The organism is Algoriphagus chordae, from assembly GCF_003254055.1.
In the GTDB taxonomy this organism is placed as follows: domain Bacteria; phylum Bacteroidota; class Bacteroidia; order Cytophagales; family Cyclobacteriaceae; genus Algoriphagus; species Algoriphagus chordae.
This window is the reverse complement of sequence record NZ_QKZT01000006.1, coordinates 1-86461: the sequence shown is the minus strand read 5'-3', so window position 1 is coordinate 86461 and position 86461 is coordinate 1. Positions and strand designations below refer to the sequence as shown.

Annotated in this window: 72 protein-coding genes and 1 tRNA gene; 45 read left to right on the top strand and 28 right to left on the bottom strand. The window is 41.3% G+C overall.

The genetic code is table 11. The features are described 5' to 3' along the window. Positions 1-131: 131 nt before the first annotated feature. From LV85_RS08030 to LV85_RS08015, 4 genes are all read left to right on the top strand, one after another. Positions 132-620 carry a DUF4252 domain-containing protein gene (locus LV85_RS08030; RefSeq protein ID WP_111318106.1) on the top strand — a complete coding sequence of 163 codons (489 nt, stop codon included), beginning with the start codon at positions 132-134 and terminating at the stop codon, positions 618-620. 588 nt (positions 621-1208) lie between these two features. Further along, positions 1209-1775, top strand: coding sequence for a hypothetical protein (locus LV85_RS08025; RefSeq protein ID WP_111318103.1), 567 nt, complete (start codon positions 1209-1211; stop codon positions 1773-1775). A 343-nt stretch (positions 1776-2118) separates the two neighbouring features. Then, a complete protein-coding gene (locus tag LV85_RS08020; RefSeq protein WP_146260448.1) occupies positions 2119-2694 on the top strand; it encodes a hypothetical protein in 576 nt (191 codons plus the stop codon). Further along, complete coding sequence (locus LV85_RS08015; protein ID WP_146260447.1) at positions 2694-3332, top strand: hypothetical protein; 639 nt, start codon at positions 2694-2696, stop codon at positions 3330-3332. Before LV85_RS08020 ends, LV85_RS08015 begins: the two co-directional genes overlap by 1 nt. Positions 3333-3507: 175 nt before the next feature. On the opposite strand, the gene LV85_RS08010 is transcribed toward LV85_RS08015, so the two are convergent. Then, positions 3508-5241: a M14 family metallopeptidase gene (locus tag LV85_RS08010; protein WP_111318431.1), complete on the bottom strand. Its 1734-nt coding sequence runs from the start codon at positions 5239-5241 to the stop codon at positions 3508-3510. Between the two features lie 12 nt (positions 5242-5253). Next, the gene (locus tag LV85_RS08005) at positions 5254-6861 is read right to left on the bottom strand and encodes a M14 family metallopeptidase (RefSeq protein WP_111318094.1); all 1608 of its coding nucleotides are present in this window, start codon (positions 6859-6861) and stop codon (positions 5254-5256) included. A 270-nt stretch (positions 6862-7131) separates the two neighbouring features. Here LV85_RS08005 and LV85_RS08000 point away from each other — a divergent pair, with 270 nt between their 5' ends. The 5 genes from LV85_RS08000 (at position 7132) to LV85_RS07980 (ending at position 13156) form a co-directional block, all read left to right on the top strand. Then, the gene (locus LV85_RS08000) at positions 7132-7962 is read left to right on the top strand and encodes a universal stress protein (protein WP_111318091.1); all 831 of its coding nucleotides are present in this window, start codon (positions 7132-7134) and stop codon (positions 7960-7962) included. 6 nt (positions 7963-7968) lie between these two features. Next, positions 7969-9204 carry a cation:proton antiporter gene (locus LV85_RS07995; protein ID WP_111318088.1) on the top strand — a complete coding sequence of 412 codons (1236 nt, stop codon included), beginning with the start codon at positions 7969-7971 and terminating at the stop codon, positions 9202-9204. A gap of 98 nt (positions 9205-9302) precedes the next feature. Further along, the gene (hemH, locus tag LV85_RS07990) at positions 9303-10331 is read left to right on the top strand and encodes a ferrochelatase (protein ID WP_111318085.1); all 1029 of its coding nucleotides are present in this window, start codon (positions 9303-9305) and stop codon (positions 10329-10331) included. Positions 10332-10636: 305 nt separating this feature from the next. Next, positions 10637-11800, top strand: a complete 1164-nt coding sequence (locus LV85_RS07985; protein WP_111318082.1) for an AIR synthase related protein — start codon at positions 10637-10639, stop codon at positions 11798-11800. 6 nt (positions 11801-11806) lie between these two features. Next, a complete protein-coding gene (locus LV85_RS07980; RefSeq protein ID WP_111318080.1) occupies positions 11807-13156 on the top strand; it encodes a neutral/alkaline non-lysosomal ceramidase N-terminal domain-containing protein in 1350 nt (449 codons plus the stop codon). On the opposite strand, the gene LV85_RS07975 is transcribed toward LV85_RS07980, so the two are convergent. Beyond that, positions 13153-13752 (bottom strand): class I SAM-dependent methyltransferase, encoded by a 600-nt coding sequence (locus LV85_RS07975; protein ID WP_111318077.1) that lies wholly within the window; start codon positions 13750-13752, stop codon positions 13153-13155. The two genes, LV85_RS07980 and LV85_RS07975, sit on opposite strands and share 4 nt — an antisense overlap. Before the next feature lie 39 nt (positions 13753-13791). Here LV85_RS07975 and LV85_RS07970 point away from each other — a divergent pair, with 39 nt between their 5' ends. After that, on the top strand, positions 13792-15150 hold the full coding sequence (locus LV85_RS07970; protein ID WP_111318075.1) for an acyl-CoA dehydrogenase family protein: 1359 nt from the start codon (positions 13792-13794) through the stop codon (positions 15148-15150). On the opposite strand, the gene LV85_RS07965 is transcribed toward LV85_RS07970, so the two are convergent. Continuing rightward, complete coding sequence (locus tag LV85_RS07965) at positions 15147-15986, bottom strand: hypothetical protein (protein ID WP_111318072.1); 840 nt, start codon at positions 15984-15986, stop codon at positions 15147-15149. The genes LV85_RS07970 and LV85_RS07965 overlap by 4 nt on opposite strands. A gap of 300 nt (positions 15987-16286) precedes the next feature. Between LV85_RS07965 and LV85_RS07960 the strand changes: the two genes are divergently transcribed. From LV85_RS07960 to LV85_RS07940, 5 genes are all read left to right on the top strand, one after another. Then, entirely contained in the window at positions 16287-16985 is a 699-nt protein-coding gene (locus LV85_RS07960) for an orotidine 5'-phosphate decarboxylase / HUMPS family protein (protein ID WP_111318069.1), read from the top strand. Between the two features lie 12 nt (positions 16986-16997). Further along, positions 16998-18035, top strand: coding sequence for a zinc-binding dehydrogenase (locus LV85_RS07955; RefSeq protein WP_111318066.1), 1038 nt, complete (start codon positions 16998-17000; stop codon positions 18033-18035). Position 18036: 1 nt separating this feature from the next. Beyond that, a complete protein-coding gene (locus LV85_RS07950) occupies positions 18037-18834 on the top strand; it encodes an SDR family NAD(P)-dependent oxidoreductase (protein ID WP_111318063.1) in 798 nt (265 codons plus the stop codon). 165 nt (positions 18835-18999) lie between these two features. Then, complete coding sequence (locus LV85_RS07945) at positions 19000-19887, top strand: sugar phosphate isomerase/epimerase family protein (RefSeq protein WP_111318059.1); 888 nt, start codon at positions 19000-19002, stop codon at positions 19885-19887. A 159-nt stretch (positions 19888-20046) separates the two neighbouring features. After that, positions 20047-20925: an SMP-30/gluconolactonase/LRE family protein gene (locus LV85_RS07940; protein ID WP_111318056.1), complete on the top strand. Its 879-nt coding sequence runs from the start codon at positions 20047-20049 to the stop codon at positions 20923-20925. Positions 20926-20996: 71 nt separating this feature from the next. Here the strand turns inward: LV85_RS07940 and LV85_RS07935 are convergent, their stop codons facing one another. From LV85_RS07935 to LV85_RS07925, 3 genes are all read right to left on the bottom strand, one after another. Continuing rightward, a complete protein-coding gene (locus tag LV85_RS07935) occupies positions 20997-23954 on the bottom strand; it encodes a DEAD/DEAH box helicase (protein WP_111318053.1) in 2958 nt (985 codons plus the stop codon). 134 nt (positions 23955-24088) lie between these two features. After that, positions 24089-24700, bottom strand: a complete 612-nt coding sequence (locus tag LV85_RS07930) for a hypothetical protein (protein WP_111318050.1) — start codon at positions 24698-24700, stop codon at positions 24089-24091. A gap of 404 nt (positions 24701-25104) precedes the next feature. Next, positions 25105-25176 (bottom strand) — tRNA-Arg (locus LV85_RS07925). A gap of 221 nt (positions 25177-25397) precedes the next feature. Between LV85_RS07925 and LV85_RS07920 the strand changes: the two genes are divergently transcribed. The 5 genes from LV85_RS07920 to LV85_RS07900 all read left to right on the top strand — a co-directional run bounded on the left by LV85_RS07920 (position 25398) and on the right by LV85_RS07900 (position 28359). Beyond that, positions 25398-26078 (top strand): 30S ribosomal protein S16, encoded by a 681-nt coding sequence (locus tag LV85_RS07920; protein ID WP_111318048.1) that lies wholly within the window; start codon positions 25398-25400, stop codon positions 26076-26078. Between the two features lie 11 nt (positions 26079-26089). After that, the gene (gene rimM, locus LV85_RS07915) at positions 26090-26620 is read left to right on the top strand and encodes a ribosome maturation factor RimM (protein WP_111318045.1); all 531 of its coding nucleotides are present in this window, start codon (positions 26090-26092) and stop codon (positions 26618-26620) included. A 3-nt stretch (positions 26621-26623) separates the two neighbouring features. Further along, on the top strand, positions 26624-27340 hold the full coding sequence (gene trmD / locus LV85_RS07910) for a tRNA (guanosine(37)-N1)-methyltransferase TrmD (protein WP_111318042.1): 717 nt from the start codon (positions 26624-26626) through the stop codon (positions 27338-27340). 49 nt (positions 27341-27389) lie between these two features. After that, positions 27390-27755 (top strand): 50S ribosomal protein L19, encoded by a 366-nt coding sequence (gene rplS / locus LV85_RS07905; RefSeq protein WP_111318039.1) that lies wholly within the window; start codon positions 27390-27392, stop codon positions 27753-27755. Positions 27756-28044: 289 nt separating this feature from the next. Beyond that, positions 28045-28359, top strand: a complete 315-nt coding sequence (locus LV85_RS07900) for a hypothetical protein (RefSeq protein WP_111318036.1) — start codon at positions 28045-28047, stop codon at positions 28357-28359. A gap of 139 nt (positions 28360-28498) precedes the next feature. Here the strand turns inward: LV85_RS07900 and LV85_RS07895 are convergent, their stop codons facing one another. The 4 genes from LV85_RS07895 to LV85_RS07880 are packed head-to-tail and all read right to left on the bottom strand — an operon-like array spanning position 28499 to position 31678. Then, positions 28499-29065 (bottom strand): FKBP-type peptidyl-prolyl cis-trans isomerase, encoded by a 567-nt coding sequence (locus LV85_RS07895; protein ID WP_111318033.1) that lies wholly within the window; start codon positions 29063-29065, stop codon positions 28499-28501. Position 29066: 1 nt separating this feature from the next. After that, a complete protein-coding gene (locus LV85_RS07890; protein ID WP_111318030.1) occupies positions 29067-29621 on the bottom strand; it encodes an FKBP-type peptidyl-prolyl cis-trans isomerase in 555 nt (184 codons plus the stop codon). A gap of 48 nt (positions 29622-29669) precedes the next feature. Beyond that, complete coding sequence (locus LV85_RS07885; RefSeq protein ID WP_111318429.1) at positions 29670-30596, bottom strand: FKBP-type peptidyl-prolyl cis-trans isomerase; 927 nt, start codon at positions 30594-30596, stop codon at positions 29670-29672. A gap of 47 nt (positions 30597-30643) precedes the next feature. Then, positions 30644-31678, bottom strand: coding sequence for a DHH family phosphoesterase (locus LV85_RS07880; protein WP_111318427.1), 1035 nt, complete (start codon positions 31676-31678; stop codon positions 30644-30646). Between the two features lie 184 nt (positions 31679-31862). Between LV85_RS07880 and LV85_RS07875 the strand changes: the two genes are divergently transcribed. The 10 genes from LV85_RS07875 (at position 31863) to LV85_RS07830 (ending at position 47526) form a co-directional block, all read left to right on the top strand. Further along, positions 31863-32285 carry a nucleoside-diphosphate kinase gene (locus tag LV85_RS07875; protein WP_111318027.1) on the top strand — a complete coding sequence of 141 codons (423 nt, stop codon included), beginning with the start codon at positions 31863-31865 and terminating at the stop codon, positions 32283-32285. 858 nt (positions 32286-33143) lie between these two features. Further along, a complete protein-coding gene (gene nirB / locus LV85_RS07870; protein WP_111318024.1) occupies positions 33144-35654 on the top strand; it encodes a nitrite reductase large subunit NirB in 2511 nt (836 codons plus the stop codon). Positions 35655-35672: 18 nt separating this feature from the next. Further along, on the top strand, positions 35673-36050 hold the full coding sequence (gene nirD, locus LV85_RS07865) for a nitrite reductase small subunit NirD (RefSeq protein WP_111318021.1): 378 nt from the start codon (positions 35673-35675) through the stop codon (positions 36048-36050). 12 nt (positions 36051-36062) lie between these two features. Further along, positions 36063-36641, top strand: coding sequence for a DUF4202 domain-containing protein (locus LV85_RS07860; protein ID WP_111318018.1), 579 nt, complete (start codon positions 36063-36065; stop codon positions 36639-36641). 4 nt (positions 36642-36645) lie between these two features. Beyond that, entirely contained in the window at positions 36646-38457 is a 1812-nt protein-coding gene (locus LV85_RS07855; protein WP_111318015.1) for a sensor histidine kinase, read from the top strand. A gap of 59 nt (positions 38458-38516) precedes the next feature. Beyond that, positions 38517-39179: a response regulator gene (locus LV85_RS07850; RefSeq protein ID WP_111318012.1), complete on the top strand. Its 663-nt coding sequence runs from the start codon at positions 38517-38519 to the stop codon at positions 39177-39179. Between the two features lie 144 nt (positions 39180-39323). Further along, on the top strand, positions 39324-40748 hold the full coding sequence (locus LV85_RS07845) for an MFS transporter (RefSeq protein ID WP_111318009.1): 1425 nt from the start codon (positions 39324-39326) through the stop codon (positions 40746-40748). Between the two features lie 433 nt (positions 40749-41181). Next, positions 41182-44703: a molybdopterin-dependent oxidoreductase gene (locus tag LV85_RS07840; RefSeq protein ID WP_111318425.1), complete on the top strand. Its 3522-nt coding sequence runs from the start codon at positions 41182-41184 to the stop codon at positions 44701-44703. Continuing rightward, positions 44700-46142: a rubredoxin gene (locus tag LV85_RS07835; RefSeq protein WP_111318006.1), complete on the top strand. Its 1443-nt coding sequence runs from the start codon at positions 44700-44702 to the stop codon at positions 46140-46142. Before LV85_RS07840 ends, LV85_RS07835 begins: the two co-directional genes overlap by 4 nt. A 106-nt stretch (positions 46143-46248) precedes the next feature. Continuing rightward, a complete protein-coding gene (locus tag LV85_RS07830; protein WP_111318423.1) occupies positions 46249-47526 on the top strand; it encodes an alginate export family protein in 1278 nt (425 codons plus the stop codon). Here LV85_RS07830 and LV85_RS07825 read toward each other — a convergent pair. Together LV85_RS07825 and LV85_RS07820 are read right to left on the bottom strand one after the other, a co-directional pair. Next, the gene (locus tag LV85_RS07825) at positions 47523-49652 is read right to left on the bottom strand and encodes a protein-disulfide reductase DsbD family protein (RefSeq protein ID WP_111318003.1); all 2130 of its coding nucleotides are present in this window, start codon (positions 49650-49652) and stop codon (positions 47523-47525) included. The genes LV85_RS07830 and LV85_RS07825 overlap by 4 nt on opposite strands. A gap of 49 nt (positions 49653-49701) precedes the next feature. Beyond that, entirely contained in the window at positions 49702-51087 is a 1386-nt protein-coding gene (locus LV85_RS07820; protein ID WP_111318000.1) for a dipeptidase, read from the bottom strand. A 920-nt stretch (positions 51088-52007) separates the two neighbouring features. Between LV85_RS07820 and LV85_RS07815 the strand changes: the two genes are divergently transcribed. Both LV85_RS07815 and LV85_RS07810 read left to right on the top strand, forming a co-directional pair. Then, entirely contained in the window at positions 52008-52985 is a 978-nt protein-coding gene (locus LV85_RS07815) for an NADPH:quinone oxidoreductase family protein (protein ID WP_111317997.1), read from the top strand. A 76-nt stretch (positions 52986-53061) separates the two neighbouring features. Then, positions 53062-53700 carry an energy transducer TonB gene (locus tag LV85_RS07810; RefSeq protein WP_111317994.1) on the top strand — a complete coding sequence of 213 codons (639 nt, stop codon included), beginning with the start codon at positions 53062-53064 and terminating at the stop codon, positions 53698-53700. Positions 53701-53741: 41 nt separating this feature from the next. On the opposite strand, the gene LV85_RS07805 is transcribed toward LV85_RS07810, so the two are convergent. From LV85_RS07805 to LV85_RS07790, 4 genes are all read right to left on the bottom strand, one after another. After that, the gene (locus LV85_RS07805) at positions 53742-54164 is read right to left on the bottom strand and encodes an organic hydroperoxide resistance protein (protein WP_111317991.1); all 423 of its coding nucleotides are present in this window, start codon (positions 54162-54164) and stop codon (positions 53742-53744) included. Between the two features lies 1 nt (position 54165). Next, on the bottom strand, positions 54166-54600 hold the full coding sequence (locus tag LV85_RS07800; RefSeq protein WP_111317988.1) for a MarR family winged helix-turn-helix transcriptional regulator: 435 nt from the start codon (positions 54598-54600) through the stop codon (positions 54166-54168). Between the two features lie 62 nt (positions 54601-54662). After that, the gene (locus LV85_RS07795) at positions 54663-55880 is read right to left on the bottom strand and encodes a redoxin domain-containing protein (protein ID WP_111317985.1); all 1218 of its coding nucleotides are present in this window, start codon (positions 55878-55880) and stop codon (positions 54663-54665) included. A gap of 32 nt (positions 55881-55912) precedes the next feature. Further along, positions 55913-57220 (bottom strand): Gfo/Idh/MocA family protein, encoded by a 1308-nt coding sequence (locus LV85_RS07790; RefSeq protein ID WP_111317982.1) that lies wholly within the window; start codon positions 57218-57220, stop codon positions 55913-55915. Between the two features lie 177 nt (positions 57221-57397). Between LV85_RS07790 and LV85_RS07785 the strand changes: the two genes are divergently transcribed. Next, entirely contained in the window at positions 57398-58330 is a 933-nt protein-coding gene (locus LV85_RS07785; protein ID WP_111318421.1) for a hydrogen peroxide-inducible genes activator, read from the top strand. A gap of 1 nt (position 58331) precedes the next feature. Here LV85_RS07785 and LV85_RS07780 read toward each other — a convergent pair whose 3' ends face one another. From LV85_RS07780 to LV85_RS07765, 4 genes are all read right to left on the bottom strand, one after another. After that, entirely contained in the window at positions 58332-58790 is a 459-nt protein-coding gene (locus LV85_RS07780) for a copper resistance protein NlpE (RefSeq protein WP_111317979.1), read from the bottom strand. Positions 58791-58944: 154 nt separating this feature from the next. Then, a complete protein-coding gene (locus LV85_RS07775) occupies positions 58945-59562 on the bottom strand; it encodes an energy transducer TonB (RefSeq protein ID WP_158531157.1) in 618 nt (205 codons plus the stop codon). 109 nt (positions 59563-59671) lie between these two features. After that, positions 59672-60040: a VOC family protein gene (locus tag LV85_RS07770; protein WP_111317974.1), complete on the bottom strand. Its 369-nt coding sequence runs from the start codon at positions 60038-60040 to the stop codon at positions 59672-59674. Beyond that, positions 60037-60489 carry a DUF1569 domain-containing protein gene (locus tag LV85_RS07765; protein WP_111317971.1) on the bottom strand — a complete coding sequence of 151 codons (453 nt, stop codon included), beginning with the start codon at positions 60487-60489 and terminating at the stop codon, positions 60037-60039. Before LV85_RS07765 ends, LV85_RS07770 begins: the two co-directional genes overlap by 4 nt. Before the next feature lie 203 nt (positions 60490-60692). Here LV85_RS07765 and LV85_RS07760 point away from each other — a divergent pair, with 203 nt between their 5' ends. The 3 genes from LV85_RS07760 to LV85_RS07750 are packed head-to-tail and all read left to right on the top strand — an operon-like array spanning position 60693 to position 62117. Further along, a complete protein-coding gene (locus tag LV85_RS07760; protein WP_111317968.1) occupies positions 60693-61268 on the top strand; it encodes a hypothetical protein in 576 nt (191 codons plus the stop codon). Further along, positions 61255-61542 carry a winged helix-turn-helix domain-containing protein gene (locus LV85_RS07755; RefSeq protein WP_211318394.1) on the top strand — a complete coding sequence of 96 codons (288 nt, stop codon included), beginning with the start codon at positions 61255-61257 and terminating at the stop codon, positions 61540-61542. Before LV85_RS07760 ends, LV85_RS07755 begins: the two co-directional genes overlap by 14 nt. A 47-nt stretch (positions 61543-61589) precedes the next feature. Beyond that, positions 61590-62117: a hypothetical protein gene (locus tag LV85_RS07750; RefSeq protein ID WP_111317963.1), complete on the top strand. Its 528-nt coding sequence runs from the start codon at positions 61590-61592 to the stop codon at positions 62115-62117. A gap of 54 nt (positions 62118-62171) precedes the next feature. Here LV85_RS07750 and LV85_RS07745 read toward each other — a convergent pair whose 3' ends face one another. Further along, the gene (locus LV85_RS07745; RefSeq protein ID WP_111317960.1) at positions 62172-62774 is read right to left on the bottom strand and encodes a TetR family transcriptional regulator; all 603 of its coding nucleotides are present in this window, start codon (positions 62772-62774) and stop codon (positions 62172-62174) included. A 221-nt stretch (positions 62775-62995) separates the two neighbouring features. On the opposite strand from LV85_RS07745, the gene LV85_RS07740 reads away from it, so the two are divergent. The 4 genes from LV85_RS07740 (at position 62996) to LV85_RS07725 (ending at position 70680) form a co-directional block, all read left to right on the top strand. Further along, entirely contained in the window at positions 62996-63892 is an 897-nt protein-coding gene (locus tag LV85_RS07740; protein WP_111317957.1) for a metallophosphoesterase family protein, read from the top strand. A 430-nt stretch (positions 63893-64322) separates the two neighbouring features. Beyond that, on the top strand, positions 64323-67556 hold the full coding sequence (locus LV85_RS07735) for a SusC/RagA family TonB-linked outer membrane protein (RefSeq protein ID WP_111317954.1): 3234 nt from the start codon (positions 64323-64325) through the stop codon (positions 67554-67556). A 19-nt stretch (positions 67557-67575) separates the two neighbouring features. Further along, on the top strand, positions 67576-69369 hold the full coding sequence (locus LV85_RS07730; RefSeq protein WP_111318419.1) for a RagB/SusD family nutrient uptake outer membrane protein: 1794 nt from the start codon (positions 67576-67578) through the stop codon (positions 69367-69369). Between the two features lie 87 nt (positions 69370-69456). Continuing rightward, the gene (locus LV85_RS07725) at positions 69457-70680 is read left to right on the top strand and encodes an alkaline phosphatase family protein (RefSeq protein WP_111317952.1); all 1224 of its coding nucleotides are present in this window, start codon (positions 69457-69459) and stop codon (positions 70678-70680) included. Positions 70681-70785: 105 nt separating this feature from the next. Here the strand turns inward: LV85_RS07725 and LV85_RS07720 are convergent, their stop codons facing one another. After that, complete coding sequence (locus tag LV85_RS07720) at positions 70786-72669, bottom strand: DUF4139 domain-containing protein (protein WP_111317950.1); 1884 nt, start codon at positions 72667-72669, stop codon at positions 70786-70788. Between the two features lie 170 nt (positions 72670-72839). Between LV85_RS07720 and LV85_RS07715 the strand changes: the two genes are divergently transcribed. Next, positions 72840-73049 carry an undecaprenyl-diphosphate phosphatase gene (locus tag LV85_RS07715; RefSeq protein ID WP_111317947.1) on the top strand — a complete coding sequence of 70 codons (210 nt, stop codon included), beginning with the start codon at positions 72840-72842 and terminating at the stop codon, positions 73047-73049. Positions 73050-73300: 251 nt separating this feature from the next. On the opposite strand, the gene LV85_RS07710 is transcribed toward LV85_RS07715, so the two are convergent. Then, on the bottom strand, positions 73301-73861 hold the full coding sequence (locus tag LV85_RS07710; RefSeq protein WP_111317944.1) for a type 1 glutamine amidotransferase domain-containing protein: 561 nt from the start codon (positions 73859-73861) through the stop codon (positions 73301-73303). Between the two features lie 438 nt (positions 73862-74299). On the opposite strand from LV85_RS07710, the gene LV85_RS07705 reads away from it, so the two are divergent. Beyond that, positions 74300-75226 (top strand): transporter, encoded by a 927-nt coding sequence (locus tag LV85_RS07705; RefSeq protein ID WP_111317941.1) that lies wholly within the window; start codon positions 74300-74302, stop codon positions 75224-75226. A 109-nt stretch (positions 75227-75335) separates the two neighbouring features. Here the strand turns inward: LV85_RS07705 and LV85_RS07700 are convergent, their stop codons facing one another. The 4 genes from LV85_RS07700 to LV85_RS07685 all read right to left on the bottom strand — a co-directional run bounded on the left by LV85_RS07700 (position 75336) and on the right by LV85_RS07685 (position 82113). Beyond that, a complete protein-coding gene (locus LV85_RS07700) occupies positions 75336-76328 on the bottom strand; it encodes an N-acetylmuramoyl-L-alanine amidase (RefSeq protein WP_111317938.1) in 993 nt (330 codons plus the stop codon). A gap of 329 nt (positions 76329-76657) precedes the next feature. After that, entirely contained in the window at positions 76658-77884 is a 1227-nt protein-coding gene (gldJ, locus tag LV85_RS07695; protein ID WP_111317935.1) for a gliding motility lipoprotein GldJ, read from the bottom strand. Between the two features lie 177 nt (positions 77885-78061). After that, the gene (gene mfd / locus LV85_RS07690) at positions 78062-81415 is read right to left on the bottom strand and encodes a transcription-repair coupling factor (protein ID WP_111317932.1); all 3354 of its coding nucleotides are present in this window, start codon (positions 81413-81415) and stop codon (positions 78062-78064) included. A 149-nt stretch (positions 81416-81564) separates the two neighbouring features. Continuing rightward, positions 81565-82113: a hypothetical protein gene (locus tag LV85_RS07685; protein ID WP_146260446.1), complete on the bottom strand. Its 549-nt coding sequence runs from the start codon at positions 82111-82113 to the stop codon at positions 81565-81567. A 285-nt stretch (positions 82114-82398) separates the two neighbouring features. Between LV85_RS07685 and gltX the strand changes: the two genes are divergently transcribed. The 3 genes from gltX to LV85_RS07670 all read left to right on the top strand — a co-directional run. Further along, on the top strand, positions 82399-83937 hold the full coding sequence (gltX, locus tag LV85_RS07680) for a glutamate--tRNA ligase (RefSeq protein WP_111317927.1): 1539 nt from the start codon (positions 82399-82401) through the stop codon (positions 83935-83937). A gap of 11 nt (positions 83938-83948) precedes the next feature. After that, positions 83949-84152 carry a hypothetical protein gene (locus LV85_RS07675; RefSeq protein WP_092899224.1) on the top strand — a complete coding sequence of 68 codons (204 nt, stop codon included), beginning with the start codon at positions 83949-83951 and terminating at the stop codon, positions 84150-84152. A gap of 612 nt (positions 84153-84764) precedes the next feature. Continuing rightward, positions 84765-86461 (top strand): glycine-rich domain-containing protein (locus LV85_RS07670; protein WP_146260445.1); only part of this gene is annotated, 1697 nt, incomplete at its 3' end.

The following is an 86461-nucleotide window of genomic DNA, read 5'->3' as shown; positions in this document are numbered from 1 at the left end:
AGGTAGCAGGTAGCAGGTAGCAGGTAGCAGGTAGCAGGTAGCAGGTAGCAGGTAAGGCAAAACTGGAGGACAGAAAATAGGTTACGGAAATTGAAGAATATTTTAAAACAAACCACACTATATATAATACTATGAAAAAGCTAATTCTAAGCCTAGCACTAATTGGAGCGGTGATGTCCGTTCAGGCACAAAGCAAAAGTGTCAAAGCCCTGTATGAAAAATACAAGAGCGAAGATGACTTCTTCCACATGGAGCTGGGAGGCAATTTTATGAACTTTGCCGAAGGCTTCAAGATCGATATCGACGAAAACGATATGGCCACAGTGGCTAAGTCTATCGAGAAATTGAACTTCTTTACACTTCCTGATCATGCAGATGACACCCGAATGGAATACAAAGCTTTGCAGAAGGGCTTGGAACGCGAACGTTATGATTTGCTTATGGAGGCTTCTGAAGGCAAGAAAGGCGGAGTAATTGTATATTCTAAGGGAGGAAAAACTATTTCGGATTTGGTGGTACTCGTCGGAGGTGATGATGGTGACTTGATGGTCGTAGAATTGAAGGGTAAATTTGACCAGGAATTAGTAGCAAAAGCTGCAAATTATAAGGGAAAAAACTGATTTAGCGCAAAAAGCTAAAAACAGCACATTTCATTTTTGTGCAGAAATCTCATAAACAGGTTTAGAAAATCAAATCTAAACCTGTTTTTTTTGTTCATTTTAAAAAACTAGGGTAAAATATGAGATAAAAATCAGCCACCTAAATGTATAAAAATCCAAAATCGGCTTAATTCCCACCCTACTCAAGAGGCATATTTAAAATTTTTTAATTTTTTTTCAACAAAATTTCCATTGGAAATCTATAGAAATATACAGAACACTTAGTATTTATATTCTGCAAATATCAATTATACAAACAAATATTTTTAAAAAATGGCAAAACTCGGAATTCTGTGACTTCCGCTATCGATTGCGAGCGTATTTTATTATATTCATAAATATTATGGACAAATGTTAATAAATCATTAACGATCATCATTTTTAATTATGGAATTTGCAATTAATAATTTCCGTTGTACCTTTGAATCATAATAACAAACCAATCGGTTACCCCGATGGAAAATGTAGCCCAAATTACCCCACCAAGAGACGGATCAGCCGTCCGGCGGTTACACAAAAATTAGAACCTATTCAAACCAATTATTAAAAATGAAAAAATTATTCACATTGCTTTTTGTAGCGGGGATCGCTGCAGGAGCCTTTGCCACAACAGAAAAAACATCTGTTCACATCAGACAAACTGAAACTACGAAAGTTGCTGTAGCTTTCAACGAAGCACCTCAAGGTATGGTGACTGTAAAAATCGCAGATTCAGAAGGTCATGTAATCCTAAGAGATAAAATCAACAAGTCTGAAGCTTTTGCTAAGAAGTATGATCTCAAGGATCTTCCTAATGGAAACTATTCTGTAGAAGTGTTAGGTGAATCAGGCGTATTGAGAACTGCTTCCTTCAACAACTATATAGTAGAAACTCCTGCTGTATTCTCTAGAGTATCTCCAATGGGAAACGATCAGTACAGACTGCTTGTAAGCAACTTGGAAGCTAAAGATATCGAAGTAATGATCTACGATGGCAACAAATTGATCCACACTGAGAAAATCGACAATCCTCAAGGACTACACAAGATCTACACGCTAGACAATATCTCTGAAGCAGGTATTAGCTTCAAAGTGAAGACTGCATCAGGATTTGAAGGATACGTAACTAGCCTTTAAGCTAAACCAACTTTCTATAAAGAAACCCCGCTTGAGCAATCGAGCGGGGTTTTGTTGTTTATAGTTTTCGTTGACCATTATATAATTTGAGATATCAGTAGAATTTATTGGACATAAAAGCTTTTTCATAGAATTAACCAAAATTACATTATGGCTAAAAATCAGTGATTCATATATAAAAGTCACACTTTTTATATATTCATTTCAGCAATTGCCTTGCAAGATGGTTGTAATCAAACTGATCCTTACTTAACTCTGGAACAAGCCGATGTTGACTCCATAGGCTACAATTTGCTAATAATTTCTATGTAAATTCAATGATCACGATTTAGATTTGGTTTCAATGACAATTAACACTTTCGTCTCAACCCGAAATGGACTGTTTTGCAGAATAGTAAAAAGTGCATTGGGATACCTTTGGTTAATTGCGCTAGTTTTAGCATCCTGCTCAGCAGAAAAAATTGAATCTAACACCTTATTTCAGGTGAAAATTAGTGATGTGAATCACCTTGAGTTAGGATTCAATGGTCTATCATCAGACCCCCTATTCCCACCATATATGCTAGATGATGATAGAAAAACCATGCTTCTGTTAAACTCAGCAGCAAAAACGATTGACACACTTTATTTTAATGGTGAAGAAGCAATACTCAAAAGTGGTAGTAAAATGGAAATAGAAGGACCCTATTCTTTTCCACGCGCGGGGTCATTTTTTCAAACTGAGAGTGGCACTCATTTTATTCAACCTAGAGGGTTATTGTCTTGGTTTAGTGCTGACACTACTTACGAAAGAACAATTCACTTTGACAAATTCAAAGAATTTCAAACTTATCCTTTAATTAATTTTAGCGGGCTATATGATGTGTATTGGGGGCTGGATTTCCATGGTATGACCCAAAAACTGATGAGATGTATTTAATGGCTAAAGATTTACAGTCCAGAGAAGTGTTTTTCTTTAAGTTTAATTTATCAACTCAAGAGGTTACAGAATTACCTGCTATTTATGATGAAGAATTATTGAAAAAACATCAGTTTCAAGTTTCCGGAAACGGAATAATTCAAGTAAAAAATAATCTTCCATATGTGAATGTAATTGGTGATTCTATACTCATGTCTTATGTATTTTCGAATGATTTGATCGTTTACAACACAAAAACCAACAGTAGCACTAACCTAGATTATCCCACCTATAATTTCCCATCAGAGAAAATAAATCATCCTAAGCCTATCCGCGCTGAAGCTAGCAAGGAGGCAGGCAAAACAAGTTACCTCTGGGATTATGATGTTTCGTATAGTATTATCGACACTTTACCCTCGGGGGATGGGTATTTCCGAATGATAAAGGGGCCTCAGGAAAAAGGACAAAAGCAAGATTATGAGATGTATATAGAAGTGTTTGACTTAGCTTTGAAAAAGCTAGGTGAAATCAACTTATCTGAAATCCAGCCTGATGTTGGAAAACTATTTTTTATTTATAAAGGGGGCATTTTTATAAAAGGGAAAACTCAAGAAAAGGAAAACACCCTAAACTACTATGTCCTCAAAATTGATTTATGATAACCTAGTTTACACATCTAAACAATAGTCTCATAATGGCCTAATACTTTTATCATGAAATCCTATATTTAAAAGGCAAAAAAAATGCGAAGCATCTCTGCTCCGCATTTTTATTTATATAGTTGACAATCAGGCGATCTAGCACTGTAAACTGCGACTGATCACTGCGACTACCTTACTTTTTCCAACTCGCTTTTCCACCTTTGGCGGAGTCCACAGTAATGGAATAGTTGGATCCTGAAGACACAATCCACTTCACTTTGACTCCGGTCATCCCAGGCACATTCGCGACAGAGATTTTCTCAGGAGTCAATTTTTGCTCGGTGACTTTATTGAAGTCCTCATCTTCTACCACAAAACCTGCAACAACTTTAGCTCCAGAGATCGTAACATAATCAGGTCTTTCGATCTTGTATTTAAGATCCTGACTCGCGTGAGTTGGCATTAAGCGCTCATTGAAGATAGTAGCCGTGATGGCTTTCAAGCCTCCACCCAGATCTTCTTCTTTCACATCCATTACAGATAGTTTAGGAGTGTGATAGCCATGATAGATCGTAAATGCAATATTTCTATGCGCATCTTGCTCTAGCAAGAATCCTGGATGAGCTCTGCCAAAGGTTTTCTTAAATCCACCGATTTCTACTGTTCCAAACTGAGGATGCTCAAACTCATGATAGTTCACAAAGGCATCGCCCATAGTCAATAACTCATCCACCTTGTACATCTCGTCCTGTCCACGTCCTTGATTTTGGGTATGAAAATAAAGGTAAGGTGTCATCAGCTCATTGGAGTAGGTAAAAATGCCTCTTACCCCATAAAACCAATCTAATTCCCCACCAAACACAGAATACATATCTTTGTAAACTGTCAAATATCGATAGCCAGGAATAATCTCTTCTCCTTTATTTGCTATAGCATCATAGATCCTTATATCATCTCTATTGTAGGTTCCTGCATCTTCTTCGGCACCTGGACCTCTTAGAATCATTCCGCCTGAATTGTGGAAACTCTGAGCGCCAGCAATATTTGGATGCTTCATCACAAACTCCATTACTGAACGATTTTCAGGTAGTGTAAAAGGATATCTCATCGCACCACGCTGAATGTAATCTGGCTGCCAGTTCCATCCCCAGTCACGGTTGGGGTCATAATAACCCACTCCATCGTCGTTTACACGACCATCTCCATCGCCATCTGTACCTTCCTGACCTAGGATTTCGTACTCTCCCACCTTATCAGCTCCAACCATAATTAGCTTACGCCCATCTTGTGGATCCTTGATATATCGTCCGGTAGGAGATTTTCTGATCATCATGGTAATATGCCCATCCCCATCGAGATCATCCATACCATCTTCACCAGCTACACCATCACCATCGTTATCTAAAACAATCATTCCAGATCTAGGTGAATTGGCAGTATTAGGCTCTAGGAAAAAGTCATTTCTCGCATCAGGATTGATCGTAGGCGTGATATAAAACACCTTATCCTTCAGAAGTTGCTGGATAAATTCATTATCAGCAAACATCTCAGTCAGGTACCAAGCTCCATAGAGTGAGAATTCAGCACCCTGAATTTCGTTGGAGTGAATATTCCCATCAATCCACATTCCTGGCTTATCTGTATCTTTTCCAGTAGAAAAATCCGTAATCGTCAGCGTCATTATGTCTCTGCCTTCGTAGGACTGTCCTATTGTTTCAATTTTGGCAATATCAGGATGTGCTGCCGCGATCTTCTTCATATTATCCACCAGACCTTCGTAAGTATAATATCGGTTGAATGCGATTTCTACTTTAGGTTTGTGTGGTGTGCCAATTGCACGGAAGAACTTCTCCTGCGCATCAGCTGTAAAACTTCCTAGGCTAAGTGCTGCTACCGCCAAAGCAAGGATCAATTTTGTTGTTTTCATCTTTTTCATGGCTTAGAGTTTAACAGTTGTGGTAGCGAACCCAGCATGTGAAGCGCCGGCTTTTACAGTCACATTTCCAGAACCACGAATGATCCAGCTGAAGCTTGTTTTCTCGTAAGCTCCTAAGGAGTCCTTCAGTTCAATCTTATTTCCAGAGACAATATCCTCTGCATCTGCATCCATGTCAATTCTGATTTTGCGTAGCCATCTAGACCTTTCACCCATTTCTGAATGCGTAGGAATGGCTGAGTTATTGAACAGATCCATGGTCACTCGAGTCAAACCATTACCAAGTGACTCAGACTTCACATTGAGAATCTCGAGTTTTGGCTGCATAGCGGCTAGTTTCAAAATGAAATCTGTATGCTGATCTGCGATTTCTTCCACTTGCTCATATGGAGGATTTGTCATTACAAAAGGCTTGATTCCACCCACTTCCACTTTCTTACCTGGGAAATCAGGGTGCTGAATTTCTGTCCAAGGCACAAACACATCATTGGTACCCAGAGAATCGGCCCAAGCCAAGTAATTAGCTTCTGCATTCGACTTGCCCTTCCCCGTAGAATCTTTGAATTCTGGAGTCCAATAGCCTGGCGTACCGAAGCTCAATCTTCCAAAGTGGAAATATGCCCACTGAAAGAAATCACCATCTGTACCCTGATTGTCTTGCTGGAAAGCCTTCTGCTTCACCGTCTCCTTGTATAGATCTGAAACCAATGCATTGAGTGCTTGATCATCTTCCAAAATAGAAGTCACGATACGCTTCTTGGCGTTGCCAGCATTGTACTTCAGTGGAGAAGACAGATTGTTTGCTGGGGAAAAAGTGACAAAGGCAAAAATATTCCACTGCTCAAATAAATAATCAAGTAGTGCTCTAGATTCCTTTTGTGTCACTGGCATATCACCAGCCAATGGCTCAAACACGGGGAATTTGTAGGTCAATGACTTGTTGAAAGCTATTCCTTCTTTCAAATCTTCGGCAAACTCACCGTCTTGATCATCATCCTTAGATTCCTTGTAAAGTGAGTATTTGCCAGATTCACCTTTGGATTTATCTGCTTTCACCAATACACGATCATCTTCTTTAGAGATCAAATAATCCCCTGTAGGGTCCTCCACGCGCATCATGGTGATCATTCCATCACCATTGAGATCCGTGTATCCAGATCCGCCTGGCGTACCATCTCGGTCATGATCTACAGCTAGCGCATTTCCTCTACGCTCGTATTTTAGCGAAGCGAAATACTGCTCATAAGCATCCGGAGACATGTTTGGGAAAATGTAAAAGCTGGTAGACTCAAGTGCATCAGCATGATCAGTTACTAGCTTCTCGGCAAATTGAACAGCAAGTTCTACGCTCAATACCTCGTAGCCTTCCACTCCGCCGACTACGGCAATAGCAGGCTTTTGATCCGCTGCACCGGTGCCAATTTTCAGCACCCAGATATCTTTTCCTCCTTCAGTCTTAGTGAGGGAAGTTAGTTCAGCAGAGGCATTGGAAGCCACGCGCTGCAAACGCTGGTTTAGTTGTGAGAGAGTAGGGTAATCCGACTGCGCAAATGCAGCTCCAGAAAGGCCCATCCCTCCGATCAACAACCAACTGAGTAGTGTTTTTTTCATATGATTAGTATTTGTTTTTAAACGGCCCTCCCAATTCAGGCAGTTATCTGGATGGAGAGGAATCTCTTGGGTTATATTTTTCTATTTCGCCAAATCTAAAAAAAAGATTGACACCTAAATTTTACTAAATTTTTATGACAATATGCCCTTTCCTTTTTCTTAATGCAGAAATCACCCTTGAATGGATAGTCATTGGGATAAATGGAGTTACACCTAACTATTGTACAGGTGCGGAAAATTCGCTTATTTAAGGGCATTAGCTTTTTCAAAATGTATCAAAAAGTCGCCCTTGCCATAGCTTTCTCCCCTCGGATGGAAGCTCTTATTTCAGAAACAAAACGTCTAGTTCAGCTCTTCGGCTCTGAACTGATCCTGATTCATATCGGTAAAAAAACCGATGAACTGGAAGAAAAACTGGATGAGATTATTCACAAAACAGGTTTGGACAAACTCAAAACCAAGTTGATCTGGAAAGAAGGGAAGCCTGTGAAAATGATCATCCAAGCTTGTGAGGAGGAGAATGCGGACCTATTGGTAGCTGGTGCTTTGAAGCGTGAGGGATTCCTGACGTATTATATGGGATCCGTAGGTAGAAAAATCATTAGAAAAGCTCCCTGTTCTGTGTTGACGCTAATAGAACCAAAGGTGGGTTCCACCCTCTTCGACAAAATAGTTGTCAATGGCACCCAACTTGAGATCACCCCTCACGTAATCGAAGTGGGAATCAATTTTTCCAAAAAAGTAGATGCTGAGCAGGTTCATATACTCAACGAAATCAAAATGTATGGGCTTCAGATGGGAACTGCCAGTGAAGATTCAGAAGAAGAAGCCTCACAAACTCGCCGACAACTAGTTCAAAATGAAATGCAGTATGTGGAGGAGATTTTAAAAAACATAGATCAAGGAGATTTGAAGTTAAATATTAAAGTAACTGGAGGAAGATGGGCTGTGGAACTAGCACGTTTCTGCGAAAAAATTGAAGCTGATCTGCTCGTAGTAGGTGATGATCATAAGTTGAATTTCTTTGACAGAATTTTCCCACATGACTTGGAAGATCTATTGAGCACTTTGCCTTGTAATTTACTAATCGTAAAAAATTAATCCTCCATGGAAACTTTAGACCATAAGGAGGTCATTAATCTGCTCCTCCAGCTCGCATCTATACTTATTTTGGCCAGAATCTTCGCGGAAGTAGCCAGGAAATTCAAACAACCTGCTGTAGTAGGTGAGATTTTTGCCGGGATCATCCTCGGGCCTACCATCCTAGGAAACTTCTTCCCTGGGGCTCATGAATACTTATTTAATGCCCATGAGATGACTAATATAGCCTTCGATGGCTTTGTCCAGATCTCCGTGGTGCTCTTACTATTCATCGCGGGTCTGGAAGTAGAATTGCATATCGTGTGGAGTCAGGGTAAGAAGGCCCTTTACATAGCCGTAGCATCTATGGTTTTACCGATCATCGCCGGATTTGTAGTCGCCTATGCTTTCCCTGAGTTCTTAGGCGTGAATATCAATGACAGAATAGTCGCTTCTACCTTCTTCGGGCTTGCCATCTCTATCACAGGATTGGCGATTGTAGCCAGGATTCTCATGGATTTGAACCTGTTCAAAACCTCTTCAGGACTACTTATTATAGCAGGAGCGATGATCGTGGATGTGCTCGGCTGGCTGATTTTCTCAGTGATTTTATCACTCTCCGAATCCGGAAGTGATGGCTTGGGAGTTTGGCCTACCATCGGACTGACGCTTTTATTTACCTTAGTCATGCTGACCATAGGAAAAGGATTGATCAATAAAGTACTGCCTTGGATCAACAAGAAATTAGCCTGGCCGGGAGGTTTATTGTCACTTTCCTTAGCGCTTTGTTTTTTGGCTGCATCCTTCACTGAGTTCATCGGGATTCACGCCATTTTTGGAGCCTTCATCATAGGAGTAGCTTTGGGAGATTCGGAGTATTTGACCGAAAAAGCCAAAGAGATTCTACACCAGTTTATCAATAATATTTTCGCCCCTATCTTCTTCGTGTCTATCGGCCTGAAGGTCAACTTTATCTCAGGCTTTGATCCAGGAATCGTCGGTGTGGTGATTATTGTGGGCTTAGTGACCAAGTATTATGGAGCTTACTTCGGAGGAAGACTTGCAGGGGTTCCGCGCAAAGAATCCATTGTCGCTGGCTTTGGTATGAGCACTAGAGGAAGCATGGATATTGTACTGGGGCTGATCGCTTTAGAAAACGGTTTGGTGACCGAACCGCTCTTTATAGGACTGGTAATTCTAGCAATAATCGCCAGTATGAGTGCTGGACCTTTGATAGGCTGGGCAAGGAATCTGAAAATCTAAGAGCTTTTTTCACTCAGTGATTCGCAAGATCAATTGGCTAAATCTAACAATAGGACGTATTTTTGGGTTCTCAATCGGAAATACTCAATAGAGCACACATGAATAAATCGGGAAAAACCGGCGTTTTGCTGGTGAACCTGGGAACTCCAGATAGTACTGCTACCGGCGATGTAAGAAAATACCTTCGTGAATTCCTAATGGATGAGCGTGTGATCGACATCCCATATCTCAATAGATGGATGCTGATCAACCTAATCATCGCTCCTTTTCGCGCACCAAAATCTGCGCATGAATACCGCAAACTTTGGACAGATCGAGGTTCTCCACTACTTTTCCATACCGAAGATCTCAGAGATCGCTTGATCGAAAAACTAGATACTAAGCAATACAAAGTAGCTATTGCTATGCGCTACCAGAGTCCATCAATAGAATCTGGGCTCGAAGAACTGCGCAAAGCTCATGTCACAAAAATCATTGTTCTCCCACTTTTTCCTCAGTATGCTTCTGCCTCCACTGGCTCAGTTCAGGAGAAAGTGATGGAAATAGCGAGCGACTGGCAGATTATCCCAGATATTTCTTTTATCAGTAATTTCATAGAGCATCCTTTGTTCTTGGAAGCTTGGGCAGAACGCGGTCGTGCGATGATGGAAGGCAAGAATTACGATAAAATTCTCTTCTCCTACCACGGACTTCCCGAGCGTCAGATCCTCAAAGGTTCCGTAGATGGCTACTGCCAGCTAGGAGCTTGCTGTAATAAATACGGCGCAAAAAATCATTACTGCTACCGTGCGCAGTGCTTTCAGACTACCCGCTTAATCTGCGAGAAACTTGGAATACCTGAAGAAAAAGCGGTAAACTGCTTCCAGTCCAGACTCGGAAAAGACCCTTGGGTGAAGCCTTATACGGATGAAGTGATTGACGATTTAGCTAAACAAGGAGTGAAGAAAGTATTGGCATTCTCACCTGCTTTTGTGGCGGACTGCCTGGAAACCACTGTAGAAGTAGCGGGGGAATACCGTGACAAATTCCTGGAAGCAGGAGGAGAAGAATGGGATTTAGTTCCAAGCCTGAATTCTGAAAACACCTGGGTGGAATGCGTTAAGGAGATGGTGCTGGAGCATTCTTGAGATAATAGACTTTAACCTCGGAGTATGCGGAATATATCGCAGAGAGCAAAGTCGTCCTGCTTCTGGAGAAGCAGGACGTTTTATATTTAAAAGAGAAAGCAGTCTGAAGACTGCAGTGATTTTGGGTCCAAGTCATGAGACTTGAACCAAATAAGGAAACTTTGAACCAAGACAGAAGTCCAACTCTTTAACTGTGCCCTCTGCGCAGCCTTTGCGTACTTCGCGGTTAAAACCATCATTCCAATAAGATCAACTTTACCCCTCATATTCATCCATTTTGAATAGAACCTATTAACTTTGCCTCCATGAACGAGCGATACATGCAGCGCGGAGTTTCCGCCTCCAAAGAAGATGTGCATCAGGCCATTGCAAAACTTGATAAAGGTCTTTACCCAAAAGCATTTTGTAAGATCGTGGAGGACACCCTTGGCAACGATCCCGAATACTGCAATATCATGCATGCTGACGGTGCTGGCACCAAATCTTCCTTGGCATATTCCTACTGGAAAGAAACTGGCGATCTGAGTGTTTGGAAAGGTATCGCGCAGGATGCCATCATCATGAACACCGATGATTTGCTTTGTGTGGGTGCGATCAATAACATCCTCGTTTCCTCTACGATTGGCCGAAATAAAAATCTAATCCCTGGCGAAGTGATTTCCGCGATCATCGAAGGTACCGAAGAGGTTCTTCAGATGCTTCGTGACAATGGCGTAAACGCTGTTCTCACGGGCGGCGAAACTGCCGATGTGGGAGACTTGGTACGAACGATCATCGTGGATAGCACGGTCACCTGTAGAATGCGACGTGACGAAGTGATCTCCAATGATCAGATTCAAGGCGGTGATGTGATCGTAGGTTTGGCTTCTTTTGGTCAGGCAAAATATGAAACGGCATACAACGGCGGCATGGGAAGCAACGGACTTACCTCTGCCCGTCATGATGTGTTCAACAAAGTATTGAAGACAAAATTCCCTGAAAGCTTTGATCCTTCTGTTCCGGAAGATCTGGTGTACTCAGGAAAATACAACCTAACAGATCCAGCTCCAGGGGCTCCTGTAAATATCGGTAAGTTGGTACTTTCACCGACTAGAACTTACGCACCTATTATGGTGGATGTGCTCAACTACATGAGATCTAGAATTCATGGTTTGGTGCATTGCAGTGGAGGTGCACAGACAAAAGTTCTTCACTTTGTGGATGATGTGCATGTGATCAAAGACAATTTGTTTGAAACTCCTCCCCTTTTCCAGATCATACAGGAAGAAAGTGGTACAGACTGGAAGGAGATGTACAAGGTCTTCAACATGGGCCACAGAATGGAAGTTTATCTTGACGAGCGCTATGCCGAGGAGATCATCGACATCGCCGAATCGTATGGCGTAGAAGCTCAGATCATCGGTAGAGTAGAACCGCACCAAGGCAAGAAAGTAACGATTACTAGTCCTCACGGCAAATTTGAATATTAATTTTCAATGAGCACTAAGAGCATCTTACTGAAAACAACAAAAGTCCTATGCTGGACTTTTGTTGTTTTACTAGTTCTCGGATTTTTGCTGCTTGCAAAAGTAGATCGCTCTCCCATTCAAGATCAGGACTTTTATAAAGAGACTTTCGAGCGATTAGATCAGAGTAGTTTTTCTGAATCGCAGGGAGACACATGGCTGGCAGGTTGGTCAAGCACCAATATGACACCGCCCGAAGCTGCTGAGCTGGTTGGCTATGCACCAAGGGGAAAATATGAATTCGTTCAAGACAGCAGCTATGTCAAAGCATTGGCTCTTTCAAATGGCAAAACCCGTGTTGCCTGGCTCAATTATGAACTGCTGATCGTACATCCGTCTCTTGCTTCCCGAATACAGATAGCTATCAAAGAAGCAAACCTACCGATTGATCAGGTTATTTTCACCGCCACACATACACATTCAGGAATGGGAGGCTATATGCCTGGCCCGATGGGAGAAATGGCTTTCGGAGGCTACAATCAAGACATTGTGGATCTCATGGTTTCCAGAAGTCTTACTGCTTTGCAAAATGCAATTGCTACTCAAGACACTGTCTCCATCAACTACAGAAAGTCAGATGCAGGAGATCTGGTTGCCAATAGATTTGTAAAAGATGGGCCGACAGATCCCTATGTCCGTCAGCTTATTTTCACCAAAAACTCAGGCAAGAAAGCCACTTTCCTCACCTACTCAGCTCATGCGACTACCATGAGCACCAAGTTCATGGGCTTATCGGGTGATTATCCTTTTTACCTAACCAAGGAGCTAGAGGCTGGTAACTTTGACTTTGCGATGTATGCAGCTGGAACAGTGGGAAGTCATAGACCACTAAGACCTGGAAACACTCCTGAAATGGTCGAACTATATGCGCATCAACTGGATTCTACGCTGAATCTTCGGATGACTTACTTTGCTACTGTCAAAAAGAACCAGATCAATACAGGTTACTTACCTATTTCACTACGTGCACCTCAACTGCGGGTTACGGACAATTTACGACTGCGCCCATGGCTTTTCGACTACCTTCTCGGCGAGACTAATGCACATCTGGACATTACGCAGGTCGGCAATACGTTGATGATCGCATCCAGTGGTGAGCTATCAGGAGTATTCTATGCGAAATGGGAGAAGCTGGCGCAAAGCAAAGGTCTGAATCTCATTGTCACCACCTTCAACGGTGGCTACATAGGCTATATCACTCCTGATGAACTCTATGACGAGAACTTCCATGAAGTCAGAGAAATGAACTGGTATGGACCTGGAAATGGAAAATACTTTGATGAGATGATACTAGCGATCATCAATAGGTCCAACCCTTAATTTTTTTCCCAAACCTGAGCCTTGACCCAAGCTTTCACATATTCCTTTTCAGAGCTTTTCTTCCAGTTATCAGCGACTAATATTTCCTCATAATCAGGAATGCTTGCCCGCTTGTGCTGAGTGATTATTCTAAAAAATGTAATCATAGACCTGTGCATAATCCGCTGAAAGGTATTTTGTGGAGCAAAAAAATCGGCCAGATAAATCCTTCCGCCAGGTGTAATACTTTTGCTAATTTCTCCTAAAAGATTGGCGATCTCCTCATCTCTCATCGTGTCCAGCACAAAATGAAGCCAGACTTCATCAAAAAAACCCTCCTTTTCGACTTGATAATAGCCCAAATGAAAGCTCAAGCCACTTTCTCCAAGATTGGACTTTGCCTTGCTGAGCATCGCCTTGGAGATTTCCCAATACTCACCTGATAGCTGAGCTTGGAAACTTTGGTAATCCAAACCATCTCCTCCACCGATAATTAAGATCTTTTTATTCGATAGATCTTCTACAAAATAGGTTTTTGCCTGCATCAACTGATCATCAAAAATCAGTTTGGACAGCTGATTGTAAAAAGGAGCAAGGAAACTGTAATGATCTTTCACTAGATTAAAGGAATGAACTAATTCCCAAAATACCCTTATATGAAAAATCTTTTTAAGAATATCAGTGGCTTACGCCAACTTTTGTCCAGTGTCGATCTGGATCAAATCTCTAAGCTTTCACAAAAAGTAGATATTTCCAAGTTGGTCGGTCTGGTGTCGCAGATGAGCGAAGAGGACCTTTCCAAAATGATGGGAATGATGAAAGGCGGTAGCAAGAAAAAAATCATTCCTCCTATCAATGGAGATTTCTATGAACTGGGCAAGAGCCTGCCCGCTCATGAACGGGAAATTCAACTTCGTGTGCGTGAATTCATGGAACGGGAGATCAAACCTATCGCCAATGACTACTGGAATCGTGGTGAATTCCCGATGCAAATCATCCCGAAAATGGCGGAGTTGGACATCGCTGGACTGACCTACCAAGGCTATGGTTGCCCAGGTCACTCGGCGCTACTGGAAGGTTTTGTAGCTATGGAAATGGCAAGAATAGACACCTCTATTTCTACATTTTTCGGAGTGCAAAGTGGCTTGGCTATGGGATCGATTTACCTCTGCGGCTCGGAGGAGCAGAAAAAAGAATGGCTTCCACCTATGCAAAAGCTAGAGAAAATTGGTGCATTTGGCTTGACAGAGCCTGAAGTGGGATCTGGAGTAGCGGGAGGTCTAACTACAACCTGTAAAAGAGAAGGTGATGCCTGGGTACTCAATGGCCAGAAAAAATGGATAGGAAACGCCACTTTCTCAGATATGACCATCATCTGGGCAAGAGATTTAGAAGATCAGCAGGTAAAAGGATTTATCGTAAGAAAAGGAAACCCTGGATTTCTTGCTGAAAAGTTAGAAGATAAAATGGCCCTTAGAACAGTGCAAAATGCATTGATCACACTGACGAATTGTGAAGTGCCTGAGTCGGATAGACTTCAAGAGGCAAACTCCTTCCGGGATACTGCGAAAGTACTCCGCATGACTAGAGCTGGCGTAGCATGGCAAGCTGTGGGTTGTGCGCGAGGAGCTTATGAATTGGCACTAGCCTATACGAATGAGCGCAAGCAGTTTGGTCGTCCAATAGCCTCTTTCCAACTCGTTCAGGATCTTTTGGTGACGATGTTGGGTGATTTGACAGCCATGCAGACGATGGTTTTCCGACTTTCCGAAATGCAGGACACAGACATATTGAAAGATGAGCACGCCTCCCTTGCCAAGGTATTCTGCACCCTTCGAATGCGCTCTATTGTGGACAATTCACGCGCATTATTTGGAGGAAATGGCATTTTGCTACGCCATGACATCGCGAGATTTGTGGCAGATGCGGAGGCAGTCTATAGCTATGAAGGCACCAAGGAAATCAACTCGTTGATCGTAGGTCGCGCGATTACGGGGCACAGCGCGTTTGTTTAAAACAAGAGCAAAAGGGCAGGAATCAGGAATGCGATTTCCATTCGCATTCTGACTTGCTCGGGTCTCAGGTCAGATTTAAAAAAGCTCAGGTAGTGGATCAGTAGCATGATCAAGAATAATGCTGGGAGGATTTTGTATAGTGAATTCACAAACAATAGTCCCAGAAACGCAGCTGCAATCAATCCAGTTGCCAGTTGTCGAATTCTTGGATTGAGTCTTTCCTGAGGTATTATCGTGGCGATAGATGAGAAGCCAGCCGCATTGTCTGATTCGATGTCCAAACTGGAAAGCATGATCAGATTCAGGTAAGCCAATCCCATGTATAAAATTGTCAAAGCAAAAGCAATCCAAGTATAATCTATCTGCGCTGTTTCATACCAAGGCAGCCAGGAAATTCCGATCACATAGAAAATTGCCGAGCTAAGTTCTTTTAATCGCACCTGCTTTGACGCCAATTTGCGCACAGCAAGCATGATTCCCAAAATCAGCAAGCCTAGCCCTGCTCCGAAATACAGTTCATGTGAAAAGCCGAAAAACTGAATCGCCCAAAACAGTCCAGCTGCTCCGACTAAGCCAAGTAAAATGACTAAGGGTTTCTGGTAAATCAGATGAAAATGATGCCTATCCTCCACATGATCCGAAGCTAATTTGCGCGCATCCATCAAATGATCCGCGGTATAAATACACCAAACCGCCATCCCTAGTAGGACATATTCCTGCCAAGCCAGGTCAACCCGCAGAGCTTTTGCAAAAAAAAGCATCCCTGCCATAGCTCCGAGAACTACATCAATGGAAAGCCAGGTAATGCGCTGATAGATTTTGAAAAGAAACTGCACAGCTTAAAGATAGGCTGATTAGGCAAAAGTGCCTAGTTGGCCCTTGGATCCTTATAAATTATTCACCTTCTGTCAAACAGAAAAATAAAACTAAAATAACCAGAACAATCTCTGCACTAGACACCTGTCAACATTAGGGAGGTTTATTGGTCGAGTTATGCATAGTATTATTTATTAGTCCTCCTTTTAGCCCAAAACAGGAAAGTATCTTTTTCAATTTTCCTTATCTTAAAAATCTGAGTAAATCCTGATAGCCTTCAGGACTCCTTTTTCATTGCTTTACTTTTAACCCAAACCAAAATGAAACCTATAGTACAAATCTCCTTAGATCTGACTGACATAGATGAAGCGCTGGAAACGGCTGCCTTGGCAATGCGAGCAGGTGTTGACTGGCTGGAAGCCGGCACCCCGCTCATTCTAGCCGAGGGACTTCATGGAGTAAGAAAATTGCGCGAAGCTTTCCCCGGAATACCAATTGTCGCAGACTTGAAAACCATGGATGGAGGCTACCTAGAAGCAGAAATGATGGCAAAAGCTGGTGCAACTCATGTGGTTGTGATGGCTAGAGCTCATGCCGAAACCATCAAATGTGTGGTGCAGGCAGGGAAAGATTATGGAGTCAAAGTGATGGGTGACAATTTAGGCTGTCCAGATATGGTTGAGGGAGCGAGATTTTTAGAAGATTTGGGATGCGACTATGTGATCCATCACATCGGTTACGATGAGCGCCGGGGAATTGCTGCAGCAGGTAAGCGAATGCCAAGTCCGCTTGATCAACTGCGGGAAGTGGTGAAGGCTGTCAAAGTGCCTATTCAAGCAGTGGGTGGACTCTCGCTAGAGCAAGCCATCCAATGTCCACAATTCGGAGCTCCACTTGCGGTACTCGGAGCACCACTGACCATAGACGCAGATGCTTTCAAAACTGCTGACGGGGACCTCGAAGCTTCTTTGAGGAAAATTTGCGCAGCCATACATTCTCAAACAATCAACAAATCTTAAACCCCTTATTTCATGTCAATATCAGGTAAATCAGCCGCCGTAGTGAATTTTTCAGAGAAAAAGGGCTCAGTAGAAATCAGAGAAATTTCCGTTCCAGAAATCGGCGATGAAGACATTTTATTGGAAGTAGAAAATGTGGGAGTCTGTGGAAGTGACCTGCATCAGTGGACTTCAGATCATTCTTGGCCAGTAAATTATCCAGTGGTTTTGGGGCACGAGTTCGGAGGAAAGATCGCTTCTGTCGGAGATCGTGTAACTGGCTGGAAAGTTGGCGATCGAGTAGTCAGCGAAACGGCTGCCGTCATCGATCCACAAAACCCTATGAGCAAAACTGGCCTGTATAACCTAGATCCCACCAGAAAGGGTTTTGGCTATGGAGTGAATGGTGCTATGACGAGATTTGTGAGAGTTCCTGCCAGATGTTTGCACCGAGTGCCTGATGGGTTGTCTTTTGAAGAAGCTTGTCTCACCGAGCCATGCTCTGTCGCTTATAACGCCGTCGCGGTCAACTCACACATCAAACCTGGAGATCGAGTAATCGTGATCGGCCCAGGGACAATTGGGATTCTTTGCGCAGCAGTAGCCAAAATCTGTGGTGGAAATGTTGCCATTTTAGGTTTGGAAAAAGACCGAGGAAGACTGGAAATAGCAAAAAGCTATGGAGTTACTCCTATTATCAATGATGCTTCGGAATGGGCAAGGAAAACAGATGGTCTTGGAGCTGATCTGATAATTGATGCGGCAGGAATCAGTGCTACTTTGAAAATCGCCATGGATCTCGTTCGCCCCAATGGACAAATCACAAAAGTCGGCTGGGGTCCAACCCCCTGCAATTTCTCTATCGATCCTTTGGTACAGAAGAATGTACGCCTGCAAGGAAGTTTTAGCCACAACTGGCCGATATGGGAAAAAGTCATAGGGCTACTTTCCAGTGGAACACTAAATGTAAAACCAATCATCGGGGGCATCTGGCCGATCACAGAATGGCATGAGGCTTTTGAAAAAATGCATAGCGGAGAAGTTGTAAAAAGTGTATTAAAACCTATTTAGGATGCGACTAAAAGATAAAGTAATTATCGTCACAGGAAGTACGATGGGCATAGGCAAAGCCATTGCCAAAAGGGTTGTAGCGGAAGGTGCAAAGGTGATTGTCCACGGACTGGAAGAGGATTTGGCAATTCAGGTTGTAGCTGAACTTGGCGCTGAAAATGCCCGGCTTCACATAGAAGACCTATCCAATGAAGGCGCTGTACAGAGACTAGTGGACCTCGCCATATCAAGCTGGGGACGACTTGACGCTATTGTCAATAATGCGGCTGTCGTAGCGGCCTCGACTATTGATACTACAGACAAGGCATTTTTGAACCGAATGCTGGATGTAAATACCATTGCACCCTTATTTCTAATCAAAGCAGCACTTCCGCCTTTGATTGAAAGTCATGGTGCTGTTTTGAACATAGGCTCAATCAATGCCTGGAGTGGTGAGCATAATTTATTGGCATACAGCATTTCCAAAGGGGCTTTGATGACCATGACCAGGAATTTGGGAGATTCCCTTTTCCGTGAACATGGAGTGCGTGTCAACCAGATCAATCCTGGCTGGGTGCTTACCGAAAAGGAAATCGAGCGCAAAAGAGAACACGGATTGGCTGACAACTGGTACAAGGACTTATCTAAGCTTTTTGCTCCTGCTGGGAGAATTATTTGGCCGGAAGAAATTGCTGCAGCATGCATTTATTGGCTTTCAGATGAATCTGGGCCTATCAGCGGACAGGTAGTTGACTTGGAGCAATTCCCTATGATCGGCCGAAATATCCCAAAAGACGCGAGCACTATTCCTCATAAGTAAATGAATCTTTTTATTACGCTAGTTTGGTATTAATCCTAAAAATCTTGTTTATGGTAAGTTGTGAGATGTAAAAGGTGAAAAGTAATAAATAGCAGGATTTATAGAGTTAGCCATGTTCTGATAAGACCAGATGTTAGTTAAATCATAAATTAAAAATAAGAATCAATGCCTAAAATAGCCGCCTTCCCCAAAGCCTTTATGCAAGCTCTTTGCAAAGATGGAAGCATGAAAATATCGGAATGGGTAGAACTTGCCTCAGCCCTAGAAATCGATGGATTGGAATGGTATGCAGGTTTTCTGGAAATGGAAAAAGAAGAAAACTGGCGTCTATTCCGAAGAATGGTGGAAGACAAGGGAATGGTCATTCCCATGATGTGCTGTTCACCAGATTTCACTCATCCAGACAAGGCTTTTCGAGATAAGGAAATCCAGAAACAAAGACGTTGGATAGAAATGACAGACGAACTTGGAGGAAAGTATTGCCGAGTACTTTCGGGACAGTATCGCCCCGAACTCTCCGTGGATGAGGGGATAAAATTTGCCTCAGAGTCTATCCAATCCTGTCTGCCTTACGCAAAATCACTTGGGATTACCCTGATTTTGGAGAATCACTACAAGGATGACTTTTGGGACTATCCTGAGTTTGCTCAGAAAAGAGAGCTATTTGTAAAGCTGGTCAACAGCATCAAGCATCCGAATTTCGGAGTGAATTACGATCCCAGCAATGCCTTTTTGGCTGCTGAAGATCCACTGGATTTATTGTATGAAGTTTCGGAACGGATCGTGACGATGCATGCCAGTGATCGGTTTTTGAAGTATGGGACTATTGAAGATTTGAAAAATGAGGAAAGTGGCGTGACTGGCTATGCAGCAAGATTGAGCCATGGAGAAGTTGGGAAAGGCTTAAATGATTACGATGCCATTTTCACTGAATTGAAACGAGTGGGTTTTGACAATTGGATCAGCATAGAAGATGGGGTCGATGGCATGGATCAGCTCCAGCGATCTGTATCATTTCTGAAAAAGAAAATTGCTCAGTATTGGCACAATTGATTTAAGATTTATGATATCGGATTTACGAGATTTTGTAAAACCTCTGACACTTCGACTTCAGTCTGTTTGACATTCGGAATGTATCCAGTTGGCTCATTGCCACTTTACAACCTTACAACTCATAAATTATAACTGTAAAACCTTAACTCCAGTCATTCCTTGAAAACCTACAACTATACCTCCATCCCCTCCCAATGCTTCCTCGGCGAAGGTCCCTATTGGCATGCCGGAAGACAAAGCTTTTTCTGGGTGGATATTGAAAACGGGAAATTATTTGAACATAATCTCAAGATTTCAGAGACTAAAACGCGAAGTTTCCCCCATCGTTTGGCAGTGGTTTTAGAATCAGAAGACGGAAATTTAATCTTAGGTTTGGACCGAAAAATTGCAAAGTTTGATTTAGAAATTGAAAAACTAACTTGGCTTTGCGAAGTAGAATCAGATTTCCCTCTTCATCGCTTCAATGATGGAAAAGTTGATACCAAAGGAAGAATATGGATTGGCACGCTAAGCACCAAATTCACTAAAGGATCTGGCGCTCTATATAGAGTCGACAAGGATCTAAATCCAAAAAAGCAACTGGATCAACTGACCATTTCCAATGGAATGGCCTGGACGGCAGACAATCAGACCTTTTACTTTATCGATACTCCAACCCGGAAAATCAAAGCTTTTCACTTTGATATAGCATCAGGTGAAATTGAATTTGAAAGGGTTGCTGTCGATATTCCAGAGGAATTAGGATTTCCTGATGGCATGTGCATAGACCAAGAAGGCATGCTTTGGGTGGCACATTATGGGGGGTTAGGAGTTTATCGCTGGAATCCAATTTCAGGCGAGTTATTAGATAAAATAGAACTTCCAGTACCGCACGTTACTTCCTGTTGTTTTGGTGGAGAGAATCTTGATATCCTTTTGATCACAACTGCCCAGGAAAATATGAGCTCAGAGCAATTGAAGGAATATCCATTGAGTGGGGATGCATTTATGGTAAAAACCAATACAAAAGGATTTAAAGCGAGTCGATTTTTGCACTAAAATTGTAGCCCCCGTAGGGCAAATGTCGAACTTTTTAGAGGAAGATTTGAGGTTGTGAGCAGGTAGCCAACTTAAGTGAAGAGTTCTTCTAGTTTCCCTTTCCAAATACTAAACCCATTATTATCATCAGAATAATCGTGAAGGACTTTTGAAAAGTTCTGCGGATTAGTATCCAAGTAGGCTTGCCTCCCTTTTTCCCGAATGATGGTTAGTTCTAGGTCAATTTGCTTTATAGCCTCCATAAGTACAGATTTACTCTTTGCTGAATGCCAAACGTAGGTAGCCACTTCCGTATCTAAAGTCTCTAAAACGATATGAAAATGGTGTTTGCCAGCAATCATAAACACAAATGAAAACGGTTGCAAAACAAACCTGAGTTTCATTACATTTCTTTCGTGCCTGTCTGCCAAATATCGGACGTGTTTAGAATGCTTATATTGCTTTCCTTTCAACAAATCCTCCAGAATACTTTCAGAATTAGTGTAAATATTCTGGCTTTTCGGTAGGTCGTTTGTTGTAAGAATATTCTTCTTAGATGCTGGTACCTGACCTATAAAACCATTATTCAGAAATTGAAACTTTACGCTTTCAATAATTTCCTTATTGATGTTTTCGATCTCGAGAGAGGTAGCTAATTGTGACACAATTACTCCGTTTTCTACCTCTAAAAAAATTTCAACCTTAATAGTTTTAGATTTTAAAACTTTAATAAAATATGGCTTTAGAACTTCAAATTCTGGTCTAAATTCTTCGTTCTCTATTTCAAAATTGAACCGCTGAGAATTTTCATACCCTGTGTAATCAAAGCCAACATTTCCATACCTGAAATCCAAGTCTTCTATTCCTACTTTAATTTGTTGTTCAATAATCAAACTTTCCCTTTCAGGTATAAACTCAGTTGGTTCGTCAAACAGACTTGCTTGTTTGACAATCTGACGGTAATAAGTGTTTCGTTTTAAAAACAATTTGTTCAGGTAATCAATTTTGAAGTCCCGATAGTCATAGATTGTTGGATTGGTTTCGGTACGTTGAACACGACCAATGTATTGAATCAGTTTACCTTTGAAAGAAAATGGATAAACTATAAACAAAGAATTGATACTTGACAAATCCGACCCTTCACCAAAATATTGCCCTGTGGTAATCAATACCTGAAAATTTCCTTGCTGTAAAGTCTGCCACTTCGATTTCCTGCTAGTTTCAGCATCATCTCCACTTAGGGTAACGACTTCGTAAGATTGTTTTAAAAAAAGGTATAGCGCATCAATATGTTCTTTTCTTTCTGTTATAATGGCAACCCGTTTTCCTTTGGATAATTCATTTTTGATGTCAATCAGGATGGTCTTATTGCGTTCTGAATCATGGATTAAAATCTTCGAAAGGGTTTCAAAACTATCAGTTTTAGAATTGAAGGGAACATCCATATTTGTATTTCTAACAAAAATTTGAGCAGGTTTGAAATCTTCAATTTCGGTGGTCAAAACTTCCGAAATCACATCTCCCAAATAAGCAAAAATCAGTTTATCATCATTATATTTTCTAAAAGGCGTTGCTGTTAGACCATATAGATAATAAGTCTCCAATTTTTCAATGGTATTACGAAATGATATTGCTGGAATATGATGACATTCATCTACCAAAATAACCCCAAACTGACAATGGATTTGTTCTATTTGCTTCGGTAAACTTTGAATGGTTGCAATAGTAATTTGCCTCCCAATTTTTACCTTTCCCTGACCAATAATACCTATTTCTTGTTTGGGGATTCCAAGAAATACCTGAACGCGCTCTTGCCACTGTTCCAATAATAATTTGCGGTGCACAACGATTAAAGCCGGTTGTTTTTTCTCTGCAATAATCTTCAATCCTATAATCGTTTTACCCGAACTTGGCGGAGCCACAATAACTCCAAAATCCTTTTTCGAAACTGCCTCAATAACTTTGCTTTGATGACCCCTTAATGTAGCATTAAATCTATAGGAGATTAATTCATTGCGTTTTCGTTGGTCTTGAAAATCGAAATCCAAACTCTGTTCTTTGCAAAACCGAAGTAATTTCCCGATAAAACCTCTTGGGATACTGACTTCATTCTCGTTTTCTTCTACGAGTTTAAAATACCGGTCTATTCCAAAAGTATTTTTTCCTGATTTTTTCTTAATGAAAAATTCCGAATTAGCGAAATTCAGCTCTTCCTTTAAAAAATTGATTAACGGAATAGTCAATCCATTTCTTTGAATACGGATACTTTGCTTGAGTGAAATTGTCAGTTTTCCCTGAGTAGGGACAACTGGTGAAATTTGGCTGGATGAAAATTCCTGATAAAACTGCTCTAATGTTTCTGTTGAAACTCGTCTAATTCCATTTAGAAATTGCCATTGGTCGAGATATGGTTCAAAAGTTTCGGGGTTGATAAAACAGTTATTTCCTAGTTTAAGAGCTGACTTAAATAGAGGTAAGGCAATGAGGTTCCCAAAGCCTTTACCTAAAAGGAAATCCTGATTTGGGAACAATCTGTCGAAGCTAGAGCTTTTATCAAACATTGAGAATGCTCCAGAATTTTCTAAAATTGCCAGGAAAATTTTTCGGCTTTTTATGGCAGGATAAGGTTTATCAAAAAATACCCAGACATGCCCACCATTTCCCGAGCGTGAACGCTCAAGGTATGCAGGAATTTCTTTTTCCTTACAAGCATTAAGAAAAGTAACGGCATCTTCTTGCCAATTGGCTTTATCAAAATCTGCCGCTAAAAACCAAGTAGTATTTTCTTGTAATAATGGATAAACCCCAATATGATGAAAACCGTCTAGATGCTTTTGAATTTGTTCATCGGTAAGTGGTAGATAAGACTTTTCTGTAAAATTCTGGAATGAACCTCCATTCATTTTATGTGCCCGTAGACGATATGGGTCATAAATACAGGCTGGCATATAGCCCGATTTATTTCCTTTTTCCCAACGAATAGCAAACACATCTCCACGTCCTTTGAAAAGAGAGCGAAAAAGTTGATTGTTTTCATGAGTTGAAGTCATTTCACAATCAATATCTATCCTGAATCTTTTTATCCCTTATCCTAAATTGCATTTTCTAACTTTATTTATAAATAGGTAGCCTGCGATTTTTCCATTACTTAAATGAAGCTGTACATCAACCAGAACACTACCAATCACTTGTAATTAATCGCCAGTTTATAAAGTTTAGGGGTTAAATTCTTTAAAAAATGGGGCAGATCAGCTTTTTTGACCAGATCGCCATGTTGGAATGTCAAACAATAATAGGGAGCCATTCCATAAGTAGAGCTATTGAATAAATGGACGGTATCAAAAAAACCAAAATACTCATCCAAATTACTATAACCTGCATTAAACCGATTAACTATTTCATAGTCAGGCACAAAATGCCCCCCATTCTCAACTCTGATAGCCACTCTTTTTTTGGCTTCTTCTACTGAATTCAAACAGAAATAAATCATGCTAATCGCATACCCCTTAGCTCTAAATATTAATGGCCAGTGCAAAGGATCAGAATTGAAGTTGGTTTCGTAGGCAAAAGACATTTGGGTTTGAATAGCCTGATCGATTTGCGTCTCAAGCTTTTGGAATGTCATTCCGTGTGCCATCTGATCCTGAAAGTCTGTAGGAATTATCGAGGAATAGATTTTGAGGAAATTCTTATCATAATCAAAAACATCTATTCCTTTAGGAGATAGGATGCCTGAATAAGAAGATTTACCAGCTCCATTGCATCCTGCGATAACCAAAAGCTGGTTTTTTTCCATTTTTAGTTAAACTGGGGGGACAGCTTGGGATTCTTTGTTAGCTTACCCATGGCTGCTTTCTGCTCATATATGCGGATCTCCCTTTTAATGCGCGGCATCTGACTTTTCATTTTTTTAGTCAAATCTTCAATCTGCTCAGTAAGCTTATCTTTTTTTGTACTCATATTTCAAAGATACTAATTTTTAAAATGTGATTATCCGTAATGATGCCAGTCCACTTAGATTCTTTGCTTATCCAGTAGGAAGACCGATGTGGCCTCAATTATAAATTTTAACATATCCTGGATAGCTTTTCCCTCTTGTAGTACGAAACTAAGCGGAAAATCAGACCACCTTATATCAGGAGAAACTGTTGCTTGAAACCAAAGCAATAAAAGTGGCCTTGTTCTCCTTATCCTCCGAAGTAGCCCCGCTAAGAATCGAACTTAGATCTAGCGTTTAGGAAACGCTTGTTCTATCCATTGAACTACGGGGCCATTTAATCATACGAAATAGTAAGCTTTACGCTTGCCAATGAACGCTTTAAGTCTGAAGCAAGTTAACTGCAACAGAACCAGAGCTGCAAGATATAAGAAAAGCTCGCTTTCAGGCAAATATTCTTTAGTCAACTTATGGCTTTACAAGGATTTACACTATCTTTGCACTCCAAAATTAGGATGGACGGGTTCCATCCACTCACTAAATACATACAAAATTTATGTCAGTAAAAATCAGATTAGCACGAAGAGGTAGAAGAAAATTAGCTATCTACGACGTGGTTGTAGCTGATGCAAGAGCTCCACGTGATGGACGCTTCATCGAAAAAATTGGGTCTTATAACCCAAACACAAATCCTGCTTCTATCAACATCAACAATGAGCGCGCTCTTAAATGGTTGTTGAACGGGGCTCAGCCAACAGACACTGTGAAAGCTATGCTTTCTTACAGAGGTGTAATGCTGAAAAAACACCTTCAGATTGGTGTATTGAAAGGTGCAATCACGCAAGAACAAGCAGACGCGAAATTCGAAGCATGGTCAACTGAAAAAGATACTAAGATTGCTGGTAAGGCTGAAGGTATCTCTGCTGCTAAAGCGGATATCCGTAAGAAAGCAATGGATGCTGAGACTGCTAAGAACCAAGCGAGACTTGACGCTATCAAAGCAAGAGAAGATGAGCAAAAAGCTCTTCTAGCTGCTGCTGAAGCTGCAAACAACCCTGCTCCTGTAGTAGAAGAGGAAGTTGTTGCTGAAGAAGCTCCTGTAGCTGAGGCTCCTGTAGTAGAAGAAACTCCTGCTGCTGAACCTGAGGCTCCTGTAGCTAAAGAAGAAGCTGCTGAGGCTAAAGCTCCTGCTGAAGAGAAAGCTCCAAAAGCTGGCGAAGACGAAGCAAAAGCTTAATATAAATCCCCATGAATAAAGACCAAAGCTTTCAATTAGGCTACGTGTCTAAAGTTCATGGACTTCGTGGAGAAGTAATGATAGTGCTGGATGTCGATTATCCTGAGGATTATGAGACACTAGAGCACTTATTCTTAGAGCAAAAATCCCGGCTGGTGCCGTTTTTCCTGGAGCACTTTGTACTCCAACCTGGAAATAAAGCATTAGCAAAGTTTGAGGATTTGAACTCGCTGGATCAGGTAGAAGATTTGGTTGGATTGGGAGTTTATCTTCCCTTGACAGCGCTACCCGAACTGAAAGATGATCAGTATTTCTTCCATGAGTTGATCGGATTCGAAGTCTTTGATGAGACTGAGGGCCTGATCGGACCTATTCAGATCGTCTATGATCTGGAGACACAGAATCTCCTCGGAGTAACACACAAGGAAAAAGAAGTTCTCATACCTATGCAGGACGGAATTATCCAAAAGGTGGACAAGGCAGCTAAAAAAGTTTACTGCCGATTACCCGAAGGTTTACTTGAAATTTATCTGGAAGACTAACCCATGCACATTGATATTATCACTGTAGTACCGGGATTATTGGAAGGGCCATTTGCACACTCCATTCTGAAAAGAGCGGAGGACAAAGGACTAGCCAGTATTCGCGTGATTAATCTACGGGATTACTCAACAAGCAAACAGAAGCAAGTCGATGACTACGCTTTTGGAGGGGGAGCTGGGATGGTAATGTCCATTGAGCCTATCGCTCGATGTATAGAAGCACTTCAAAAGGAACGTACATACGATGAAATCATCTACATGACACCCGATGGAGAAAGATTCGACCAACCCATGGCAAATGCACTTTCGCTTAACCAAAACCTGCTGATCCTTTGTGGTCATTACAAGGGAGTAGACGAGCGAGTAAGAGAGCGATTCATCACCAAAGAAATCAGTATTGGTGACTATGTGCTTTCTGGAGGAGAACTGGCAGCAGCGGTAGTAGCTGACGCTTTGATTCGCCTGATTCCAGGAGTATTGAATGATGAAACCTCAGCTTTGACAGACTCTTTCCAGGATGGACTACTAGCACCGCCAGTGTACACACGCCCCGCCGATTATGATGGGATGAAAGTGCCGGAAGTATTGCTATCAGGACATGAAGCCAAGATAAACGAATGGAGATTTGAAGCATCGGTTCGCCGAACCCAAGAGAGAAGACCTGACTTGCTCAGTGACAAGCAAACTGGGGAAAGCGATGCAGAATCTTATAAGAAATAATTAATAAGCCACGCGTTGGCAAACAGCGAAAGCATAAAAACATAAAGCTATGAGCGATTTAATGAAAATAGTAGAGGCGGAATACAGCGAGGTAAGAGCTAAATTCCCTTCTTTCAAAGCTGGCGATACCATCAACGTACACGTACGTATTACTGAAGGTAGCAAAGAGCGTATCCAGCAGTTCCAAGGAACTGTGATCCAGCGTAGAAACCCTAACTCTAACGGTGAGACTTTCACTGTAAGAAAAATATCTAATGGTATCGGTGTAGAAAGAATCTTCCCTATCATCTCCCCAGCAATCGAGAAAATCGAGCTATTGAGACAAGGTAAAGTAAGAAGAGCTCGTCTATTCTACCTAAGAGGACGTCAGGGTAAAGCTGCACGTATCAAGGAAAAAATCAGAGTGAGAAAGTAAGATTTCACACGATTGAAATCAAAAAGGAATCCAGCAATGGGTTCCTTTTTTTATGCCCTTCAGAAAGTACAACACATCCAGGTTGTCCTGCTTCTCCAGAAGCTGAGTTCTCCCGTTGTCCTGCTTCTACAGAAGCTGGACTTTCGATTGAAAAGACAATAGATTTCAATTCAAACTGTTGTTAACTGAAAGAAAAAAAAGGATCCTCGAGATACTTTTAAAAGTATTTAACGTTAAATAATTGGTTAACAGTAATTTGAAAACCATTTTTATAAAAAACTTTTCACTTATGAGCAATTCATTTTCTCTCGATCCAAGCTATCAGATTGCTAAAGTATTTATCCGTATAGGAATGTTCTTCTCAGCAGCGATGGTAGCTGTATTAATTTATATAGCCTACCTAGCATCACTCGGGATTTTTGAGGATTGGGAAAGGGAAATTCAATCTGCTTTCGGCGAATTTCAGCTAGACACGACGCCATTCTTTTGGCAACTGCTCATGTTATCCATAGCTGCTATTGCCTTTTTAGTAAGTTTTTTTGTATTAGGCTGGTTGGGTAAAAGAATTCAAACAGAAAGTAAATCTCAGCAATTGGTTGGGTAATTAACTGGTTAAGATTGAATGCTGGCTGTGTTGGGAAGGATGCATTATCCTCCACTGAAAAAATCATCCACACTAGGATCAAACAAGAAAAATCTTGTACTGGGCATAAAAAAAGAGGGCCGAAGCCCTCTTATCTATTTTAGTCCATTCCTTTGAACTCTACTTCGAATATTAATACGGAATTAGGTGGAATTCTGCTATTGTTTGAAGCATCTCGATAGCCCCATGTCGACGGAATGATCAGTTGAGCTTTAGAGCCAGACCTAAGTCGACTAAAACCAATATTCCAACCATCAATTACTCGATCTGAACCGGTACTAAAAAGTCCAAATCTCAAAATATCATAATCTGATCCTTCTACGTAGAGATCATTATCTCTAGCCACCTGCTCAATATTCGTGTCAAATACAGATCCATCACTCATCAAGGAACCGATGTAATTGGTATAGATTGCGTTTCCACTTTTCGGGCGTGAGCCTACACCTTCTTCTTGTACGATGATGACTACTCCACTAGGATCGTAAATGCGATAAAGGCTATCAATCTCAGCCGTCGCAAGGTAATCCACGATCAATAGGCTATCTGTTGCCAGATGTCCCTCCACATCGTATGCAGGCCCTGTATCATAAGGGTTTTTTGCATCGCAGCTTACAAATGCAATCGATAGTACCAAAAAGAAGAAAATGCTTGCTCGTTGTAAAATCATATTATGGTTCTCTTTTTATTGGAATGACTTCCAAAAGCTCTAGTTCAAAAATAAGCGGTGTATTTGGGCCTCCGGGTCCATCTGAACTTCTACCGTAAGCGTATTCAGAAGGCACAAATACGGTGACCTTCTCACCTATCTCCATTTGCGAAATAGCATATTGAAAACCATAAATAACACCTCCCAGCATAAACTTAACTGGTTGATATTTAAAATTGCTATTATAGATATCATTCGCCTTTGCAACAGATTCAATTGTTGTTTCGAATACCTGATCAGACAGAAATTTACCTGTATAATTTACAACGACAGAATCACCTACATAAAATGTTTCAATGGTATCACTTGGCGCTGTTTCTTGCCAAATTATACTCAATCCTGAAGCAGCATCATGAAGTTCCTTTACATTAATAATAGAGGTAGTATCTAGATAAGTTTTAATAGCAGCCTTATCATTGGCAAGTATCACTTCATTTGTTGCCTCGTCATCAATACAAGATGCTAAAGCGAAACTCCCTGCAAGCAGGCTCAAAATGGCAATTATTCTAATTTTCATTGTAGTTGGTTTTGTAATTGTTTACTAGTTATACCTTCAGTACGAGAATTACTGTACATCCGCTACATCTACATCAAAAACAAGGATGGAATTAGCAGGAATCATCGCTCCCATCGCATTCTCACCATAGCCTAAAGGAGAAGGAATAATAAACTTACCCTTAGATCCTTTTTTCAATAAAAGTAAACCTTCATCCCATCCAGGAATAACTTGTCCCATTCCTACTGACACTGGAAGTGGCTCATAAGCTGGTCTGTTTTCGTTGAAAATATCATTTTCTCTAGCTATGTTTTCCATAGATGTGTCAAACAAGGTACCGTCGATTAGGTATCCTGCATAGTCCACTAGCATAGTAGTACCAGGAGTTACTGGATCGCCTGTGCCTTCTTCTTCGATCACATAATAGAGTCCACTTTCGGTCTTTTCAGCCTTTAGGCCTTTTTCATTGATATAATCCTGGATGATCTTGTCTTCCTCTAAAATTCTTTCAGCGGCTCTTTCTGATTGTTTCACTTCTTCAGCAGCCATTACTTTGTCGAAATAGGCTTGAATAGCTTCTTCGTTCATGATTTCAAACGCGCCCAATCTGATTTTGATGACGTCATCTTCCTTCAAGAATGGAGGTGCATTTTCACCAAATATTGTTTTCACAGTTGATTCAAAAGCAATACTATCTCCTTTGCGCAAGCCTAGGAAAATCTCATCCATACCAGTTCTAATTTGCATAGAATCATTTACTTGCATATAACCTGGGTAAGGATTGTCTGAGGTAGAGATCAGCACTGAATCAGATCCAGTCAATACTTCAAAGTTGTAAAGTAAAAACTCACCATTCGGAGCTTTTTCATTACCTTCTTTTACATAGGTATATTCGATACCGTCTTTTTCAGTGACTTTAGTTTTTTTACATGAAGTCAAGATGCTTGCGCCCAGCACGAGAGCAAGGATTGCCAATAGGCTTTTTGAATTTTTCATAAAGAATAAGTGATTTTTCAAGGTAATAAAGAGGGCTTTCAGGCCAATCAATCTGCTGTAACAGGAACAACGCGGAATAAATCATCTTGGTGCTCTTCTACCAAAGACTCGAATCGCTCCACTGTATCTTTTAGACTCATCGAGGACTTGCCTCCAGAGGCATTTTTGTGTCCTCCTCCGTCGAAATATTCTGTCGCAAATTTATTGACAGCTACCTCACTGGATGATCTGAAAGATATTTTGACACCATCTTCGCGTTCCGAAAACAAGGCTGCCAGCTTTATCCCGTCCAAAGATAATGCATAATTGACTAAACCTTCTGTATCGCCAGTACGGCTTTGATATTTTTTAAGATCTTTTTTGCTGATCGCAAAGTATGCCATATGGAGGTCCTCATGAACCACCAGGCGGCGACTAATAGCAAAACCGATAAATTTCAATCTATTGACTGAATTGGAATCATAGATCCAATTGGCAATCTGCGAAGTATCAGCTCCTAAATCCAATAATTCCGCCACCACGAGATGGACATTCTTGGTAGTATTGGGATGTCTGAATCCACCAGTATCAGTCATAATACCAGCATAAAGACATTCTGCGATATCTTTGTCTAGAAGCTCTTCATCACCTAGCTGCACGATCAATTCATAGACCAATTCACAGGTAGCTGCGGCTTCAGTACTCCAAACACGAAAATCAGCAAAATCCTCAGGATCCTGGTGATGATCTATATTGACTACGAATGCATCCGAATTGCGGATCATTTCGCCTAGTTCATTTACCCTATTTAAGACAGAGAAGTCCAAACAGAAAATAATATCTGCTTCATTTAACTTTTGGGTGGCCAATTTAGTCTGCGTAGGATTACTGAAATCCAGCACAGTATCATTGCCTTTCATCCAATTGAGAAATGAAGGATAATCCGATGGAGTCACCACAGTGACCTCATGTCCTTTCTTGATCAGGTAGTTAGCCATTCCCAAGGAAGAACCCAATGCATCGGCATCGGGTTTGACGTGAGTGGTGATGAGTATTTTTTTGGGTGAAGAAATCTCTCTCTTAAACGAGGCTAAAGCTTCCATTTTATACATTTAGCTGCTTTTTGGCTCTTGTAGTTCGCAAAGGTCAGTAAAATTTTGACAATTCCCAATTATACTAGTTGGCTGACAATGAATAGCCTAGGAGAAAAATGCAAAAGTTTTTATGGAGAATGCTGCGAAAAAGTCTATTTTTGCGCCCGATTTAAACCAATGAAAAACGAATAACATGGCAACTAACAGAACATTCACCATGATCAAGCCTGATGCTTTTGCAGAAGGAAACTCAGGAGCGATTTTGAAAATGATCGAAGAAGCAGGCTTCAAAATCGTAGCCATGAAAGCTACCCAATTGACTCCAGCTATCGCAGGTAAATTCTACGAAGTTCACTCAGAAAGACCTTTCTACGCTGATCTATGCGCGTATATGTCTTCTGGACCTATCATCGCTGCTATCTTGGAAAAAGATAATGCTGTAGAAGATTTCAGAAAATTGATCGGTGCTACCAACCCTGCTGATGCAGCTGAAGGTACTATCCGTAAGATCTTCGCTAAGTCTATCGAAGCAAATGCTGTACACGGTTCTGACTCAGACGAAAACGCAGCCATCGAAGGATCATTCTACTTCTCTCAGACTGAAAGAGTAGGTTAATTCTTAGCATAAATACTATTGAAAGCACCTCATCTTGAGGTGTTTTTTTTGATTAAAGTCAATTGGCAGATAGCCGCGGGGAACGCAGAGCTTGACGCGGAGTTCACAGAGCAGCCTAACCTGCATTCCTAGAAGCTGGGTATTTTTCACAATTCTAATTCTAAGTTTCTCACCAATCCTTTTCCCTTCCTAATTTGTTATCAAGTCACCATACTTTTTTCGGTGTGAATTAAGGTAAATAGCCAAAAGCTGGATACTTAAACCAAATATCAGGTCGCCCGAAGACAAATAATCAGATTGAGCACGATAGTCTTGTCAGGTTGAGCGAAGTCGAAACCTTATCTTTCACATATCTGTCTGGCAAAATAATTAGAATTTACAAAAGAGTGATGTACGACAGAGTACCCAATTGCGCAAAGTCTCCTGACTGCCCACCTATCCTAAAAACCACTTCCTCCCAGATTTATGAAGCTTAAGTCAAGGTAGCCTTATCTAATAGCAGCTATCGTCAAGAGACAGGACTGTCTGAATTCACGCTGTTCTCCTCCTACTTAAAAACTTTACTTAGGTATAGCTGAAGCTTAGCAGGTCAAAAAAATACGTACTAGACACCTACAATCATTAAAAAGGCATCCATATGGCCATAAATTGGCTATTTACAACTTATTAAGCCAGTTTTAAATACTTATTCTAAGTAAGTATTTATTTACATTTTTCTTTGTAATTACGTATTTATACTTATATTTGAGCTCTAAATTACGTAGCCATGAAATCGAGCATGACCCTAAGTGTCACAAAATGGTATGATCATCTACCATGCGAGATTCCATCTGACCATTAACAATTAATTACAAACAGATGAAAAAAGTTATTGTCATAGGAAATGGAATGGTCGGGTATAAGTTTTGCGAAAAACTAGCTGCCCACCCACTTCGTGATCAATTTGAGCTGGTAGTATTCGGGGAAGAATTCAGACCAGCTTATGATCGAGTTCATCTAAGTGAATACTTCACACTAGACTCTGCGGATAAGCTGCTACTGGCTTCCTCTGACTGGTATGCTGAGAATAACATAGTGCTTCGCACGGGAGAAATGATCACTTCCATCGAAACTGAGACTAAGCGGGTTTTCACCCATAAGCATGACTATTTCGAATATGACTACCTGATTTTGGCTACAGGCTCTGCTCCTTTCGTCCCAAATATCAAAGGAGTGGACAAGCAAGGCGTGTTTGTCTATAGAACTATCGAAGATCTTGATGCGATCAAGGACTACACAGACAAACTCAAGCAAGAAGGTAAATTCAAGGCATCTGTATTAGGTGGCGGATTGCTTGGTTTGGAAGCTGCAAATGCCGCCAAAGAGCTCGGACTGCAGACTGATGTAATCGAATTTGCACCACGACTTATGCCACGTCAACTGGACAAAGCTGCCAGTGACATGCTTCAAAGCAAGATCGAAAGCCTTGGAATGAAGATTCACCTGGGTAAAAACTCCAAGGAAATCGTAGGAGAAGAAGGTATAGAAAAAATCGACTTCGCTGATGAAACCTCCCTCCAAACCGACATGCTAATCATTTCCGCAGGTATTCGCCCTAGAGACGAATTGGCTGTGAAATGTGGTTTACGAACTGGCGAGCGGGGTGGAGTCTATGTAAATAATAAAATGGAAACTTCCGATCCGGCGATTTACGCGATCGGAGAAGTTGCACTATATAATAATGGCATATATGGCTTAGTTGCTCCAGGCTATGAGATGGCAGGAGTAGCTGTAGATCAAATTGCCGGTGGAGAAAAGCTAATGAGTCCTTCCATCGACATGTCCACCCAACTGAAATTGGTGGGAACGGAAGTGGCTTCATTTGGAGATCCATTTATAGAAAATGATGAGATCACCGCGATAGTATATGAGAACAAGCAGCGTGGTGTTTACAAGAGAATCAACATCGCCAAAGATGGCTCGAAGCTACTTGGTGGAATCATGGTGGGTGATTCCTCTGATTACAATACGCTTTTCCAATTGTATATCAATGCGATGAAGCTTCCTGAGAATCCAGAAGATTTGATCTTGGGTTCTAGAGGTGGAGAAAGCAAAAGTGCTTTGGGTTCTGTGCTGGATTTACCAGATACAGCTCAGATTTGCTCTTGCGAAGCAGTATCCAAAGGAACGATCTGTGACTCTATCACGAGTGGCGCTTGTTGCACTTTCTCAGATGTAGTAAAAAGCACCAAAGCTTCTAGCTCCTGTGGTGGATGCAAGCCTATGGTGACGGATTTGGTTTCGGCCACTTTGAAATCCATGGGACAGGAAGTGAAAGAAACTATCTGCGAGCACTTCGAATACAGCCGTCAGGAAATGTACGATTTGGTGAAGTTGCACAGCATTATGAATTTTGATGAAGCACTGGATCGTCACGGCAAAGGTCATGGCTGCGAATCTTGCAAGCCTGTTCTGGCTTCGATTTTCGCCAGTATATACATGGAAACTGCCAATCGTCAGGCTCCTATTCAAGATTCGAACGATAGATTCCTTGCAAATATTCAGAGAAACGGTACTTATTCAGTCGTACCTAGAGTACCAGGAGGAGAGATTACTCCAGACAAATTGATGGTGCTGGGACAAGTTGCTAAGAAATATGATCTCTATACCAAAATTACCGGCGGACAACGAATTGATCTTTTTGGAGCTCAGCTGCATGAATTACCAATGATCTGGAAAGAACTCATCGATGCTGGTTTCGAAAGTGGACATGCCTACGGCAAATCACTGAGAACAGTAAAAAGCTGTGTAGGATCTACTTGGTGCCGCTTTGGATTGCATGATAGTGTAAGCTTTGCCATCAGAATCGAAGATCGATACAAAGGACTTCGGTCTCCGCATAAACTAAAAGGCGGCGTTTCTGGCTGTATTCGCGAATGTGCCGAAGCTAGAGGCAAGGACTTTGGAGTCATCGCAGTTGAAGGCGGTTGGAACCTATTTGTATGTGGAAACGGCGGAGCTACTCCGAAACACGCGATACTTTTGGCAGAAAAGCTAGACGACGATACTTGCATCAAATACCTAGATAGATTCTTGGTTTATTATATCAGAACAGCCGCACCACTTCAGCGAACTGCGCCTTGGTTGGACAAGTTGGAGGGTGGAATAGAATATTTGAAAAAAGTAGTGGTGGAAGATAGCCTCGGAATTGGCGAAGAACTGGAAGCTGAGATGCAGGAGTTGGTAAACCAGTATGCATGTGAGTGGAAAGAAGCCATCGAGGATCCTCAGATGATGAAGCGATTTAAGCCATTTGTCAATTCAGAAGAGAAAGATGAAAGCTTGGTTTTTGTACCGATGCGAGATCAAAAAATGCCTAGACCTTGGTAATCCTATAAGAATAAGATCATGGAAGAATTATTAAAAAACTATCAATCCGTAGCAGATCAGCACGCTATCCATTGGATCAAAGTCGGTCAGACAGGTGACTTTCCAGAAAATGCGGGAGCCTGTGTGAAATACAATGCCAAGCAAATTGCAGTTTACCATTTTACCAGAACAAACTCCTGGTATGCCTGCCAGAATCTTTGTCCACACAAGATGGAAATGGTTCTTTCGCGGGGCATGACTGGCGATTCGCAAGGAATTCCAAAAGTGGCTTGTCCGCTTCATAAGAAGACCTTTTCGCTGGAAGATGGCAGCAATTTGAACGGAGAAGATTATAGTATTGCAACCTATCCGGTCAGAATTCAGGAGGGAAATGTATATATTGGATTCGTAGATTAATCCAATTGACACATGAACAAATTCCAGAAAGCAATCTCATTGATCGATCAGGTCAATGCGGAAGACCCCATCAAAGAAGTAGTATTGGGAAAAGAGATTGCAAAAGAACTGTTGTACTCCATCCGTATGACCGAAAAGCTCGATCAATTTGATCCTGAATCTTCCGAAGCTATGCAACTCGCTGTCAGAGCACAACACATCGGAAGATGGAAGATTCCGAGATCAGATTACCCAATGGATAGAGTGGGCTATCTCAAGTGGAGAGAGGAATTGAAGAAGATGCATGCTGATATGGCTGCGGGGATTCTACAGGAAGTTGGCTACGATGAGGAGACTATTGAAAGGGTGAAATTCCTGATTAGAAAGAAGCAGCTGAAAACAGATCCTGATACCCAAACCATGGAAGATGTCATTTGTCTGGTTTTCTTGGAATATTATTTCGAAGAATTCGCTGCCAAACATGAGTCTGCCAAGATTATAGACATCCTTCAAAAAACCTGGGCAAAAATGTCTGAAAAAGGACATAGAGCCGCATTGCAATTACCATTTTCACCGTCAAGCCTCGAATTAGTCAAAGAAGCTATTACCTAATCAAATGACCGGTACACCGCGATCGCTGGATCAAGATACTTTTAATCGTCTCCGCCGCCTTTACATTATTGCTTTGGGAGCAATTGCCATCTCCTTGATCGCAAGCCAGATTCTCATCAGAAAATACCTGAATGATCAGGAAAATGATAGTCGCCTGGTCAATGTCGCCGGTCGGCAGCGTATGCTGAGTCAAAAATTGAACAAGGAAGTACTATTACTTTCCCAAAGTCAATCTGATGAAGGTTCAGAAGCCCTTGGAGACACAATTAAAACCACTCTGAATCGCTGGGAAAATGCCCATCAGCTTTTACAGCTGGGAGATGAATCTCAGGATTTTATTGTGGACAATAGTCCCGAGGTCACGAGCATGTTTGAGGCAATAGATCCAGAATTCAAGCAAGTCACTGATGCTACACAAAACTTCCTTTTTCTCAAATCCACCAATTCTGAGGATTCTGTAGCTATCGCTACCCAATTGAAGATTATTGAAGCCAATGCAAATAGCTTTTTGATCAAAATGGACGAGATCGTGAATCAATACGATCAGGAGGCCAAGGATAAGGTGTCTGCTTTGCAGCGGGTAGAATTGATCATCACCCTTTTCACCCTATTAGTCTTAGTAGCTGAGTTTTTGATCATTTTTTGGCCTTCGGCAAAAGCCATGAAAGCCAGTATTCACGAATTAATGGATGCAGAAGAAAAAGCAATCCGAATGGCCAAGAATGCTGATATTCTCAGCCAATCAAAGGAAAAGTCGGTTAGAGAATTGCAGGCACTTAGCAAAGCAATGGATCAAATTCTCCTTTTCGCGAGGATCACACCAGAAGGATACATCACCCATATAGGTGAGCGCTTCAGTAGATTATATAAAGCACAGAAATTCAATATCAATGCGAAGATCTCTGATTTGCTCTCTCCCTTGGAAAATGAGCAGCTCACGATAGATCGCATCATTGCCGAAAATAAAAAATCCGGTTGGGAAGGTGAGTTCAAAACAACCTCTCAGACTGGTGAAGAAATCTGGTTGGATGTGTCCATGATTCCTTTCAATTCTACTGAGGACAAACCCGAATTGATTTTGATTTGCATGGATATCACCAAGCGCAAGGAGTATATGCATCAGGTGGAGCAGCTGACTAAGGAGAGTTTTGAGGAGAAAATGCATCAGCAAAAGGTGATCTCAAGACAAATCATCGAGAATCAAGAGAATGAACAAAACCGAATTGCCAAGGATATTCACGATGGAATCGGGCAAATGCTCACTGGATTGAAATACTTACTGGAAAGTGTAGATTCTTCTGATCCTGAGAAAGCCGAAGTGAAGATCATCAAGCTCAAAGAACTCACTTCGAATATCATCAAGGGTGTGCGAACTGCCACTTTTAATCTTACTCCTCCGGAATTAAAGGATTACGGAATTGTCCCAGCGCTGACAGAACTGACGCAGGAGCTTTCCAAACTTACCGGCAAAGACATAGTACTTTTCAATAAATCAGAATTCTCACAGCGACTAGATTCCTTGGTGGAAATCAATCTATACCGGATCACGCAGGAAGCAATCAATAACGCGATCAAATATGCAGAATCCTCACATATCATCGTCACGGTTTCTCATAGTCAGAATATTCTGAGCATTATCGTGGATGACAATGGAAAAGGTTTTGACAAATCCAAACTGAAAGCAAAACCGGATGAGGAAGGCGGCATGGGACTCACGTTTATGAGAGAGCGGGTGAAATACATCAATGGGAGATTGTTCATCAATTCCTCTCCAAATGAAGGTACCAAAGTCACACTCAACATTCCTTTGACTTAGATTTTCTAGATTTTTATACGTAAATTCTGTTACTTTACTACGTATTTACTTAAGCGCATATGAACCCAATCAAGATAGTTTTAGCAGATGACCACGAATTGGTACGTGATGGAATCAAGTCGCTTTTAGAAAGTGAAGCAGATTTTCGGGTAATCGACGAAGCATCTGATGGTTTAGAAGCTTTGGAAGTAGTCGCGATGCAAAATCCAGATTTACTGATTGTAGACATTCGTATGCCGAAAATGAATGGGCTGGAAGTAGTGAAGGAGATGAGCAAATCATTTCCTCATATCAAAAAGCTAGTCCTTTCCATGCATGACTCGGAAGAGTACGTGGTAGAGGCTGTTCAAGCTGGAGCCGATGGGTATCTGCTTAAAGGGTCCTCAAAAAGCGAGTTTTTGAAGGCTTTGCACACGATTTCTGGTGGTGGAAAATTTTTCGCAGGAGATGTCTCTGCTTATATCATAAATAATTTCGTCAATGGAAAAGCTAAGTCTGCACCAAAGTCAGATGTACTTCCAGAGGAATTGGCAAATCTAACCAATAGAGAGAAGCAAATTCTAGAACTCATTCTCGAAGGGAAAGGAAATAATGAAATCGCAGATGCGCTGGAAATCAGTAAGAGAACAGCGGAAGTTCATCGCTTCAATTTGATGAAAAAAATGAACGTCAAGAACCTTGTGGAGCTCACGACAAAATCCAGAGATTTAAACTTGATCTAAGAAAACACGCAATTTTATACGTAGTCATAAGTCCATTTAGAGCAATTCTGAATGGATTTTTTGTTTTTTACGTAAATAAATTACGTACTAAGTATTATAATTACGTATTAATACTTAGCTTTAGGGTAGATAAAAATAAGTATTATGGAGCCACTACTTACACACAAAGCGAAACGGTTAAATCTACTAGACATTAAAACCGTCCCGATCCGAACCTTCTGGATCACTTCAATTGCATTCTTCATTTGTTTTTTCGCATGGTTCGGCATCGTGCCATTCATGCCTGACGTAGTCAAAGACCTCGGTCTTACACCTGCGCAAAAGTGGAATGCAACAGTTCTTGCTGTAGCGGGAACAGTTTTCGCCAGATTACTTATCGGGAAACTATGCGATAAATATGGTCCAAGACTTTGTTACACTTGGTTGCTTATTCTAGGATCTATCCCAGTTGTACTTAGCGGTCTTGTTCAGACACCTATGCAGTTTTATATCTGTCGTCTATTGACTGGATTCATAGGAGCCTCCTTCGTCATCACGCAGGTTCACACCTCGCTGATGTTTGCTTCCAATGTAGTCGGAACTGCCAATGCAACTTCTGCTGGCTGGGGAAATCTCGGTGGCGGAGCCAATAGATTGGGAATGCCGATCATTGCGGCGATAGTCATAGGCGTTGGAGTAGCAGAGGCAGATGCCTGGAGATATTCTATGGTTATAGCGGGTATCGCTTGCTTCAGCATGGGTTTGGTTTACTACTTTTTCACAAAGGATACTCCAGATGGCAACTTCAAGGAATTGGAAGCAAGAGGAATGCAAGTTCCTAGCACGAAGAAGGACAAAGTTGGTTTTATGGAAGCTGTGAAAGACTATCGTGTTTGGTTGCTTTTCGTAGTCTATGCAGCATGCTTTGGAATTGAACTGACAGTCTATGGAACCATGGATGATTACTTGCAGAATACGTTCCAACTCGAACGAATCACTGCTGGTAATATCGTGCTCTCTTTCGCACTGATGAATATTTTTGCTCGTACACTTGGTGGATATTTTGGTGACAAATTTGGAAAATCGAGAGGCTTGAAAGGAAGAGTTTGGTTCCTCGCAGCAATATTAATTGTAGAAGGACTTATGCTTAGCTTATTCTCTTTGGCCACAGGTCTTTTCATCGGCTTCATACTCCTGATTGCTTTCAGTTTGTCAGTGCAGATGGCTGAAGGTGCTACATTCTCCGTCGTACCTTTTGTGAATAGAAAAGCAATTGGCTCTATCTCAGGTATAGTTGGAGCTGGAGGGAATTTCGGTGCTTTCATGGCTGCGCTATTCTTAAGTTCAAAATCAGCAGTAGCAGAGAAGACTGCCTTAATTGCAAGTGAAGCGTTGGGGGCCGAGGCTGCGGCTGCCGCTCAATCTGCAGCAGCTGCATCTGCAGTTTCAGCTGGATATTTAGTGATTGGCTGCATGATCATTATATCAGGCATGGTTGCGCTAGCGATAAAATTCAGTACCGAAGATGAAAAAGTAGCAGAAGTAGAATTAAGCAAACTACAGCCTGAATTAGTGCGAATAGATAATTAACTTGAAGCTATTTATTAGTAACTACTCTAAATTATGTCAGCAAGCTCATTCTTTTTGCAAGCATTAGGACGGGTGTCCGATGACCGATGACCGATGCCACAAACTCCCCATTGTTCATCAGATCCTATAATGCATTTATTAATTTGCCGATATAATAAAAAATATATTCTGGCTTAGTAACTTAAGAATACACTTCTCTTATATACTCGTACTTCCCTCTGAAACACAAGAGAACACCTGAAAAACCTGAATCAAAATGACTAGTTTTCTAAATAATAAATGAATAGCTCTGAATATATGGTAAACACTATTATTGCCGCTGCATCGGTCACCGGTCACCTGTCTTCAAGACTGACAATCAAGGTGAAAGGATACTAGCAACATTGATAATCATCATAGCAAATCTATTTCCAACAGTAACTCTTGAGTAGTGATCCCAGATAAAAAAGTTAAAACCACTTGTTCCTACTGCGGCGTCGGCTGCGGAATAGTTGCTGAGGTGGACGCTGAACACAAAGTACAGGTCGAAGGCGATCAGGATCATCCTGTGAACCAAGGCATGCTTTGCTCCAAAGGGCGGAATCTGCACTACGTAGTCAATGATACTTCTGATAGAATCCTCTATCCAGAGATGCGCTGGAGCAGGTCTCATCCTCGTGAGCGGGTGAGTTGGGACGATGGACTCGACAGAGCTGCGGGAGTTTTCAAGTCCTTGATTCAGAAATACGGCCCGAACAGTGTGGGTTTTTATATCTCTGGACAATGTCTCACAGAGGAATATTACATTGCAAATAAGCTTACAAAAGGCTTTTTGGGGACAAATAACATCGACACCAACAGTCGCTTGTGCATGAGTTCGGCGGTGGTGGCTTACAAAAAAACTTTTGGAGAGGATTCGGTTCCTATCTCTTATGAAGACATAGAATTGGCAGATGCTTTTTTGATCGCTGGCGCAAATCCCGCCTGGTGTCATCCGATCCTCTTTCGCAGACTGGAAAAGCATAAGGAGAAAAATCCGAATGTGAAGATTATCGTGGTAGATCCACGCAAGACTGATTCTGCCACTTTCGCAGATATTCACCTTCAAATCATCCCCGGCACCGACATCATTTTGTACAATGCCATAGGCAGAAGAATCATCGATATTGGATTGGCTGACAAAGAATTCATAGCAAATCATACCGAAAACTATCTTAGCTACCGCAAGCAAGTGATGGCAACTTCTCTAAAAGAAGCTTCTAAACTCTGCGGGATTTCTGTTGACGATATTAAGAAAGTAGCCGAGATCATCGGCGAATCAAAAGGATTTATCAGCATGTGGGCGATGGGATTGAACCAAAGCGCTATCGGAACGGATAAGAACTTTTCCCTGCTGAACCTTTCTTTGGTAACAGGCAGAATAGGCAAGCCAGGAAATGGGCCTTTTTCACTTACAGGCCAGCCAAATGCAATGGGCGGACGTGAAGTTGGTGGCATGGCGAGTTTATTGGCTGTTCACAAAGAGCTGAATAACCCTGTTCATCGTCAAGAAGTAGCCAATTTCTGGGGAGTAAATGAAATTTCTCCAGAACCTGGACTATCAGCCACTGAGATGTTTGACGCGCTCGAAAGTGGGGAAATGAAAGCCGTTTGGATCATTTGTACCAATCCGATGGTGAGTTTGCCGAATTCCAAGAAGATCGAAAAGGCAATGAAAAACGCCAAGTTCGTGGTCGTTCAGGATATTTCTCATAAAGCCGACACAGTTGAGTACGCAGATTTGGTACTGCCAGCGGCTGGATGGCTGGAGAAAGAAGGAACGATGACCAATTCAGAACGCAGGATTTCCTATCTCAATAAAGGCATCAATCCTCCTGGAGAAGCTAGACCCGACGTGGAGATACTTTGTGATTTTGCCCGAAGAATGGGTTTCAGAGGTTTTAATTTCAACAACACGGAGGAGATCTACGAGGAGTATTGTGCCATGACGAAAGGCACGAACATCGATATTTCCTATCTCAATTACGACAGGCTGAAGAACGAAGGAACATTCCAGTGGCCAGTTCCGGAGTACAGGCACACGGGAACTCCGCGACTTTTCGCCGATAATAAATTCTACACACCTACACAAAAAGCGGTATTCAATATTCCAGCTCAAATCACCAACACATCGGAGAAAACGTGCAAGGAATTCCCTCTGATTCTTACCACAGGACGCGTGAGAGATCAATGGCATACGATGACCAAGACGGGAAAAGTATCCCGACTTCGAACGCATTACCCAAGTCCAGTGCTGGAAATCAATCCCATCGATGCTTACCTAGACAAAGTAAAAGACGGGGATGTGGTGGAAGTAAAAAGCAAAAATGGCGTAGTGAGAGTAAAGGCTAAGCTTTCCAAAAACATCCGTGAAGGTGTCGTTTTTCTACCCATGCACTGGGGCAAGCAATTGCAATCTGATCTCAATCGAGCAAACAATCTTACAAAAACGGTAGTCGATCCGCAATCCAAAGAACCGGATTTCAAATTCACCACCGTATCTGTTTCCAAATACAAGAAAGCTACTGAGAAAATCGTGGTCATAGGAGCTGGAGCGGCAGCTTTCCGCTTTATCCAAAACTACCGCGAGCATAATGAGTCCGATCAGATTCATGTGTTTTCCAAAGAGCCACATCCATTTTACAATCGAGTGCTTTTGCCAGAATATGTGACCGAAGAACTGACCTGGGAGCAGCTTCAGAAGATCAAAGAGCACGAGCTGAAGAAATTGAAAATATCGCTGCACACGGGACTTTCTATAGAAGATATTGACCCTGAGAAGCAAGTTGTGATAGATAATGAAGGAGAGGAATATCCTTATGACAAGCTGATTTTGGCAACAGGAAGCAGGGCTTTTATTCCAAAGGATGCACAATTGGATCTGCCTGGACGATTCACCATGCGAAACAAAACAGATGCAGATCGATTTAAAGATTACTTGGATTCCACGAATCTCCGACCAGAGAATCAGCATGTGGTGATTATCGGAGGCGGATTACTTGGGCTGGAACTTGCGGCTGCTTTGCAGCACAATAGGGTGAAAGTAACGATAGTACAGCGTGCTTCCAGACTGATGGAGCGTCAGCTGGATGAGGTTTCGAGTAAGCTACTTTCGCTAGATGTGCAGGAACGCGGAATTCATGTGTACTTCGATAATGAAGTCAGCACGGTCTTCGATGATGAAGAACAAAAATCGCTTTCTATCACACTAAAAAGTGGAAAGATCATTTACGCCAATGCGGTGGTTTACGCGATTGGCACCCAGCCGAACATCAAAATTGCCCGAGATAATGGCATACTTTGTGGTCGTGGGATCAAGGTAAATCAGCACCTGCAGACCAATTACCCTAATATTTTTGCCATCGGGGAGATCGCAGAATTTCAAAATCAACTTTTTGGAATCACCTCCGCTGCTGAGGAGCAGGCCATGGTTTTGGCAAATTATATCGCCGGAGATGTGAGTAGTATTTACAGCGGATCGGTGCTGATGAATATTCTGAAATTTAAGGATCTGGAACTATGCAGTATCGGGGATATTTTGATTCCAGAAAATGACGATTCTTATGAGGAAATCATTTTCACCGATATCAGCCGCCGCTATTATAAGAAGTGTATCGTCAAGGATGATTTGCTAATTGGTGCTGTGCTGATGGGAGATAAAAATGAATTCGCTGAGTTCAAATCCCTGATCGAAAACAAAATTGAGCTTTCCGAAAAGCGGAAGTCTTTGCTGATGGGATCTTCGGAGACTAGACCCGTAATCGGCAAATTAGTATGTAGCTGTAGTCGTGTAGGCGAGGGAAATATAAAGGAAGCTATCGCAGGTGGGTGCTCAGATTTCACTGCACTTTGTCAACAAACGGGGGCTGGCTTGGGCTGCGGCAGTTGCAAAACTGAGGTAAGAGAAATTCTTCACCAATCAAAAGTACTTGTATGAAACAGACCTATTCTAGAGTAGTGGTGAAAGGTGGAGTGCTCTCTCCAGCAGAATTGAAGCAGATTTTGGAACTGGCGGAAAGTGCTGGGTTGGACACTATTTCCTTGGGCTCTCGCCAAGACATTCTATTCATCAAGGATGAAGACACCTTGGAAATTGATTCTCAGGATAAATTTCAACTGGTATCACCGGAAGAATTGGGAGCAGAAAATATCGTCTCTTCATACGTTTCTGCTGACATTTTCCCAAATACACCTTGGCTGACGGGAGATAGATATCTGTATATTCTGGAGCAATTTAGAGTTCAGCCAAATCTTAAAATTAACATCACTGATCCAAAGCAGCGCTTGGTTCCACTATTTACTGGACACTTGAATTTCATCGCTTCAGCGCATGAAGATTACTGGTATCTCTATGTGCGCTTACCAGAATGGGAGGAAACGATGATGTATCCTGCGCTTATTTACAGTTGGGATATGGCAAAGGTGGCTTCAGCGATTGAGGACATATTAAAAGAGGAGCCTGAGACTGTGGCGTTTCTATTTGACTTGGTGAATGATGCAGTAGATTCTAATAATCGGACGGTAGACAGTCCATTGGAAGTGCCATTTTATCCATTCCCATATTACGAGGGGATAAATCGAGTGGGCGACGATCGGTATTGGTTGGGCTTATACTGGAGAAATAACAAGTATTACATAGGGTTTCTGAAAGTACTATGCGATCTCTGTGCAGATAGTCGAATCGGTAAAATCTCCATCACTCCATGGAAATCCATCATCATCAAGGGAATCCCTGAAAGCACTAAAATAGACTGGGAAAGGCTTCTTGGTCGCTTTGGAATCAATGTGCGTCACTCCATGCTGGAGCTGAATTGGCACCTTCCCGTTAGCAATAAATCCGCACTCAAACTCAAGGAATATCTTGTGGACAACTTTGCTAAGAGAGATATAAGTACCTATGGTTTGACCTTTGGAATTACTGATTACACCAGAAAGGCATACTATTTTACCTCCATTATTATCGAGAAAAATCAGCCTCCTGCAGGCTTAGAGGGTATTAAAATTCGAAACACGTACAATCTTCTTTACGCCAAAAACTTTGACCCAAATACACAGCAGTACATCGTGTATGTGCAGGAAGTGGACAAAGCTGAGCTGCCAGGACTTTTGATCGAGTTGAGTAAGATGTATTTCGAACAATTGGGAAAAAAGACAAATGAAGCCAGAAAGCCTGCATCATTAAAAGAATCTAGCGAGAAAGAAGTGTTCCAATGTGCAGATTGTCTTACGATATATGACCCTATTTATGGAGATCAGATGCAGGACATTCCAGCAAATACAGCTTTTGAAGACCTTCCTGCAGATTATTGCTGCTCACTATGCGAAGCAGCAAAAAGTAAGTTTATTAAGAAAAAACTTACAATAACACACAAATAAAAGCTAAAGTATTAGCTAATAAGCTGATTTATATCAGACTAACATCCAGCTAATTAGTAACATAAATTTTTACATTTGTTGATTATACCTGATGAATATTCGTGCTATGAAAAAAATTCTATTACTCATTTTGATCTCAATATTCACAGTAAAAATTGCTGATGCACAAGAGTTCACACTCGATGCAGATATCCGTCCACGATTTGAGTACCGCCACGGATTTGGAGACCTTTTTCCAGATAATGCCAAACCTGCTGCTTTTGTCACGCAGCGATCAAGATTGAACATGGGCTTTACCGACGAAAAGCTAAGCCTATACTTCGCGGTGCAAGATGTGAGTACTTGGGGAGATGAACAAACCCTCACCGCATCAGACAACAACAATTCTTTTTCACTTTTTCAAGCTTGGGTGAGATATTCATTCACAGAAGACTGGGCAATCAAGCTCGGTCGTCAGGTCATAGCCTACGATAATCAGCGGATCTTAGGAGAAGTGGATTGGGCAATGCAAGGTAGATTTCATGATGCTGCCATGATTCAATATTCCAAGAATAAATTCAAGCTAGACTTAGCTTTTGCCTACAATCAAGAAAAGCAGAGTAATCTAGAAACGGACTACACGATTACAGGTGGCTTCTCCTATAAAACCATGCAAATGGCTCATTTGTCAAAGGCATGGGACAAAGCTACTTTCAGCTTTTTATTTATGAATAATGGTTTCCAGAAATACACATCAGACCCAATTCCACAAACGGACGGATTATACTACCGTCAAACTACCGGTGCACACGTAGTCTTCCCTCTTTCCGTTCTGACGATTACGGGCTCAGCCTATTTGCAAACGGGAATGGCAAATGCCAGTACTGATTTATCCGCCTTCCAATACATGGTGGAAGCAAAATATCAACCTGGAAAAGTAACTCTGATCGCTGGTTTTGAATCCTTGAGCGGAACAGATCAAGTTGGTGAGGAAAAGAACAAATCCTTCTTCCCACTGTATGGCACGAATCACAAATTCAATGGCTTCATGGATTACTTTTATGTAGGTAATCACGCTAATAATGTAGGCTTAAATGATGCTTATGGCAAAGTGGCACTTGCCACAGGAGAAAAATCTTCGATTGGATTAAATGCACATTTCTTTTTTGCCAATGCTAAAATGGCAAATGATCTAGGACAAAATCTAGGTACAGAGCTAGATCTGGTTTATTCCAAATCCTTCGGAAAATACGTCAAAATAGGGGCAGGCTATTCTCAGATGTTTGCTACAGAAAGCATGAGTGCAGTAAAGGGCGGAATTAGCTCGGAAAACACGAACAATTGGGGCTGGGTGCAACTGATCGTGAATCCTAGATTGCTGACTTATAAATTCAAGGAGAATTAATTTCTCTCTTCAAATTCCTTCTTCGCCCCGTCCAAATACTCAATAAAAGACTGAATATTGGTATCGTAACCCTTGGGCTGAGCGAGGAGATTTTCATTATGATCTAGGATCACATAATAAGGCTGGGCATTGTTTTGGAAGCGGGTGATTTGGAAGTCAGCGTTTTGCTTGCCCAATGTTTTCTTAACCTTATCGTCGTATTTTGAGGTGTACCAGTCACTTTCGGGAAGTTCTAATCGCTCATCTATATAAAGCGCCACCATTACAAAATCTTCTTTCAGACGCTTCAACACTTGAGGATCTACCCAGACATTTTCTTCCATCTTACGGCAATTCACACAGCCATGCCCCGTGAAGTCAATGAGCAAAGGCTTGTTGGCTTTTTTAGCCGCTCTCATGGCTTGCTCGTAGTCGAAATACCCTTGAATCCCGAGTGGAATTTCCAAAGGAGTATCCGCGTATTTTACCGGTTCACCCAGAATATTTTCCCCTGCATCATTCATACTTTGCCCACCAGTCATTTTGAATTGCTGGGTAGACATAGGTGGAAGATAGCCACTTAGGTATTTCAGAGGGGCACCAAAAAGTCCAGGAATCATGTAAAGCACGAACATGAAAACAACTAGCGCTGAAAGTAACCTTGGAACCCCTATAGTTTCTACAGGAGAATCGTGTGGAAGACGAATTTTCCCCAAAAGATATAATCCCAATCCAGAGAAAATCACAATCCAGATAATAAGGAAGATGTCGCGATCGAGGATTCCCCAGTGGTAAACTAAGTCAGCGATGGATAGGAACTTGAAAGCTAAAGCGAGTTCTAAGAAACCTAAAACCACTTTCACAGAATTCAACCAGCCGCCGGACTTTGGAAGACGATTCATCCACTCTGGGAAAATAGCGAACAAAGTAAATGGGATAGCGAATGCTAGAGAAAAGGCAAACATACCCAAGATTGGTTTCAGCAATTCTCCTCCTGCTGAAGAAATCAGAATGGAACCGACGATAGGGCCAGTACAGGAAAATGACACCAGAACTAAGGTGAAGGCCATAAAGAAAACCCCTATTAACCCTCCCTTTTCAGCCTTTTCATCTACTTTATTCACTAAGCTTGAAGGCAAAGTAATCTCGAACATGCCGAGAAATGCCAAGGCAAAAAAGATGAAGATCCCGAAGAAAAAGAGATTTGGAAGCCAATGTGTTGCTAGCCAATTGGCGAATTCTGGGCCTTGAATAGCTGCTACCGCAGTTCCTGCAATCGTGTAAATAGCGATGATAGAAAGCCCATAAATAATGGCATTTCTAATTCCTGTTGCTTTGCTTCCAGCTCTTCCAGTGAAGAAACTCACGGTCATAGGAATCATAGGAAATACACAGGGAGTGAGCAAGGCTGCTAAGCCAGCCAAGAATGCCAAGACGATAAATCCCCAAAGAGATTCATTTTCCTGAACAGGAATGATTTCTATAGATGAGGTGGTGTCAGCCGAAGAAACTTCATTAAATGGACTACCATCATCTTTAGACGAATCAGATTCTACATTCTGATCAGATTGCTTCGTCGTCGTTTCTCCTTCTCGCAATGACGTATCTCCTTCAGTGACTGCTGTTATTATACTTTTTTCAGCTTGTGCATCTGCTAAGTTTTCTTTTGCATCAAAAGTAATCTCAATGTCCTCTTCGTAATTGACACACTGACCTGTCAAGTCAGAGCACATTTGATATTCTAGGATTCCAGATATTTTTCCGCTAGTAACTTTTGGGATAAAGGTCTGTTCAAACCTTCCATCTTTAATGAAGTATTTGACATCTCCTTCCCAGACATCCTCATACTTAGTCTTGGAATCTATCGCTCTGAACTCACCTTTCAGCTCAAAACTCTCAGATTTATCCAGCTTCAGTGTCGCTAAAATTGGGCCGAGATCCGGGTCAAAATCGTTGGCATAAATGTACCAGCCTGCAGGAATTTCAGCTTCGAACACAAGCTTAGCTTCCTCTCCTTGCACTAAACTTTTTGGTTCGATAGAAACCGTCCATTTTGGCGGTGCGATGATCTGTGCTTGAGCGTAGAAACTGAAGAAAAGTAATGCCAGCAGCAGTAATTTCCCTGATTTCCCCTGGGCTTTAGTCATGAAAGTGAATAGCAAATGAGATGACAATTAATAGCAGTAATAGGGTTTACTACTCGGTGAGTTTTCTAAACTGACGGAAGAATGCAGCAATGGTTTCGATACCTACGAAGTAATTTTTTACGCCATAGTGTTCATTTGGTGAATGAAGCGCATCCGTATCCAATCCAAAACCGAATAAAATCGGATCTGAACCTAATTCCTTTTGGAACAAAGCAACGATAGGAATAGATCCACCTTCGCGTGTAGGAATTGGTCTTTTGCCAAAAGTCTCTTCCATCGCAGCTTCCGCGGCCTTATAGCCTACAGATGAATCCGACACTACCGCTGGCGCACCGCCATGATGTGCTTTTACTTTCACCTTCACAGATTTTGGAGCGATTGACTTGAAGTAATTTTCAAACAATTCAGAGATTTCATGCCAGTCCTGATCCGGAACAAGTCTCATGGAGATTTTCGCGTGAGCTTTGGAAGGCAAGACAGTTTTGGCTCCTTCGCCAATATATCCACCCCAGATTCCATTCACATCTAGTGTAGGACGAATGCCTACTCGCTCGATCGTGGTGTAGCCTTTTTCTCCATGAACATCTGCAATATCTAATTTCTCTTGGTATTCATTCAGGTCAAATGGAGCCTCGTTTAGTCTTTCTCTTTGCGCTGCAGTGAGCTCCTGCACTTTATCATAAAACCCAGGAATGGTAATGTGATTATTTTCATCCTGCATGGAAGCAATCATGTCACATAGCACATTGATTGGATTGGCTACAGCACCACCGTAAGTACCCGAGTGAAGATCGCGATTGGATCCTGTCACTTCCACTTCCATGTAAGCCATGCCCCGAAGACCAACCGTGATGGAAGGATCTTGCATGGAGATCATGTGTGTATCAGAAATCAAGATGACATCTGCTTTCAATTTCTCTTTATTTTCAATGACAAATTTCTCTAAGTTGTCAGAGCCAACTTCCTCCTCGCCTTCGATCATGAACTTGACATTACATGGCAAATCTCCTGAAGCCATCATCGCTTCGAAAGCCTTCACATACATGTAAAACTGCCCTTTGTCATCAGCAGATCCACGTGCGAAAATCGCTCCTTCAGGGTGAATCTTTGTCTTTTTGATTACTGGCTCAAAAGGTGGAGAATCCCACAACTCATAAGGATCAGCAGGCTGCACATCGTAATGCCCATACACCAAAACCGTCTGTAAAGAAGGATCAATGATTTTCTCCCCATAAACAATCGGATAGCCGGGAGTTTCACAGATTTCTACTGTGTCAGCACCAGCTTTTACCAGACTTTCCTTTACAAAATTAGCTGCCGCAAAGACATCATTCTTAAATTTGGGATCAGCGCTTACCGATGGAATGCGGAGTAAATCCAGCAATTCGTTAAGAAAGCGATCTTTGTTGTCACGGATAAAATTATTAACAGCCATATATCTGGGGATTATTTGGTAAAGAGTCCAAAATTATCCTTTTCAGCCTTAAATGCCTATTTTGATTGAAGTTATTAGCCGTGGATACGACTAAGAATGGCAAAGTGACTTGTACTGAAAAATAAGTTCACCACAAAAGTCACAAAGAAAACAAAGTTATGGAAGCGGCATGAAGGAAGTATTGGTGACGTTTTAAAACTAGCTGACTAAATAGTCGAAAAAGGCAAACCACATTGACAGATAGAACGCATAGCTTAACAAGCTGTAGCCATTAGCTCAATAGCTTTGATTTTAGAACTTTATGCACTTTGTTACTTTGTGTTGAAAAATAGGAGTACCACAAAAGTCACAAAGGAAACAAAGTAAAGTAAGAGGTTTGCAGGAAGATTTAGTGCCGTATTAAATCTAGGAGAGCTTATCGGGTAAATAGTCGAAAAGGTAAACCACATAGACAGATAGAAAAAAATAGATTGACGATCTGTAGTCTAGGATCATGAATTGGTATTGAAAGCTTTATGCACTTTGTTACTTTGTGTTGAAAAATAAGTTCACCACAAAAGTCACAAAGAAAACAAAGTTAAGGACGCTGCATGTAGGAAGTTTTGGTAACGTTTTAAATCTAGCTGAATGAATAGTCGAAAAAGGTAAACCACATAGACAGATAGCAAAACATAGATTGGCGATCTGAAGTCTAGACTCATGAATTGGTATTGAAACCTTTATGCACTTTGTTACTTTGTGTTGAAAAATAGGAGTACCGCAAAAGTCACAAAGGAAACAAAGTAAAGTAAGGTTTGCAGGTAGATTTAGTGCCGTTTTACAGCTATGTGGCTATGTGTTCAAAAAATTTAAACCATATAGACAGATAGATAAACATAGCTTTACCCTCTTTGTTTCTCTGTGTTGAAAAATTATCAAGTATGAAAGCAGTCATTTGTGAAAATTTTGGACTTCCAGAAAACCTCAAAATCGGTGAGCTTTCCGATCCGGAACCTTCGGAAAATCAAGTACTCATCAAAGTCGGAGTTTGTGGTCTGAGTTTTCCTGATCTGCTTATTCTGCAAGGCAGCTATCAATTCAAGCCAGAACTTCCTTTTTCGCCAGGTGGTGAGGTTGTAGGAGAAATAATTGAGCTGGGGGAGAATGTGGATAACTTCAAAATCGGTGATCGTGTTCTGGCACTTTGTCGCTGGGGAGGTTTTGCGGAGAAAGTCGCTGTAGATTCTGATAGAGTTTTTGTGCTTCCTGAGGGTGTTTCATCGGAATCGGCCGCTAGTTCACTTTATACGTACAGCACTTCCTTACATGCTTTGAAGGATAGGGCTCAGTTAACATCTGGAGAAACTTTATTGGTTCTTGGCGCCGCTGGAGGCATAGGTTTGGCAGCTGTGGAGCTTGGAAAAGCCATGGGAGCAAAAGTGCTTGCAGCTGCTTCTTCGGATGAAAAACTGGCACTTTGCAAAGCAAAGGGAGCATATCAAACGATCAATTACAAAACAGAGGATCTTAAAACCAGAATCAAGGAGTTAACCCAGGGCAAAGGAGTTGATGTGATTTTGGATCCAGTAGGTGGAAAGTACACTGATCCCGCGCTTCGAGGCATTGCTTGGAAAGGAAGATATCTGATCGTTGGTTTTACCAATGGAGAGATTCCAAAAATCCCGATGAACCTGCCTTTGCTTAAAGGATGCTCTATTGTTGGGGTGTTTTGGGGAAATTTCTCGAAAGTAGAAGCCGAACAAAATAGAATCAACATGAATCAGCTTTATGAATGGATACTAGCAGAAAAAATAACTGGACATACTCCTGAGGTCTTTAAATTAGAAGAAGCTGAAATTGCTATCTCTGCTCTCCAGGACAGAAGCAATTTCAAAAAGATGGTTGTACGAGTTTTTTAATTTATTTAACTAAACAATAGTTTAATCTATTACGTAACAGCTTATGTTGCAGTTAAAATAAAACTACCCATCACGAATGCTAAGAATTATCCTTTTAACCTGTTCTATTTTTATCAGTTCCATTTCATTTGCACAAACAGCATTCAACCCAGAAACAGAATCAGATTTTGTAAAGGCGACTTATTCTAAAGGTAATTTGATAAGCATACTAGGTCAGGATTTGATCTACCCAAAGGAGGCTGCCGCCAACGGTAGTCAAGGAGATGTAATATATTTACTTAGGATAGATAAGTCGGGAAAACTAACTAAAGTAGAAGCAATAGAGCGAGTTTCTGATGATCTCTCCAATCAAACTGATGAGGCAATAGCTAACCTGAATGAAGCATGGAGTCCAAGTAAGGTCCATGGCAATGCAGTGGACCGGGAGTATTTACTAGTCTTCAGTTACAAGATTTATTACAACTCTTTGCCGGTAGATTATCATGAGATGGCCAAAAAATTTGAAGACAAAGGAAAGCCAGAAAAAGCAGTGAGAACCTATAATGATGCAATTAAGAATTATCCTTTTGAGCCGATTTACTATACCATGCGGGCAAAATACAAAAAGGATATGGGAGATGAAGAAGGAGCCAAAGCAGATGAATTGATGGCTGAAAAAATGAATATGGAAATCTTGGCCGTGGTGGAAATTGCACAGACGCAAAGCGTTCGATAAAATACAGACTGAGTTTTGACCTCAGCCTGTACCCTTTCCTATTAGGAAATTGCCTTCACATTTACTTCGATATTACCACGAGTAGCCTTCGAGTAAGGGCAAACTTCATGAGCTGCATCTGTTAGTTGCTGCGCTGCCTCTAAGGAACCTGCATGTGGGATTTTTACAAAAATATCTACGGCCAATCCAAAATTTCCAGGTTCGAAATTCCCAAGATGAACTTTAGCTGTAATTTCAGAATCTCTTAAGCTGACCTTACCCGCAACTGCACCAAGTGCACCTCCGAAACATGCCGCATAGCCAGCAGCAAACAGTTGCTCAGGATTAGTTTTCCCTCCCTCGCCTCCAATTTCTTTTGGCATGGCTACATCAAAATCCAAGAGACCGTCATCGGTTTTTACGTGTCCCTTTCTACCTCCAGTGTTTATTGCCACCGCGGTATAATCAATATTTAACTTCTTCATCTTAGATCGTTTCTTTTAAGTTTTCAATAGTTACTAACATGTTTAGGAGAGATTGGTTTAGGTCTGGCAGGGATATTTCCGAAGATTCTATAAACTTTTGGTTTACGGGCTCCAGAGCTTCCTGAACTTTTGATTGAAGCGATTTGCCTGGATAAGTCAATTCCACATGCACCGTCCTCTCGTCAGCCTCTCCACGTTGTCTCTTCACGTAATTCATTGCCTCCAATTTTTTCAACAAGGGAGTTAAGGTACCTGAGTCAAGATATAACCGTTTGCCGATTTCATTCACCTTCAATCCATCCTCCTCCCAGAGAACTGAAAGCACCAGAAATTGTGGATAAGTCAAATTCAGCTCGTTCAAAGAGCTTTGAATGAGCTGAATAAGCAATCTGGAGCTTGAATAAAGTGACAGCGAAACTTGGTGAATTTGCAGCATAAGTTGAGCATTAAGATTTTACACAATTTAACTGTATAGTCTTAAAATTCTAATTTCTCACTTTAAAAATATCTGCCAATTAATGGATTATCAACAATTTCCCTTTTCAATTCATTTGCATCAATGGTGCCTAAAACTCGGTAAGCAACATTCCCTCCAGGCTCGATCAGTAAGGTAATGGGTAAACTTCCATCCCAATCTTTTCCGACAATATCGATCACCTTGTATTTATCGTCGGTGTCCATGATGTAATTAGGAAGTGCAGACGATTTCCCCTTAAGATATTTGAGCACCTTGGCGGACTGCTCAGGACTATCCATACTGACAGATACAAACTGGAAATCACGCTCTCCAAACATCCGTTGTATAGTGACAAATTCTGGATATTCAATAATGCATGGCCCGCACCAAGTAGCCCAGAAATTAACAAGTAGTAATTCCTCAGTGTCATTTTTCAATAGATCTGCCAATCCGTCTGGGGATAGTTTTTCGATAGTCACTTCCTTTTCTTTCCACGCCTTATTGGTTTTAATAGTGTATTCATTCTTCCACGCCCATTTCATTGAGCATCCGAAAGCTGGAGTTTGAGCTTCTGCTTCGGGAAGACTTTTTCCCTGCAAAGTCAGGTCAATCGCTTTTCTTAAATCTTCGGCATTGGCAGTTCCAGGCTTTTCGGATGCATCAATTCTTCCAGAGTAGCTAAGTTTTCTTTCTTTATCAAAAACAAAAACATGGGGTGTGGCCGTCGGGCCATAAGCCAATGAGAATTCATGAGTATCTCCATCATATAGGTAAGGGAAATTGTAGGATTTGTCCTTGGCCCGAATTTTCATTTCTTCGAATGTGTCGCTGAGATCTGTATAGCTCAACTCTTCTGGGAGAATACCTATTGGGCTGTTGGCAGAAATAGCCACAAAAGCTACTTTTTTACTTTTGTAATAATCGACTACATCTATGAATCTATCCTCATAGGCCTGAGCGGTGGGACAATGGTTGCAGGTGAAGTTGATCACAAGGACATCTGCATCTGAATAGTCTTCAAGCTTGTGAAAGGCATCATCAATTCCGGGAAGATTAAAGGGTGGAGCGGCATCTCCAATTGCTAATTTTCCAATAGGTTGCTCCTCTACCACAATTGGATTGGCAACAAATGTTGTGGGAGGAGATGCCTCTAAGCTTGTTTCAGAATTTTCCTTAGAGGTGCTATTACATTGAGAAAACAGGAGTACAATTCCTACGAGAGCTACGGGGAAGGCGAGGAATTTTAATTTAGAGTTCATAGCTTTTTGGGTTACAGGGATTGTTAAGTTTACTAGGTTTTCAATGAATAGCCATGTTGGTAGTTATAATGCAGCTTCATATTGGCCTCCCAATCATCTTCAAATCCCTGTGCGATTGGATTCCATTTTACTGGTCTACCTAATTCATGCGCTATATTTCCAATCGTACAAACGGTACAGGAACTATGGCCGATTTCTACCGGCACCACCGGATCTTTTCTTTGAATAATTGATGTAATAAAATCTACATGATGTGCGCCAAAACCTAACTCATCCTTTGAAAATTTGCGCTCACAGGCTGCAACATCAGTATCATATTGACCTCTGGAAACTTTAATCCAGCCTTTTTCCCCTAAGAACTTTACGCCCTGTCGACCTTTGTCAAAGGAGGTAATTAGCATTTCTATCCCATTGGCATATTTGTAAGTCAGCGGAGTCGAGCCAGAAGCAGGGATAACCTCCACCGGACCATTTCTATCCATTCCAAGCCCCCACTGAGCGACGTCAATCATGTGTGCTCCCCAATCAGTCATCAATCCACCGCCTGTCTCCTTGTACCAGCGCCAAGCTCCCCATACTTTCTCATTCTGCTCAGGATTCAGACTGATAGGCGGATCCAACTCTTCATTGTAATGAATATCTGGAAGTGGACCTGTCCAAGTTTTCCAATCCAAACCAGCAGGAACCGGCTGAGCAGGTAAATCATAAGGTTTAGGATGTGGCGGAGTTCCTACATTAACCAAAACTTGTTTGATATCTCCTAGCATCCCTTTTTGGACCATCCGAGCGGCATGCTGGAAATTTGCCCCAGAACGCTGCATGCTTCCTACTGCTAGGACGGTACCGTTTGAGCGAACAGCCTTTACTAATTCTTGGCCTTCATGTACTGTAAAAGTGAGTGGCTTCTCCAAGTAAATATCCTTATTGGCATGACAGGCATCGATCGCCATCATCGCATGCCAGTGGTCAGGCGAGGCAATTACCACCGCATCTACTTCTGGATTTGTGAGTAACTCTTTATAATCAGCATACACTTTTAATGCAGGAGCCGTTCTTTTTTCATCAGCATAAAGCTTGGCCACGCGCTGTTTGAATCTATCCAATTTAATCTCATAAACATCCGCACCAGCCACTACATCCACCAAGGGATTCTTCATCATGTTGTTAAGCAGACCCATCGCCTGTCTTCCCACTCCGATAAATCCTAATCGAACTTTGGCGCTATCGGCCATTGAACTGACATTTTTACCAAAACTTAAGGAAGGAATAGCACCAAGGCCGACTGTACTGAGGATGGAAGCAGTTAGAAACTTCCTTCGGGAAAAATTTGATTTGCTCATTACTAGAGATATTGAAGGTTATGAATGGAGTATTTGATTTTAGTGAAATAAAGTACTGCTTTTTTGAACGACAGAAAAATATTCCAGAGGCTATTTGACCAAAAGTATTTGTCCTTATGGATTATGGAAGAAACTCTTTTGGGAGATTTCTACTTTAAACTCAGAGAAGCCTATCTTATGACCATACAACAACTGGAATACCTGATTGCCGTAGATAAACACCGCCACTTTGGACAGGCTGCGGAAAGCTGTTTTGTGACACAACCTACCCTGAGTGCTCAATTGAGTAAACTGGAGCGTGACTTGGGCGTTATTCTTTTTGATCGAAGTAAAATGCCCGTGATCCCCACAATGATGGGCGTGAAAATCATCGAGCAGGCGAAAAAAGTGGTGTCTGAGAGTAGGGGGATTTTTGAATTGGTGGCCGATCTGAAAGGTGATATATCTGGACTGATCAAACTTGGAATCATTCCTACCCTAGCCCCTTATTTACTGCACCTTTTTATCCGGAAGTTTCTAGAAAAATACCCAAAAGTGAAATTGGAAGTTCAGGAAATGGTCACGGAAGATGTGGTGAAAAAGCTAAAAAATGATGAACTGGATCTAGGCATTATCGTGACACCTTACCAGGATACTGGTATTGTAGAGAAACCTATGTTTTACGAAAAATTTTTCGCTTACTTATCCAAAGATCACCCTTTGCTAAAAGAAGATGTTTTCCATCCAGAGAAAGTTCTACAAGAAGATTTTTGGGTGCTACAGCAAGGGCATTGCTTCCGAGATCAAGTGATTAATCTCTGTGACCCAAGTCTGAGCGGTCCCAAAAATTTCCACTATGAAAGTGGATCACTGGAAGGGTTGAAAAACATGGTCAATCGATATAAGGGAGTAACGCTTCTCCCCGAATTGGCAACGCTGGAGCTATCAGATGAGGAAAAAACTAGACTAAGGCCATTTGAAGGGGTTCCTCCTACACGAGAGGTGAGCATTATTTTAAACCGAAATTTCCTCAAGCAGAAACTCGTAGAATTATTATTCAAGGAAATCTCTGACTCCATTCCTCAAGAGATGAGCTCCAAGGCTCATGGCAAGGTCGTGCGATTCAAATAAACTATTTCTTGGTAAGAATGTAATGATCCGCTAGATCTCCTTTGATTATTTTCCCCTTCATATCTAGCTGCCAAATGCGATTCTCACCAACTTTATACTGCCTTGGACCTTGGGCTACTTTAGCTAGCGTAATAATAGAACCTGTTTTATCCCAGGTGAAAGAACCCGTGTTTTCTTGCTCCAATGCGTCATTTCTACCCAAGTAGTTGGTGACTAATTTATAAGTGAGATCAGTATTGAGTGTTAGCCTGGTTTCTATTCCTTCGCAACTAGCGCAAGGCACAATGCCTTCATAGGTACCATTCCAGTCAAGTGAGGTGGCAGAGTTATCTTGGTTATATAGTATGTTTTCTTCTAGGGCAATCTCTTCCTCCAAGCCCGTTTTTTGTTCCGAATTGGAACAGGAAGCCAAGAGTGCTAGTGAGGTAAATAGACCAAGTATGAGCAAAATTCTGTTCATAGATAATTAATTCTGATTTACGCAAAAACATCAAGAATCAGACCGAAGAAGAAAAAATATAGATTTCTATCGAAATGGCAACAGGTATCTATTGTGGATAACTAAAAAGGAGGTCATCAAAACCTCCTCTCTATTCATTTTTATGATTTCATTCTCAAATTGTGCTGGCTTTTTTCACAGCTCCATAGCCCACTACTACAATCTCACTGAGTGTTTTCTTCTTCAAAAACTCAGCTTGATTGGCATCCATTTCAGCACGTACTTTTTCCCCCATATCTAGGTAAATCTCTGCTCTGAATAAATACAACTGGGAAGAAAATGGATTTTGCTCAATCTTCTCATTGATTTCATTTAGAAGTTCAGGCAAGTCTTTCAATCTGTGGGCAACAGAATTAAATCGTTCGCCGGTATCGTTTTGCCCGTGGAGCTTAAACTGAATTGTCAACAAATAATCTTCCCCAGCTTTATGATCTGTTAAAAATGAAGGATCCCACTTATCTCCTACTAATTGTATGACTCTGAGAACTTCTGTTCTGAGCTGCTCATTTTCACCAGATAGGATTTCAACCTCGTCTGTAATAACCCCCTCCTTATCGACATTGATCGATACCACTACAGTCTCTTGAGCATTTAGTCTTCTTGCCTCAGTTGGATATTTAAGGTTTTTGCTAAACAGCTGATTCATTTCATGTGGGGAATCAGAATTCTGCGCAAAAGCAGCAGAGATGCCAAAAATGAAAATCAGTAAAAATAATAAGGTTGACTTTTTCATAGAGATTTTTGGATAAAGAGTTAACATTTGCAATACACTGATTTTGAACGTACTAAAAAATAACAAAGTTTCAAAAACATAGTTTTCATTATGGTCGATTCCCTGTTTTTTACTTGAAATTCCCAAAATGCCAAAGTACTCCGGCTGGATCATGGAGAAAAAATTCATTTCCCCAGTCACTGTGTTGGATAGCACTCAATTTGGTGCCTGGGAATTTATCAGGCAAGCCAAGAACTTTGATTGCTTCCCAGTAAGATTCCAGATCATCCTCGATCTCTAGAAAAATCATGGAGTTTTCACACCAGGGCTTCAGATAAGCATCTTGTAGGTAAAATGCGATATTCTCCTTAACCGTAACGAGCGACATATTGGGACTTACAGCGCGTACATTGAAGCCAAGGATTTCATAAAACCTGATGCTCTCCGCATAGTCTTTGGCCCCGATAAATGTCCGAATGGATTTCGCTGGATGTATCATACACCGAATTGAGTCAAGTGATGATCAAGGTGTTTGTAGAAAAGACTATTCCATTCCTGAGCTGTAAGTGGACCAAAAGAAAGAGATTCTTTTCCTTCAAAATGTGCTATTCCCAGATCACGTGTTTTCTCCAGATAACTAATCAAGAGTGCCTTTTCAGTCTCGAAATCCCTTCGCTCTGCTATCACAAAAGCGGGGGCTGTTCTAGCATTTCTAGGATAAGGCTTCTCGCCTACGACGCCCTTCTTCACAAATGTTTTAAGTATAAACCTCATAAACGCATTCGGCTTGGGGTACTTGTCAGTATAGGCCATTTCGTAAGCCACCGAGCAATGAGCCATCATTTGATCTACTCGCATAATCCCCCAGCGAGGCGTAGTCTCTGGCGTGAGCAGATTGATTCGATCTATAAGCTCCTGTACAATCTGCGGGTGAAAAATATTCTTCATGATTAGACGTAAAAGGGTTGAATAGGGAAGATAAGAAAATGTACTTATAAATGAATTTAGGAAGCTTAGAAATTTGGCTTTGACATTAAATGCCTGGAGACATAGGATTAAGCAACTAAAATTCAGTTGATTAAATCATTTGGTTTATATTATAAACTTATTTACATTTACATCGTAATGATAATTAAATGAAACATACACTTATGGAAAAATCACTAACTGGTAACGAGTCTTTGGCTATCATCACAGATATGATAGCTAAGGCAAAAAAGGAAGCTGCGGGAGACGGAAGCTTCCATCTGCTGCTTTGGGGATGGGTTATTTCAATTTGCAATCTAGGCTTTTTTGCACTTGCAAAAGCGGGATATGAACACCCATATTACATTTGGATTTTGGTCGTACCGGCTACTTTCTATAGTTTTTTCTGGAGCTACCAAAAGAGAAGTAAATCCAAAATCAAGACCCATCTAGATCAGATACTTAATCAAATCTGGATAGCGGTATTTGTATCAATCATCATAATCCTTGGTTTTATGCCCGTTCTGGGATTCAACCATAATCCAGTGATATTGCTATTGGCAGCTGTTGGCATGTTTGCCACGGGGACGATGATACGGGTTTCGGTAGTGAAGATCGGTTCGCTGGTTTTGGCAATTGCAGCCATAATCGCCTTCTTGGTTCCTGTGCTAGACCAATATTTAGTTGCTGGCATTGCCATGGTTTTGGGATATCTTGTGCCTGGTTATTATTTGAAAAACACCTATCGTGAGCGAGTTTAAGCCTTTAGACCCCCTATTACATTCACAGTTGAGGCTGGCAGTCATGTCCTTACTAATAAGTGTAGACACAGCGGAATTCACCTTTCTAAAAGAGAAAACCCAATCTACTGCAGGAAACCTGAGTGTACAATTAGACAAATTGGATAAAGCTGGGTATATCAAAATCACCAAATCCTTCCGGGGCAAAAGACCGCTAACTACCTGTGCAGTAACCAAAAATGGCCTACATGCTTTTGAGAATTATGTGGAAAATCTTAAGAACTACATCACCTAAAAAAATTTGAACATTTAGTTTATAATATAAACAAATTTATAGAAATCATGAAAAAATTAATAGCCCTTATTATCACCTTTGCTTCTATAGTAAGTAGCGGGTATGGTCAAAGTAGCGAAACAGATAGCGCAGCCCAATCACAAGTAAAACAATTAGAGTTTTTGGTTGGTGAATGGCAAGGTTCAGGCTGGATGATGGGACAGGATCGAGTGAAGAGGACTTTTGATCAAACTGAAAAAGTAATGTTCAAATTGGATTCTACAGCCATACTAATCGAAGGAATGGGCAAATCAGATGGGAAAATTGTCCACAATGCCTTAGCGATTCTTACTGCTAATGGAGAAAGCAATCACTTTGACTTCCAGTCTTATCTTCCCTCTGGGCAAAAGGGGACTTTCAAATCTGAGTTAAAAGAGGAAGTATTCTATTGGTATCCCACTGAATCCGTTAGGTATATCATCCGAATTAATGACAAGGGTCAATGGCACGAAATCGGAGAATTCAACCAAGGAGAAAATTGGTACACTTTTTTTGAGATGACTCTGGATAAGAAGTCCCTAAGCCAGTTGGAATAAAACTCAACTATGGACCGATTGAAGCTGTCCGAATAGGCTCATTATACTCTGAGCTTAGGAGGACAGAACTTCATTCTTTCGCAATAGCTCATAGACCTGATCCTTAAAAATAGCGACCTTCTGCTCATAAACTTCAGGGTCATCAAACATCGAGAGGTAATAATAAGCGCCCTCTACTACCACAAAAATCTGCTCCGCCAGAAGCTCGGTATCCTTGTCTTCCAAATTCTCATCTCTGTCGAGTATCTCCTTGAGATTTTCTCGCAACTTCTCATGAAGCGCACGATATTCATTTTTGATACGCTTATTTCTAAAGATCAAGCTATAGCAACTGTAAAACACCCCATCATCCAAAAGCAAATTCCAGTCTCTGGAAAAAAGGCGATCTACAAAAGTGTGTGGATCTGCATAATTTTGTTCTTCCAATTCCGCCAGCATCGGCTGATAGATCAGTAGCATTCGTTCCAAAATAAATGAGATCAAATTTGAAATCAGGATTTCACGGGAAGGAAAGTAATGCATCACCAAACTTGGTGGCATACCCAGGTGCTTACCAATCTTAGCGATCGAAGTGTTTTCTATTCCATTCTGTTTTGAAAGATGATAAAAACCGTCAATAATCTCTTTTTTCCTTTCATCTGAAATTTTGTTACCCATATTATTATAGTATTAAAAGAAAGTTAAGATCATTGATGCCATAGTAATATTCGCTAGAATCATAATAATCAATATATAATATTGAATGAACGTTCAATATATCGATTATAAACTAATTGAAAAAATTTTCTTAGAAATATGGACAGTCGATTTAGAATTGAGAAATAATCATTGTTCCTTGAAGTCTGACTAAACCAAACGAAGTACTAAAGAGCATAATTATGAAAAGAAGGAAATTTTTGGCAAGTGGAGCTACCATGGCTATCGGGGCTTCTGCGCCCATTTTTTCAGCAAAAGCTGCCAATGAAAAGAACACCAAGGCACCCGTACTTACTGTTGCCCATATCACCGATGTACATATTCGTCCCGAGGATAATATACCAATTCGAGCGATTGACTGGCTCAAACTTGTCAAAGATCATAATCCAGATTTTTATTTGAATGGTGGAGATAGTATCCACGATGCCTCATACGCTAAGGTAACACGGGAACGGACGCTGGAACAGTGGGAAGCTTGGGATCAATTTAGGGCGGAGATCCAAGAGGCCAGAGTGTATAGCTGTATAGGAAATCATGATCCCTGGTGGGACGTACCCTCTCAGGACGATGAAATGTATGGCAAACCCTATGTAGTAAAACGGCTAGAGATGCCAGCCCCTTATTATAGCTTCGATGAAAAAGGTTGGCATTTTATAATTCTAGATGGAAATCATGAAGGTATCAGTCTAGGGGAAGAACAAATGAGCTGGTTAGAAGATGACCTTGCTGCTTTGGCTCCGAATACTCCCACCCTTGTCATGTCACATTTCCCTATCACCTCTATAACCAATGCCTTGGTGGGCGGTCAACACAGTGACCATAAGGAATTGAAGAAACTTTTTTATACCCATAAAGATAAGGTGCGTGTTTGCCTCAGCGGACATCAGCATCTCCTAGATCGAGCCTGGTACAATGACGTTCACTATTTCTGCAATGGCTCCTTAAGTGGATTTTGGTGGGGAGACGGGGATGAGCATTCTGCCGGTAAGCAATATTACCTCGAAACAGCACCAGGTTTTGCGATTTTAGAATTATTCGCTGACGGCTCTGTAGAAAATAAATATTTTCCTATGATTTGATTTTGACCATTCTCGAATGGCATTTCCTAATAGTCGGATACTTAAAGTGGGGCAGTTGCAATGGTTATTTTATGTTAAAATATGCTGTGTAAATGATAACCCTGCAAATAATTTAAGGAATTTCTTAGGAGGACATACTGTTTAAATAGCAATAAAATAAGATTTTTTTTAATTATAGCAACAATAAAAACTTGGGCACTTAGCCTAATAAATTTTTGCGACCTTTCCTATTATTCTCGGGTTCTGCCAATATTATATTTCATGTTTTCAGTATTAATCAATTATTAAAATATGATTACTAAAAATATAATTGCTTTGATTCGTAGAAATCAATATTTAATATTGAATGAATGTTCAATAAAAATTTGTACTTTCAGTAAGTTAGAAGAGTAAATAATTCAGTTAGAAATCTAATTCAAATCAATATTTTATGGAAGAAATTTTACAAAAGTCAACATTTTGGAACAGTCAAAGTAAAGGAATTGGATTTCTGATTCTGATGTTCTTTGCTATCTGTTTTGAGTCATTTGCCCAAGGGGAGGTGACTGGAAAGGTGACCGATAGGTCTGGACTAGGCATGCCTGGAGTTTCTGTATTAATCAAGGGAACGCAAAACGGAGCCATTACTGATTTGGATGGAGCCTATACGATCGTTACTCCTTCAGCGGATGCAATTTTGATTTTCTCATTTATCGGCTACACCTCAGAGGAACGGCCAGTGGCAGGTATGTCCGTGATAGATGTAGAACTGAAGGAAGAAGACACACTTCTTGAGCAGGTCGTTGTTGTAGGTTATGGTACACAGAAGAAAGTGAACGTAACAGGAGCGGTAGATCAATTGGCTGGTGACGAAATCTCTAATCGTCCTATCGCCAATGTGGTGCAGGGTCTTCAAGGCATGAGCCCGGGACTTAACATTACTTATCAAGGTGGTAAGCCAGGTTCTGTACCTAATATCAACATTCGAGGTTTTACCTCTATTAATGGTGGTGGACCGCTGATCGTCATAGACGGAATCCCTGGCAATAACAGTGATTTATTGAGACTTAGCCCTTCTGATATCGAGTCTTATTCGGTACTAAGAGATGCTGCTTCTGCTGCTATTTATGGTGCCAGAGCTGCCTTTGGTGTGATTTTGATCACTACTAAGAATGGACAAGAAGGAAAGCAGCAGATTTCTTACAATAGCTATTTTGCATGGGGTAAGCCATCTGTGGTACCAGAACCAGTGACGGACCCATATATTTATTCTAGGGTTTTGGAAACTTCAACCAACAATACACCTTGGGATTATGTGAACTATTCTGATGCGCATTACCAATGGGCAAAAGAAAGGTCTGAAGACCCATCGGTGGAAGACACTAGATTAGATCCAACTAACCCTAACCTATATGCATATATGGGTAACAATGATTGGAATGATTACTTTTTCAATTCTTCTAGTTTCTCTACAAACCAAAGTCTTTCTATCTCTGGAAATTCTGGCGGGAAAATGCCAATAGGATACTATGTATCTGGTGATTACACCAAAGAAAATGGACTGAACAAGCTGGCACCAGATTACTGGGATCGCTATTCATTAAGAGCTAAAGTAAATATAAAGCCATTACCATGGTTGACAGTAGATAACAACTTGAATATCTACCAAACCAAGCGTGCTGATCCTACTAATAGTCTTACTGATGTCTATTACTTACAACCTACTGACGTGGCAACGAACCCAGATGGAACCTGGGCAAATACTGCTACCGGTAGATTGGCAGCTAGATTAGTAGATGGTGGTAGAAACCAAGAAGACATGTTCGGTTTTCAAGATATTATCCAAGCAACAGCATCCTTTCTAGACGGTGACTTGACCTTCACTGGTCGTGGTAGCTTCAAAAGAGAGCAGTGGAAATATCACTGGGATCAGACAAAATACAACATTGGCTATGGACCTGAAGATATCAGAACTGAAGGTGGTGCAGGATCTGTAACTGAAAGAAATGGCACCTTAATCAATACGATCTTTGATCTATTCGGTAAGTATTCTAAAACTCTGGGCGATCATAGATTTGACGTGCTAGCTGGATACAACCAAGAGAATTATGAATATTCGACTATTCAGGCTGAAAGAAGAGTCCTAATTTCTTCTTCTCTACCTTATATAGGATTGACTACTGGAGACTCATTTATTACGCCTTCTTATAGCACTTATGCCTTGAGAAGTGGTTTTGGAAGAATCAATTACTCATTCAAGAATCGTTATATCTTAGAAATAAACGGTAGATACGATGGATCATCAAGATTCCCAAGTGACAACCGCTGGGGTTTCTTCCCATCTGTTTCTGGTTCATGGTTGGTGATGGATGAGGAGTTTTTCTCTGGCATTACCAATGTGGTTTCTACCTTTAAACTCAGAGCTTCTTATGGTAGCCTTGGTAACCAAAATGTAGACAACTTCGGGTATATCCAGACATTGCCAACAGGACTTTCCGGCTATTTAATAGATGGAAACAGACAGACTGTGATTCTCTCATCACCATCATTGGCAGTAGATCCTACTAATTATACTTGGGAGAAAGTAGTTACAAATAACATCGGTTTGGATTTTGGAATGTTAGGAGACCGTATCACTGGTACTTTTGATTATTTCATTAGAGATACTAAAGGCATGCTTACTGATCCAGTAGAGCTTCCTGCAGTTCTTGGTACTAGCCCTCCAAAACAAAATGCCGCTGATCTACAAACCAAAGGATTTGAACTTTCTGTGGGTTATAGAGATCAATTTGGTAGCACAGCCAATCCTGTAACCTTTGGTATCAAAGCAATCCTTTCTGATTCAAGATCTCATATCACGAGCTTCCAAAACGAAAATCAACTCTTATCTAACTACAGAGTAGGTCAAGAGATTGGCGAGATTTGGGGATTGGTAAATGATGGCATTATGGAAAATGAAGATGACATTGCAAGCCTAGACCAATCTGCAATCGTTCCTTGGGGAGCTATAGATGTGGTGCCAGGTTGGCCTAAATACCAAGATCTTAATGGAGATGGTAAAATCGTACAAGGTCAAACTGCTGAAGAACCACAGGATCTTGCTATTATCGGAAATACGACTGCTAGATATCGTTACGGATTTAATCTTGACATGAGTCATCGTGGATTTGATCTTTCTATATTCCTTCAAGGGGTAGGCAAGAGAGATTATTACCCAAGACATTACCTGTATTGGGGCCCATATCAGCAACCATATGCTAATATCTACCCTTGGAACTTAGATTACTATAGAGGCCAAGCGGATAGTCAAGATTTGATCGCTCAACACTCTGATTCTTACATCGAAGCAGGACTGGCTGAGCAGAATCTGGAATCAGAATTCCCAGTTCTTCAAGCATGGCTTGCGGATGCTAACTATGGTTCAGGTCTAGCTATTCCACAAACAAGATACCTTCAAAATGCAGCGTATTTGAGAATCAAGAATATCACCTTGGGTTACAGCTTCCCTGCAGCTGTATTACAAAAAATGAAAGTCAGTAGAATCAGGCTATTTGTCTCTGGAGAGAACATCTTTGAATTTTCTCCTATCAAGCAATATATAGATCCTGAAGCTATCAATACTGGCAGTGGATGGGCTTACCCATTCCAGAGAAAATTCTCTTTCGGAGTTAATATCGATTTGTAATTAAGAAATGAATAAGATCATGAAAAAATATATCGTCTTAATAGCTGCAGTGATGGCATTGTCTTCCTGCAACGATGAATTTCTGGATAGGTATCCACAAACTTCAGTGGCACCTGAAGAGTTTTTCAAGTCTGAAGAAGACCTTGAACTCTATGTAAACGGCCTACTTACCATGGCTGGGCCTGGAAGCTACCAAGCTGGTCAAAGCAGTGACAATATGGCTACAACTGGAGCCGTAGAAATCAAGAATATAGTAACAGGCACTCCAAGCTCTCAAACACTTACTGGTGGATGGAACTGGGGCACTTTGAGAAATATCAATTATTTCCTGGACAATTATGAGAGAGCCGTAGCTTCAGAAGAAGCTATTGCGCATTATGTTGGCTTGGCTAGATATTACAGAGCTGTTTTCTACTTCGGAATGGTCAAAAGATATTCTGATGTTCCTTGGTATGAACATACGTTAGATCCTAGTGATGATGAGCAGCTATACAAGACTCAGGATTCTAGAGAAAGAGTAATGACTAACGTGATGGAAGATTTGAAGTTTGCAGTAAACAACGTACGTGAATCCGTACCTTCTGGTACTCCAGGATTATCCGCAATCAAAGCATTCTATACTCGTCTGACTCTGTACGAGGGAACCTACAGAAAGTACCATTCAGAACTAGGGCTAGAAGGTTCTGCTTCGGATTTCTTACAAAAGGCTCGTGATATGGCATCAGACATCATGGAATCAGGTAAATATTCTGTTTATTCTACTGGCCATCCTGAATCAGACTATGCAACTCTTTTCAGTAGTCAGGATCTAATGGGCAACTCTGAAGTAATTCTGGTTAATGCATATGACGCTACTAAAGATAGAAGTGGTGATGTAAACACTGGAGTGTTTGGAGATTATGAGCAGTCTCCTTCTAGAGACTTGGTTATGAGCTATTTAATGAAGGATGGTTCTTATTATTCTTCAGTTCCTAATCACATGCAACTCGGTTTTGTAGATGAATTTCAAGACAGAGATCCTAGATTGATGCAGACTGTAGCCTATCCTGGATGGGTTCGAGCACCAAATTCCGTCCCTTATATTCAGGGTCTGAATAAGAACTTTACTGGTTATCACCAGATCAAAGGATATCAGAACACTACGGATAATATAGAGATTTCAAGTGCTGATTTCCCTGCCTATCGATATGCAGAGGTTCTATTGTCGTATGCAGAAGCTAAAGTTGAATTGAATGAGTTGACACAGGCAGATCTAGATATGTCAGTAAATCTACTGAGAGAAAGAGCAGGTATGCCAGCATTGAATATGGTAGAAGCTAATATGTCTCCAGATCCATTTCTTGTGGCGAAATATCCAAACCTAAGCGGTTCTAATCTAGGAGTTACCTTAGAGATCAGAAGAGAAAGAAGAGTTGAATTTGCAGTGGAAGGCTATCGATACGATGATATGATGAGATGGCATGCAGGCAAATTATTCGAAAATATTCCTCAGGGAATGTACTTTGCAGGTCTTGGTAAATACGATCTAACTGGCGACGGCGTAGAAGATATTATCTTGGTCAGCAAGGACACCACCATTCCAGTAGGAGATGAAAAGGAGAAAAACAGCCTTGGCGTAGATTTGCTTTATTACAAAGCAGGTACTATCGATGAGAATGTAGATGTATTCTTGGAAAATGGTGAAGATGGTGGAATGATGGTAACTGAGACAAAAGCACGGACTTTTGAGGAGCCTAAATACTACTATCGTCCAGTGCCTGTCCAGCAGGTGACATTGAATCCTAATTTGAAGCAGATCTTCGGCTGGAATTAATATAGAATTTTGAACTTGCACGGTGGCTTGACTCTAAAGGTCAGGCCATTTTCATATAGTGACTTACAGTATATAATTAGAAAAAGAATGAAAAGAATACTAATGGCCGTTGCCATGGCGCTACTTGTCTCTCAAGGATACGCTCAGAAAAATGCCAAAAAGGTACTATTTGTAATACTTGACGGAATACCTGCCGATGTCCTTGACAGCGTAGCTACTCCAAATATTGATAAAATCTCTGCTGTAGGCGGATATACGAAAGCTAGTATGGGCGGTGAAGTTGGAGGATATTCTCAAACTCCCACCATTTCTGCTGTAGGTTACAATTCTCTATTGACTGGCGTTTGGGCAAATAAGCATAACGTCTGGGGAAACAGCATCAAAAAGCCGAATTACAACTACTGGACAATTTTCCGGATGCTGAAGGAGTCAGATCCAAGCAAGAAAACAGCGATCTTTTCTACCTGGTTAGACAATAGAACCAAACTAGTAGGAGCAAATCTACCTGAAACCGGCCCCTTCATTTTTGACTATTACTTTGATGGAATGGAGTTGGATAGCTTGAATTTCCCACATGGAGATGACAGAACGTTCATTTATAAAATCGATGAAGCTGTATCCAAAGAAGCTGCTAGCTACATACAAACGGAAGCTCCTGATATGTCATGGATGTATTTGGAATATTCTGATGATATGGGGCACAGCTTCGGCAATAGTCCTCAAATGATCGACGGCGTAGAGAAAGCCGATGTGCAAATCGGGCGCGTATGGGAAGCTATTCAGCATAGAGAAAAAGCTTTCGGAGAAGATTGGTTGATCGTAATCACCACCGATCATGGTAGATCTGCAGATGGCTTTGGTCACGGTGGTCAAACCCAGAGAGAGCGTACTATCTGGATAGTAACTAATTCTAAAAACACTAATGCTCATTTTGAGGAAACGCCGCAAATGGTGGACATCCTACCTTCTATTGCTAATCACATGGGATTGTCTATTCCTAAAAAGATTGCGATGGAATTAGATGGATCACCATTCATCGGCCCAGTAGCGGCATCAAGCCTTAAAGCTGAACTGACTAATGGTGAAATTAAAATGAACTGGAAATCTCTTGCCAAAGGTCAAAAAGGTAAAGTTTGGGTTTCTACCACCAACAATTTCAAAACTGGTGGTCTGGACAACTACTGGCTCGTAGGCGATGTAAACTTAGACGATGAACAGAAGACATTCTCCCTCAACGGAACTCAATCAGAGATCTTCAAGGTAGTCCTTGAAACTCCGGCTGGATACCTGAATTACTGGGTAGTAAAGTAAGCTGAGCTATTCGTTTAGCAGCTACAAAAAGGGGCTAAATTAGCGTATCAAGCTAGTTTAGCCCCTTTTCATTTTTCCAGCAAATCAAATAACCTAAGTCGAGTCCTAATCCAAAAGCACTTTTTCCTTCTTAGGATATTTGACCTCATACTGCAGTGGAATAACCTGCTGCCCACCGGCAGGGATGGTCAATTGCCAAGTAACTTTTCCAGTCTGTGGATCAAGGCTTCCTCCAGACAATTCTAGGGATTCTACGCTAATCTCCGAATTCACCGACACTGGAATTTGATCCAACAGACTGATCGTAATCGCTTGAGACTTATTATTTCTCACGGTGATTTCATAGCCACGAGTTTCCGTGATATTATTACCGATACTTCGCTTTTTGGAAAACTCTCCTTTTTTCTCCCTCTGAATCACTATGCTTTTATCTCTGCCCATAGATATCTCTAAGGTGTCCTGTAGCGCTGCAGCATCCAAGATGGATTTGCCTACAAAACCATCCTCAAAGTACAAGTTGCTCTCCCCTTGCAACAAGCTATACTGACTCCAATCAGTGACCTGAGCAATTAGGAATGCATCATTATCGAGTTTGGGTACTGCTGAATACTGGTAGATCGCCGGGATATCGTAGCCCTTCAGATCTACAAGAGTTTTTTCTCCATTTGATTTAATGGAATATGGCTCGGCAACTTCGATTTCTACGGTCGTTTGGTTTTCGACTACTGTAGTAGCGATAGAATTCGCTACTTCCAATTCCATAGTAGGTGAAGACATTCTTCGTTCTCTGTTGGATATATCGATCCCAGCAACTTTACCCTGTAAAGCATATCCTACCTCCACCACTTCATTCAGTGCTTGGGTATCTGGATTCAATCGAACATTCAGCACTGGGGAGTTGATGAATACTTCCTTTGGAGCATAACCAATAAAGGAGGCAATCAATGAAGAGGAATTTGGTGGGAGTGTCAGCGAGTATTTCCCTTCAAAATCTGTAGCAGTCCCTATCGTGGTTCCCTTCACCAAAATGCTAGTTCCTGGAAGAGCTTCACCTGTCCCTGCATCTAATACTCTTCCAGAAACAGTAGTGAAGCTCTGAGCTTTTGGAGTGTAGGAGGTCAATCGTGCATAATTCAGCTCCCACTTGTCCAATTCTGGGATTTGACCGCTTTGATTTGGATTACCGTTGGAAAATCGAAGCTTCACATTTTTCCAATTCACTCCAGTATTCTGATAAACTTCCGCCTTGTAATTCAAGGAAAGCGGAGAACTCACATTTTTTACTCGCACGTCATATTTGGGATACCAACCGGCATTTGCAACCAAGTAATTCAGTTCAAAGCTGGCTGGTCCAGCAGTCTCCGTTTTTACTCTTATTCGGATTTCAGAAGTGGATTTGTTACCAGATTCCCGCATGGCATTGATCTGATTTCTAAGTTTAGCGATCTCCTGTCTTTCATTTTTCACATTTTCCGAGATCTCCAATTCCTCATTTTTGATTTTCATCAGTTCAGAATCATAAAATTCTATCGCTTGCTTGAGCTCCGCTACCGTAGGACCTGCTGCTGCCCCGCCAAGTTTTTTATTGGCATTGAGCAGCTCATTTTTCTCCTTCAAAACTTCCATTCGCTGATTTTCTCGATTCTGATTAGTTTGGATCGTTTCGATTTGAGTTTCTAGAGCCTTTACTTTTTCGCTCACTTCCACTTCAGTCAGATAGTCCATCCTCCTATTCACAGCCTGAATCGTGAAATTCCCCAAGCCTTTCACCTGTATGCTTTTCTCATCTATGTATGGCGAAAGCCCCTTGATCAACACAAGAGACTCCCCTGCCGCAAGTTGGCCTTGGGCAGTTTCGAAAACCTGCGCACCAGAGAGGAAAACGGTTACTTCTTTGATTCCAGACTTAAAGGGGGTTTCTTTTATTTCTTGAGAAAAGGCTACAAGGCTAAGTAGAAATAGGATTAAAGTAAAAGATGGTTTTTCCATAGCTGAGTTGTTAAACAATTTATGATTTGATTTTTTTACGCTTTATGAAACACAGTGTTACCAAATTAGCTGTTAAGAAATCCAAAGAGCATGGATTCCCAAAAAATATTTTCCCCTAGTCCAACAGGGTTTGTTAACTTTTTGCACTTAAATCATCTAGTAACTTCCCCATTTTCCGCACGATTACTCAAACTATTATCATTGCCATCATCGAGGGCTTGACCGAATTTTTACCTGTATCATCTACGGGACACATGATTTTGGCTTCTGCCGCCATGAATATCCACGAGGATGAATTTGTCAAAACCTCCGAGATTTTCATACAGCTAGGAGCAATTCTCGGCATTGCGCTGATCTATCTCAAGCGATTTCTGCAATGAATCACTATTTGCCTAAAGTTGTTTGCAGCATTTGTTCCCCGCAGGTGCAACCCGTGGATATGCAAAATGATGATGGGATACGGCAACACTGAAGATGTTGAACTCATATCTTAGGAATTCCAAAAAATATATATAAACGTAGATACAATCTACGCTTAGTGGGGATACCATTTCCCCCCCCTGAGAAACATTACATCCTATAAATGGAATGAAAATCCCGATTAAATTTAATTAATCGGGATTTTTAATTGTTAGGCAGTTTGTCCGGCATGCTTGCCTTCCCGAAATTCTTCTACCATTTTCTTATTAAATGCAGGAAGGTCTTTGGGACTCCTAGAGGTAACTAACCCACGATCAACAACAACTTCTTCATCTATCCAGTGTGCACCGGAATTTTCAAGGTCTTTTCTTATTGATTCAAATGAAGTCAAGGTGCGACCATTAGTCACCTCTGCCTGTATTAGCATCTGAGGTCCATGGCATATTGCTGCTACTGGCTTATGATCATCAAAAAAACTTTTGACGAAATTTACCGAGGTCATGTCCCGTCTCAATAGGTCAGGATTGATCACACCACCAGGTATCATCAACGAATCAAAATCTTTCGAACTTACCTGATCTACCCTAGCATCTACCTTGATCTCATCACTCCAGTTTCCATTTTTCCAGCCTTTTATATGATCATTTTCAGGAGAAATAATAAACACTTCCGCGCCTTCACGTTCTAGCGCTCGTTTTGGTTCTACAAGTTCTGATTCCTCGAACCCATTGGTGGCAAGGATTGCTATTCTTGCATCTTTTAATAAACTCATGATAATTGTGGTTAAGTTGGTAATTACTTCCTCTTATTAAGAGAAAGTAGCTTCTGTATGGAAGCGATAAAAGAATTACCAATACTATTCCAAAAAGAATATCCCTCCTTATCAGATATTAGGCAGCATTCGAATATTTCTGACCTAGTAATAACTCCTCAATTTGAGAAGTCAAATCACAAAATCGGGAGGAGTTGCACCCATGGCTATTCAAGGTTTGTCCCCATTTGGGATCATTTATCCGGCATTAATTGGATCATGAAACGCATGACCACGGAGTGGGTCATGAGTTTTAACGTTTGTCCTTATACATGACCACAATGTTGTGAGAAAACCTTTAACTATTTAAGAGCGCGTATTCTCATCACCAATCTGGTATTCACATAAGTAATTATTTCACCTCGGTGACTATCTTGCGTATTATTACAACTCAAATCAATGAAGAGAAGCCTTTTAGTAATCACCATTCTTTTTCTAAGTATAAAAACTTTTGCCCAAGGCGATGGTCCAAAATCCCACAATTTTGCACCTACAGGGATATGGGGAATTAATCCTAAATACCTTCATCTGACCCAAAACTTGGTACCATCAGGAACAATTTTGGTCGACGGAGCTGAGTTCACAATTGACGTAGCCCCCATTACCTTATTTCACACATTTGGGATCAAGGGCCGCTATGCCCGAGTTTATGCAATGATTAATCCAGGATCAGCCACTGGTAACGTTGAAGCTAGCCCTGGAGTAACTTCAATAAATGCGAATGGCTTTGCAGATGGCTTTGTCGCGATGGAACTGGGCTTGATTAATTCTCCAGCTTTGACGATTCAGGAGTTTTCAAAACATACACCTACCTTCACCATGACTGGAAATCTTAGGTTATGGTATTCGGGTACCTACGATAGTGAAAAACTGTTGAACCTAGGTACAAATAGGTGGATTATCGAAGTGGGTACACCTATGAATATCCCCTTATCCACCACGCCTGGAAAAGCTACTTGGTTGGAAACTTATCCATACATGCAGTTTTATACTGACAATAATGACCCTGCTAGAAGTGCTCGAGCAGAGGTAACAGCGCAGAAGGCAATGTTTAGAATTGAAAACCACTTAACGCATAATTTCACTCCTAAGCTATGGGCAAGCTTTGACTTCTCCTATCAATATGGAGGTAGAACAGTGGTGGATGGTGTAGACGATGATAACTTAATCAATATTCTCGGTGGAGGGGCCACAGTTGGTTACCAGGTTTTGCCTTATCTAAGTGCCTATGTAGGCTATGGAACTGTATTCGCTGGCGACAATGACGCAAATGTGGATATGTTTAGATTCAGTGTGGCATTCACTTATGCCAATATGAAAAAGTAGATTGATCTTTATTAATACATACTGATTCCCCCATTCAGATCTTAAATAGAAAAACCTGTCCGACGACAGGTTTTTCTATTTCATTAAGGCTATTCAAGGCAATTGACTGCTACAGCCTGAAATCCAAATAGTTTTTGCTCAGCCATTTTTCCTCCAAAGAGATTTTGGCCCAATCTCCTTTGATGGTAGAAATAAAAATCTCCTCAGATTTCATCAATTTATCCACTATTGAATATTGTGTGCCTGGCCCAGATCTCACATGCAGTACATTTGCATTGACGGTGGCTCTTTGCACATCTGTAGTGTACTTTCCATAAACCCAGTGTGACTGGCTTTTGGAGATTTTCAGCCAGCCATTTGACTCCTCATATATCCTTAGAATTGCACCCAATTGAACCGAGTCTCTATCTGTGGCTTTGGAAGCAGAACTAGTTGGGCTTATCCGTACATTCAAAGAATTTGCTGTGACGGCTACATATTTATCGAGTCCTGGAGGCAAGTGCGGAATGGGAGCACTTTGAAGTGCTTGCTCTACCAACGGAAGGAAATTGGTCATACAGTCCTCTACTTTATTTCCACCAAAGAAATTAGTGCCTGGACAGGATTTATTTCCACCTGTTCCATTATTTCTTTTTCCTGTGCTCAATTCAAACCAGTGATGGTAAATGATGCTAAAGGTATTCACCGGAAGTCGGAATTTATCGCATAAGGCAGCCGTCATTTGTATGATAGCGAGCCGGTGCTCATTGGTCATGGTATCTTCATTCGCATCAAAATTGCCAAGATGCTCAATACAAATGGAATCTCGATTGGCGCCGAAAATACAGGCTGGTGGTAATTCTAAGTTTCTCCCTGTCACAATTGTACCATCAGGAAAGCTGGTAAAATGCTGCCCAATATCAGACCAACCATTATTCCGAACATGGTGGTTTTTCATAGCTCGCTGCCTCTCGAAGTGATTGGTTCCATTGAAATGTGTGTAATCGGGACTCCAAGTATGATGCTGTTGAACAGTAAGAATGGTCCTAGCGATACGCTGAGATTGAATCCATGAGCTAAATTCAGCTATACTCATTTTGGTGAATCCATATTTTGATTCCATAAGAATTAGGTTTAAAAGTTGAAAAATTATTCGAAAGAATAAGTTAAACAAAAATCATTATCCCTTGATTATGAACACGATCTATTTTTTTTACCGGCATAGGATGCCATTATTATTGATTTATATTTACTCAGACTCATTTTTTTTAAAAAGCCTGCTGCTGAAATCATCCTATTTGGAACTGCACCAGCCACAGTTCTGATTTACATGGTGCTCTCCGTGCATAAGGATAAATAATAGGCGCTCTTCGAGCCTGACAGGTAAAAAAAAATCATCAAAAAAGCCCCATTGAATCAAATCAATGGGGCTTTCACTATATACTCTTGGTATTAATTTCCTTTTTCTCCGATAGAGATCATTGCACATCTGAAGCCAATGTGGTTGGTAGCAGAATCCTGTTGCATAAATCTTCTTGTACCCGGAGCTAACCAATAGGCTACATCTCTCCAAGAACCTCCTTTGTAAACTCTCAGCTCATCTGTAAGCATGGAAGTTTGGTAAGTATCTTCTTCATCACCTACACCAGAATTTCTTACTGGGTTAAGGTCATCCATATCTTGAAAGGATAGAGGACGATAAATATCTTGTACCCACTCATTCATGTTTCCAGCCATATTGTAAAGACCAAAATCATTTGGTGCAAAGTCGTAAACATTGGCAGGGATGATGTCTCCATCATTTGATTGACTTCCGGCGATTCCACCATAATCACCTCTACCTCTTTTGAAGTTGGCAAGGAAATCACCTTGCTTACCTTTTCTTTTGACATTATAAGGATTTCTTACCCCTCTTCCATCCCAAGGATAGATACGGCCAAATTCCTGATTCTCGTCTAGGTATTGAGTACCAATCATCGCTTTAGCAGCATATTCCCATTCTGCCTCTGTTGGCAATCTGTAATCAGCTAGCGCAACTCCTCGTTCTACTAATTGACTTTTGGTAAAAGTAGAATCGATACCTCTGTCTTTTCTAATGATTTCCTGTACGTATTCTGTTCTCCATTTAGAGTAACCAGACGCTTGAACCCATGATACTCCAGCTACAGGGTAAAAGTTGAAGCCTGGAAATCTGAAATAATAGGATTGGTACATGTCATTGAATGTCATCTCACCACCAGCCCAAACATTATCAGAAGGCTCAAGTTTAAGAAGAGAATCGGCACTCACTTTTTTCTTCATATCGAAAAGATACTCTCGATAATCGTTATTCGTTACTTCCGTTTCATCCAGATAGAAGTTTGCAAGCGTAACTGTTCTTTCCTGATTATCTCGGAAAGCCATCACATCTTCCTCCTGAGTACCTAGCACTGCTCTGCCACCTTGGATGAATTTTAAATTTGGTCCTGGAATTTGCTCCGCATTTTTGGCTACAAAAAATTGTGTAGAATCATTTTCATCAAAATTGAATTCTGCTCCAGTAGTCGCACTTTTTTTGCCAGGCTTATGAGCAGTTCTTCTGCCGTAGGAGCTATTTTTATTACAAGAGGTTAAAATAGAGCTTCCAACTATTGCCAAAGCTGCTACCCACATTCCCCATGATTTGTTACTCAGACGCATATTTCTAATTGTTTTAGGTCTTTTTCAGTGTGCTAATATAATTGCAAAGTCAAGCACTTCCAATGATTTGCGATGAAGTCCCTACATTCCTTTTGGCAAAAACCCGCCAAAACCTCAGAAAATCAACAAAATCGATAGGCAAATCTGCAATTTTTGTGCCACTAAATAAATTCAAAATTAGGCATCATTCATTTCCTTGAGCTTAATCTGCGCCTTGGAAATAGTCGATACATTCGATAATGTAAGAATCAAACGATTTTTGTACTCCTTTATTTTGCAAAGTTTGCTATTCATCTGCGCAAATCTCATGATTTTTTGGAAAATATCTGAGGAATAGTAATCATCCCGTGTAGATGGCAGCAAATGACATTTCATAAGATTGCCTTTCAATACAAGTTTTTCTATCCCAAGCTTCTCAGCTTTCCAACGCAAACGAACAGTTTCCATCAGGTCTTCCACAGAATCAGGCAATGGCCCAAATCTATCAATCAGCATAGTGGAAAACTTGCCCAGTTCCTCCTCATTTTTGATCGCATCAAGTTTGGAATAAAGCCCCAATCTCTCAGAGATATTCCCAACATAATCCTCTGGAATCAATAATTCCAAATCTGTTTCAATCGTACAATCCTGAACGAGCACTTTGACTTTCTCTGCCAAATCTGTTTCAAACAGGGCAGCAAATTCATTTTCCTTCAATTCCTGAACAGCCTCATCGAGGATCTTATGATACATCTCGAAACCCAGATCAGTGATAAAGCCACTTTGCTCCGCTCCCAACAAGTTCCCAGCACCTCGAATGTCGAGATCTTTCATGGCCACTTTGAAGCCATCACCCAGATCTGAGAATTCCTCCAGCGTCTGCATGCGCTTCCTAGCTTCTGCAGTCAATCCAGACATAGGCTGAGTAAGCAAGTAGCAAAAGGCTTTCTTATTACTTCTACCTACACGTCCACGCATCTGATGCAAATCACTCATACCAAACATATGCGCCCGATTGATCATAATCGTATTTGCATTCGGAATATCCAGTCCTGACTCGATGATATTGGTAGATACCAGCACATCGTATTCGTGATGAATAAAATCCACCATGATTTTTTCCAGCTTTTTCCCATCCATCTGACCATGCGCACCGGCCACCCGAGCATCGGGAACGAGTTTCATAATCAAATTGGCGATCGAGTCAATCTCGCCTACACGGTTGTGGACAAAGAAAACCTGCCCCCCTCTTCTCAGTTCGTATGACACAGCATCTCGAATCACTTCCTCCTGGAAAGTCTGAACTTCGGTCGTAACTGGCTGTCGATTAGGTGGAGGAGTAGCAATGATAGACAAGTCCCTTGCTCCCATTAGGGAAAAGTGCAAAGTTCTAGGAATTGGTGTGGCAGTTAAAGTCAGCACATCCACGTTGACACGAAGGTTCTTTAGCTGATCCTTTACTTTCACGCCAAACTTCTGCTCCTCATCAATCACCAACAATCCCAAATCCTTGAAGACAATATCCTTATTGACAATCTTATGGGTACCTACGAGAATATCAATCTCCCCGGTTTTCACCTGAGCGATGATTTCTTTGATTTCTTTTGCAGTGCGAAAGCGATTGATGTATTCTATTTTCACAGGAAAATTACCCAAGCGCTCATTGAAAGTCTGGAAATGCTGCATGGCAAGAATTGTAGTCGGTACCAGAACAGCAACCTGCTTTCGATCATTTACTGCTTTGAAGGCAGCACGAATGGCTACTTCGGTTTTCCCAAAGCCCACATCCCCACAAACCAAGCGATCCATTGGATAGGACTTCTCCATATCGGTTTTCACATCCTGCGTCGCAATAGCCTGATCAGGAGTATCCTCATAGATAAAGGAAGATTCTAGCTCAATCTGTAGCACCGAATCTGCGTTAAACGCGAAACCTGGCGCAGCTCTACGCTTAGCATAGAGCGCGATTAAGTCCTTGGCAATATCTTTTACCTGCTTCTTCGCTCTGGATTTTTTGTTTTCCCAGTCTGGCGAACCCAGCTTCGACATGGACGGAGCTGCTCCTTCCTGTCCAGAGAATTTTGAGATTTTGTGTAAGGAGTGAATATTCACATAGAGTAAATCGTCATCTCTAAACACTAAGCGGACAGCTTCCTGCATTTTGCCGGCCACATCCACTTTTTCCAAACCTGCAAAACGGCCAACGCCATAATCTACATGGACGATGTAATCACCGGGATGAAGTGCTTTCAACTCCTTTATAGTAAGGGCTTTGGATTTGCTCGCCTTATCACGGGTCTTATATCGATGAAATCGCTCAAAAAGCTGATGATCTGTGAAGCATGCAATCTTAGACTGTCTGTCTTCAAAACCTTCCCGCAGGCCGAGTAACATACTTTGCACCTGCAATGTCGGATCCAATTCCTTGAAAATACCTAGCAGTCTATCTATTTGCTTAGCATTTTCGGCTGTTAGTATATTGACGTATCCTTTCTTTTCATTCTCTGCCAGCTGCGTGACGAGCAAGTCAAAATTCTTATTGAAAGAAGCCTGAGGCTGAGATTCCCAAGTGCTTTGCTTGGCATTTTTGAGATAAAACTGCTTGCCAAATTCTACCCTGGAGAAATTCGTTGAGCTAGTGGCAAAATCAGAACCCTTGTCAAATAAATCACTAGGGCCGAGCACAGTTTTAGTATTGTTGGTCTGATCAATGATTTTATCAAAAGCCAGAGAAGCCTTGTGAAAACATTCGTCCATCACATCCAGCGTCAACTGATAGTCTTTGATCCATAAGACCGTCTCCTCAGGTAAAAAGCCCAAAAATGACTGACGAACTTCTTGAAGAAGCTTAGTTTGTACATTGGGTATCAAAGAAATCTGATTCACGCTAGCAATAGAAAGCTGCGATTCTGGATCAAAAGTCCGTATGCTTTCAATCTCTTTACCGAAAAGCTCCAAGCGATATGGATGCTCATTAGAAAATGAGAATACATCCAGAATTCCACCTCGAATGGCAAATTGCCCTGGTTCGTACACAAACTCCGTACGCTCAAAATCGTAGCTCGCCAGGATTTCTGACACGAACTCCATATCTACCTGCTCACCTACTTTGGCTATAAACGTATTTTCTGAAAGTGAGCGTTTGTTGATCACTCGCTCATACAAAGCCTCTGGATAGGTAATGATAATGCGTGATTTTCCTTTTTCCTCTAGGACAAGGTTGAGGATCTCAGAGCGCATGAGGACATTTGCATTGTCCACTTCCTCATACTGATATGCCCGCTTGAAACTGGAAGGAAAGATCATGTGCTCCTCAGTATTCAGCAAATTCTGAAGATCAGAATTGAGGTATGCTGCTTCCTCTTTGTCCTGCGCTACAATCAGGTGAATCCCGCCTTTTGTCTGGTAAAGTGCCGCAAATAGCACCATATCCAAACTTCCGGACAAACCCCTTATTTGCAGGCTAAGCTTCTCGCCACTTGAAATCTCATGTGCGATCGTTTGAAAAATAGGGTCTGATTGGTAAATGGAAAGAAAGTCCTGACGATCCAATAGCTTGTGATTTTAATAGAAGTTTGGTGGGTCAAAGTTAGTGCTTTATGAATTCTGATCTTTGATATCATGCAGCTTTTCCCTGCTAATAAACATTTGGAAGCTGTAAGAGTTCAGAATGAATGTCTTGCTTCAGAAAAGACAGTCAGTCAATTGTACAAATCCCTACTTTCTCGAGTGCTATCTATCGGAAAAAAACGCTTGTAATCACCTTCTGGGGGAATATCTTGATAGGTATAATAGCTTTTGGTTACAAGATTCGTTTTATAAACAGTGAAGACTTCATTATAGTTAAAACGCTTTCTTGAGCAAAAATCATCAGTAAGCAAAATGTATAAATCAATCTCGTCTGAATTAATTGAATCCCATTCTTCAAAGCTCATTTCCGATGAAAATTTAGCGCCATAATCCAACAGTTCAGAGAATGTGATTTTCAAAAGGTCAGGAGGATTCAAATCTAGATCTACATTAAAGAGATGAACTGATGCCAAAGAATCCTTGCCCTTGTAAGTATTAAATGGGGGAACACAGCACACTTTGTTCGAAGCGATAGAAAAGTACTGCCCAGAGATTGTTCTAGGATTTTCCCACTTTTGGCAGTCGTCGATGATAACGTAAATCTTCTCTTTCTCTACAGTGGAAAATGAGGCTGAAATAAGCAAGAAAATCACTGTACATATTGCTAAACTATTTGACATCTAATTAACTTACTTTTACCCCCCCTAGATCATCACTAGAAATGGGAAAAGGGTACATAATAAATGGCAGACTAATTAATTCTACTATTGTAATATGCTGTTTTCACTGAATAAGCCGAAAGTTATTCACAACTTTTAAGCTAAAAGTTTCCTCTCCGATTTTCTTCATCCCTGGATCATCTATCACTTCCCTTCATACACAAACATTTCCTTATCTTTGCCCCCTGATCACAAAAACCAAAACATGCTCTCAATTTACTGGCGAGCGTATTGACATAGAAAACCATGAGTAAAGAAGTTCGCGTAAGATTCGCTCCATCACCTACAGGCCCATTGCATATCGGCGGGGTGAGAACCGCACTATATAATTACCTTTTTGCCCGGAAAATGGGCGGCAAGTTTCTACTAAGAATAGAGGACACTGACCAAAACCGTTTTGTGCCTGGAGCAGAGGAATATATTAAGGAATCTTTGGCCTGGCTGGGAATATCTCCAGACGAAAGCCCATGGAATCCAGGTGACACCGGCCCTTACCGACAATCTGAACGCAAGCAATCTTACATGCAGTACGCTCTTGACTTAGTAGAAGCTGGACATGCCTATTACGCGTTTGATACTTCTGAAGAATTGGAAGCTATGCGGGAACGCTTGGAAGCTGCGCGAGTAGTGCAGCCGCAGTACAACAGCATCAGCAGAACCCAGATGAAAAACTCTCTGACACTTCCAGAAGCAGAAGTGAAGGAAAGATTGGCCTCTGGCGATCCTTATGTGATTCGAGTGAAAATCCCGCGCAAAGAGGAAGTTCGTCTAAATGACATGATTCGTGGTTGGGTGATGGTTCAGTCCGCTACTTTGGATGATAAGGTGCTGATGAAATCTGACGGCATGCCTACTTATCATCTGGCAAATATTGTGGATGATCATCAGATGAGAATCACTCATGTCATCCGAGGCGAAGAGTGGCTTCCTTCTGCTCCATTACACGTTTTGCTATACAAGTTTTTTGGTTGGGAAGACAGCATGCCTCAGTTTGCGCACTTGCCTTTGCTATTGAAACCTGATGGCAATGGAAAACTTTCCAAGCGTGACGGAGACAAATTAGGCTTTCCTGTTTTTCCTATCAACTGGGAAAACAAAGTGACCGGTGAAACTGCGGCAGGTTTCCGTGAGCAAGGATATTTTTCAGATGCATTCTTGAATTTCTTAGCTTTCCTAGGCTGGAATCCTGGGGATGAGCGAGAAATCTTCACTTTGGATGAACTGATCGACGCCTTCTCGGTAGAAAGAATTGGCAAGTCAGGAACCAAGTTTGACATTGCAAAAGCCAAATGGTTCAACGAGCAATATTTGAGAGCAAAGTCAAATGCAGAATTGGCGCCTTATGTGATTGCTGATGCTGCTGCTGAAGGTATCACCATACTTCCTGAAACTGCAGAGGCGATCGTATCCTTGACAAAGGATCGTGTAACCTTCCCTGCCGAACTATGGAAAGGAAGTAAATTTATGGTCGAAGCTCCTAGCACCTTTGATGAGGCTATAGCAGGCAAAAGATGGAACGCCGATGCAGTCACTGTATTGACCGCTTATGCCGAAACCTTGGAAGGGTATACTGGCGAATTTGATGCCGAAAAGGCAAAAGCTATGCTGGGAGAAACTGCTGAAGCTAAAGAAATCAAATTAGGAAAAGTGATGCAGGCTGTGCGACTTGCCGTAACTGGAGTTGGTGCAGGACCGGATTTGATGGAGATTTTTGCTATTTTGGGGACAGAGGAAGTGGCCAAGCGAATCAGATTTGCGTTAGCTACTTTAGAAGTAATCGGCTAAAAATATAAGCTATGACAAAGAAGAAAAAGAAAAACGAAGACCCTAAGGTTCATGAAGACTTGAATGGCTTCAAAATGGACATTAATTCCTTTGGTGAGATATCCTCTTCCTTTTCTATTGATAAAATCAACGAGTTTCTCAATAAGAATGTAGAAGACAAGAAGCTAAAGGATAGAGATGATTTGAAATCAGACGAAAAGGAGAAGAAGTCTTAAAAAAAGGTATAGAGCCCTCGTGAAAGCATCTAGATAATTATCGAAAAGCATTCGCGAGGGTTTATTGCTCCATCGCACCTCGCATCCCAATAATTATCGGGATGTAATAGTGAGGTCATATATAGGATTTGCAATCCGTAAAAAACTTCATCCTTCAGCATCTCTCTGAAACCAAATTATAAGAGATGATTTTTCAGACCTCCGGATTCTAGATCTTACTAGTATCCTCTAGTTCTAGTAGCAATACCCAATTCGGATTTTTTGATTACAAATCCTTCGGTAGTCATTCGAAGTTGCAAACTTCGAATAGCCAAATTATCGGAATTCAAAATGCCAAAACTGTTTGATCTGCATGAAATTGTATTTCAATTTCAAAAAACCTAGTATTATCAGTAATTTTATTTATTTTAAGGATCTATTTTATTTTGACTCAATTATCCTTAAGCTCCTCAGTTCTAATACTCTTCTGACGAGTCTAGCGTAAAAACACAATTTCACACGCTATTACTTTCCCTGCCTATGATTTCTAGGTTTACAAAGAAGCTAAAAGACATTTTTAGAAAGGTATCTCAACATTGTTTGGGTGGAACTTTGATATTGAGCTTGGGCATATTGATTTTTTCTCTTGGAGAGGTGAAGGGGCAGTGTGTGATTACTGAAAACACAGCAGGAGTTCATACATTTATTGTACCTGCAGGAGTTACAGAAATCACAGTCGAAACCTGGGGCGCTGGTGGAAGAGGAGGCTCTAGAACTAATAATGGCGGTAGTGGAGGAGGAGGTGGTGGTGGCTATTCTAGATCAATTATATCCGTTACACCTGGAGAAACCTATAGTTATACTGTGGGGGCTGGAGGTGCTGTCGGATCCATTAATGGAGGTATTTCTAGGTTTTATTTAGGTGCAACTGACCATGTTTTAGCCAATGGAGGCATAGGTACTAACAACAATTCGAACACAGCAGGAACTGGCGCAACTACTTCTGGTGCAATAGGAAACCAGGAAACAAAACCAGGAGGTGCAGGAGCATCCGGTAATACTTCTAGGGGAGGTGGAGGTGGTTCATCTGGAAATTTGGGTGAAAATGGTGTTGCTGGCTCTGGATCTACAGGGGGAAGTCATACCGTAGGAGTTGGAGATGGAGGAAATGGCGGAACTGGTACAAACGACAACGGCGATCCTGGTAATGCTCCGGGAGGAGGTGGCGGAGGTGCGATAAGAGATTGTATAGGATGGGGGTGCAGTGATTTAGAAGGAGGAAATGGCGCTAATGGTCGAGTTCAAATCACCTTTAGACCAACTCCTACTTTTTCTGTTTCGCCAACCGTCAATGTCTGTGAAGATGTGGAAGATGTAGTTTATACCACTCAGTCAGATGCAGCAATAAGCAACTATGACTGGTCCCTGCCAGGGACAGCAGGCATCGACTTTTCCATAGAAGCTGGTGGGATTAGTATCAGTGATCATACCGTTACTGTCCGATGGCTAACACCTGGCCCCAAAGCAGTCACAGTGAATTACACTGTAACTGCTTATGGAGTAAGTTGTGATGGCGAAAGCCCAGCTAGTTCGACTGTCACTGTTGATCCTGTCACAAGAATAGAAACCAACCTTAGTACCACGGCACCTCCAATAGTTTGTGAAGGAGGAAGTTTCCCAGCTCTGTCTGTAACTGCATCTGGAACTGGCACATTGTCCTATCAATGGTATAGTAATACATCTGCCAATACTACTGGCGGTACTACTATAGGCACTGACTCACCTACTTTCACTCCTCCCGCAACAACTACTGGAGATTTATACTACTATGTAGAAGTAACCGGAGATTGTGGGCCAGTTGCTACTTCACTTGTTTCTGGAGTACATACTGTAACCCCTTTGACTACGATTACCACACAACCTATTGGTGATGCCTATTGCCAAAACGAAGCCCCAACAGACCTGGTAGTGGCGGCTACTGGCACAGGAATAATTGATATCGAATGGTTCTCTAACAGCTCAAATTCAACTACTGGAGCTACCTCTGTGGGAACAGGCACTACATTTACCCCTCCTACTACTACTGCAGAAACAACCTACTATTTTGCTGTTGCTGCCAGTGCAACTTGTGGATCCATCACATCAGATATTGTGGAAATAGAGGTGACACCAGAAACTACAATTGATACCCATCCTATAGGTAGTGTTTATTGCCAAAACGAAACTCCTACTGATTTATCGGTGGTGGCAACTGGTACGGGAAGCATTGCCTATGAGTGGTTCTCCAACACCTCCAACTCCACTATTGGAGCCACATCCGTTGGTACGGG

What these genes read in the sequence shown, in the direction of transcription:
- LV85_RS08030 (WP_111318106.1), top strand. Translation starts at nt 132, where the DNA reads ATGAAAAAGCTAATTCTAAGCCTAGCACTAATTGGAGCGGTGATGTCC.
- LV85_RS08025 (WP_111318103.1), top strand. Translation starts at nt 1,209, where the DNA reads ATGAAAAAATTATTCACATTGCTTTTTGTAGCGGGGATCGCTGCAGGA.
- LV85_RS08020 (WP_146260448.1), top strand. Translation starts at nt 2,119, where the DNA reads ATGACAATTAACACTTTCGTCTCAACCCGAAATGGACTGTTTTGCAGA.
- LV85_RS08015 (WP_146260447.1), top strand. Translation starts at nt 2,694, where the DNA reads ATGGCTAAAGATTTACAGTCCAGAGAAGTGTTTTTCTTTAAGTTTAAT.
- LV85_RS08010 (WP_111318431.1), bottom strand. Translation starts at nt 5,241, where the DNA reads ATGAAAACAACAAAATTGATCCTTGCTTTGGCGGTAGCAGCACTTAGC.
- LV85_RS08005 (WP_111318094.1), bottom strand. Translation starts at nt 6,861, where the DNA reads ATGAAAAAAACACTACTCAGTTGGTTGTTGATCGGAGGGATGGGCCTT.
- LV85_RS08000 (WP_111318091.1), top strand. Translation starts at nt 7,132, where the DNA reads ATGTATCAAAAAGTCGCCCTTGCCATAGCTTTCTCCCCTCGGATGGAA.
- LV85_RS07995 (WP_111318088.1), top strand. Translation starts at nt 7,969, where the DNA reads ATGGAAACTTTAGACCATAAGGAGGTCATTAATCTGCTCCTCCAGCTC.
- hemH (WP_111318085.1), top strand. Translation starts at nt 9,303, where the DNA reads ATGAATAAATCGGGAAAAACCGGCGTTTTGCTGGTGAACCTGGGAACT.
- LV85_RS07985 (WP_111318082.1), top strand. Translation starts at nt 10,637, where the DNA reads ATGAACGAGCGATACATGCAGCGCGGAGTTTCCGCCTCCAAAGAAGAT.
- LV85_RS07980 (WP_111318080.1), top strand. Translation starts at nt 11,807, where the DNA reads ATGAGCACTAAGAGCATCTTACTGAAAACAACAAAAGTCCTATGCTGG.
- LV85_RS07970 (WP_111318075.1), top strand. Translation starts at nt 13,792, where the DNA reads ATGAAAAATCTTTTTAAGAATATCAGTGGCTTACGCCAACTTTTGTCC.
- LV85_RS07960 (WP_111318069.1), top strand. Translation starts at nt 16,287, where the DNA reads ATGAAACCTATAGTACAAATCTCCTTAGATCTGACTGACATAGATGAA.
- LV85_RS07955 (WP_111318066.1), top strand. Translation starts at nt 16,998, where the DNA reads ATGTCAATATCAGGTAAATCAGCCGCCGTAGTGAATTTTTCAGAGAAA.
- LV85_RS07950 (WP_111318063.1), top strand. Translation starts at nt 18,037, where the DNA reads ATGCGACTAAAAGATAAAGTAATTATCGTCACAGGAAGTACGATGGGC.
- LV85_RS07945 (WP_111318059.1), top strand. Translation starts at nt 19,000, where the DNA reads ATGCCTAAAATAGCCGCCTTCCCCAAAGCCTTTATGCAAGCTCTTTGC.
- LV85_RS07935 (WP_111318053.1), bottom strand. Translation starts at nt 23,954, where the DNA reads ATGACTTCAACTCATGAAAACAATCAACTTTTTCGCTCTCTTTTCAAA.
- LV85_RS07930 (WP_111318050.1), bottom strand. Translation starts at nt 24,700, where the DNA reads ATGGAAAAAAACCAGCTTTTGGTTATCGCAGGATGCAATGGAGCTGGT.
- LV85_RS07920 (WP_111318048.1), top strand. Translation starts at nt 25,398, where the DNA reads ATGTCAGTAAAAATCAGATTAGCACGAAGAGGTAGAAGAAAATTAGCT.
- rimM (WP_111318045.1), top strand. Translation starts at nt 26,090, where the DNA reads ATGAATAAAGACCAAAGCTTTCAATTAGGCTACGTGTCTAAAGTTCAT.
- trmD (WP_111318042.1), top strand. Translation starts at nt 26,624, where the DNA reads ATGCACATTGATATTATCACTGTAGTACCGGGATTATTGGAAGGGCCA.
- rplS (WP_111318039.1), top strand. Translation starts at nt 27,390, where the DNA reads ATGAGCGATTTAATGAAAATAGTAGAGGCGGAATACAGCGAGGTAAGA.
- LV85_RS07900 (WP_111318036.1), top strand. Translation starts at nt 28,045, where the DNA reads ATGAGCAATTCATTTTCTCTCGATCCAAGCTATCAGATTGCTAAAGTA.
- LV85_RS07895 (WP_111318033.1), bottom strand. Translation starts at nt 29,065, where the DNA reads ATGATTTTACAACGAGCAAGCATTTTCTTCTTTTTGGTACTATCGATT.
- LV85_RS07890 (WP_111318030.1), bottom strand. Translation starts at nt 29,621, where the DNA reads ATGAAAATTAGAATAATTGCCATTTTGAGCCTGCTTGCAGGGAGTTTC.
- LV85_RS07885 (WP_111318429.1), bottom strand. Translation starts at nt 30,596, where the DNA reads ATGAAAAATTCAAAAAGCCTATTGGCAATCCTTGCTCTCGTGCTGGGC.
- LV85_RS07880 (WP_111318427.1), bottom strand. Translation starts at nt 31,678, where the DNA reads ATGGAAGCTTTAGCCTCGTTTAAGAGAGAGATTTCTTCACCCAAAAAA.
- LV85_RS07875 (WP_111318027.1), top strand. Translation starts at nt 31,863, where the DNA reads ATGGCAACTAACAGAACATTCACCATGATCAAGCCTGATGCTTTTGCA.
- nirB (WP_111318024.1), top strand. Translation starts at nt 33,144, where the DNA reads ATGAAAAAAGTTATTGTCATAGGAAATGGAATGGTCGGGTATAAGTTT.
- nirD (WP_111318021.1), top strand. Translation starts at nt 35,673, where the DNA reads ATGGAAGAATTATTAAAAAACTATCAATCCGTAGCAGATCAGCACGCT.
- LV85_RS07860 (WP_111318018.1), top strand. Translation starts at nt 36,063, where the DNA reads ATGAACAAATTCCAGAAAGCAATCTCATTGATCGATCAGGTCAATGCG.
- LV85_RS07855 (WP_111318015.1), top strand. Translation starts at nt 36,646, where the DNA reads ATGACCGGTACACCGCGATCGCTGGATCAAGATACTTTTAATCGTCTC.
- LV85_RS07850 (WP_111318012.1), top strand. Translation starts at nt 38,517, where the DNA reads ATGAACCCAATCAAGATAGTTTTAGCAGATGACCACGAATTGGTACGT.
- LV85_RS07845 (WP_111318009.1), top strand. Translation starts at nt 39,324, where the DNA reads ATGGAGCCACTACTTACACACAAAGCGAAACGGTTAAATCTACTAGAC.
- LV85_RS07835 (WP_111318006.1), top strand. Translation starts at nt 44,700, where the DNA reads ATGAAACAGACCTATTCTAGAGTAGTGGTGAAAGGTGGAGTGCTCTCT.
- LV85_RS07830 (WP_111318423.1), top strand. Translation starts at nt 46,249, where the DNA reads ATGAAAAAAATTCTATTACTCATTTTGATCTCAATATTCACAGTAAAA.
- LV85_RS07825 (WP_111318003.1), bottom strand. Translation starts at nt 49,652, where the DNA reads ATGACTAAAGCCCAGGGGAAATCAGGGAAATTACTGCTGCTGGCATTA.
- LV85_RS07820 (WP_111318000.1), bottom strand. Translation starts at nt 51,087, where the DNA reads ATGGCTGTTAATAATTTTATCCGTGACAACAAAGATCGCTTTCTTAAC.
- LV85_RS07815 (WP_111317997.1), top strand. Translation starts at nt 52,008, where the DNA reads ATGAAAGCAGTCATTTGTGAAAATTTTGGACTTCCAGAAAACCTCAAA.
- LV85_RS07810 (WP_111317994.1), top strand. Translation starts at nt 53,062, where the DNA reads ATGCTAAGAATTATCCTTTTAACCTGTTCTATTTTTATCAGTTCCATT.
- LV85_RS07805 (WP_111317991.1), bottom strand. Translation starts at nt 54,164, where the DNA reads ATGAAGAAGTTAAATATTGATTATACCGCGGTGGCAATAAACACTGGA.
- LV85_RS07800 (WP_111317988.1), bottom strand. Translation starts at nt 54,600, where the DNA reads ATGCTGCAAATTCACCAAGTTTCGCTGTCACTTTATTCAAGCTCCAGA.
- LV85_RS07795 (WP_111317985.1), bottom strand. Translation starts at nt 55,880, where the DNA reads ATGAACTCTAAATTAAAATTCCTCGCCTTCCCCGTAGCTCTCGTAGGA.
- LV85_RS07790 (WP_111317982.1), bottom strand. Translation starts at nt 57,220, where the DNA reads ATGAGCAAATCAAATTTTTCCCGAAGGAAGTTTCTAACTGCTTCCATC.
- LV85_RS07785 (WP_111318421.1), top strand. Translation starts at nt 57,398, where the DNA reads ATGACCATACAACAACTGGAATACCTGATTGCCGTAGATAAACACCGC.
- LV85_RS07780 (WP_111317979.1), bottom strand. Translation starts at nt 58,790, where the DNA reads ATGAACAGAATTTTGCTCATACTTGGTCTATTTACCTCACTAGCACTC.
- LV85_RS07775 (WP_158531157.1), bottom strand. Translation starts at nt 59,562, where the DNA reads ATGAAAAAGTCAACCTTATTATTTTTACTGATTTTCATTTTTGGCATC.
- LV85_RS07770 (WP_111317974.1), bottom strand. Translation starts at nt 60,040, where the DNA reads ATGATACATCCAGCGAAATCCATTCGGACATTTATCGGGGCCAAAGAC.
- LV85_RS07765 (WP_111317971.1), bottom strand. Translation starts at nt 60,489, where the DNA reads ATGAAGAATATTTTTCACCCGCAGATTGTACAGGAGCTTATAGATCGA.
- LV85_RS07760 (WP_111317968.1), top strand. Translation starts at nt 60,693, where the DNA reads ATGGAAAAATCACTAACTGGTAACGAGTCTTTGGCTATCATCACAGAT.
- LV85_RS07750 (WP_111317963.1), top strand. Translation starts at nt 61,590, where the DNA reads ATGAAAAAATTAATAGCCCTTATTATCACCTTTGCTTCTATAGTAAGT.
- LV85_RS07745 (WP_111317960.1), bottom strand. Translation starts at nt 62,774, where the DNA reads ATGGGTAACAAAATTTCAGATGAAAGGAAAAAAGAGATTATTGACGGT.
- LV85_RS07740 (WP_111317957.1), top strand. Translation starts at nt 62,996, where the DNA reads ATGAAAAGAAGGAAATTTTTGGCAAGTGGAGCTACCATGGCTATCGGG.
- LV85_RS07735 (WP_111317954.1), top strand. Translation starts at nt 64,323, where the DNA reads ATGGAAGAAATTTTACAAAAGTCAACATTTTGGAACAGTCAAAGTAAA.
- LV85_RS07730 (WP_111318419.1), top strand. Translation starts at nt 67,576, where the DNA reads ATGAAAAAATATATCGTCTTAATAGCTGCAGTGATGGCATTGTCTTCC.
- LV85_RS07725 (WP_111317952.1), top strand. Translation starts at nt 69,457, where the DNA reads ATGAAAAGAATACTAATGGCCGTTGCCATGGCGCTACTTGTCTCTCAA.
- LV85_RS07720 (WP_111317950.1), bottom strand. Translation starts at nt 72,669, where the DNA reads ATGGAAAAACCATCTTTTACTTTAATCCTATTTCTACTTAGCCTTGTA.
- LV85_RS07710 (WP_111317944.1), bottom strand. Translation starts at nt 73,861, where the DNA reads ATGAGTTTATTAAAAGATGCAAGAATAGCAATCCTTGCCACCAATGGG.
- LV85_RS07705 (WP_111317941.1), top strand. Translation starts at nt 74,300, where the DNA reads ATGAAGAGAAGCCTTTTAGTAATCACCATTCTTTTTCTAAGTATAAAA.
- LV85_RS07700 (WP_111317938.1), bottom strand. Translation starts at nt 76,328, where the DNA reads ATGGAATCAAAATATGGATTCACCAAAATGAGTATAGCTGAATTTAGC.
- gldJ (WP_111317935.1), bottom strand. Translation starts at nt 77,884, where the DNA reads ATGCGTCTGAGTAACAAATCATGGGGAATGTGGGTAGCAGCTTTGGCA.
- LV85_RS07685 (WP_146260446.1), bottom strand. Translation starts at nt 82,113, where the DNA reads ATGTCAAATAGTTTAGCAATATGTACAGTGATTTTCTTGCTTATTTCA.
- gltX (WP_111317927.1), top strand. Translation starts at nt 82,399, where the DNA reads ATGAGTAAAGAAGTTCGCGTAAGATTCGCTCCATCACCTACAGGCCCA.
- LV85_RS07675 (WP_092899224.1), top strand. Translation starts at nt 83,949, where the DNA reads ATGACAAAGAAGAAAAAGAAAAACGAAGACCCTAAGGTTCATGAAGAC.